The organism is Streptomyces sp. NPDC001927, assembly GCF_053594455.1.
Map to the genome: position 1 here is coordinate 193,736 of NZ_JBSFEN010000006.1, position 112,204 is coordinate 305,939.

Here is a 112,204-nt window from a genome sequence, read left to right on the forward strand (position 1 = left end):
CACGGGCGGTGCACGATCCGGGGAAGATCCTCCTGGACGTGGCCCTCGCGGTCGCGCTGGGCGGGGACTGCCTCGCGGATGTCGGGACGCTGCGGGCCGAGCCCGGCGTGTTCGGGCCAGTGGCCTCCGACCCGACGGTCTCCCGGCTCGTCGACGCCCTCGCCGCAGCCGGGCCGAAGGCCCTGTCCGCGATCAGTACCGCTCGGGCCGGCGTGCACGAGCACGCGTGGAAGCTGGCCGGCACTGCGGCGCCGGATGCCGCGGGGCAGGTGATCGTGGACCTGGACGGGGTTCTCGTGCCAGGACCTGTCGGATTAATTGATCTTGTGATGGGTCGCGGAGAGCTGACGGATCCGGCGTGGGAGCGGATATCGGGGCTGTTGCCAGGTGTTGACGGGCGGGGGCCTCCGTGGCGGGTGGTCACAGGCGCCTGGTGAACCGGCCGTCGGGGAGTTTCCGCAGCAAGCCGGGATCGACAAGTCTGACCAGCTTGACGCGTAGCGGTTCCAGCTTGGCCCGCACGCTGACGTCCACCCCCACCGACTCACCGACTTCGCGGGCCATGACTGGTCCTGCGGCCTGCCGCACAACAGTAGGAATGCACTGGTAGGCAGGCGGCCCGATAGGGCGCGCGCGTGGGAGCGTTTTCGGGCGCGTTGAAGGGTGGAGTGTGGCGATGGTGTGTGGCGTCTCCCCCAAGCCTTTACGCGTGCGGTTACAACCGTGGTGTGCGTCACGCCTGTTAACTCCGGATGAGGAAGAACCTCCCGAGTTGGGGGCGTTGCTGGCTGATCATCAGCGCGCGTAGGAAAGGGGGCGGCGCGACACGCACCATCAATGTCCTGCCGTCCGGGTTGAGGGGCGGTGGGGCCAGAAGGGACATGTCATGTTCGGCACGTCGAGAACCAGAAGGAAAACCGCTCTCGCGGTGGGCAGCGCGGCACTGATGCTGTTAAGTGCCGGCGGAGTGGCGGGCGCGGCTCCGGCCGTAAAGCCCGACCCCAATGCGGCACCGCCGAAGGTGCACGGTCCGGAGAAGACCACGTTCGCTGCGGCGGCGGGCGCGCGCCCGGCGTCGGGTAAGACGCCCAAGGCTGCGCCGTTGTCGAGGAACGCGGCGCCTGGCGGGTTCCAGCGGGTGAACTCGCAAAAGGTGCAGCTTACGAACACGGTGACCGACCCCGATGGGGATCAGGCCAACTTGACGTTCGAGGTGTGGACCGCGGACGCGGCCGGGAAGCCGGTCACCAAGGTCAAGCTGAACGACTCCACCTATGGCGTCATCGTCTCCCCCTATGTGGCTTCGGGGGGTACGGCGAAGGTTGACGTTCCGGCGGGCAAGCTGGCGCTGAACACGAACTATGTGTTCCGCACCAACGCCTACGACGGTTCGCTGTATGAGACGGTGTGGTCTCCGTGGGCGAAGTTCCGGGTGGAGCTGCCGGTGGATCTCACCCTGCCGACGCCGAACTACGCGAGCCCCAACCCGAACCACTTCGACGCGCAGCAGCCGCACTACTACCAGACCAAGCCCCTGGGCCAGGCCGGTACGCCGCTGTCGTCGCGGCCGACGTCGGCGGCGAAGGATGCGGTGGAGCAGTGCAGCGAGCCGGACGCGGATGGCCGTCAGGTGTGCTTCGGCAAGTCGACCCCGGCCCCCAAGGGCAAGGCGCCCCAAGCGTCCGCGAAGGCGGGTGTGGCGGCGGCGACCGCGGGTGTGGAGTGGTGCAACACCGACTTCGAATCCATCCTCGCGACCCGGTTCATCGAGTGCGATGTGCGCACGGTGCCGGTCATCATCCGCATGGATGGTGTGCCGCAGGCTGTGGCGAACTTCATGTTCCTGCGGATGCTGGAACTTGACGGACAGAACACGTTCACCGAGCACCTGACGATCGAGCCCGCCCAGCAGATCCCGCCCGCGTTCCGTGAGATCAACTTCGTGGGCTGGAATCATCTGTGCGAAACCTCGTGTACGCCGCAGGAGCAGCCGGTGACGGCGTGGAAGGGCAAGCCGTGGTGGGTGCCGGGTGAAATGCACTCGGCGACGCTGACGACGCCGTTCAGCTGGGATACGTCGCTGGCCGGTACGGACTACCGGTTCAAGCCTGACATTCAGATCGACGCGAACATTCTCCCCGCCGATGGGAAGATCCGCCCGTTCAAGACCGGCTACCAGTGGTCGCTTGATTACGACGGCGGCACCGAGGACCTCGACCGTATCCGCTGCGACACCCCCGCAGCAGACGCCCCGGCGGGATCGGTTCCGGGCTGTGTGTTCGTCAACGTCGCGCCCACGTACACGTTCAACGCGAAGGCGTTCCCGCAGGCCGCCGCTCACGCGTGGCTGATTCAGAAGGCCACGGCCAAGCACCCGGGTTCGATGTCCGATCAGAAGCCCCTGTACTACATGGGTGATGAGTCGCAGAACAACCGTTCCCGTACGCGGATCTGCCCCACGGGGTGGGCCGCGAACAACGGCGACCCCTCGGCCCTGGTGGATGCGGGCGACACGTTGAACTGTGATGAGTTCGCGTTCGCGTCCTCGTACAACAGCGGCGGCATGTCGTCCACCGAGGGCGGCATCAACCCGGCGATCCCGCCGGGGAAGACCACCCCCAGCGGGGATGCGTGCATTTCGATGTACGCGAAGAAGCACGGCAGCATGATCCACCTGTTCTCGCAGAACGGGGCTGACCCCACGTTCAACGAGGTGTGCGGCCGGGCGGCGATCTCGGGCATGCACAACCAGGAGTCCATGGGCGGCCACTTCGCGAACTTCATGAAGCAGATGCGCATCAAGGACAAGGATGCGTACTGGCTGGATACGCGCATGAATGACGGCGGCACCTGCCGTTACGGTGTCGGCGGCGGTCAGCCCGTGATCTGCGAACTCGTCGCGCAGTAATACCCCAGCGCCAACACGCTTCGGCCCCCACCCTGACCGTCAGGGTGGGGGCCGAAGCCGTTGTGCAGGCGGGTGCGGCTCAAGGAGTGAGGAGGTGGACGGCGGGGAGATTCCCGGCCTGTGCGGCATCCTGGTCGATGCTCAGCCCCGTGTACGCGCCCAGCGCGGTGAACACCAGGGTGGGCAGGCGCGCGCCGTGCTGTTCGTAGTAGGCGGTCACCTCGTCGGCGGTGGCGTCGGGGATGGAGGGGAAGACGGCACCGGCGGCGGTGAGCGCCGCGTCCAACGCCGACTCGTGGCCGGTGGTGGTGCCGAACTCTGCGCGTCGTATCACCTCGTCGCCTTCGACGTGCAGGATCGCGGCGGGCGGGCTGTACAGGTTCCGGCTGGCACACAGGATCTCTTCACCCGGGCCGGGCCTCATCGAGGGGACACGGCGGAAGCCGGTTGCCCAGGTCGCGGCGTGGTCGTTCTCCAGCACGTACGTCCACTCACCCTCGCTGCCGTACATCGCGTAGGCGTAGCGGGTGGGGTCGTGGCCGGGCGGGGTGGGCTGGCTACGCAGTTCGGCCAGCGGGGTGCGGGCGGCGAGCTGATCGAGGTCGGCCCCGAGGTTGATGAGGAAATCGTCAGGGTCGATGCCTCGGGCGAGGGTGAGGGAGATGCCGCCGCGCATTCCGGGGACGGGCGTGGCGGTGTAGGCGTGGGCGCCTATCCAGGTGAGGCCGTTGGTCATGGAGGGGGTCCGTTCGCTGGCGGGGTGGGGTCGAGCTTAGCCTCGCGCTTTCATGAAGCGGGCTTTCCGACGGGTGGTCAGGTAAGCGAAAATGCCGGCATCCGCGAGGATCTCGGCTGCCGGACCACCCTCCAAGAGCCTGACCAGCCCTACCTGGCGGGCATGGGTGATGTCCGCACAGCTGCCGTGCTGGGTCGGGCTGCAGAAGAGCATCCGGCCATCGCCATCCGTGACGACCATGGTCTTGACCGCGTTCTGCTTGCTCTTGCCGGAGATGAACTTGTCCCGGTCTTTGCGTCCGGCAGCCGGGCGTCTGACTCGAATCTCGGTGCCGTCGATGATGCCGGTCTTCCCGTTGGCGCCGAGATCGTCGATGACCTCGGCAAGGGTCCGCAGCCGCACTCCGCGGCTGATAGTGCAGCCTCGCTCGGCCAGAAGAGGCCGCACCTCACCGATGGCCCGGGTGATGGTCGAACGGTCGACGCCGAACCAGCAGGCCAGCACGTCGTGCGTGACGGCGTGACGAAGATGCACGAGCGTGGCCAGGAGACGGTCGACGAACACCAGCTGGTGCTTCGCTCCGGCGCCCACTGCCCGCTTCCGTGGCCGGGACGCGAGCTTGGCCTGGTGCCGCTCGTGCCACAACGGACCTACCTCAGCAACGAGTTCAGCAATCACGGCAGCCGAGAGGCCGGTGATCCTCCGGTTGCTGATGATCGCTGCCCGCGACGCGTTCCCCACCACATGACCATGATCGACGATCAGGAGCTCGACGTCTCACCGCTTACGGTGCACGGGCTCGTCAGGGTCCAGTCAGCCGCAGGAAAGAAGCACTCTCCAGGTGAGTATGCGTATCGGGTCGTACCCGCGTGTCCGCATCGAGGGCGGTGGCCGGGCGGTGGTCTCGCAGGCCGGGGGCGTGCTGCTGGTCGAGACGGTCCGCAAGGCCGGCTTGGACACCGCGATATCAGCGGCGCTGGCGCCGTGGCGGAAGGCTCGGGCGGTGCACGAACCGGGCAAGATCCTCCTGGACGTTGCCCTCGCGATCGCGCTGGGCGGGGACTGCCTCGCGGACGTCGCCATGCTGCGGGCCGAGCCGGCCGTGTTCGGGCCGGTGGCATCCGACCCCACGGTCTCCCGCCTCATCGACACCCTCGCGGCCTCCGGGGAGACAGCCCTGCGGGCCATCCGTGCCGCGCGGGCCGACGTTCGCCAGCAGGTCTGGCGGTTGGCCGACCGGGAAGCGCCTGATGCGGGCGGGACGGTGACCGTGGACCTCGACGGGGTGCTGGTGATCGCGCACTCGGACAAGGAGGACGCCGCACCCACGTGGAAGCGGACCTACGGTCACCACCCGCTGATGGGGTTCGTTGACCACGGACCGGTCGGCACGGGCGAACCAGTTGCGGCCCTGCTCAGACCAGGCAACGCGGGCTCGAACACGGCGGCCGACCACATCACCGCAACCCAACTGGCCCTGGCCCAGCTGCCGAAGAAGTACCGGCGCGGGCGCCGGAACCTGATCCGCACCGACTCCGCAGGCGGCACCCACGACTTCGTCGCCTGGCTCGCTCAGCGAGGACGGTGGCTGTCCTACTCGGTCGGCATGGTGATCACCGAGGCGGTCCACCAGCACGTGCTGAAGGTTCCGGCATCGGCCTGGACTCCGGCCGTCGAGACGGACGGCGAGGTCCGCGACGGCGCCTGGGTCGCTGAACTCACCGGCGACGTCCTGGACAGCTGGCCCAAGGGCATGCGGCTGATCGTCAGAAATGAACGACCGCACCCCGGAGCCCAGTTGCGGCTTACCGATGCGGACGGCATGCGGCTGACGTGCCTCGCCACCAACACCTCGGGCCGGCCGATCGCCGAACTCGAGCTCCTTCACCGACTACGGGCCCGGGCCGAGGACCGCATCCGAAACGCCCGCGCCACCGGCCAGCGCAACCTTCCCCTGCACCGCACCACTCAGAACCGGATCTGGCTGGAGATCGTGCAGATCGCCCTTGACCTGCTGGCCTGGATGCCGATGCTCGCCCTGACCGGCAAGGCCCGCCTCTGGGAACCCCGCCGACTACGGCTCCGCCTGTTCACCGCAACCGGACAGCTCGTCACCACTGGCGGGCGGCGGATCCTCCGCCTGGCCCGGCACTGGCCCTGGACCGGCCACATCACCGCCGCCCTGGACCGGCTCACCCAACTGCCCGCCCCTGGCTGACCAGCGGATTCCCCGCCCCTTCGACAGCACCTCAACACCCGGAGCAGTTGAACCCGGCGCCACCCCGAGACGACACTTGGGCTCTCGGCCTGCACAGCTTCAGCCCACGGCACGAAACGGTCCACCGCTCCGTCGGCGGACCGTCATGAAACTTCGAGGCTAGTGGTACCGGTTGGGCATGGACGACACGATCTCGGGCGCGGTAGCGCTCTTGCGCGAGGCTTTTCCGGCAGCGGTCCGTCACAGCCCTCTGGGGTGGGAGGCGCTTCAGGTTTGGGAGGAAGATCGCGGAGTGGTGCTGCCGGAGCCGTATCGGACCTTCGTCGCTGAGGTCGCAAACGGCACGGCGGATGAGCCGCCCGGCGGGCGTCGTCTGCTGCCTTTGGGAGAGAAGCCCGCAAGCTGGTCGTCCTGGGAAGCGGACTGTTGGCTGAGCCCGGAGCCCTTCGATGGCACCGCTGAACGCGTGCTGGGTCGAGCCTTCCCTCTGGATCAGGAATGGCAGTGGGAGTACGACTACTACGATCACGCCGTCCACTCATCCCTGCTGCACCAGATCTACCAGTGCGGCTCAGTGCTGCTGGCAAGCGACGGCCCCGGTGAGTACTGGACCCTGGTGGTGACCGGGGCGCAACGCGGCCGTGCGTGGTGGCTCGGGGACGGATGTGCCGCTCCCTATGCCGACATTCCGGCCGAGCAGGACGGATCGGAGTTCGTGTCCTGGCGAGGGACTGGCTCGCCGGACAGGGGTGGTGGCGGCCCGAGGAGTGATACCGCAGAGGCGCCCCTGCCGGTGACGAGACAAGCGGCCACCCCGCTCAGTGCTGGTAGACGCCCAGCGAGGTGAAGCGGCGCAGGCTCAGAAGATCTGGAGCTGTTTGCCGTGGTATCGGCGAGCGGCCGCGTATCCAGCCCAGGCTCGACCTGCTTGTGCGGCGTGTAGCTCGGCGGCCAGTGGGCTGTAGCCAAGTGCCTTGGCGACGAACGTCGGTGGCATCTCAAGGCGCGACTTCCGTGATCCCGCCTTGTTGCTCTTCAGCGGGTGGGAGCCCCTACCAAGTCAGTCCGCAGCGGGTCTGAGGAAGTCGGCACCGACGGACCGGGCCGTTTCCTCGACCGCGTCGCGGTTCTTGTCCGCAGCCGTGAACAGGACCATGCCCATGCTGCCCCTGTCGCCCCACACGCACATGCCCCGCAGCGTGCCGGCCACGTCGGTGTAGCTGTGGCACCGCATCCAGCCACCGTATGGGCCGGCCCCGGCCCGCCAGGTGTCGTGGACGATGCGGACTCCCTCCGTCCCCAGGGGGAGGATCCCTCCGTCGCCGTACACGTACGACTCCCGCATCTCGTGAAAGTCTCCGGTCGCCACGGCCACCAGGTATTCGGCAGCGGCGTCAGGAGCGGCTTCCTCTGCCACGTATATCCGTGCGGCGGACTCTTCCATTTCGCTTTCGGACACGGCGCGGAACGGGTCGAACTCCTCGCGGAGGCCGAAGCCTTGCAGACCGCGGAAGGTGTCGTGGGCGACGATGTCGTAGCGGGGATAGGCGAGGGAGGAGGCGTACGCCGTGACGCCGATGACCAGCAAGAGAGCGAGTCCGGCTCCGGCGAACACGTACTCACGAGGAGTGACGCGCGGCACGGGCGGCAGTTCCGGCGGCCCGAACCCGTCGCCCCCGACGCCCGCTTCAGCACCGGGCACGGCCTCGGAAACAGCTGCCGCCATCCGCTCGGCAGCCCGCTCACGGGCGGCCCGCAACTGCCTGCGGAGACCGAGGAACGGCAGGCCCGACAACAGCCCCACCCCCGTCGCCACGCCATACGGCATCGACGGCAGAACGGTCATGCGCAAGGCGATCAGTACAGCGACGACCACACCTGCGGCAAGACGGTATTCGAGGCTTCGGCGCAGCAGCAGGCGCGCCCAGGTCCGGCCGGTTGCGGCGAGGGCGCCCGTTGTCTCGGCAAGCACGGCGAGCCTCAGGTCGCGTGGGGCCGCGGCGGCCCACTGTGCGGCCTGAGCGGCGGCAGCCTGCGGCGTGGACGCTTCGGCGAAGGTGCGGGCCGCGTCGAACGACTGAACCCGGCGCGCCGAGACACTGTTCTTGGCGTTCGTGGAAACGGAGCTTCCCGCAGCCTCGGCGCGCAGCAACTCCGGCGAATGCGGGGCGAGTTCTCGCAGACGGGTAAGGAGCGCGGGGCCCCTGGCGTGTCGCGCCGGTCGGTCCATTGCGTCGGTGTGGGCGCAGAGTTCCGCGTACCCGGCGAGCAGGCCTACGTCGTCCGGGAAGGTGTCCAAGCCCTCGCGGAAGACCCGCTCGGCGGCGTCGTCGTGGTCGTCGTCGTCCTCGGCCATGTGGGCGCGGGCCAGTGCGAGCAGGAGCCCGGCGTCGGGCTCGTCGATGTCGAGCGCGGTCCGCGCGGTGGCTCGCGCTTCGGCCGACCTGCCGGCGGCCACTAGCGCGTCGACCCGCCCTCGCACGTCGTCGCGCACGTTGTCCTGGTTGTTGTTCAAGAGTCCCCACCCCTGGTGCAGCAGGCCGGACGAACGCGGCCTCGAGCGTCACTATGACCCGTACCGGAATTCCGGTCAACCAGAACCTCGCTCCGCTGACCTGCTCTTTTGCCACCCAACAGCATGCAATCGGACGCACATCGGGCACCGGTGCCGGATGGGCTTCACCCGTGCCCTCGGTGCGGGCTGGCAGCCCTGCCCCGGTTGACCGACACCGCGGCGCCCTCCGCTCTGGAATGGTCAGGCGGTGCAGGTCTGGCAGGTGGCCCGGTGGGCGGCGTGGGCGGTGGTGATCGCGTCCAGGTCCGCTTGGGCGTCTGAGGTGGAGTGGGCGGCGATGGCCTGCAGCGGCAGCCGGGTGCCGTTCGTGAGGGCGACCTCCGGCAGGCCCGTTCGCGCCGGCCCTACCCCCTGGTGGGCGGGGATGACCTCGCGGATCGAGCACCATTCGACGGTCCGGGTGCGGCCCAGGCCCCGCTGAGTGATCCCCATAGCGTCGATGCGGACGCCGGCCATGCCGCCGCGGATCGCGAATCTGAGGCCGTAGAGGGCGAGCAGGGTGTAGAGCGCCCGGCTGAAGGTGCTGGTGTCGTGGGGCCACACCAGCGCGCCGGTGAGGGTGAACACGCTGCCCGCGGCGATGAGGGCGACGCGCTGCCACGGCTTGTAGAGGGTCCGGGCGGGTATCGGAAGGGCCGAGGTCGGTTCCATGAGCCAGGACCCTACGCACCTCGCACCCGCGATCTAAAGAGTGTTGCAGAACGTCGTGTTCGAGCAGGTCGGGGTGGGTTTGCGGCGGGTCTGATCATGCGGCGAGCGCGAGGTTGTGCATGTGGGCGACGGCCTGGACTGCGTGGTGGAGGCCGGTGCCGCGTTGCCTGCAGTCGCGGAGGATCTTGTAGTGCTTCATGCGGGCGAAGGCGTGCTCGACGCGGGCCCTCACCCGTCGGTGTTCGGCGTTGTCATCTTCCTCGCCCGGCAGCAGGTCCCGGCCGGGGTGTTTGCGGTGCGGGACGACGAGTCCGGTGTTGATGTGGGCGCCGTCGCCCAGCACGGTGACTCCTTCGCAGTGCTGGGCGAGGCCGGAGTTCCGCCAGACCTGGGCATCGGCCTTGTTGCCCGGGGCCGACCGTGCCGCGGCGACCACGAGCCTGGTGTCGGCATCGATGATGACCTGCACGTTCGCCGAGAAGCGATAGTTGCGTGAGGAAGCTCCGACCGTGCGGTCGCGCACTGGGATCAGGGTGCCGTCCACGATCCACAGCCGCTCGACCGCGTCGGCGGGCCGGGAAGCCGGCTCGATCGCGAGGAGGGCCCGCAGCCGCTGAATCACCCGGCAGACCGTCGCAGGTGAGACGCCGAACAACAGCGCGAGCTGCCGCATCGTGAGTTTGGTGCGGCAGTAGACAGCCACCAGCAGCACCCGGTCCGCCAGCGACAGGCACCACGGCCGGCCGCCGCCCGGCCCACCACCGGCTATCTCACGGAAGCAGAAGAGGCGGTGGCCGCCGCTGCACTCATCGCGGCGCAATGCCCGGGAGGCGAACCGTCGGCCTTGGCGGATAGGGTCGATTGTGATCGCTGACGCCCTGGTTCGGGGCTCCGAGGAGCTGTTGATGCGCCACGCCGACGCCACGTACGCCGCGCGGCTTGCCGCCTACGGGAGCGTGGCCACCCACCTGTCCCTGCTGAGCGACAGGCAGCTCGGCGATGTCGTAGCGTCCGCTTCTGCGGTCGGGGCCGGCATCGGCGGCAGGTCCGCGGAGCTGGACCTCGACGGGACGCGGGTCTTCGTCAAGAGGGTGCCGCTGACGGACGTCGAGACCCGGCCGGAGAACGTGCGGTCAACGGCGAACCTCTTCGGTCTACCGATGTTCTACCAGTACGGAGTGGGCTCGGCTGGCTTCGGTGCTTGGCGGGAGCTGACCGCACACACCATGACCACCAACTGGGTCCTGGGCAGCGAGTACGCGGGATTTCCGCTGATGTACCACTGGCGTGTCCTGCCCGATTCCCCTCCCGAGGGCTTCGTGGATGAGTTCGGGGGCATCGACGGAGCGGTCGCCCACTGGGACGGCTCACCGGCCGTACGCGAGCGACTGGAGGCCATCGGCCGGTCCTCCCACAGCCTGGTGCTCTTCCTGGAGCACGTGCCGCAGACGCTCGGCGCGTGGCTGCAGGAGCGTCGGGAGGCTACGGTGCCCAGCAGCGACATCCCGTATTCGTGGGTGGAAGACGGCTTGGCACAGGGTACGGCATTCATGAGCTCTCGCGGACTCGTGCACTTCGATGCCCATTTCCGCAACCTCCTGACCGACGGCCGGCTTATCTACTTCGCAGACTTCGGGCTGGCCCTGAGCTCGGGTTTCGAGCTCTCAGCGGCCGAGGAGCAATTCCTCTCGGACCATCTCACCTACGACCGCCACTACACCGCGAGTCATCTCATCGACCACCACCTCATCGCGCCCCTCCGGGGCGATATGGATACAGACGCGTTTCTACGGGAATGGGTCGAAGGGCGCAGGCCCGATGGCGTTCCGCCTGAGATCGCGGCAGTCATCGAACGTCATGCCCGGGTCGCCCTTGTCCTGGGCGGGTTCCACCACCGGCTGCTGTCACAGAGCAAGCGGACACCGTTTCCGGTCACTGAACTCAACCGTGCCGCTGGAGCCTGAGAGGATGCCCGGTCATGCTCCTTCGTCCTGTGGGCCGAGCTTGGCGAAGTCGACATCGAGGTGCTGCTCGTACGCCTCTGGTGCCAAGTCGAGCTCGTGGGTGGGGTACTCGCCGAATCGCATGATCTTCTCGGTCAGGTAGGGCGAAACCTCGGCCAGGTCCTCGGGTTCCACCTTCCAGCCCTCGGCCTGCAGCTCCCGCGCCGCCTCGGCAATGTCCAGGGTGTTGTGGAAGATCAGGCAGTTGCTGAGCAGGGCGTTGAACTTAACCGCCTTCTCCTGCTCGATCAAGGCTCCAAGACCATCTCAATGTGGGATTCGCAGGCGTCTTGGCCGGACCCCGGGTACGGATGAACGGGCTCTGCCGCTGATCTTGTGACGCAATACAGTGGCGCCACGCGGCGCTCTACTCGTAGAGGGTCGCTGCGTAGAGGGCTCGGGCCATGAAGGCCCAGTCTCCGGCAGGTGGGATCTGCTCTCCCATGTTTCGGTATACACCCGGGGAGTCGTTCACCCATGCGGCCAGCGCTTCAAGGAAGTTGTCCAGGGTGTTGTTCTCCCACTCGTGGCCGTGGGCGCGGAACTCTTTGTGCAGGTCATGCAGGAAGGTGACCAGCTCTTCACGGCTGCGCGCTTCGAGTGACATCGCGACAGCGTACGCGGCTTGATCACGCAGCATCCAGGACGATCACAAGACCAGCGACAGAGCCGGTGAACGTGCCCGGTGCCGGACCTCTCAGCGAGTCCACCGGGCAGGCAGTCCCGCTTTGGCGCGCCAGTAGTCCGCGTCGTGAGAATCGGCCAGCCAGCCGGTCAGGCGTTCCGCGCCGGCACGGAACGCCTCGGGCAACGACGTCTCCTCACCGACCACGAGGCTGAGGGCGTCGATGTCATGGGTGGCGTGATCGGTGCTGCACCAGCAGGCCACGTTCACGGCGGCGTCGACGGCGAGCCTTCCCAGGTCGGTCCACACCACTTGAAGCAGGAACTCCAGCTGGTCGCCCCCCCCTCGGCGTGCTCGATGACATCCAGTCCGAAGATGATCGGCGCCCCCTGCTGCGGGCCCGGGAAGGCGGCGTGCTCCAGGAACCACTGCCAATCCGCCGTGTCTCTGCCGACGCGCGCCGCGTCAGCCATACCAGCCGCCTGATGCAAGGAGTACACATCGGCAGGCGACAGTAGAGGGAACAGCGCGGTCAGAGGGACGTCTTGGAGGCTACTACGCATGAGTCGATCATCCCTGTCTCCGGGCTCACACGACGAGCCCCTTCAGGCTTCACGCGGGAAGCCTCGCAGCTTGGCGCCCAGTAGACGGAGCACGTTCACCTGTACCTGGTCGAGCACATCGATGCGTACGCCGACACAGAGGCTCTTGCGTTTCCGCAAAGTAGGCGTCAACGTGACCTGGGATCCGCCTTGGGAACCCGGGTCCGGAACCCTCAAGTCACATGCCTCAACCTCGCCGGACGCCTGTGGCTAGTGCCGCATCAGGCAACGTTCGCCCTGTTGTGACGGCTGAGTTTGTCGCCTGGTAGCGTTGCTCTCTTCGGCTGGGGCAGCCTGCTGGAGTCTTGACGGGATCCATGGTGACTTCTCCAGATGGCAGTGTTCTTGTCACTGCGATAGCGAGGGTCGCGAAGACCTTCGGCGGCATGACGGCCCAAGCGGACGAGGCCGGCTGCGGCCGGTGCTTCGACGAGGGCGAGGTCGAGCTGCTGCGGACTCCTGGCGCCCCGCTCCCGGCGGACCTCGTCCGCCGGGTCGCGCAGAAAGATCCTTTCCACTGGGACGATCAGCCCGCGATCATCCGTCGGGTTCTCCCGCAGCTCGTCGTGATGCTCGCCGAGGGCGAAGCCGAGTCCGATCTCATGGCCCGTGGACTGACCGCGGCAGGCTGGTCGCGGTGGCCCCGGGAGCAGGCTGGGGCAGTGACCGGATTCCTGGACGCATGGTGGACGCAGACCCTGAGGACGAAGTCGCCGCCCATTTCGGCGTGTGCAGTGTTCGAGAGCTGCGTGACCGCGAGTTCCTCGGCCGCCCCGTGGCTCGCCCGCTGGGAGGCGGAGACGGGACCGGTCGCCCGCCGTCACCTGGCCGACAGCCTCGACTGGTGGCGGGATGAGTTGACGTCCGACGACTCGCCCTTCACCTGGTGGTGGGGTACCGAGGCGGAAGGGCGTGCCGCCTGGCACGAAGTGAAGCGCTGGCTGGCCGATCAGGCCCGGGCAGCATGATGCGAGAAGGGCTGGTGCCTGACCGCAGCCGTGAACGCCGGCACGGCCCGATTCAGGCGATGTTCGCCCTGGTCACGACCTTGCGGAGGCGCTGGTCAGAGGCGTGCTTGTTCCGCCAGATGATGTAGCGGCGGATCATGCTGCCTTGCTCTTTGTGGCTGGCGTGGTCGGTGCCGTCCAGCGCGAAGTAGCGCAGGGCGGTGAACTGGGCCTCGATGCGGTTGAGCCAGGAGCTATCGGTCGGGGTGTAGGCCAGCTCCACGTTGTTCGCCGCGGCCCAGTCGCCGACCCGGCTGTCCTTCTTCGTGGTCAGGTGCGGGGAGAAGTTGTCGAGCACGATCGCAATGCGGAACTTGGGCGGGTAGAGGCTGCGCAGGTAGCGGCAGAACTCCAGAAACCTCGTCCGGTCCGTCTTCGGCTTGATGTGGCCGTAGAGCTTGTCCCTGCCCAGGTCGTAGGCGGCGAAGAGGTGCCTGACCCCGTGCGGGCGGGTGTAGGTCGCCCGACGGCGGGGCCGGGGCTCCCGGTCCGGGTCCTTGTGCCGTCCGCTGCGTTCGGCCCACTGCCGCCCGGGGTGGGGCTGGAGATTCGGAGGCCCGAACTCGTCCAGGCAGAAGACGACTTCGGGCTCGTCGTCCTCGGGTATGACCTCGCTGTCGGCGAGCGCGTAGAGGTGCTCGACGCGGGCCTTCTTGGCGGCATAGTCCGGGTCACGGGAGATCTTCCAGGTCTTTATGCGTTGAAACGACACGCCCTCCTCGCGGAGCATGAAGCGCAGGCCCTCGTGGCTGATGTCGTCGACCACCCCCTCGGCGACCAGAAAGTCGGCCAGCTTGGCCAGGCTCCAGGTCGAAAACGGCAGGCCGTGCTCGGCCGGCTGGAACTTGGCGATCTTCTTGCACCCTCGCGGCGGTCTTGCTCACAGCGCGGCGTTCCGCCGGCTAGCCCAAGCCGCTTGACCAGCTGACCACGGATGCCCGTCTGACGGACGCAGCTGCCCGGCATCGGCGTTTCGGCCAATCGGTTTCCGACCGTGTCCTCTTGTGCGGCAAGGGTCGGTGCATGGCGCACCTTCGAGGAACCGCTGAATCACGGGGTGCCCAAACCGTCCGAAAGGAACAGGCGCTCGATTCGCGCGGCGTCGTTGAACACGCCGACACCACCACCACGTCCACGAGGGGGAACACCTTGACGCCAGTCGAACCAGGCAGCGACGAGATCGCGAGCGGGCCGAAGGCCGGAGCCACGGACAGCATCTCGGACGCCGAGCGGGAGCTCTACGGTGGCCGTTTGCGCTACGACCAGTCCTTCGTCCGCCATGAAGGGCCGCTGACCCGGCTGAAGTTCGGGCATATGGCGGCCGCGCTGCCGCACATGGTGGGCATGGTGCTGCGCACCGGCTGGAAGGCGGACCGGCGCGCGCTGGCGGGGGTCGTTGCGGCCGAGCTCGGGCAGGGCGTGACGGCTGCGTGGGGGCTGGTGGCGGTCAACGGCGTCCTTGCGCAGTTGTTCGCCGACGGTCCGACCGTGGACAAGCTCCGCGACGCCCTGCCGTCCCTGGTGGTGTTGGCGGTCTCGGCGGTGGCCGGCGCCGTGCTGTCGGCGTGGTCGACGGCTATGGCGGGTCGGTTGGAGCCGCAGGTGGAGCGGGCGGTCTCCGCCCGCTACTACAGGGCCGTCACCGGTGTGGAGGTGGAGGCGACCGAGCGACCGGAGGTCCAGCGGGTCCTGGAGGCCGGACGGTTCGGCACGGACTCGGCCCGCAGCATGTTGCGGCTGTCAGTCGGCGTCGGCAATGTGGTGATCGGCATGGCGGCGGCCGCGGTCGTGCTCGCGGCGCTGCACTGGGCGCTGTTGCCGATGCTGCTGGCGATCGCCCTTCCCAAGGGGTGGGGTGCGGTCCGCTCCGCGCGCCGGGACTACCTCTCCCGGATGACCTGGGTCGACCACCGCAGGGCGATCGCGTCCTTGCTTGCCTACCTGACCCGACCGCATGCCGCCGGTGAGCTCCGTGTGCACGCCGCCGGCGCGAAGCTGCTCTCCAGCTACGAGGAGATGTCGCGGCAGTCGGAGGCGGAGCAGCGGCGTCTTGCCCGGGCGCAGGCGTCCACGGATCTGGTCGCGGGCGGGTTCGCCGGTGTGGCGTCGCTGGCCTGTTACGGGGTGCTGTGGTGGCTGCTGTCGACCGGCGGTCTGCCGCTCGGCGTCGGCGGGACCGCGGTGATCGCCATCCGTACCTCGACGGCGCGGCTCACGTCCCTGGTGCAGCAGGTCAACCGGCTGTACGAGGAGCTGCTGTTCCTCACCGACACCGAGGACGCCATCAAGGTGGCGGGCGAGAACGCGATCCCGCTCACCGGTACGCCGCTGCCCGCGCCGGTTCGGGAGGTGACGACGGAGGCGGTCTCGTTCACCTATCCGGGCGCCGACGGCCCCTCCCTGAAGGGCGTGAGCGTGCGCGTGCCCCGGGGAAAGGTGACGGCCCTGGTGGGTGCGAACGGCTCGGGTAAGACAACCCTCACGAAGGTGCTGGCCGGACTGCTACTCCCCGCCGACGGAGACGTGTGGTGGGTGGGCGAGTCGGGCGAGCGGGTCGGGCTGGGTGAGGCGGACCGAGCCCAGGTCTTCGCCGAGGTCGGGCTGCTGGCGCAGGACTTCCCACGCTGGGAGATGACGGCGGCCGCAAACGTGGCCATCGGGATCGGCGACCGTCCCCGCGACATGGACCGCGTCCGCAAGGCCGCCGGCGAGGCGGGCGTCCTCGAGCTGGTCGAGGGCCTGCCGCACGGCTGGGACTCGATCGTGTTCAAGGGATACGAGCGCGGTGTCCAGCTGTCGGGCGGGCAGTGGCAGAAGCTGGGATCGGCTCGAACGCGTTACAGGCAGGCGCCGTTCCTGCTGGTCGACGAGCCGACCAGCGCCCTCGATCCCCACGCGGAGATCGCCGCGTTCGAGGGGCTGTGGTCTCTGGCCGAGGAGGGGCACGCCGTCGTGCTCGTCACCCACCGGCTCGCCGCGACCATGCACGCCGACCACATCTACGTCCTCGATCAGGGATGCGTCGTCGAGGACGGCACCCACGAAGACCTGATGTCCCGCAAAGGCGGCCTGTACCAGGGAATGTTCACCGCCCAGGCCGCCCAGTACGGGATCGCGACGGCATCCGACGGCGTTCCCGGCCCCCGCGACGCCCAGCCGTCCGGCCACGAGACGGCGAGCTGATCAACCCGAGCGCCACCCTTTCCCCCCAGCCTGCCTGCCACCCCGCTCTCACGACCTCGAAGGCGAGACGACGCATGTCCCCCAACTCCACCGCGATCCGCAGGACCGTCGAGGCGTACCTCGGCCGGCACCCCGGCGAACGTGACGCCCTGGCCGGGCTTCTCGCCTTGCTGGACCAGACCGTCGACGCGACCGCCCGGACGACGCTGCCCGTGCACATCACGTGCAGCGCCGTCGTCATCGACCGGCACGGCCGGGTCCTCCACATCCGGCACCGGGCCACCGGCGGCCTCATGCTCACTCCCGGCGGCCACATCGAGCCCGGGGACCGCACGCCGCTCGCCGCGGCGCTGCGCGAGGTGTCGGAGGAGACAGGGATCGCGCCGGGCGCCCTGTGCCTGACCCGGCAGATGCTCGGCTCCCCGATCGACATCGACGTCCACGACATCGACGCCAGCCCGGCCAAGGGCGAACCTGCCCACCGCCACTACGACTTCCGCTACGTCCTCTACCTCGCCGGCGAGGAGGCGCCGACAATCGTGTTGCAGGACGACGAGGTCTCTGGTGCCCAGTGGATCCCTCAGCCGGAGGTCACCTCGCCGACGCTGCGCGCGAAACTCCTCGCGGCGGGTCTGGACGGTCGGCCGGAGCCGGTGAACGCGTCCGCGCTGATCTACGACGGGGCCGGCCACTACCTGCTTCATCTGCGCGACCACAAGCCCGGGGTCATCTGGCAGTCGGGGGCGTTCGCCCTTCTCGCTGGCGGCCTTACCCACGACGACCAGAGCCTTGAGGCCACGCTGCTGCGGGAGCTGTCCGAGGAGGTGCCCGACCTCCGCCTCGAGGACGTGAAGCCCTACGCCGTGGAGGCTGCCACCAGCGTGGACGGCCTCAGCGTCCCGGTCCGGGTCTTCGCCGGCCGTTGGCGCGGCAACCCCGACCGTCTCCGGCTGCACGAAGGTGTGCTGCTGCGTTGGTTCGCGGTCGACGAACTGGACCGGCTGCGCCTGAGCCCGGCCACCCGGGACCTGATTCGTCGGCACGCGGCCGAGAATCCCCCGGGCAGCGAGCCAGCCGTGGCTCCTCCCGTGTGGGACGGGGGCAGCCGGGTGGTGTTGAACGGCATCGGAGTCCACCTCCACCTCGAAGACGCCGAAGGCCGGGTGCTGCTCGGCCTGCGTCACCCCGAGTCGAAGTACGCGGGCGACACCTGGCACTACCTCGCCGGGCGGTGCGAGCAGGAGTCCGCCCTCTCATGCCTGGTCCGCGAGGCGTGGGAGGAAGCAGGGCTGGTCATCGACCCCGCCGACGTGGAGCTCGCGCACGTCGTCCACGTCGTTGACGCCCCGGGCAGCCTGCCCCTGATGCAGCTCGTCTTCCGGGCACGCCGGTGGGAGGGCACCCCCGAGGTTCGCGAGCCCGACAAGTGTCTGAACTGGCAGTGGTGGCCGCGGCACGAGCTCCCGAAACGGATCGTCTCCTACACCCGCACGGCCATCGCCGCAATCTCCGAAGGCCGCCCCTATTCCCAGCTGGGCTGGTGAGCAGGGTGAGCACACCGACCGGTAGCGGGCCCGGCCGGCGGGCCCAGACCGAGCCCACGCACGTGCTGCGGGAGCGCCTGTCGGAGCCGAGGGAGGTACTCCGTGCCGCCATGCGCTGAGACCCCCTCCGCCACCGGAACCTCGCTGTGGCGGCACCGGGACTTCCGCCGGTACCTGACCGGCCAGACCGCGAGCGTGGCCGGCAGCTCGATCACGCAAATGGCGCTGCCGGTACTGGCCGTTCTCCACCTGGACGCGACAACCGCCCAGGTCGCCTGGCTGGCGTTCCTCGGACAGCTCCCGCCCGCGCTGCTCGCCCTGCATGCCGGCGCGCTCGCCGACCGGCACTCCAAGCGACGGCAGATGATCACCGGTGACCTGGTCAGCGCCGCAGTGCTCACCACCGTGCCGGTCTCGGCAGCTCTGGGCTCCCTGACCCTGACCCAGCTCATGATCGTCGCTGTGGTGCAAGGGGCGGCGAGCGTGCTCCACGACGCGGCGGCCATCAGTCTCCTTCCGAACCTCGTCGACCGGTCCCTGATCCAGCGGAGCAACAGCCGCGTCGGCGCACTGTTCGCGGTCGCCGCGACCGCCGGAAGCCACCTCGGCGCCGCGCTGACCGCGCTGCTCGGCCCCGCCCGGGCCATGCTCGGCGACATCGCCTCCTACCTGATCAGCGCCGTGTGCACCGCCCGCATCCAGACCGCCGAACCCGCCCGCTCCCGCCCGGAGACACGCCGACTGCGCGGCGAGATCAGCGAGGGCCTGCGGTACGTGCGCGGCGATGACCGGCTGTGGACCCTGACCCTGGTCAACGCCACCACCTCCTTTGCCCTCGGGCTGCTCAACACCCTATGGGCCCTGTACCTGCTGCGGTCCCTGGCGATGAGCGCGACCGCGTTCGGGGTGGTGCTGGGCCTTAGCGCGCTGGGCGCAGCCGCCGGGGCGCTCACCGCCCCGGCGTTGGCCCGCCGGTGCGGCCCGGGGCCGATGATGCTGGCCGCGCTCGCGATCACCCCGCTGACCCAGATTCCGCTGCTGCTCGCCTCCCCCGGCCTTGCGTGGCAGATCACGATCGGGGTGGCGCTGTTCTTGCAGCTCGCCTGCGCCGGTGCGGCAGGCACCACCCAGCGCTCCATCCGTCAGATCATCACCACGGCCGGGATGCAGGCGCGGATGCAGGCGGTGAGCACCTGGCTGACGGCCGGCGCCCGCCCCGTAGCCGCGCTTCTCGCCGGCGGCCTGGGCACGTGGATCGGTGTCCGGCCCGCCCTGACCGTCGGGGCCCTTCTGCTGCTGATCCCGCTCGTCGTCCTCGCCCGCTCCCCGATCCGTGCTCTCCGGCAGATGCCAGACCCGCCCGCCGCCCTGCCGCCGCCTCCCGCACTCCGGACGTCCGCTCCATCCGTGCCCACTCCAGCGCGCACGGACGACGGGCAGCACGATCGCTCACTCGGAGGCGATCCCTCGTGAACCAGGTGCCGAACGCGGCGGCTCTCCGACGCCTGACACCGCCGGCCCGGCCTCCTCCACGCCGTGATGGACAGCTACGGCCGCCCCTTCACTCCCGAGGAAGAGGCCCAGCTCATCCTGTCCGTCCTGTATGCCGTCTCCGGCATCGCCTACGGAACCGCCCACGCCCGATACGAGGAGCAGCACATTGACGTATACCGCCCGCGACGAGTGGCAGCAGCACTACGGCGAGGGGAAGGGGTGGCGCCGGCTCGGTGAGCGCGAGCGGGAACTCCTTGCCGAGCACACCCCTGTACCCGAAGGCGGGGGCCGGGCCCTGGACGTGGGCTGCGGGACCGGGGAGTTGGCCGCCCACTTGGCCAGCCTCGGCTACAGCGTGGACGCCGTCGACTTCGCGGAGAGCGCGATCGCACGGGCCCGCGAGGAGCACGCCGACGTCGAGGGAGTGCGCTGGCTGCAGATGGACATCGAGCGCGACGACCCGGCGCCGCTGCACGAGGAGGGGTACGACCTGATCACGATGCGGCTGGTGTACCCGTTCGTGCGGGACCGCTGCCGGATCGTTCACGGGCTGGGCGAGCTGCTGCGCGACGGAGGCGCGCTCGTCGCCATCACCCCGGTCGTGGAGAACACGTCGGTGGAGCGGCACGGGATCGCCCTGGACGAGGAGGAGATCGTCCTGCTCGGTGCGGGATGGGAGACGGTGGAGCGGCTGGACGCGGACGGCCTGGCCTTCCTGGTCCTGCGCGGGCCGTGCCACGTCGACACGCGGGCTGTCGAGAAGCGGCTGACCGCCGGCCACGCCCTGACCGGCGCGCTTGCCGTTGTCACCGATGACGCCGGCCGGGTCCTGCTGGGCCGCTCCCGGCGCGGCATGCTGGAGCTGCCCGGTGGGAAGACCGCCGGCCCGGAGGACTTCGCCGCTGCTGCGGTCCGCGAACTCGCCGAGGAGACCGGGCTGGTCGCCGATCCGGCCGACGCGCACGTGGTGACGATGCTGGTCGACGACAGCCACGGCATCCCGCGGCTCACCGCCGTCGTCCGGATCACCACGTGGACCGGAACCCTGACCAGCCCGGAACCGAAGCTGTTCGACCGCTGGGAGTTCTTCGACCTCCACGCCCTATCCTGCGCCGGGAACGTGTTCACCCCGGCCGCGCTCGCGCTCGATGCCGTGTGGCCCGACGTCATCCCCGGCCTGCCGCCCGTCACCTCCTACCCGATCGCCTCCGACCAGCCGCCCGTGCCGGGTGAACCGGCCGAGGCCGGCCGAATGCGCGCGGCGATGGCCCAGACCGTCATCGACGGCGGCTGGGCCCCCTCCGCGCCGGTCCAGGAGGCCCTGCGGACCGTGCCCCGGCACCGCTTCGCACCGGAGGTGAACCTCGCGGCCGCGTACGACGGCGGCGACCGGGCCGTCGTCACCCGGCGCGACGAGGCCGGGACGGCGATCAGCTCGGTGTCCGCGGCATGGCTCCAGGCCGACATGATCGAGCACCTGGGCCTGAGGCCGGGCGCGGTCGTGTTCGAGGCGGGATCCGGCGGCTACAACGCCGAGCTGATCGCCCACACCACCGGACCCGGCGGGCGCGTAGTCACCGTCGACATCGACCCGTGGGTGGTACGCCGCACCCGCCGGTTCCTCACGGAGGCCGGCAGCGGACGCGTCACCGCCGTCGAAGCCGACGCTGCCCTCGGCGCCCCCGGGCGCCTCGTGCCACGCGGCGGCTTCGACGCCAGCGTGATCACCTACAACTGCTGGGACATCGCCCCGGCCTGGCGCGAGCAGCTGGCCGAGGGCGGCCGCCTGGTCCTGCCGCTGGAGCTGGGCGGCTACACCCGGGCGGTCACCTTAGAGCGGGACGGACAGGTGCTGCACGCCCGCCACTTCACGGACTGCGGATTCGTCCGCGACCAAGGACAACAGGCCCGCACCATCCCGGTCGTCTCCCTCCTCAACGGCGGGCTGACACTGCGCTTCGAGCACGGCACCGCCGCCGATACGACGGGCTTGGAGGAGGCGCTGCGCGGGCCGCGGCACGAGGTCTCCACAGGCGTGACCATGGGGGCGGCGCGCTCCTACTTCGGTTCCCTGCAGCTGTACGCGGCCACCACCCTGTCCGGCTTCTGTCGCCTGGCCGCCCACCAGGAACCGGACAAAGGTGTGACCGGCATCGCGAAGGACCGGGACGCCCCCGCGATCGTCGGCGACGCATCGCTCGCCTACCTGATCCACGTCCAGACCAAGGACGGCGACAGCCCGCAGGGCAAGGAGTGGAAGTGGACCGTCCACGCCTTCGGCGAGCAGGGACCCGCGCTCGCCAAGCGGCTGCTGGCCACAGTCCTGGCCTGGGACCGCCACGTCCGCACCGACGACAACGACCAACACGCTGATCCCCTCCTGACGGTCTACCCGACCGGAACGCCCGACGACGCACTGCCCGCCGGAGACGTCCTGGACAAGGATCTCTGCCGCTTGGTGGTCCGCTGGCCTGGACGTGACGTGCCGCCGCCCCGATCTGTTAATCACCCCGGGGCCGACGTCGTGACGGAGGGCGTGTGACGGTGGAACAGCCGGTACACGAAACGGAGTTCGTCGCACCGACAGAGCGTGGTGATCGAGACGGATACGTCGAGCGCATGCGGCGGCCGCGCAGCAGTTTCAGGTGAGCGCGAGGCGCTTCATACGCCCTCGACTCGAGGGGCCGTGCAGCTGACCGGCGGGCGCCTCATCGCACTCTGTAGCGGCGTACGGGTCCGCTATCCAGAGATGGCAGGCTCCACCGCGGGCCCGGCTGATGGCTCGGGCGTCGGCAGACCGGGGCGCTCCGCAGCGTGGCACCGACTACGTTTCGCGCATTACTGGGCGACTCTCCGTGAGGCTCGTTAGGCTGAACGGCTGAAGGTGATCTACGTCCCCTCCTGTCCGCAGAACGCTCTTCTGCACGCGGAGGGGGTTGTGTTCGCGAGGGGGCTGGCGATGGGCGTTGACAACCGGCAGATCCAGACGGCCGTCCTGGCGAGCCCAGAGTCCGATGATCCAGTCGTCTGCCCGACGGATGCCGACGAGCTCGACGAGTTCCGCGAGGAGTTCTCCGGGACGACGTTCTGGTGCGGGATCCTGCTGGGCGGGTGCGGTGGCCAGCTCCTGACCCGGCGAGGCAACGTCCGCGTCAGCCACTTCGCCCACTTCCCCGACCCTGAAGGGCTGCTGCCTCAGTGCGGGCGCCGTTCCCGGGGCGTCGCGAGCGCGGACCACCTGTACGTGCGGACGGCCACCCAATCGTGGCTGCGCGGCCAGGGGCACACTCCGCGATACCGCTACATCGACCGGGACGACGCGCCGGTCGGGTCCCTCGTGGAGATCGAACTGGACGGGCACACGCTACTGCTGCACATGGACAGCACCGCGCCACCCGACTGGGACGCCGCGGAGGCCAGCGACATCATCCTCGGCCCCGGCGTCCAGATCGACCAACTGACCCTGGTACGCCGGGGCTACGTCAACCGCGTCAAGTTTGTCAGCGAGGGCAACCGGCGTGTCATGGCCCTGGGTACCGAGTTCCCGCACGTGGGCACCGACTGGGACTTCCAGTTGGCGGACTGCACCGTCGACGAGCACGGCCGGCTCATCACCCCAGTCATCGCACGCCATGAGGCCGAACGCGGCGACGGTGGACGGTCGCCGTTGCCGCGGCCGCAGCCTGAGCATCGGGAAGGTCCGGTACAGATCGGCGCGCTGACCCGGCTCATCAAGACCGCGGTACACAAGAAGGAGACCGGCGCCGTCCGCCAGCTGCGCGACGCAGCTCAGCTTCAAGTGCCTCGCTGTGAGGGGCAGGCGCTTGAGCACCTGCAACACGCGATCGAGCACGCGAACGACTGGATCGACGAGCAGGACCGCATCCGTCGGCGGTTGTTCGCCGGGCTCGACGAAGCGGTCGGGCACGGTTACGTCTTCGAAGTCTCGAAGCTAGCGTCTGAGATCAGAAGGTTCCTTCTGCGCGGCGGATTCACCACGCCGCAGGAAGCGGGCCTGCTCGATGCCGCGGACGCGCTCCTTCGAGAAGCACGTCGGCATGCCGCCCAGAAACGGCGGGAAGCGGACGCACGCCGTGCGGCACAGGCTGAAGAGCGGAACTCGCGTCGCGCGGCAGAGGCGAAGGAGCGGGAAGCGCCGCTCGCGGCTCAGGCCCAGGAGCGGAAAGCGCGCAACAGAGCACGGGGGCAGGTCCAGAGCATCACCGGCCGTCTTCGGCGCGAAAAGCTGACCTCTGAGGAGCAGAAGCAGCTCGTCGAGGAACTGGGCCTCGCGGCGAAGGAGGCTGGGGACCTGCTCTCCGCAGCCGAACAGAGCAAGGTGGATGCATGGGTGGGAAGGCTCGCCGGCCCCGCCGGCGGGCAGGAAGCGGCCGAGAAGGCATCCCTGCCCGCGCAATCCCAGCTGGACGAGATCACGGATCCTGCCCAGCTGCCGGAGCATCTCCATCCCGCTGCGGCGGCTGTCCGCGGAGCCTTGAAGAAGGCGGCACGGGCGCGGGCCACGACCAGCTGGAACCGGCTGGAGCACCAGCTCGGCTCCGCGCTTCCCTCCCTCAGCAGCAACGAACGCGTCCAGATACTTGTCCAGGTCGACCGGACCGCAGCAGGCGACGAGCCGCTCCTGTCGTCCCTGCTGGCGGCAGGCGACCCACACTTCGCGCACCAGTACTACCGGCACGTACTCGTCGCACTCGGCCTGGACGCCCCGGACGACGACGAGGACCTGCAAAGTGTCATCGAAGCGGACGCCGAACAGGTCTTCACCGACTGGCGCTTCCGCTGAGGCTGGCCGAGAGGGTCCGCCAGCACGACCTCACCGAGCCCCTCCTGGGCGGACGACGGGAGCTTCGAAATCGTCCTCCTCACCCTCGTCCTGCACTACCTCCCCGACCGGATTCGCACGCTGCGGGAACTCGCCCGCATCCTGCGGCCAGGCGGACGGATCGTCGTCTCGACCAGCCACCCCACGGCGGACTGGCTCGCCAGCGGCGGCAACTACTTCGCCAGCGGCTACGTCGAGGAGTCCTGGTCGAACGGGATGACCCACCACTACTGGCACCAGCCCCTCCAAGCCTGGCTCGACCAATTCACCGCCGCCGGACTCAACCTCGACCGCTTTGTCGAACACCAGCCGGTTCCCTCGATGGCATGTCATCACCCTGCCGAGCACAAGAAACTGCCCCACCGGCCTGGCTTCATGGCCATCCGGCTCCACAAACGACACCCTGAAATCTAGGCTCTGCACCAGCTGCCTCAACGACCATCCTCGGAGTCCACCCGTGCATCTCCGCCCGACTCTGGCCGTCGTCAGCGGTCCGTCGGCCACCGGCAAGACCACCCTCGCTCGGGCACTCGCCCAGCACCTGGGCTGCCCCGGGATCCTGCGTGACGAGATTAAGCAGGGCATGGTCATGAACAGTCCCGGCCACGACGCCAACGGCGAGGACCCTCTCAACATGCGGGCCTTGGAGGCATTCTTCGCGACGATCACCGTTCTTCTCCGGGCGGGCACAACCGTCGTCGCCGAAGCCGCCTTCCAGGACCGGCTCTGGCGCCCCGGGCTGGAGCCGCTCATGGAGTTCGCCGACCTACGGATCATCCGGTGCACCACCCCCGCGCCGACCATCGCCCAACGCATCACCGACCGCGCCCGCAAAGACAGCCACCGGGTCGCCCACGGGGACAAGGCCCTGCTCGCCGACATGGAGTCCGGCGTCTACGACCCCGACCAGTTCGTCCCGATCAGCCTGGCCGCTCCGAACCTGCTGGTGGACACCTCCGACGGCTACGCGCCAGCCATGGCAGAGATCCAGAGGTTTCTACTGCAGCCAGTTGACGAAGAGGATGCGGGGTAACGACTCCGAAGGCCGCGCTTACGCTGCCGGGTCAGAGGTAGCAAGGCGGTGCACGACACCGTAGTGATCAGCCTCCTGCTTGCCATCGTGAACCCGGATCTCTCTTGGCCAGTCCGAATGCGCGAAGCAACAGCGATTTTCGGCGTCCGCAGGCAGATCAAGGAGACCTTCGCCCACCACACCGCGCACACCACTGCCTGACTTAGGGTCGAAGCATGATTAATCTTCAGGTCCGTGGCGAGGCTGGCACGATTGAGGCTCGCGCCAAGCATGGTGTGGTCTGGGGGCCGGAGCTGAACGCTCTCGACCAGTCGGTGTTTCCGATGCTCGGGCACCTGCTGCCGTATGCGGACACTGTTTTCAACAGCCGCCAGGTGGTCACCCTGCTGGGGGAAGTACCGCGTCTGCCGCCGGGTGTGCTCACCGATGAGTTCGCGCGTGAGCTTCTGGACCTGGGTCAGACGGTTCTCGACGGACATCACCTCTACCTGTGGTTCCTCGGGGACTGAAACAGCAGGTCTGCTCAGCTCCGGAGCCAAAGCCGGATCGAGCCGGTGGTGACGGTGCCGTGGAAGACGTAGGCGCGTTTGTCGTAACGAGTGGCGACGGCCCGGTGGTTCTTGAGCCGTTTGATTGTCCGTTCGAGGTCGTTGCGGCGCTTGTAGATATCTGAGTCGAAGCCGGTGGGTCGGCCGCCGTTGCTGCCGCGGCGTTTGCGGTTGGCCCGCTGGTCCCTCGGCTCGGGAATCGTGTGCTTGATCCGACGTCTTCGCAGGTAGCGGCGGTTTCGTCGCGAGCTGTATGCCTTGTCGCCGCCGACGTGGTCCGGTCGGGTTCGCGGGTGACCGCCCTGCGGGCGGTGGACCCGGATCCGTTTCAGGACCTCGATCATCTGGGGTGCGTCGCCCCACTGGCCCGGTGTGACAAGGAAGGCAAGTGGTCGGCAGCCTCCCTCACCGGCGAGGTGGATTTTGCAGGTCAGGCCGCCCCGGGACCGTCCGAGTCCTTCGTCGGGCCGATGGTTTCGGGCGTCGACACCCCGCCCCATGCCGAGCACAACGAGCCACCGGCCCGACAGTCACATGATCCGCCGGACAGGACCTAGCAGGCCGTATGGCGGCCAACCCTGCCCGAGCCGCTGAGCGCCAACAACCCCCCGACCGTACGGACTCCGTTCTGGCTCGGTACGGGACCGCAGGTCCATGAGCACTGCCCCGTGGAACCCCGGAATCCGGGCCTCGTAGCACCGCCTCTGTCGGCCGGTCATGAGCACCGGGGCGGCCACGGGCCGGGGGTCGAGACAGCGGTCTCGAAGAGTTCCCAGGTAACGAGAGCGCTCGCCGAACAGCGGACTTGCTGGGCCACTGCTAACGAACTGCCTTCATGCCAACAAGGTCGCGGATCGTGGCCTCAGCGGAGACTGACGGGCTTGGGCAGAAGGGTTCGTAGCAGCTGCCCTGTCTCTGCCTCCATATCGACGCCGCCGCCGAGGCCTTCGTTGATGCGGGCCAGGCGGGTTGCGGCTTCGCGGAGAGCGTCGATGTCCCCGGCGCCGTGGTGGGCGAGGAAGACCTGCCGGTGCAGGAGTTCGTTCTCCTCGGCGGCGAGGAGACCCTGGTGCGCGGCCCAGAGTGCCCCACCGTAGTCCCCAGCTTCCCGGCACCGGGTGGACAGTTCGTAGGCGACGTCGGCGACGGCGGAGATCATCTCCTGGATGGCCGGCTCGGCCCAGGCGTAGCGCTGGGGGTCGGTGGCGGCGAAGGGGCGGCCTCGGACGAGCGCGAGGGCCCGTCGCAGGGCGAGGTCGCTGTCTTCGTCGTGGCGGGCGAGGCCAATGCGGGCAAAGTTCTGGAAGGTACGCCAGTCGCAGGTGACGCTCTGGGCGAGGCGGTAGCGGCTGTCCCCGGTGTCCTGGACGCGCGGGAAGTACGCGTCGCCGTCGGGGTTCTTTCCGAGCCAGGAGCGCGTGCGGCTGATGACGCTGTTACGCATCTCCTTGTTTACGAGGCGGCCCGGCCAGAGGGCGTCGTCGATGGCGTGGTGGTCGGCTCCGGGGTTGAGCGCGAGGTAGGAGACGAGCTCGACGCCCGCGTTCCGACGGTTGGAGTCGATCCGGCCTGCGGCGCCCTCGATGACCACCCGCCCAAGTAGGAGAACGGTCGGCGCGCTGTTGTGCGGCGGCGCGGCGTCTTCAGCGGCGGGAACGGGGAGCGGGCTGGACTCGGGGCCTTCCTCTGTCGGCTCCTGGTGCTCCTTTCTCACCACTGGGGTGGTGACCGCGGGGTCGGTCGTGGTCGGGACCGGTGTACTGGTGGGCAGGGGTGGGGCCGGCGGCGTGGCGAGGCCAGTGGACGTGGGGCCACTTGTGCTGTGCCCGGGCTGGTCTTCGGGTGCCTCAGCTGCTGGGGTCGGGGCCGTTCCGGTTTCCCGGGCCGGTTCGTCGGACTCGGCGGATGTGGTCTCGAGCTCCTCCCGCTCGATGTAGGTGTACTCAGCGGGCATGCCGTCCTCGTCGGCGCCGGTCCGCGGTTCGGTGTCGAGTTCCTCTCCGCCAGCGCAGCTCGCCCCCGAGGTTTCCGAGGAGTCCCCCTGGTCAGGCCTCGGCGGGTGGCCGTCTTCTGGTACCTCCTCATGGTCGAGAAGGTCGTCCAGCCAGCCATGGTGTGCGGGGACGTCGGTGGGGCTGGCGGACAGGGTGAGCAGCTCGATCGCGTCGGCGAAGTGTGGGTCGGTCAGGCCCTGGAGCTTGATGGGCAGGCCGGAGCCTGGCAGGACGACGCCCTCGTCCGGTCCGGCGCAGTGGAGGGTCCAGCCCTGGGCCGGGGCGACGTCTGCGTTCTCGCTCGACGTCACGACCGCGCCGGCCACCCGTGGCTCGGCCGCCAGCACGCCATAGAGCTCTTCCGTCTCGGTCCCCTCCGGCAGGTCGGTCGCGAGGAGGATGTGGGGAGTCCACGAGTCGCCTGCGTCTTCCTGGAGGCGGGCGGTGCGGAGGGTCGGTGCGCCGAGCGCGGCCAGGGCGCGGCGCTGGTCGGTCGTGTGGCTGGTGAGTTCGGCGACTGCGTCGGCGAGTTCGGCTGTGCGGGCGACGCGTTCGGGTGCCGCGTGGTCGAGGCTGGGGGCGGTGTCGGCCAGCGCGGTGATCTCCAGGTGGCCGGGCAGGGGGGTGCTGGCGAGTTCGACGGCGATGGCCTGAAGGACGTGGCGGGCGTGGTCGGCGTCGCCGTCCAGGTGGAGGACGCCGACGTACTCGAGGTCGACGAGAACCAGGCGGCCGGAGTTGTCCCAGCCCAGGGAGACCAGGGCCGGGTAGGGAGCGTCGGCGCCTTGGAGTGCGTCGTGGTCGGCAAAGTCGGGACTGGAGGCTGGGCAGGTCCACAGGTCCGTGCGGCCGGCAGTGCCCGAGAAGGGCTTCATCGGCGCGGTGCCCTGGTCGAGGTGGAGTTCGAGTTTGTTCTCGTGGAGGACGACGGCTGTGACCACGGGCAGGTCGCGCCCGGCTGCGGCGAGGTTGAGGGCCAGGGTGCGCAGGGCCTTGTCGAGGAGGTCGAAGCTGGTGGGGTGCTGGGCGGCGCGCAGGCTTTGCTCGGTGGCAGCGGCGCTGCCGGTGGGCATCGGGATGCGGCGTCCGGGCCGACGGCCGCGTTGCTGCAGGATCCGGCGAGTGGCGAGGGTGCCGATCAGGGCTGCGGCCAGAGCCCCGGCACCCTGCCAGACGGCGGCGGGAGCGAGGGCAGTTTCGGCACCCTGCGTCTGTGGGTCGGTGCCCGCCTTCTGACCGTTCTGCGAAGGCGTGGGAGCGGCAGCGGTGGGCGTGGAACTCGGCGCGGCCGGTGGCGTTGTGGCGGGCTTCGAAGGTGTGGAGGCCTCGGGCGTGGGGGTGCCCTTGGAAGTGTCAGGCTCGTGCGGCGTCTTGGTGTCCGGAGCGGGACGGGTGTCGGGGCCAGGGCGGGTGTCGGGGCCAGGGCGGGTGTCGAGGGCGGTTGTCGTGGGGAGGGTGAGTTCCTGGCCGGGGAGGATCAGGTCGGGGTTGTTGAACGTGCCTCCCCCGGGGAGCGGGTTGCCCTTGTTGGCCTCGAAGATCTTCGGCCAGTCCTGGGGATCGCCGTGGTCGTCGGCGATGGTCCACAGGCTTTCTCCCGGCCGTACGGTGACGTGCTCGGCCTGGGGTGGGGCGGGCTTCTCGTCCTTGAGGTCGTCCTGGGCGGGCTGCTGTGCGGGCGGGGCTGTTTCGGGCGCGGTGTCGGTGGGTGTGGTGGCCGGGGTCGCGGGCTTGGCGATGTTGGCGTCGGCGGGGAGGCGGATGACGGCACCCTTGGGGAGGAACTGGTCGCCTGCCGCGAGCTGGTGGACGCTCGGGTTGAGGGCGGCGATGTCCTTCCAGCGCGGGCCGCTGCCGAGGTACTGCTCCGCCAGGTCCCAGGGGAGCTCAGACGCTCCGGTGACGGTGTGGGTGGGCCAGGCGTCTTGCTCCGCAGCGGCCGCGGCTGCCGAAGTGGACGCCGTGCTGCCGGTGCCCGCCGTGTGTACGGCGGTGGCCGCGACGGCCGGGGAGGGGGTCGCGGCCGAGGCGGCGGTGGGGGCGAGGAGCACGATCGCGCCGATGAGGAATGACGCCAGGGACTGGATCCCTCCCAGGCCTCTGATCCGCGGGGCGGAGCGGCGCCTGAGAACGGCGAGGATTTCGACCAGAACGGAGAAGGCGAAGGCCGCCCAGGCGACCCATCCGATGCAGGTCAGGACCACGAAGAAGAGGGAGCCGTCGTCCTGGGCCAGCAAGCTGAAGCCGTCGGCGAGTTCTGTCGGCTGATGGCCCACCTTCAGCAGAAGGTACGGGACGCCCGCGACAAGGCCCGCCAGGGTGGCCAGGCCGAGCAGGGCCCGAAGGAGGGCGCCGATGGCACGCAGCGGGACGGGGGTGCGGTGGGCCATGGTGTGGCTCAGCCTCCAGCTTGGGTCTGCAGGTGTGCTGTCGCGGTGCCGGTCACGTGGATCGTGCCCTTGCCGACGAACTGCGCGAAGAAGGTGTCGTAGGTGTCGTTGACGGTGACGAGGATGCTTAGTCCTCCGTCAGTGACCGTGACGGTGCCCTGGACGCCGGCGGCGGCGAGGTAGTCCTGGGCGGCTGCGGCGGCCGCGTCCGGGTCGATGGTGATGGCAGTGCCTTCAATGGCCTGGGCCGGGTCGATCTGCTGGCCGGCGGTGCGGGCGGCCTCCTGGGCAAGGGAGGTGGCGCGGTTCGCCGCATTCAGCGCTCCGCCGCCGTCCACGAGGAGGCCCATGACCATGAGGATCGCGAGCGTGGACAGAGCGAAATAGGTGGACATCGAGCCGCGGTCTCGGCCGCGCGCTGGCGCGGCCGCGCGCCGACGGGCTTCCTGGTCCTTCGTGTGGATGGTCACTGTCGGCCCCGGTATGTGTCGAGGGGGCTGGTCCATGACGCGGTGAGTGTCTTGGCTCCGGGCAGGCCCGGCAGCCCGATGTCGGAGAGGTTCGCGGTGCAGGCGATCGTTGCGGTCACGCTCGCCTCGACGCCGAGGTCGAGCGCGTAGCCGGCGGTGTCGATGACGACGGTGGAGTTCTGGCAGGTGATGCCCTCCCCCGCGAGGCTGCGGTCCGCGGCGGCTTGGGCTCTGGCCTGCGCGGTGCCGGCGTCGCGTTCGAGGGAGGCGGCGCGGGCCGCCGCGCGGGCCGCGGAGTCCACTGCACCGTCGGCGTCCGTGACCCGTCCGAAGGCGATCATGAGCAGGAGGAGGCCGATCATGACCGGTGCGAGGACGGCGGTCTCCAGGGCGTAGGAGCCCTGGTCGCGGCGTAGCGCCGCTGTGAGGTGTCGGCGGAGGGTGGGGGCGGTCACGGGGTGGTCCACCGTTCGACGGGGGCGTCGGCGTGCTGGACGATGTCGAGGGTCAGGCCGGGTACGAGGGTCGCGACGCTGCCACGGACGGTGAGGCGGATCTCGTCCGCGGTGCTTCCCGCGGACGAGACACTGGCGCCCCGGACGCTGCTGCCGAAGCGGCTCAGGAACGCCTGCGCCTGGGCGACGCCGTCGCCCTCGCTCGCGCCGAACTGACGCCCTGCTTCAACGCCCTGGCGGGCGGCGGACTGGGCGACCTTGCGGGCGTGGAAGTACAGGCCGACCTGGATGGCGGTGAAGACCAGGGCGAGCACGACGAGCGCGAGGACGGCGAACTCCACCGCTGCGGCCCCTAGCTCGCCCCGCGGTGCGCGGCGTCGCATGAACGCCGTCGCGCGGCTGAGCATCCGTCGGTTCACGCTGTCCCTCCCCCGTCCCTTTCGTTCCCGTCCCGTACTGTTGCCCCTGGTCCTGCTCATCCGCCGTTGATGATGCCGATCTTCTCCAGCAGCTTGCTCCGGACTGCGACGACGAGGAGTCCGGCACCGACCAGGAGCGCGCCGGTGATCAGGGCGAGCTCGGTGCTGGTCGCGCCGCGGTCGCGCTGGTCCTTCAGGTGCTGGTACCGGGTGCGGATCCACACGGTCAGGGTCTGGATGTCCACGGGGGTGTTGTCTCCTTCAGCTTCCGAGGATGGTGATCGTGATGGGGATCATCACGAAGACGAGCATGAGGATGACGCCGAAGGTGACCGGCAGGATCATCGCGGCGCTCGCCTCGTTGGCCTGCGCTTTCGCATCGGACAGCAGGGCGATACGCAGCTGGCGGGCCTGGGCCTGGAGGGTGGTGTAGACGGCGGCGCCGTCTCCGGCCAGGGCGAGGGTGTCGGCCGGGCGGGTCAGTTCGGGAATGTCGAGCTCGTCGCCGAGCTGCTTGAGCGCGTCCCACACTGTGACGCCGGCGAGGTCGGCCTCGTGGAAGACCTGCCGCATGCGGACGAAGATCCAGCCGTCGCCGACCTCCGCGGTCTGGGTCAGGGCCTGCGCGGCGCCGGAGTTCGCGATCCTGGCGAGGGCCACGCGCTCCAGGTAGGAGGCGGCGGCGTGCCGCACGATCAGGCGGGCGGCCGCGGCGTCACGGGCGACGTCCTTTCCGGGCCAGAACCAGAGCAAGCCCGCCATGGCGAGGGAGACGATCGCGGGGAGCGTGTACGGCAGGGGCGTTCCGGCGAGAGCCATCAGGGCCTGGAGCAATTGGGGCAGCAGCAGGCCGTAGAGGGCGAACAGGAATCGCCTGCCGAGGTGTTGGGCCGGGCTGATGCGCAGCAGGTTCAGGTCCCTGTGGGGCAGGGTGATCCGGCTGCCGAACTCGCCGAGCAGCCGGGCGCCGATCCGCTCCGGCAGCGTGCCCGTGGTCACGGGCGCTGCGGCCGCGAGACGGGGGGCGTTGGTCTTGGAGACGTCGAGGCGGTCCAAGGCGGCGGAGAGGTCGCGGCGGGCGGGAAGCAGCGCGCGGACGGCCAGGCCGATCAGGGCGCCGGCGGCGGCCGCGGGCAGGACGGCCTCCATGGCGATCACCGGGTGCCTCCCTGGTCGCTGGGGGCCTGTGCGGCCTGAAGCCGGGCGACGGGCAGAGGGTCGATCAGCCGCGGGTCGGGGGCGGTGCGGGCGATCCTCCGCAGCCAGCGCAGCGTGTACGCGAACAACCCTCCGAGGACGGCAAGGACGATTTGGCCGAGCGGGGACTGGTACCAGCCGGACCAGGCGTCGTTGAGCATGCAGCCGACCACGACGAAGCAGATCACGGCACTGACCATGCGACTGGACTTGCGGACCTTGGCGCGGTCGGCCTCAATGTCGCGGGCGTCGGCGGCCTGCTGATGGATCGTGACCGCGAGCGCCTCCAGCGCGTCGGACAGGCCCGGGCCCTTGTAGACGGCGTGCGACTGGAACAGCAGGACAACGTGGTCGGATACGCCGTCGGCGAGCTCGTCGGCAAACAGGGCAAAGGCGCCGTCTGTCTCCATCCCGGCGCGCAGCCGCTCGGCAAGCGCCCGCACGTTCTGCGTGATCGGGGCAGGGGCGGCTTTGGCCGAGGCACGGATCGTCTGGGGCAGGCTGATGCCGGCCTGGTGAACACCAGCGAGATGGTTCAGCCACTGCCCGAGCGCTTCAAGGCGCTCGATGCGCTGGGTTGCGGCGGTTCCGGGGTTGAGGACGAAGGGCAGACCAAGGACGGCGGCGCCCGCGAGGAGGCCGTGGACGGGCCATCCGGTCCACGCCCACACCACCAGAGTCACGATGCCCGCGGTCGTGACGAGGTGACGCCAACGGCTCTGCCACGCCTCGGGGAGTTCCGCCTTCGCACGCTGGAGCCGACCGCTCAGGCTGGATGCCGGTTTCGCCGGGTCGGGAACCCGGCCGCGGAACTCCCGCCCGGCGGCGAGGAGCGCCAGGAGGGCCAGGACCGTGCAGCAGGCAGCGACGAGAGCGAGCTGAGAGGTGGTCATCGGCGGCCTACAGTCTGCATCGGGCCGAGCCACGCCCCGTACGGGTTTTCGGTGAGCCACTGCCGGTAGAACAGGCCTGTGCGTTCGAGGTCGTCGACGAAGCCGGGCATGTTCTTGTAGATCGCGCGGAGCTCGCCGCCTTGCGGTGCGAAGAGTTCGGTGGTGACGGGGCGGCCGCCTTCGCCGACGACGTCGTGGACCTCGTAGATGTGGGAAACGAACCGGTGCTTACGCCCGCCGATCGCGGTCTCGTCCAGGTAGGTCAGGTAGACGACGACGTCGATGGAGGAAGCGATGAGGTGGTGCGCGGCCTCGGTCTGCATGCCCGCTTCAGTGCACAGCTGGACCAGGCGACTGACGATGGCGTGCGGACGGCGGACGTGGAGGGTGCACATCGAGCCGGAGCCGCCGGCGGACATCGCCTGCAGCATCGGCACGATTTCCGTGGAGCGGACCTCGCCGACGATCACACGGGTCGCGTTGTAGCGCAGGGCGGTGGCGAACATGTCCGAGATCGTGACCTCGCCCGCGGCGTTCCCGCCCCGGACCTCACCGTTGGACTGCCGCGCTTCGAACGCGTAGGTCACGGGGCCTGGCTTGGGGCCGGGCTCGTCCAGGTACAGCTCCCGATCCGACTCCAAGGTGACCAGGCGTTCAGCCGGCGGGATCTCGCGGCCCAGTGCACGCAGCAGTGACGTCTTGCCGGCGCCCATGTCGCCGACGACCAGGATGTTCATCTTGGCGTGCACGCACGCGGTCAGGAACCGTTCCAGGATCGGGTTGATGGATCCCCACTGGACCAGCTCGGCGATGCCGTGCTGCCGGATGCGGTGCCGGCGGATCACGACGGACGGACGCGTGGTCAGCAGGCTCGCGGTGACGCGGGAGCCGTCCGGCATGCGGAAGCCGACCATCGGCGTGGCCTGCGTCAACGATCGCTCGCCATGCCCGGACAAGCGGGCCATCCGGTTCACCCAGGCAATCAGCTCTTCCGGAGAATCGGCGACCTTCTCGACCGTCTGACGGGGACGGTCGTGGAATTCGACGAAGGCGCGCAGGCCGTCGACCATCACGTCCTCGACGCCCTCCTGGTCCAGCAGCGACTGCAGCCGCCCACCCCGGTACATGGAGTCGAACACCGCAGTACCGATCGCCGCTTCCTGCTCTGCGGTGAGCGGCGTGTTGCCCTGCGCGTACTTGGCCGCCCAGTCCGCGACCGCGTTACGCACCAGCGACTTGGCCAGCGCACGCCGGTCGGCCTCCTCCATGAGCTTGTCCGGGTCCTCCGCGCTGAGCTGCTTCGACACCAGAGCCTGCAGATCCTCGATCACCTCCCACCCGACAGGGATCTCCCCGGGTAGACCGGCCAGCCGCGGCATGGCCGCAGGCCCGACGGCAGCAGTCGGTAACGTGGGGGCGGGAACAACGGCTGCTGGCGACCGCGCAGGAGCCGCGGGCGTGGGCGGGCGGTTCTGGCCGAGACGGCTGGCGAGCAGGCCCGCTATGTCCTCCCGGCCCATCGGCGCGGGGTGCCCGTTGACACCGGGTCGCTGGTGGGTGTCAGCCACGCGCCCCACCTCGTTCTGTCAGACGCTGCAGGACGCCCGCCAGCTGCGGGTTCACCGCGCGGGCCGGGTACTGCTGCTGTATCGCCCGGAGGGAGGCGGCAACTTCGAACTGTTCGGTCGCGGTGCGGGCATGACGCAGCAACGGGCTTCGGCCGTAGCCGCGCGGCGGTCGGCCCCCGGCCGTGAAGTACCCGGCGGTCGCGGGGTCGTACGGCAGCGCTGCCAGGATCGGCACTTTCAGGGCCTCGGTGACCTGGTGGGCCCGGTAGGGGCCGTCCTCGATGAGCAGCAGGCCGAGCGCGTCAGGTCCGTTGCCGTGTTCGGCCAGCTCCGTGCGCAGCGGGTCGATGACGTGCCGTGCCAGAGTGAGGGACTGCTCAGTTCCCCGCACGACCAGGAGCACCAGATCGGCACGGTGCAGCAGCGCGGCGGGCGTGAGCGTGGTGTGGAGCCGACCGGACTCGAGCGCGAGTCGGCCGGCGTCGACGAAGACGTCGTATCCGGCTTCCTCCGCCAGGACGTGCATGACCTCCGACAGGGCCGGCCAGGTCCGGCCCAGCGCGGCCGCCTGCCCGGGATCGGTCAGGCCGGGCAACAGCTTGCGATGTCCGGCCTCGTCCATCGGCCACAGGTGGGACGCGAAGGCCTGCGCGAGCGCGTCCGGGCCAATGCGCTCCGCGGCCGCCAGATGGTAGAGCCCGACCCCGGCGCCGGCTTCGCCCTGGAGGAACCCGGCCCGGATAGTGCCACCCGCAGGGTCACACTCGGCGAGCAGGCTCGGGCGCGTCGAGGCGAGAGTGAGGGCGAGTGCGGCGGTGGTGACACCGCAGGACTTCGCCGAGAGGAGTGCGGTAACCGGCATCAGCTGCTCCGCGGTTCGCGCACGAGGGCGATCCGGCCCTGTGCCGCCCGGGTGGCCAGAAGGGGACCATCCGCCGGAGAGACTGCGAGGTTAACCACGACGTTGCCGGAGGCGTCCGGCCGGGACACGGTCACCACGACGGCGTTGATGGTCGACGGTGGCACTTCGGCGTCCTTGCCGATGGGCTGCTCTCCTTGGGCGGGCGTGGTGACCGCGAGAACCTTGTCCCCGGGGGCGAGCGTGCCAGCCGGGGCCTGGCCGCGCTTGACCTGCACACCGACCTGCTGCTTGTCGTCCCCCAGGCCCGTGCCGCTCGCGAGCTGGGAGATGGTGAGCAGGCCACCCTTGCGCAGGTCCACAGCAGGCCGCTTGCCGACCATCGACGCCTCTTGCGTGGCCGGGACGGGAGCAAGAGCGGCGTCCGCGCTCACCTCGGCCACGATCAAGTCCGCAGTGGTGAGGGCCTGGCCAGCCGGGACGTCGCGGGCAATGGCCAACACCTTGATGCGGTCACTCGCCGACGTGACGGCGGCGGCCGCGCCGAGCCCGGCGACAACGGCCAGAACGATGCACAGCGCGGCAACCGACCAGCGGCGCTCCCGCTTGACCGGGGCGCTGGTGGTGATCGGGATTTCGGGGCGTGCCGGGGTGGCAGGGCGCGGCACCGCCGGCGCGGCGACGGGGGATTCCATACGGGGAGTGCCTCTCGACTTGTGCAGAGGAAGTTCTAGTTCAGGACCTGGACTTCAGCGACGGTGACGTCCACGGAGCTGGTGCGAACCTCGGTCAGCTGGCCTGTCTGACCGCTGCTGGCTGTCCAGTCGATCGTCCAGGTGGACGTCGCCGTCACGTGGAACTTCCCGGACGTAGTAGTCGAGGACGGCGTGCTGTAGCGGTGACCGCAGTCCGGCGACGGCCTCTTGCCGTACTCCGCCTTGTAGGGAGTTCCCGGCGTCGTACAGGTGACCGACTTCCCGTCGCCCATGGTCCACACGATCTTCAACACGTTCGCGGTCGCCACCACAGTGACGCCGCCTGCGGACGCGCTGGCTGTGTTCGGTCCGAAAGTTTCCGGTCCCCGCTCGGTCCACAGGTAGACCGGCATGCCGACCACCCCCTCGCCGCCCGGTTCGGGCGTGATCCCGATCTCCGGGCCACGCAACAGCATCTTGTCGAGCGCCCGCTGGGCCAGCACCGCTGGGTCGCCAATAGTTGGCCCGGGTACCGTTGATGCCCAAATGGTGCCGATTGTGGCGCCCTCATGCCCGCCATTGCACTCGCGTTGGTAGACCGCTCCGTCTCCGGGCGCGTGGCCTTCCCAGAGGATGCTCTCTGGAGCGGGTTGCGGTTCGAGCTTCTTGTATGTGCACACCGGTTCATTGCTAGCGCTCCCGCTGCTGCCGCCTGCCTGACCACCGACGGAGCCGCCGGGCTTCCCTGCTGGCTTGCCGGGTACTTCCACCTCAACGCAGACGAACTTTTGGCAGCCACTGGCCCCGCTGTTCGGGCCGTCGGCGTAAGCCAGCTGGGCGAGCGCCATCACAGTCGCGGCAGCGGCCAGAGTCATGGGCGCGGCAGCCCAGCGGGTCAGCATGCCTTCCCCTGCGGCTCGTCCTTGATGACCTTCCAACCGTCGGGCCAGCGCTCAACGGTCGAGACAATGACGTATTTGGTCAGCCGCTTCGCCGGCAGAGTGATTGGCTTCTTGGTCGAGGATTCGACGACGATCCAGCGAGAGACGTCAAGGCAGCTGGAGAGTGTCGTGGTCAAGGTCTTCCGGCTTGTGTCCAGGTTCGTGACAGTTGGCCTCTCAACGTTGACCTCCCCGACAATGAGGTTGCCCTTGGCGTGCGTCTCCTTGACGTCCTTCTCTGCGCTGATCAATGCGGTTGCTGCCGCGTACTGCTTCAGGTTGGACGCCTTTCCCAGGGGGTTGGCGTAGAGCTTCGCCATCTCCTGCCAGTAGGCCTCGTAGGTGGCGATGGCTTCTTTCTTCGCAACCTCTGTGGAGTCCGGCGGACTCGATTCCGAGGTGGCGACTGACGGGGCTTGCGACGTTGGCCCGTTGGTCTCGGGCGATTCCGTGTTGCTGGTACACCCAGCGGCAGCGAAGACCGCGCTCGCCGCCAGAAACGCCACGATCCCTCGTGCGCGGTTTCGGGTGCGAACTGAGATGTGCTTCATACGCCCGCTCGCCTTCACAGCGCCTCCCCCGTACAGCTGCGGTCATCCAGTCTCACCTGCACGGACCACGCCGTCAGTGTCGCGTCACGTCCCAGGCGCAATTGGTCCAGCGGCATACGTTACGCAAAGAACGCTGAACTACACATCCAGTTACGGCAGTTCTTCGCCACGCCGGATCACGATATCGCCGCAATTGTGCACAGTGACTCAAATCTGAAGCCGAGTTCACTTGGGCATCGCCGTCGATATCGCAGTCTCCACGTACACCACGCGAGCCCGAGGCGTTGGTCGCCGCGACGGCCCGGGGACGGCGATCGTCTTTGGGGGCAACACTGGCAACGCAACGACCCTGAATGCGGAGCCCCTATCGCCCCCATCCAGGTCGCCTCCCCGTGCCGCCGGTCGCCGCCCCCCGTACTGTCAGGTTGGTGGCTCCGCCCCCGATGGGCGGACCCCTTTGGGGTGGCTCCGCGTACTTCGCACGGCGCGGGGCCACCCCCGTCGTGTCCATCGGCGCTCGGGTTTCGGGCTGCGGCTCATCGCCCATTCGCTGCATCGGACGCGATGAGGACGGCGGTCACGACGGACGTGATGGACATGTCGACGCCGCGCCCATGGGCCAGGGCGAAGATCGAGCCGAAGGAGGCGACTCTATTGATGGTCTAGCCGGTGGCGGCCATGGCTTCGGCCACCATTAGCCCTCGGCCGAGGTGCTCGCCGAAGGAGCGGTTGCGGCACAGCGGTAAACAGCATGTGGCGATGAGGTCGCCTGCTCCGAGGCCGGCAGTGTGGAGGTCGGCCCCTAGGGTCTCGCCGCCGAGGCAGGCGGCTTCGGGGAGCCACGCTCCGCCAGCCTGGTGACCGACGGACGGCACGTCTCCTCCGAAGGCCTCCGCGCTGGAGACGCCACCGACCTTGCCCAGAACGGCACCACCGACGACGAACTCGAACGCACCGGCCGCCGGCGGCGGGGTCCCGAACTCCCCCTCTCCCCCGCACGGAAAATGTACGTCCGGCTCAGGCTGCGCAACGATCCCTTCGAGAAGGTGCCTGTACACGCGCCCACCCAGGAGTACGCCCTCCCGACAGAGTGCGAAGGCCTCGCCCACGCGTAGCCGATCGTTCAACTGTCAGACCTGTTGGGTAGGCTCGCGAAGCCCTGCGGGTACAGATGTACAAAGGTCCGGCTTCCCCCTCAGTGGCGTAAGGGAAGCCGAACCTTCCATTCTCGGCTATGCGCTGAAGGTGCCCGCCTTCACGGCGGACACGAATCCGGCGAACGCGGTCGAAGCGACGACGAAGGCGGGCCCGTTCAGCTCCTTGGAGTCGCGGACACCGACCGACGCCCCGAGGGCAGCGACCTCGATGCAGTTGTTGCCGTTGCCGCTGAAGGACGACTTGAACCAGGCGTTGGCTGACGCGAGGTCCAGGGATTTGATGTGGGCCATTATCGAATCTCTCGGGCTAGTTGGTGCAGGAAAACCGGCGTGTCTCCGACAGGGAGCGCGCCATCCCGCAGGGCATCGAACCTGCGGGAGAATGACCAGACCTCAGTGTCCTTGTCGCTGAGGTTGGAAGCGCCATCGGGCAAGTCCATCTGTACGACGGTGGGGAGGTTGCCCTCGAACTCCATCAGGGTGAAGTCGAAGTTCGATCGGTACGTGGCCGCGCTCAGCGGCAGCACCTGAATGGTCACGTTGTCATAGGCAGCGACCTTGACGAGATGTTCGATCTGCTCACGCATGACCTCCGGGCCGCCCATGTTCCGTCGGAGTGTCGCCTCGCACAAGATGGCTCGGATCTCGACCGGGTTCTCCCGTGTCAGGATCTCCTTGCGCTCCATACGCAGCGCCACGCCACGCTCTACGAACTCGGTCGTCTTCTCCTCGACCAGCTTGCCCGTCTGGAACACGGCGCGCGCGTAGTTTTCCGTCTGGAGCAGCCCGAAGACAACGTCCGGCTGCCACGCCCTTATGGTTCGTGCGCCGTCCTCCAGGCCAACGTACATGGCCATGCCCGAAGGCAGTGTGCGCGCGAACGTCGACCACCATCCGCGGTTGAGGCTGTCTTTGTGGATAGCGACGAGGAACTCAACGTCGTCCGGGTCGGTCACGCCGTAACGCTCCAGCACCGCGACGAGATCAGCGGCTCGACGGAAGGCTGACGTGCCCTTCTCGACTCGGTACAGCTGCGAGTCAGAGATGTCGAGTCCCTGCACAGCGTCCTTGAGGCTGGTGAAGCCGGCCTGCCTACGAAGGCGCTCCAGCTCTATGCCGAGCTGCATGCGTCGAACGGTGGGTCCGGTCGGGGCCGCCACGTGGTCGCCTCCTCCTGCGAGTCCAGTCGTCGATTCTGCCCGGAGTCCATCGTCAAGGGTGGAGAGTCCTCCGAACTCGGGAGAGAGTCTCTCGGGTTGACGTGCGTGTGCAGCGGATCTGGGCGTCAGTCCTGAGTGTGCCACCGCAAGCCCTCCTTGCACAGAGAGTCCCGTGAGCGTTGGCATATGCCAGCTCAAGTGAAATCTTCACTTGCGCTTGCAAGGGAACTCTCGCATGGGTCAACGTAGTTGTGCCACGGCGCCGCGTGACCTTGAGCAGTCGGCCACCGACCTCGCAACGCCATCCGCCGTGACGTCCCTTACTGCCTGGCTGGAGGTTGAGAAGTGGCATCCCGCGCTCTGATGCACATGGAGAACACTCGAACGGCCCTCGACTTGTCGATTGCCCGGCGTCCCAGCCGCGCATCCACAGAGCTGTCCGAGTCGGACGCGCTCTGGCCCGGGAGACTCCGGCAGGTCGTCCGCGCCAGCTTTACGCGCTGGGGCTGCGTAGACGTTGTCGAAACGGCTGAGCTGCTTCTTACGGAGCTGTTGACCAACGCCCTGCGACACGCCACCGGCCCGGACGTGCGCGTACGCGTCTACCTCTGCGATGACCAGTGTGTGATCGAGGTCAACGACGGTTCCCCCCGCCGCCCGGAACTACGGAACGCTGGCGTCGACGAGGAGAGCGGCCGCGGGCTCCTCCTCGTCGACGCTATGGCTGACTCATGGGGCACGAGCGACGACGGCACCACGACCTGGTGCGCCATCCCCCTCACCGAAAGAACCCACGAGATGGCCCTTGCCGCGCCACCCGCACAGGTCTTACACGAGACGGCTCTGCCGCTCCCGCCCAACAGCAACGCGATCGGCGCCGCCCGGGTCAACGCGAGAACGCTGCTCACGATCATGGCTTGGCCCGGCCCCCACAACGCCGCCGTGGACGTTCTGCACGTGCTCGTCCGCAACGCCGTAGAACACGGTCTCGCCGAGACGAGCGCCGGCCGGAGGCTGGAGGCATGGCTCCGGATCAACGAGCGCCTCGAACTCCTCATCGACGTCCAGGACCACACCCCGGACTTTCCACGCTTCGACGAGGCTGTCCGAGGCGAGCTGGGCCGCGGCCTGTGGGGGGCGCAGCGTCTCGGTGCCGAGCTCTCGTGGTTTCCCGATGGCCAGGGCAAGACCGTGCGTGCCACGCTGCGGCCGTGCCCGGTGGATCTGTGACCGCGCGCGCTGCCGTGACAGCCGATACCGCGAGGATGATGCAGTCCCTCGTCCACGCCGCTGGCGGACCTGGGGTGCCGGCGGCCGACATGGCTGACCTCGCCGAGGTTCTCCGCAGTCTCCTGGGAGTTGCCGCATGCCAGGACACGGGTGTCCGCTTGGGCGGCAATCTCTTCGACGTCGTCGTCACCAGCTCCGGTGTGCAGGCCCGTGCTGTGGCCGTCCTCATGGACGAGGTTCAGGGCGGATGCGGCCCCGTCGTGGAGGACACGAGGGATGGCCTCTTCTACTGGTTCGTTCCTCCTGGGGCCTCCGGCCGGTGGGAACCGCACACGCACGCCGTGTGCGTCGGCGCACCCTTCAAGATCACGCTGCCTTCGCTGAACGCCACGACACCGCCGAGCGAGCCGGGCCCGTATTGGTTCCGGCCCTCGGCGAGTGACCGCCTCGTCCCAACCGCCCCGCTCTGGGAGGCCCTGGCTGAACTCCGGCCTGAGCCGACGCCGCATGCCGCGTTCGCGGAGCGCCTCGGCATGACTCCCTGAACCCCGTGTCAGCAGCGACCATGCCGAAGCTGCCCGACACGGGCTCACCCCCTGGTGCCGGAGCGGATCTGGCTTGGACACCGGGGGTGCCCTCCCTGCAGCCCACGACTACAGAACAGTGACTCCGGATGCCTCTCCTGACCCCGCCATGGCCAACTCGGGCCGGCCGTCTCGCCGCGTTACGGCGCACTCAGCGCCGCGACGCCATTATCAACGCGCGCATGGCCGGGCGGCGGCCGACAGTCCTTCTCTACACGACGAGCATGACAGTCCGGCCATTCCTTGCGGACTACGCCCAGTCGCGCGGCTGGCGGATCGGCGAGGACGAGTACTTCGATCACCCCGGCCACGCCAGAGGGCTCGCCATGGCCTGCTCCGCGACCGATTCGCCGATCGTCGACGGCATCCTCACCCTCGACCGCCGCATGCTGCCCGCCAGCACCGACACCTACGAGCGGACTCTGCGGCTCCTCGGCGGCAACAACGCCTTCCTCGAGTTCGTGCCCCCGTCCCTCGCGGGCCTGGCAGGAGAGCGCCCTTCGTGCTCCCGCGACGGGGAGAGGGCCTGGCAGCCGTGAGAATCGCGATCGCAGAACGCGGTGTCGCGTACGCCAACCCGGAACACGACGCCATCAGCCGGGACCTCGTCGGCACAACGGGCACGGTCTGGGAGGGCGTACGGACCGCGATCCGGCCCATGTGCGCGGGCGCGGCCATGTCCCCCAGCTCTGCCCCCGGCTACGGGACGGCCGCGTCGAGCGGTGCGTTCGTGAGGCTGATCAGAGCGGCTTCCGTGGCACGCTCCGCCCCCGCCCCAGCCAACCGCTCCCCCGATCCCGACGGCTGGCGCTCGACAACTCTCCGGACATCGCGTTCGTCGTCGCCTGCCCGTTCGTCCGAGAGCTACGCCGCATCACTGTGATCCCCCGTGCCGATTCGGGGACCCCACAAGACTCGCCGATTCGTCTCCCGATGGGCTGACGACCGGCGTCGGGGCAGCCGCCCCCAACGATGCACGTTACCTTCGACCAAGGAGAAGCATGTTCGCCCACTCCGATCGTCTCCCGACCAGTTCGCCCGTTCCGCAGGGTCTCGTCACTCCGGCCCCGTGGGGTGTGGGCCGTATGGCGCCCTATCCGACCATGGCGCCCGTGCACAGCTCCGTCAGGCTCGACCCCGACACCCAGACCGCGGTGTTCTTCGACCAGAGCGGCGCGGTGATGGAGATGCCCGGTCACGGCACCTCGACCGGCACTTCCCCCGCGACGGGCACCAGCCCGGACGGGAACGGCTCCACCCAGGACGAGGACTCCGGGAGTGACAACGACCAGTGACTGATACGCGTCCGGTGTTGGTCGTCACCAGCCTGTACGACCCCACCGCCGACGTGGTGATCAGCGAGCTGCACGACCGGGGTGTCCCGGTCGTGCGGCTCGACTCGGGGGACTTCCCCGCATCACTGTCGGTGGAGGCCGAGATCACCGAGCACGGGATCCGGGGACAGCTCGTCACCCCCTCCCGCGCCGCCGACCTGGCGGGCGTGCGGTCCTTCTACTACCGCCGCCCTACCGGCTTCGCCTTTCCACACCTGCGCGACCAGGACGCGCGCTTCGCCGTCACACAGGCGCGCTACGGGCTCGGCGGCGTACTGGCATCGCTCCCCGCATGCCTCTACGTCAACCACCCACACCGTATCGGCGACGCCGAGTTCAAGCCCTCCGGTCTCGCGGCCGCCGTCGAGGCCGGCTTCCTCGTCCCGCCCACCCTCATCACCTCCAGTGCCGACGCAGCACGGGCGTTCGTGAGACGGCACGAGTCCGTCGTCTACAAACCGCTTCACAATCCCGTCTACCTGGTCGACGGCATCTCCAACGTCGTCAAGATCGCCGAAGTGGCGGCCGCCGACATCGACGACAGTGTGTCCGGCACGGCGCACCTCTTCCAGCAGCGGGTACCCAAGACCGCCGACGTACGTGTCACCGTCATCGGAGAGCACGTGTTCAGCGTCCGGATCGAGTGTGACCTCCTGGACTGGCGAACCGACTACAGCCGGCTCACCTACACCGTCGTAGAAGCTCCGGCAGGGATCCGGCGTGCGCTGCGCCGGTACCTGGACCACTTCGGGCTCGTCTTCGGCGCTTTCGATTTCTGTGTTGGCGAGGACGGGGGATGGTGGTTCCTGGAGTGCAACGCGTCCGGCCAGTGGTACTGGCTGGAGACCGAGACTGGCCTGCCCATGTGTGCAGCGCTGGCTGACCTGTTGGAGAGGAAGCCGTGACCGACCGGGCTCAGCAACTTCGCACACAGCTCCTGAACGAGCTCACGGCAGGCGCCAGCCTGCGCTCCGACGGGTGGAAGGCAGCGTTCGCCACCGTGGCCCGGCACGACTTCCTGCGTGGTGGGTTCTTCCGACACGCCGGTGGCTCGGCCTGGGAGCCGGTGCTGCAGGACGATCACGGATGGCTCGAGGCCTGCTACCGGGACGAGTCTCTGGTGACGCAGATCGCGGGCACGATCCTCCCGCAGGACGTCCGCGGCCAGATCATGAGGGAGCCGACCAGTTCCAGCACCCTGCCGTCCCTCGTCCTGCGGATGCTTGAGGATCTCCAGGTCGAACCCGGAATGCGTGTTCTGGAGATCGGCACCGGCACCGGGTACTCCACCGCCCTCCTCGCCACACGGCTAGGAAACGACCTCGTCACCTCCGTCGAATACGACAGCGGCGTTGCCGGCAGGGCCGGGGCAGCCCTTCGGGAACAGGGCATCCACCCGGCGCTGGTCACCGGAGACGGGCTACTCGGGCACGCAGACGGGGGCCCGTACGACCGAATCATCGCGACCTGCGGTATCAAGACCGTGCCCCTGGCCTGGAGTGAGCAGACCCGGCCTGGCGGACTGATCCTCGCCGCCATCGGCGGCTGGCTCCACTCCTCGGAACTCACCCGCCTGACCGTCCACGAAGACGGCACAGCCTCCGGCCCGCTACTGGGAGGGCAGGTGAGCTTCATGCTCGCCCGACCGCAGTCACCTCCCCCGCTCGGCCTGCTCCCCGACCTAGGGGCTGGCACGGAGCGGCCAACGAGCATCGGCGCCGACGTCCTGAATGACTGGAACTCCCGCTTCATCGCTCAGTTCGCCGCCCCGAACGCCCAGCGGCTCACGCTCAGCCGGGATGGTCACACCGAGCACGTCCTGATCGACGTCCTCTCCGGATCGTGGGCTGCGGTCTACGAGGAAGCCGGGCGATGGATCACCCGCCAGGATGGTCCGGACCGTCTCTGGGACGCCGTGGAGGAACAGCTCGGCCGCTGGCACACAGCCGGGAAGCCCACCATCGAGAAGGCCACCATCACGGTCACCGCACAAGGCCAGACCCTCAGCTGGTGACTCCGTCGAAGGGCCCGCTCATTCGCCTCATGGCCGATGAGCGGGCCCTTCTGGCATGTAGAGGTGTAACACACGCGGCCGTTGACGTTCCGGCAGTCAAGGGGGTTGTGCATTGTGCCACCCCTCAGTGAACCGAACCGAGGACCACGACAGCCCCCTCTGGCCAGAGACCAACCGCTCCCACTTGCCGGAAGGCCTGTTCCCATGGCTGGAGCCCGCAGCGGGTCCTGCCCCTGCCAGGAAGCGTCACACCCGGCACCCCGGCCCACGCCTTCCGGCTCCTCGACGAAAACGCCTCAGTAACCCGCCCCTCAGAGCCCGCCGCCGACCGCGCCCGCCCGCGACAGACAAGAGACCTCTCGCACGTGTGGGTCGTGACCACGGAGGTCGAAGTCACCCTGCGGGTCGCGAGCTTCGTCGACTACCGAGCAAGCTTCAAGGCCACCGAGGGGCAGCACGTCTATGCCCTTCAGGTGTACTCCAGAGGCTGCCGCCGCCGGTACTACGAGGTTCGCTGCCACGACTGCGCCGCCAAGATCGACACACGCACCTGATCGGAAGCGACCAGACCCATCATGCGAACAGGAGGATCCCCCTCCCCCGACGCACGCGGGATCCCCGGCGGCACAATCCACCGGCGCACATCGACACAATGAACGGGGTCTCCCGCCCCGAGAGCTCACCGTGTGGCACTAGGTCGTTTCCTTCGGATCACCTTCAACGGCCTTGTCTGCCCTGGATACGGTGACGCCATGACGACACTCCTGCGGCACCCTCGACCCGGATTCCTGTGGGATTGGTGGGCAGTGGACGCTCACGGCTTCCTCGTGCAGTTCAGTGGCGGGCCTGCTCCTGAGCATCTACTGGTGCGTCTGGATCGTGTCGACGCTGCGGCTGCGTGGGCCGAGGAGAACTGTCCGGCATGGTTCAACGATGCTCCCCCATCGCTTCACGCTTTCAGCTGCAATGGCGAGCTGCCGGTCTACACCCGCAACAGCGTCCCGGACTCCCCGTTGCGGCTGTCCGACACCCCGGCAGCCATCGCAGACGTTGCGGCCCTGGTTGAACTACACAAGGCGGTGGGAGACACCTGGACGGTGTACCTCGACGAGGGATGGGTCTAGGTGGCCGCAGTCACCTGGCTGACCAGATGAAGATGGCGGCGACGTGGGAAAGCGCAGGTGAGCTCCGTGAAGCGCGGAAGGTCGTCGATCTAGAGGTGCTTTCGGGAGCAATCAGGCTGCGAGAGCGACGGGCGTAGCCAGGCGTCAGTGGGCTCGGCGGGTCCGAGGATCGGGGTGAAGATTGATTCGAATGGGCCGCGGTGCTGAAGCTGGCCGAGGGTGGTAACGCCGGCGCGCAGGCCGGTGTTGGTGAGTGTGGGGTCGCTGGCGGCGAGGCTGCGCAGGTCGGCGATCCGGCGGGCGAGGCGTTCTTCGGGGGCACCGGTCAGGATGAGCAGGAGTCGGGGGTATGCGGGGTAGCGGCTTCGCCACGCTTGTGCCGTGGACTGGCGTCGAGTCCCGCGGGGTGCTCTTGCGCCTTGGGGCTGGGGTGCGTAGGTGTTGTACGCGGCGTAGGCGTGGAGCTTCTGGGCGAGGCGGGCGATCGTCATCTGGGTGCGGTCGACCTCGATGAAGAATGTGAGCAGGGTGCGCTGCTTGCCCTGGGTGTGGACGTAGTTGAGGACGGCGTCGGGGACAAGGCTCAGCTCCTCTCCTGGGCGGGATTCGTCGCGGTAGTAGTGGGCGATCTCGGGCGACCAGTCGAGTGGTTCGCATTCGTGGGATAGGTGGCGTGCGTGCTCGACGAACGCGGCGCCTGTGTCGACGACGGCGAGGGTGTGTTCCTGGAGTGGGCCGAGCGCGGCTTCTGGGCTCATCCGGTACGGGCGCTGCTGCAGCAGGCCGACGGCTTCGACGGCGTGTGCTCCCTTTTCGGTCAGCCACCACAGGAGTTCGGTCTGGCCAGTGGCGCGTCGGCCGACGACGCCGGCGTATCCGGCTTCGCGGAGGGTGTGGAGCTGTCGGCGGAGGTACTCGGTGCGTGTGTGGTGCGGGGTGATGAGCCGGTGGAGTTGCCGGGTGGAGACCAGGCGGTGCTGGTAGAGGACCTGGGCGGCCTGCTGGGCGATCTTTCCCAGCCCGGTGGGGGCGGACTGCGGGTAGGGCATGGGTAGGCTTCCGTTCTAGTCGATGACGCTGGTGGGGTCGCCTGCGCTTGCTGAGCCCGGGCGCCGTCCGGTGTGGTGGGCGAGGACGGTGCCGTCGAGGACCTCCAGGCCTGTGAGGATGTCGCTCAGCGGGCGGCGATTGAGGTTGGTGTCGATCGCCTGGTCGAGGGCGGCGACGCCGTCGGGGTTGTTGTAGTGCGCGAAGACTTCGTCGACGGGCAGGCCGCGGACCCGGAAGGGCGTGGTCCTGGTGCCGTTGAGGTTCACGGACATCACGTAGTGGTACTTCGGGAGTTCGGTGATCGTCTCCGGTGAGACGTGCCCGTTCCACCGCTTGGCGACGAAGGCGGCCTCGTCGTAGTCGGCGGCGCAGGTCGACAGCCAGCTCTGGTTCTGCAGGAGGGCCTGGCGGGTGATGGCGGAGAGCCGGAGCGCCATCTGGGTCATGCCGATGAAGCGGACCTCGTACTTCCTGAGTTGCTCGGCGATGGCGGCGAGGAAGCCCTTGCTGGAGGAGTCGAGTGCGGTGAGTTCGTCGCCCCAGGCCCAGAAGGTGTTCCTCTGCTCGCGGGGGGTGTCCTGCCGGGAGAGGCCGGCGCGGTGCAGGTCGTGGATGAGCAGGCAGTTGACCAGGGCGTCGCTCTCGCTGCCGGAAGGGCAGACGAAGACGACCTTGCTGGTGTTCATGGCGTGGCGGACGTCGTAGGCGGAGCGAGGGCTGCCGAAGAACCCCTGAAGGCTCTGACTGGTGTCGAGGCGGTCGATGGCGTAGGTGACGGTCGGCACGGCGTCCGGGCCCAGCTTGGTGAACGTGGTCTCCCAGTAGGCGCGGACGCGGTCCGGGAGCCTGGGCAGGAGCTGCTCGCGCCAGTCCTCGTCGGTTAGCCAGGTGCGGATCTGGAACAGGGTGCACTGCGCCTCCGGGTGGCCGGACTGGACGGCTTGGAGGTTGAGCAGGGCCAGGGCCTGAGAAGCGCGGGCCAGGATCGTACGGGCGCGGGGAGCGTTGTCGCCCCAGTCCTGGGCCGCGGCGATGCCCTCGGTGACAGAGCGGACGATGTCCTGGACGTCGGGGAGGGCGCGGCCCTCCATCGACAGCGGGTTCCAGGAGACGACGAGCTGGTCGGGGTCAGCCTTGGCGAGGTTGATCTCCCAGAGCCTGTCGGCGATCTCCGGGTGCGCCAGGTACGGTTTCGCCCGGGCCCACCCCTCCCCGTGAGGGTCGAGAAACCAGCAGCCGTATCCGGAGTGGGCCATCGCGATGCACTGGACGAGGGCCTCCTCTGTCTTACCGTGGCCGGCCTTGCCTAGCTGGAGACCGAAGAGGAGGTCCTCCACCCGGGCCGCCGCGATCCGCTCGCGGCCGTCGGGGTAGACGACCGCGCCGAGCGGGATCAGGTCGCGCTGCCCGGTGTAGGCGGGGAGGTCGGCCGGGGCCGGCGGGACCAGACCTTCCGTGCGGACCACGCTGGACGCGGTGCACTTCACCGTCGGCGGCTTGAGCCATCCGGCCAGTTCAGGCACAGTCAGCCACTGTCGGCGACGCGGCGCGAATTCCCCGCTCCCGAACCGGCGCTCGAACCGGCCGATCGCCCAACGGCGGGGCCGGTGGACCTTGAGGTAGTTCTCGCCCGAGGTCATCGACAGGGCCGTGATCAACTGGTTCATCCGGGCCAGGGCCAGCTGCGGTTGGGCTGCTTCGGTGCGCAGCAGGATCTGCACAGCGAACACCGCCCCGGCGGCGGGTGCGAACTTTCCGACTCCGTCACGCAGGTCGGTCTGCCGCGGGATCCGCTTGGAGCGGTTGGAGGCGCCAGCGCCGCCGGACCAGGCGGAGGTCATCGAGCCCCAGTAGCCGCCTCCGCCGAGGCCGCCGGTGAGGCGCTCGCCGTACGCGGACGGCCCCCGGCGGGCGGCCCGGGCTATCAGACCGCGCCGACGACGCGCCAGGCGACGCTCGGAGACCGGGACCAGGTCGAAGGTGGCCTCGGCCTTCTCCCCGTCCTCGGTGCGTACAGAAGCCATGGCCGCGGCCAGCTGCTGGAGAGGATCAGGGCTCAGGCCGAGCGAGGCGAGGGCTTTGTAGTCGGGCAGCCCCAGGGTGAGCTCGGCGCGATGCACGTACCGGCGCGCCCGGCTCTGTGAGGTGGTCGCGTGGGCCGGCTTGGCGAGGGAGATGACGGTGGTCACGGCGTTCCTCCCCGGCCGGAGAAGCGGACCGGTCGGATATCGGCCTGGCCGTGCTGGGTTCGGACCTCAACCTCAGCGAAGCCGGGCATGGCCACGATCGCGGCCGCGGCGGCCGGGCCTTCGATGTAGCAGCGCATCCTTCCCTCCACGGCGGTGTACCGCAGACGCACCGCGGATCCGCGGGCCGGGACACCGGCAGCGGCGTAGTGCACCCGCCCGAGCTGGCGGGCCCACCGGCCCACTTCACCTTCAGTGGGGTCGAAGGTGGCTGTCGGGATCACCTCAACCTGAACCCGGTCGGCGAGCGCCCCCCTGACGAGCGCATCGCGCCGGGTCGTCCACCACACCCACACCGCCGCCCCAAGCACGCCGAGGGCAACGAGGTACGGCGCTGCCGCGCTCAGGACGGCCTGGAGCCGGGCGAGGAACTGCTCTACCGGCAGGTCCGTCATCATGTCGGCCGGACCGAGGTCGGCCGGGGCGGGGTGGTGTCGTGCACGGATCCTCCAGGTCGATGGGAAGAAGCCCTTCACCCGGGCCAAGTGGGAATTCGAGGCCGATCCAGACACCACACCCGAATGCTTTGCCATCCCTTGACGATTGAGGGGTGCTGGCGCGTCCGTCCGATGTCCGTTGTCATCCAGCGAGGCGTTTGACAGCGAACACAGTCGTTGCGGCTTCCTGGCCAGCGGCCAGCGAACCCAGTCGGCTGTCCCTGCCGAAGTGGATCTTGTGAGTCGGCGGTGGAAGAACCAGCGGGTTTCGGTGGCGAGTTCGGTCTGATTCCTGGCCCGGAGACCGCCGTCCTTGGCGTCTTGAAGCTCAGAAGAAGCTCTGACCGTGGGTAAAGGCCCGCCGGAGCGGCAGCGCCGGCGAGATCATGCGGGTCTGAGAGCAACATGTCGGCTTGAGGGGGACGCGGGATGACGCGGATGTTCCGGCGCGGAGAAGCGGGCAGTGGCGGCGAGGACCTGGACGCCTACCAATACGCCTACCTTGCCGGCGGGGGGCTGCGGGTCGCGGAGAGTGTGGTTGTCTCCCTCATTGAGCGCGGGACGCTGTCCTTGGGGGCCGCCCGCCTACGCGTCATCGGTGAGGAGCGGCCCGAACACCCGGTGGAGCTCGCCGTCCTCGTCGCCTGCCCGCGGAGCAAGCCGGTGCGCGAGGTCATCGAGGCTGTCAGGCATTCCTCCGAGGTCGACGAACTCGCTCGCCGCCTTGTCTCCCTGGGTCTGGTGGGTCGCAGACGACGGAAGCCCACCCGCGCCGGACGGCAACGCCTCGCGGACGCTGCCTCGGCGGGACATGTGCCCGCGTACGCGCTCACCGGTCCCGCCGCACTCGTCCCTGACTCCGCCCGACGCGGGACTGCCGGCGCCCACCCCGTCCCCGACACCCTTGGGCGCACCCTGATCCGCATGGGCAAAGCCCTCGACGACGACCGCGGTCACGGAACGGACAATGGCACGGATGGAGGCGGTTTCGGCGGAGGCGGTGGTGGAGGTGATTGACAGCAGTAGGCACAGCGGGGCTTCAAAGCTGTCGCCAACGAAGATAGTCCGCTCTGTCAGCGGGCGTCCGCCGTGCTGCCTCCGTCGAAGCTTGCCGGGACTACCAGTGCCCTTCACCGCGTGGGCGCCGTTGATCTTGCCATGAGGAACGTGATCTACATGGCTGCGGCCGCTCTGCTGCTGGCTGGTACGGCTCCGGCGTACGCGAGCGGTGGAGCCGAGAAGAGCCTGTGGGCGTCGGCGTGATCGGCGAAGACCTGAAGGTAAAGGAGGTACGAGCCACCCTCAACGGCTGGTACCCGGGCGCCAGGGCCGAGACCTTCCTGCCGCAGGGTGGCAAGCGCATCCGGACCGTGGGGTCCTGGAAGGCCACCGCGTCGGTGAAGTACGGCGGGCACAAATTCGAGGTGGTCGCCTGGAAGATGAACAAGTCCTACCGGCACGGAGACCGGATCTGCTCGCGGTTCGACCATCGCAGCGAGCGCCCCTGCGTGATCATCCAGCACTGACCTCGCCCCGCCCTGCGCCCGCCCCGGTTGTCCGGGGCGGGCCCCGACGTTCCATCAGACGACGCGCACGACCAGCAGGATCGGGCCCAAATTGGCCTGCTTGACGACCTCCACGACGCGGCCCGGCTTCGGAGCGTGCACGACGTATCCGTAGCCGATCGCCATGGCGACATGTTCCGGGCGGGAGGCGGAACCGACGGCGAAGAGGAGGTCTCCCGGCTGGATCGCGCTCGTCGGGACGGCATGGCCGTCGTGGATCTGTGTGTAGGTGGTGCGCGTGATCTGCTTGCCGGCGACTCCGTAGGCGCGCTGGGTCAGGGAGGAGCAGTCGCATCGCTCGGACGGGTTGGGACCGTGGGGGTTGGTGCAGCTGCCGCCCCACTGGTACGGCGTGCCGAGTTGGCCCAGGGCCCATTGGATCGCGGTCTTCACCTGCATCGGCGCGGTGGCTGGGATCTGGTAGCCCTCCGGCAGTGAGCCGGGCGGGATCTCCCCGAAGTCCACGTTGCCGCCGCCCTGTCCAGGGCACACTCCCGGGCCGAAGCCCCCTCCGAGGCCGGGCTGTCCTGGCATCGGACCGTCGGGAACGGCGCCGAGGGAGGGGGCGATGGCTTGCTGGAGGGCGGTCGCGAGGGGCTCATGCTTGGCGTACGCGTCGGGGAAAGCGCTGCGCTGGACCTTCTGCGCGGCCACTGTGAGCGGCATCTGCTCCCAGTCCTTCAGCTTCAGCAGCCGGTCGTAGAACTTCCCGGACGAGTAGACGGGGTCCATGATCTGCTCGCGGGTCCCCCAGCCCTGGGAGGGCCGCTGCTGGAACAGGCCGAGCGAGTCCCGGTCGCCGTGGTCGAGGTTGATCAGGGTGGATTCCTGCAGGGCGGTGGCCAGCGCGACGACCTGCCCGCGGGCCGGCACCCGCTTGTGGATGCCGGTCGCGACGATGGTCTTCGCGTTAGGGAGCTGCTTCTTGGGCTCGGAGAGACCGGGCACGTTCACGTCGCCGCTGCCGGCCAGCATCTCCCTGACCTTGCGGGCTATGTCGGCGGATTCCGGGTCGAGTCCGGGCTGCCCGCCGGCGGGGCAACGTGCAACGGCTGCTGCGGCCTCGGCCTCGCTCTGGCCGAGGCCGACGACGTGGGCGGCGATCGCGGCAACCAGGACCAGCCCCAGCCCGAGAAGCCCGGCCACAGCAGCCAGCCACCCCTTCACTCCCTTCCTCATGAATCGTCCCGGCGGCGGCGTCGGCGGTTCAGCTCCCACTGCTCGTTGCGGCTGAGGGTCGCATCACTGGGCCGCCGCGGGGTCACAGCGGCTGGACGCCGTGTACCGGGCTGGCGCTGGGCACCACGGTCCAGGCGCTGCCGGAGCTGCTGCTGGCGCGGCGAAGCCGCCGGCTGGGCCGGCACTGGATGGCGGGGCTGAGCCCGCCGCCTTGTCCCCTGCTCTGCCTGCGGGTTGGGCGAGCCCTGTGGGGAGGTCGCCTGGTTGTTGCCGGTGGGGAGGTCGTGCCCGCGGCCTCGAGGTGGCTGGATTCCCGGGTCGGCGGGCGGGTTGGGCGGCTGAGAGGGCTGCGGCGGTAGAGGTGGTGTCGGGCCCGGGATGCCGGCGTGGGGCGGCCTGGGTTGCGGGTGGCGGCCCGCAGGCCGCGCAGGGTGGTTGCCGCCGCCTCTGTTCCCGGACTGGATCCGGTTCAGCAACGCGACGGCGCTGACGTTCGAGGAGGTGGCGTAGCCGAGGGAGGCCACCGGATTTCCTGTGGCGAGGGAGACGCCGACCATCGTGGTGCGGACCGCTCCGCGGGTGACCCTGCGCGTGATGCTCTGGTTCCGCGCTACCGGTGTGGAGGACGGGGTGAAGATGGAGCCGTTGGCGCCGCCGAACCTGCCTGCGGACATCTTCGCGCGGAAGTTGGCCGCCACCTGCTGGGACCTGACGGTGAGCGCTCGGCGCTTTCTGATCGCCGCGATGCAGACGATGTCCACGGCGAGGAACCGCAGGGTGAGTTCGTTGCCCCAGTCCTGCTGTACGGGGTCGAGGACCGCTTGGATGATGAGGATGAGGACGGCGAGGCCGACGATCGAGGCGAGGAGCTGTCCGAGGGAGTGCAGCACGGATGCGGCCCAGTCCCACAGGTAGGCGCGGCCCGCTCCGGGGACGGTGCCGGCGACGAGGGCGGGTTCGGCGCGTACGGCGTCCCAGGCGATGCGGCACTGTGCGACGAGGAATGAGCCGGTGAGTCCGGCGATCAGGACGGTCACGATGAGGGCGGCGATGAGCAGGAAGATCGCTCCGCCGACCTTGTCCATCGAGGCGCGCTTCGCGGCCTGGGCGTCGCCTTGGACGCACTCGGCCTCGAAGGCTTCCATCGGCGGGTTACCGAAGTGGTCGACCGCCCACTGCTTGGCGATGGGCAGGGTCCAGTCGGTGACCATTGCACCCGAGGGGTCGATCCACGAGCGGTAGTTGTTGTACTTCTTCAGCCGCTCCGTCTGCTGGCTCATCGCCCGGTCGTAGGCGAGTTGCGAGACCTTGGTGTCGGAGTACTTCTTCGCGCAGTCGCCTTCGAAGACCCGGCCGTACTGGAGCAGCATGGCCGGCTTGACGATGAAGGCATCGGTCAGCGCGTTGGTCAGCGGGCGGGAGAGCGCGCGGCTGCTGGCCGAGTCCTCGTCTTCGGATGACTTCTCCCGCTCGCCGGGGTTGGCGTCGAGGATGATGTCGGCGACTTCGAGGGCCAGGCCGCGGGCCGCAGCGATGGCGCTGTCCTGCTCGCCCAGGAGGAGCTGCGGGGGCGACGACAAGAGCGTGGCCGTCAGACCGGCGATCAGGAGCGAGAGTGCTGCGTCTGCCCACCCCTTGGCCCGGTCGCCGAAGAAGATGCGGGCCACGCACACGAGCGCGCAGACCGCCAGGAACAGGCTGGGCAGCCCCATTTGCAGGATGACCTGCGCATGCAGGGAGTTGGCAACGGACAGGACGGGCGCCAGGAGCAGTTTGGCGGGGCCGAAGCTGAGGGCCCACACGAGGAGCCAGCAGCAGAACGCGATCACCCACTTCGTCGACATGAAGGCGAGCTCGGCAAGCAGGTTCTGCAGCCCGAGATCCCAGTCCATCAGCCCGCCAGTGTCCGACTTCACCGTGTAGGCCGAAATCGGCATGCCGTTGCGGTCGGTGACATTGAAGACCGCGAGGACACCGCCCTCGTCGGGCAGCAACTTGCGCAGACGCTCCTCCTCAGACCTGAGGTAGGCCTCCTGCATCGTGCTGCTGACCCGCTTGTTGAGCTCGCCGACGATCTTCTCGATCTCGGCGAGCTCCTCCGCGGTCGGGGTGCGGCCCCCAGGTGCAGTCGTTGGCGGGCTGATCGGGGTCGTGGTCGCCGACGGGTTCGGCTCCGCACGGGCTGGCATCGAGGTAAGCAGCGTGAAGGCGGTGGCGGCGAGCGCCGCCACGAGCAAGGCCAGGCGCAGACGGCCCGCGCCAAGCAGCCCCAGTCGCTTCCATGGAGTGAGAGGGCTCATCGGCTTGCGGCCCGCTCGCCGGTCGGAGTGGTGTGGATGACCTGCTCGATCGCCCAGTCCATGGGGATGAGGACGCGCATGACACCGATGCGGCCGGCCAGGTCGCGGTAGAGGCACTCCCCCGCCCGGGCCCGGCGCTGGTCCTCGGGCAGGCCGAGCGGCGAGAGCCCGCCCGTCACCAGGTCCAGCAGTTCGGCATCGGTGGAGTCCACGCCGAGGAACTCCAGGGAGCGGGCGGCGAGGGGGCGACTCGTCTGCCGGAAGACGAACCGGTGCGGGATGAGACCGCGGACGATGGCGCCCTTCTCGCTGTCGGCCGGCCCGATGTCGTCGGCGTCGTGCGAGCCGACATAGGCGGCGGCGTTGCGCTTGCGGCCATCACGCAGCAGTTCCAGGAGCAGTTCCAGGCCTTCGTCACTGGAGGTGAGCCACCAGCACTCGTCGAAAACGGTCACCGCGAACTCGTCCCTGGAACGCATCGCGGTCTCACGGGAGACCGCCGCGATCAGATACATCAAGGCCCGGCCCAGGACCTTCTCGAACTCCAGGCGCTGGATGCGATGCTCGGAGGCGAGTTCGTTCTTCTTCGGCAGGGCGAGCGCGCTGACGAGGAAGACGACACTGTCGGCGCGATGGGTGTCGACCACCGGCAGGGTCTCGTCGAAGACGACGCGGGCCAGGTCCTTGCGGGCGACCGAGGCGAGCTTGCGGGCCAGACCCTGCGCGGCCGCGTCACCGGCGCCGCGCGCGGTGAGCTCCTCCATCAGGGCGCGCATCGACGGCTCCGGCCGGGCCAGGACGGCCTGGACAGCCTCGGAGAGGGCCACGCCTTCGAGGTCCATCGGCCGTACACCGAGCAGCAGGGTCAGGAAGGACTCAGTGAAGCGGGCCGCGACCTGGGGGCTGTTCTCCTTGTAGAGGCGCAGCGGGTCGAGGGAAACTGCGGCGCTGTGGTCGATGCGGATCAGCTGCGTGGTGCCCGGGCACGCTTCGGCAAAGCGCGCCCATTCCTGGTCGGTGGTGCGGTCGACGATGACAGCGCGGCCGCGGGAGCCCGGGCGGCCGAGCTGGTGGCCCCGGGCCAGGACGTTGTAAACGGCGCCCTTCATTCCGACGGACTTGCCGGCGCCGAGCTCACCGAGCCAGGCCATCGACGCGGACGCGTTCTCGCGGGGGCCGCGGGCGGGGTCAATGAGGACGGGGCGGGCGCCGCCAGAGGCGACCTGCAGGCCGTAGAGGCCGCCGCGTTCGTCGCCGAGCTGGGAGCCGCACCAGGGCATGGCCATCGCGAAGTCGCGGGCCAGGAGGATCTGCGCGTAACCGGCCATGACGCGGGGCGTGCGGCAGCCGGGCAGCATCGCCTGCCACAAGCTGCTCTGCTCGCCAGCGGGGCGGGAGAAGGTGTAGTCGGTGGATCCGAAGTCGGAGGCGAGCGCGGCAGCCTGGTCCATCGCGTCGTCAGGGCTGTCGCCCCACACGGCAAGGGTGACCATGGCGCGGATCTCCACCTCGCGCCGGTTCGCGGTGAGCCGCTCGTGATATTCCTCGTTATCGGCCTGATTCCGCGCGACGGCCGCCGGCGGACCGGCCGGGTCGCCCTCGTACTCGGCGGCCTGCGCCTTGAGGTGCCGGGCGCGCTTGCGAACCTTCGGCTCGGCCTTCGAGCCGGGCACTATGACGAGTCGGGCGGTCCAGTCGATGGGGTAGGCCAGGTCGTCGAGTTGCTGAAGGTAGGCCGCCCCGGGCAGGGCGAACGCCTCCGGCATCTCCGAGAGGGCCAGGAGCGCCTGGTAGGAGTCACCCCACTCACTCGACACCTGCAGGAAGCGACGCGCGAACGGATTGGCCGCCTGCGCGGGGCCTCCTGTGAAGTCGGTGCCGCCCTCGGCGAGGAGGAGTTCCCCCAAGGCGGCCACGTTGCGGCCGCGGCCGCGGACCGGGGTCTCGGTGCCGTCCGGGAGGAACGGCTCCGTGAGCCCGCGGCGCGCGCTGTGGCCGTAGATCCACAGGATTTCTGCCTCCGAGGCCGGCCGCATCGACACCCCGGTCGGCCACTGGGCCTGGATCCGCCGGGCCTGCTCCAGACACCGCCGCACCTCCGCATCGGTGACGGCGGCGGGCATCAGCCCGAGCTGCAGGGCGACTTCCGCCTTCGCCGCCCGGAACGCCGACAGCACCGCGTCCTTCTGCGACAGCAGGGGAAGCGGGATTGCGAGCCAGTCGGTGCGGCCGGTCAGCTCCATGGACTCCAGCTGGTCCAGGACCGTATGTCCGAGGCGCTCGTAGCGGGGGGCGCGTTCCAGGTCGATGTCGTCGACCATGGCGCGCACCACGGCGGTCGGGTCGATCTGCGGGCACAGGCTCATGAGCATCGGCTCGCCGGTGAGCGCCTTGAACAGGCCCTCCAGAGCCTTCAGGCGACGGCGCTTCACCACGGCGGGGGCGTGGGAGTAGTTGGTGGCGGCGACGCGCCAGAGGGCCCAGACGTTGCCGTGGGTGGTGAAGATCAGGTTCTGCTGGACGTGCCGGATCGGCAGACGCATCGTCAGTCCTCCAGCCAGGTACGGGTCGTGGGAGCTCGGCGGGCAAGGAGGGCCTGCACCCCCGACGCCACCGGCGCAGCGGGCGCCGACAGGCCAGCAGGCGCGATCGGCGCGGCGGCGGTCGCCACGTGCCTGGGCCGGGACTGCTTCGACCGGGGCTCCGGGGCTGAGGCGGCGGCCGCCGGGGCGGTCGCTCCGACGGCCTGTTCGTCGGTAGGCAGGTGAATGCGGGTGTCGCCGCGGGTGGGCCTAGCCGGCCGGTAGGTGCGGCCGCGGAGCCGGCCACGCCTCGGCGCGGCCAGCATCAGGGCGATGCTCAACAGGGCGGCCGCGGGGTTGCGGCCGTCGATGTGGAGGTGGCGCAGCACGAACGTCACCACCGCTGGCAGGACCAGGAGGACGACGGCGTCGAGCCAGCCGCGGCCGCCCCACACGGGGCGGGTCAGGATCAGGGCGGCGACCGTGGTGACGATCCCGGCCAATTGGGTGAGGGTGTAGGGGCCGCCGGGCAGCCGGATCCCCCGACCACCGTTGACGTCCCGGATCACCCCGTGGACCAGCGGCGCGCGCCGGGCCCTGGTGTAACTGCGGCCGACCTGCTCGACATCCGACCCGCCCCCACCGGCGCCGGTGGCGTCGCTCACCGGTCACTCCGGACGATGCCAGTGTCGGTGTCGCGCTGGTAGTGGACGATGTCCTCGGTCGTCTTGCCCTTGAGGGTGGCCATGTTCGCGGACAGGCCCCACAGGATCGACGCGAAGACGACAGCCATGATCGTCGGACCCGGCGCCTTCGTCCTCCAGCCGACAACCACGACGAAGATCCCGCACAAGCTCGGGATCGCGACCTCGAAGATCAGGCCCTTGATGTCATTGCCCAGACCCGTACCGGTCTGGATCCAGCCCGCGGCCAGAGTGATCGTGGAAACCATGCGCGTACTCCTTCTATGCAGTGGGAGTGGGCTACAGACCCGGGGCGCCAGAGGCGGCCGGTGCCGGTTCCGGGGTCGGTGGGGTGGTGGCGGGGGCGCCGTCGAGGCCGGCGATCTCCCAACGGCCGGCACGGGCCTTGAGCGTGAGGGCGTAAGTCAGCGGGAGCCGCACCCCGTCCCGTCCGGTCGCCCGGAGGGTGACGAGCAGACGCAGGGTCGTGCCGTCACCGGGAACGGAGACGACGGGTTCGCCGCCGGTCTCGCCCTCGACGGCGAGCTGGTCCACCGCGATACCCGTGTACGGGGCCGGGGACGGCGCGGCCAGACGCGTGCCGGGAGCGAGGTAACGGTCCAACTCGACGCCGGCGTTCGTGAGGTAGGCGGTCAGGAAGCTGGTCACAGCCTGGGTGCGGGGGTCGGTGGGCAGCGCCGGGCGCATCGCGCCATAGACCAGATCCGGGAGCTTGGCCCGCTCCGGTGCGGCGACCTCGGCCGGCATCGCCAGCGCCACATACGCCATCGCTCCCCCAGCACCGGGAGCCGTGACCACAGGCACCTGGAAGAAGCGCACCACACCGGCCCCGGCCACCGGAGGAGGGGAGGCACCGAGCTGGGTGGCCGGCGTCGCCGACGGCGTCGCGCCGGTGACGCGGGCCGCGACCGTGACCGACCAAACCGACGCCTCGGTCTGGCGAAGCCGGACCACCGTCAGCTGATCACCCCGGCGCTGGCCGGAGACTCCGTCAAGCTGAATGCTGCTGGCGGGCGGGTAGAAGGCGGCGAGCTCCGGCTCGTCACCGCGCCCGGCGGACAGGTAGGCGGCGACGAAGAGAGTCGCGAAACCCGCCGCACCCTGCCCACCACGCGCCACCGACACAGACGGGCCAGTCGACGCCGCCGGGGCCGCGACTGTGGTGGGCACGGACAGGTAGGCGAACGCGCCCAGAAGTGGGCCGAGCGCGATCAGGCCCCAGGCGAACCAGCGCAGCAACGCCGTGGAGTTGGCCTGCGCACCGGTCGACCACCCCCCGACCCAACCGGCGCCGGCCTCGGGATCATGGACGGCAGGCATCCCCGGGTCGGCCAGCCTCCGGCGGCCCATGAGGAAGGGGCTCATACCGTGCCCCCGGCCAAGCGCAAGCCGTATCCGACGAGTTCGCCGATCCGGTCGCGCAGCTCCGCTTCGGGGCGACGGCGAAGCACAGCGAGAGTGGCGGCGAGGACCGGCCCGGCATCCTCGTCGAGGAAGACGCGGAGCCACGCGGAGGTGCCGGTGGCGGAGGGGCGGGCGTCGAGAGCGGCACCGAGGTGGATAGGCAGGTGCTGGGCGCGGGTGACGCGCACCTCGTGGGCGTCAACGGTGGTGGTGGCACGTGTGGTCAAGACACAACTCCAAAAAGCGGGGGGTGCGAACGGTTGGCCGGGGCGGTAGTCAGGCCGCGGGCTGGAGGGATGCCCGGAGGCGGGCCAGCGCGCGGGAGCGGCGGCGCTGCCAGGCACCGCCCGTGGTCCCGGCACGGGCGGCGGCCTCGGCGTCGGCGATGCCACCGGGGATGTGGTGCCAGGCCAGCACCCGCGCCTCGGCGGTGGACAACACGCCGTCACGGACCACCTCGAGCAAGAGCTCCAGCACCTCCACCCGGGCCGGGAGGCCTTCGGTGTCACCGGCCGGGCCGGCATGAAGACCGGCCGCCACAGCGGCCGCACGCACCGTGCGGGCGCAAGCGATCTCGAACGGGCCCGGCGCCGGATCCACGACGCACTCCACGGCCGAGAGCCCTTCCCCCACCGGGCCCTGCTCAGCGGCCAACTCCGCCAGAAGCCGCCGCAAAGTGTCCAGCGCAAGGTTCGCGGCCGGCCGGCCCGGGCGGAGATGGACACGGCCCGAACGCGCCACCTCATAGAGAACAGCCACCGCCACATGACCTACCGCGTCCCGCGTCCGGCCACCGGCCGCCCGCACCTGACCCCGGACCATACGGACGACAGCGGGAAGCATCACCTGGACGACGACACGACCCGCCAGAACAGCCGACCGGTCACGACCGGCAGCACACTGAAGCAACACCCGCAACACAGCGTCGGCCAACCCACCCGACACACCACCGGCCCCCGGCCGCAACACGGCCAGGAACTGAGCGGGTGTCAGCGAGCCGGACGGGGCATCGGCCGCGACCGTGCCGGTCAGGCGGGCATCGGCCACCCAGCCGGCCACCGCCAGCTGGACCGCGGGATCCGCGCACAGCACGGCCCAATCAGCATCCAACCGATCGAACAACCCACCACCAGCAGGAGGCAAAACATCATCCACGACACGTCTCCATTCGGATCTCGTGCCGCACACACTCCACACACCGGCATGCCCAAAAGCCTGCCCAACACCACAACAGCGCAGATAGAAGGCTTGCCCCTCACCAGGGCAAGCCTTCTACGACCAAACAGGCAAGCCAGACAACGGGACAGGAAAGCCCCTACACGACCAGCCCCACACAACCCCGGGCAAGCCTCACCCACCACCCAGCACACCCCCCGGGATCCGGCCGGCCGGCCACGACGATCAGGCGGCTGTCGACGTCGATGACGACCTGGTGGTTGGTGGAGTACCGGTAGTTCTTGGACTGCTCGGGGACCGTGTGGTCGCGGGTGAGCACCAGGGTGCCGTCCACGATGAGTACGGTGTCCTTGGGGAACCGCTTGCGCGGCCGCAGCGCGAAGAGGGGACCGAGATGCCCGATGATGCGGTCAGCCGCGGACTTTGAGACCCCGAACAGGGGGCTAGCTACCGCAATGTCAGGTTCGTGCGCCAGTACGCGGCGACCAACAGAACCCGGTCCTCCAACGGCAGCCCCCAGGGCCGACCCTTGCGGACCGCGTCCGCGCCCTCACGCCGCAGCGTGGTAATCAGCTTGCCGAACTGCCGCGGGCTCAGCCCGGTGAACGGGGCTATCCAGGACGGTTCCGACGCTGCAATCACTCCTGCCACAACAAGATCATGGCATCGTGTCCAGCGAGCCATGGGGGGACGGGCCGACAGACGGCCGCCGGGGATACCCTCGGACAGTGTCGAATCGGGCGGTAGCAGCTGGAGTAGGTCTCGCGCGGGTGATGGCGCACTGCGGGGGCAGCCCAGCCGAAGCCGTGCACTACCTCGCGGGCGCCATCGCCTCCGCACCTGAAGACCCCGAGTCCTATACGGTGCTTGCCGAGTTGTGGAGGGACAAGCCGTCGGAACTGGTCGAGGTCGTTCAGGGGGCCGACTCCTTGAGGACGGTACTGGCGCAGTCGTACATCAGCTTCCTTGAGGGTGACATGGACGGCGCGGCGCAGGCGATCGGATCGGTCACGGGTGTGCAACCCGACATCGCATGGGCCAAAGCCCCCTGGTTCAGCGATGCACGATTCCTCGGTGTGGTGAGTGCCCACGCGCTGGCCGAGGCCGCAATGCGGACGATGGACTATGGCCATCGTCTGGACACAGAGGGCATGCGGGAACGGTTCCGGCCCTGGTTCGATGCCATCGACGCGGTCGCTGCCCGACAGCCGTCGCCGGAGGCGTTGGCCAAGATGGCGATCTTGCTGCGGGCATGCGGTCTCACCGATGCGTCTTTTGCCCTCTGCGACAAGGCGGACTCCGCGGAGCGGATCATGCTGACGGAAGTCGTGCGAGCCGGCACGTGGCGCAAGCTGGGTGATCATAAACAGACCGCGGCGGCGTTCGAGCGCGCTCTTACCCTGGACCCGGCCAACTGGTCGCTCTATCTCGACCTGGCCGACATACACGCCGAACAGGGCGACTTCACCGCCGCGGTCCGGCTGATCGATCAGGGAATGGAGCACGAGTCGACTGAGCTCACACTCCGTGCGGCCGGGGCCGCCTATCGGGCACGGCTGACCGGCTCGCCTGCCGAACTGAGCGAACTCATCGAACTGGCGCCGAACCTGCCGAACGACTCGTACCGGGACCTGCTGATTGATCACGCGTGTGCTGGTCCCGCGCTGCCTGCAGAGCTCGTTGCTGCGGCCCGCCGCATCCAGAACAGCTGAGGCTCCGCTCCTCGACGAGCAGCAGCTCCAGCCAGAAGGCGCCCAGCAGTGCGACCGGAGTCTGGGCGACCCCGTCCACACCTCGATGCTTGGCGCCGCCCGCCTGCACAACCCGCCCCTAGCCGCATGGCTCGGAGCCGTCCCCCAGCGCACGGATCCACCTGTTGTTGTCGAAGATCCATTACGGGACAGCTCTTAGGGCTTGCAGGGAATCAAGGTGTTGCTTCCCCGCAAGCCCTTAGGGCACGGTGAAGAGGACCTTGTCCTCGTCCGCGGCGGGGTCCGCCTGCTTGAGCCTGGCCCTGATGCTGGATCCGAGCTGGAGATCCAGGCCGTTGGTCGAGACGACCTTGGCCAGCACGGCGGGGTCAGCCAGGAACACTTTGCCCTCGCGCGGCCTGCCCCGCTCCGCGTCGGTGTCGATGACCGCGGCATTGAACACCTCGCCCACGCGGTCCTTGAGCACCGCGGCCTCGGCCAGGTCCACCGTCTGCCGGCCCGCCAGACCGCCCTTCCCCCGTGCCGCGTCGCACGGAATGCAGGACAGGGCGTCGAGCACCCAGTTCGGCGGGGCCTTGTCCGCGCACGCCATCACGCACAACTCACCGGTGTACCGGTCGACCAGGCGACGCAGCGGAGCCGTGCAATGGGTGTACGGGGCCGCGATCGCTGCGTGCATCGTGTACGCCGGCTTCTGGTTGTCGCGGAAGACGGTGTACTCCGCCTTGAGCATCGTGCTCGTGGCCTCGCTGAGGAAAGCCATGTGCTGCTGGTTCTGGGGATCGAGCTTGCGGACCAGCGCGGCGTACGAGATGCCGGGCCGCCAGACGATACCCAGGGCCTTCGCGATGTCGTGCAGGCGCTTGATCACGTTCTGATCGGCCAGCTCCTTCTGGGTCCGCAGAATCCCGGTACCCGTGTCGAGCATGATCTGGGCCGCGGACATCCCAGTCATGAGGGAGATCTGCTCGTTCCAGCCCTCGACCGGCAGCGTCGCCAGGTAGCGCAGCCGGAACGATCCGTCCTCGAGGGTGACCTCCTGGTCCGGCAGATTCACCGAGATACCGCCGCGCGCAACTTCGACGGCCTCCCGCAGCTCGCCGATCTCGCGTAGCAGGGCGAGAGACTCCTCCGCCGTGCCGTTGTCGATGGCCTGCTGGGCGCCGGCGTAGTCGAGCTGGGCCCGACTTCGGATCATCGCCCGACTCACAGACGAGTCGGTCAGATTGCCGTGGGCGTCGAGGTCGTGCTGCCACAACAGGGCGGGGCGGTCCTTGTTCGGCAGCAGGCTGGCCGCGCCCTCGGAGAGGACGGGCGGGTGCAGGGGCACCTTGAGGTCGGGGAAGTACAGCGTCTCGATCCTGTCGTGCGCCTCGACGTCCAAAGGGCTGCCCGCCCTGACGAAGGTCGCCACGTCCGCGATGGCGTAGTACACGCGATAGCCGCCACCGGGCCGCCGTTCCAGGTGAATGGCCTGGTCGAGGTCCTTCGAGGTCGGCGGATCGATCGTGAAGAACGGCAGGTGAGTGGCGTCCTTGTCGGGCAAGCGCGCCTCACCCGCAGCCTTGTCAGCCGCTTTGAGTACGCGCTTGGGGAAGCTCAGGGGGACCTTCAGCTCCGCGCGGAGTTCCTCCAGCGCGGTGCGCAGAGCGTCCTGGGCCTCGGCAGACATGTGCATCGGGCGGCGTCGCATGCCCCGAGCGTAGGGCGGCGGTCACAAACCGGCGCGGCGAGCGGGGCCGGGCGGCGGAAGGGGCCGGGGCGACGGCGGCCGCGCGGGGAGGGGACACCGCCGGAGGGCGCGCGACGACAGCTACGGCACCTCGCCACGTTGTCGGATCACCCGAATACGCCCAGTAAGAGGGTCCGGGATGACATGCTGGCGCCGACAGTGGGACTGGCACGACACCGGGGGTGTGGAACCGGCCGTCCCCATCACCAACGCGGCAGTCGTTCGCCAACCGGGCTACGACTACGACAAGTCCCCCTCGGCTCCTGTGGAAGCGTGGCATCAAGCCGATCATCGCCCGACGCGGAGTTCCGCACAGCTCCGGCCTGGGCTCGGTCCGCTGGGTAGTTGAGCGGACGAATGCGTGGATCCACGGCTTCCGACGGCTACAGATCCGCTGGGATCCCGCGACGACATCCACGAGGCGCTCCTGAAGCTCGCCTGCTGTGTGATCACCTATGGGCGAGTCCAGGCATCGTGTTAGCTCCTCCAAGCCTTGATCGATGCGGCCGACCTCGCGGCCCGCTCGATCTTCGCGCAGTAGGCCGCACGCGCTTCCTCGTCGATCCGCTGCTCCAGTTCAGCGCGCAACCCGGTCCGGCCGTCGAGGCCCTCACGCAGGACATCGGCCTGCCCGGCATGCCGGATGGACTCGGCCAGGACATGGACCATGACAGCGAACAGGTTCGTGTTGGGACAAGGCTCCGACCACCACGGCACGTGACCCAGGGCGTCGAGAGGAAGCTCGTCGATCGTCGCATCCGAGTGCTCCCACGTGCGCCGGTAGAACCCGATGATCTGATCGCGCGTCTCATCCTCGCTCGCCCACAGATCGCTGCCGTCGGAGTCCTGCCACCGGACCAGCGGCTCCGGTGAAGGCCGGTCGAAAACCTCCCCGAAATACCTGGCCTCGACCGTGGCCACATGCTTGACCAGGCCCAGGAGGTTGGTCCCGGTCGCAGTCAAAGGCCGGCGGGCATCGTATTCGGACAAGCCGTCAAGCTTCCAGAGCAGCGCCTCACGGTCCCGCCGCAGCCTCTTGTGCAGGTTGTCCTTCGCGAACTCATCGATCATGCGGCACGAGCCTGCCACGGGCTGCTCACGGTCTCAAGATCCTGTACGTGGTCCGCAACGACCGGCACAACCGAGACCGGGCCATGACCGCCGACCTGACCTGCTCAAGAAGCTCGCCAAACCTGCCACATGAGACAACCCTCCAAGTCCCGGGTAACGGCGCCCCGATCAGCCGCCTCGTCGTGACCGACCGGCAGATCCGGGTCCCCACGGGCAACTGGACACCGTGCCGGCGTCCCCACTGGACCAGCGGGCCATGGTCAGCTAGGCGGACCCGCCGGGGCACATCGGCGCCGTGCGCGGCAGCGCGCCCTCGGAAACCAGTCACCCGGCACAGCAGGACGCCGCCCTCGCATCTGTTCACGATCTCCTGGGCCCAGTCCGACTACCGTCGGCCACCAGATCCGCTCCTGCGCCTTACCGGTACTCGTACCCTCCAGCCGGCCCCCGGCCCCGAACAGCGGTGACCTCTCCCTGCGGCTGTCGCGGGACGGACGCAGGTGCCGTAGGGGTCACCACGGCGCGGAGCGGACCACACACGTCCTGCCCTGGGCTGAACACGGCGCCTCCGGCCCATCAGATCCAGAACCTCCAATTGCTATCGAATTAGAGGTGTCGCTTCCCGAAAGAGGCTTGCCCACAGACCCTGACCTGGGAAAACGACAGACCGTCAAAGCCCGGGGTACACACCCCCGGCAACACCTCCGGTCCCCCACCCAAAGCAACCGTCCAGACAACGGTTCAGCCAACACCCGGAACAACCCCCCTTCCCCGTCCACCACACCCTGCCCCCGGGCGGCCCCGCTCGGCAGACAGGTCTCTCCCTGCGATCTCCCAGGATCGACACGGCCCGGGCCCGCACCGCCGGCAGGCCTCGTGGGAAATCGGTACGTGCCGGCCCACCAACACTGGTGAGCCTGAGCGGGGCCCCCTGGAGGGCCCCTGGCTGCCGTCGGCGCCGTTGAGCAGCAGGCTCATGGGCCAGCCAGTCCCGGCAGATTCGGATCAGCGGAAGGCGCCCCCGGTACGCCCGTACAGGGGGCAGCGGACCGTGCTGGGCCGCGGCTCCGTCTGCCGCAACGAACTCAACGAATGGGACAGGTGCGGTGCCCCTAGTGGCCCGTGCCTGGTCGAGGCCGGAGCTGGGGCGTGAGTGGTTCAGGACAGCCAGTCGGCGTAGCGGGTGGGGGCGAGATGGGCGTCCTTGTCCGTGAGGACGTCGCCCTTGACGACGGCGAACATGCCGGCGTTGGGGTCGGTGACGACGGTGCGGCCGTCGGACTTGTGGGACAGGGTGAGCCGGCCCAATTCGTCGAGGGAGAAGATCTCAGGTCCGGCGATATTGCGAATGCCCCCCAGCGGTGCGCCCGCGGCTACTTCTGCCACCGCTTCGGCCACGTCCTTGGAGGCGATCGGCTGGATCGGCGTGGCGGGCAGCCGGACGGTGTCACCGTCGGCCGTCCAGGACAGGATCGCGTCGACGAATTCCATGAACTGCGTCGCTCGGACGATCGAGTAGGGGATCGGTCCGGCCTTGAGGATGTCCTCCTGGAGCACCTTGGCCCGGTAGTAGTCCAGCTCTGGCACCTGGTCCGCGCCGACGATCGAGAGAATGACGAAGTGACGGACGCCGCCCTCCCGGCCTGCGGCCAGCAGATTGTCCATCGAGGTCTGGAAGAAGGCCGGGGAGGCCTCGTCGAAGGTCGGGGAGTTCGTGAGGTTGACGATGACGTCGGCCCCCGCCACCGCCTCGACCAGTCCCTGGCCGCTGATGACGTCGACTCCGGTGGACTGCGAGTGCGGCACCGCCTCGTGCCCGGCGGCGTTCAGCTTCGTGACGACTTGCGACCCGATCAGCCCGGTACCGCCGATGACCGCGAACTTCATGTCATGCCTTCCGTGGAGATGTGTCCGCAATATGGCACATGATCCCTGTATGCGCGTTTATTGCCAGGCCAGAGACGTCCAGTCCAGCCAACGTGTTGCTTACAGGCCAACTCCCGCGCTAAAGGGTCGGCCGAAGCGCTCGGTCACACGAGTGACCGAGCTGCGTCGATAGCCTCTCTGGCCAACTGCGCGGCCAGCGCCTGCGCGTCGGCTGTGGACAGCGCGCCGTCGACGGCCGCGTCGAGCAGGAGCTCCAGTAGCTCCCTGTGGCCCGGGTGACTGCGCCGTCCCCGGCCGGGCGGGGTGCAGTCCGGCTTCTGCCGCAGCCGCGCGCACGGTGCAGGCCAGGGCGACGTCGTACCGGCCCGGCGCCGGGTTCGCGAGATGTCGGTACCGCGAGGTCCTCCCCCACTGGCCCCTCGGCGGACGCGCCCTCGGGTGATGCGGCCGACGGCGGAGAGCATCGCCTGGACGATGACGTGGCCGGCGAGAGCGGCCGATCAGTCAAGGCCAGCGGCCCGCTGAAGCAAAGCCCTCAGCACGGCATCGGTCAGTTCAAGGAGCTGGGCGCGGTTCCAGGAAGCCGACCCGCAGGCGGGGTGCGAAACGTCGTACACGGGACGTCTCCTCTCGGGTCTCGTGCCGTACGCGCCTCTAGTCCCGACAGCGCAGTTGCGAGGCTTGCCCTCCACCAGGGCAAGCCCCCGTGACCGATCGGGCAAGCCTGGAAGGGGGTGGGCAAGCGTCGTCGTGACCAGCACGCGCAACCCTGGGCAAGCCTCCCCTGAGGGTGGGCACGCCCCCGGGATTTTGGTACGCACGCTTGCCCAGGGAACAGGTGGCGATGGCGCGGCGGATCGGCGGGACGGCGGGCCGATCAACACCGGTGGCCGATGGGCCCCGATCGGTCACCGATCACCGCACGCGACATCGGTCACGTGTCGCTCGGGGCATCGGTCACAGGTGGCGGCGTCCCCGTCAGCCATTGGTCGTGACTCACCAACGGGTTCGGCTCCCCGGCACGCGACTCGGCGTTGGCCCACCAGCGGCCGGCCACCACGCGGGCTGGTCGCCGTGGCGCCTTGCCCAACAGAACTGGACCCCGCTGAACAGACACTGGCGATGGCCGAGGCTGCAACGCCGCGTCGCGGAGAACCCGGAATTCCGCAGTTCTTGCCGACGGGAGGGGAGGCGGCCTGGGGAAGTCGGCGTGCGGGGCCGGATCCCGCGGCTACCGCTCCGGCACCAAGCGAAGGAGCTGGCGGAGTGCGGCTCCCGCTTGATGCGTCGCGGGCGGTCGTGTGACGTGCGGGGCGGACGGTTCGGTTGGGGTTACAGGGGTACGACCCGCCTTTCCGCGCCAAAAATGAGGGCGTTCTGGGGGTGTTTGTTGGCCGAGGTCTGCCCTGCCCTTTCGTACTCGGGCTTCTAGCATTCGAGCACCCCCGCCCGTACCGGTGGGGCGCCCCAGGGGTCAGACCTGGCATGTACATGATGCTTCAACTGTTGCCGGTCGCACCACCCCTGTCCGTACCGCCAGCGCCCCGGATCCACCGCACCAGGTCCGTGACGGCCGCCCGCCTCCGTGGCGCGCCGCACCCCCCAGCCTCGCGACCGGGCGCATCCGTGCGTCCGCGCTCGCCCGGCACCCAAAGCACTGGATGGGAGAACCATGCGAGTTCCGCTGCTGGTGAGCGGAGCGGTTGCCGCTCTGTTCGCCTCCGCCCTGCCCGCGCAGGCAGGCCCCGCGTCGATCACCGACCCGCCCCCGGACAGGATCGTCATCGACATCGCGACGGTCAACGGCTCCGGCTGTCCCCTGGGCACCGCCGCCGTCGCCGTGTCCGAGGACAACACCGCCTTCACCGTCACCTACAGCCAGTACCTGGCGCAGGCGGGCGGCAACTCCTCGCCCACCGCGGCCCGCCAGAACTGCCAGCTCAACCTCCTGGTCCACGTGCCCCAGGGATTCACCTACGCCATCGCCAGCGCCGACTACCGCGGCTACGCCTCACTCCAGCCCGGCGCCAGCAGCACCGAGAAGGCCTCGTACTACTTCCAGGGATCGCCGAACACCGCGTCCCGGACACACACCTTCCGAGGCCCCTACGAGGACAACTGGCAGGCCACCGACACCACCGACTGGGCACAGCTCGTGTGGGCGCCCTGCGGTGTGCAGCGGAACTTCAACATCAACACCGAGCTCCGGGTGAACGCCGGCACCTCCAACCCGGCCGCCACCAGCTACATGACCATGGACTCCACCGACGGCGACATCAACACCGTCTACCACCTCGCCTGGAAGGAGTGCGCCAAGAAGTGAGAGCAGCGCCCTGAGAGGTGAGTCGACACCCTGGGGCCCCGGACGGACATCTTTCTGTCCGTCCGGGGCCCCAGGGCCGCACCTCGAGAATTGACCCATGATTCTGCACCTTCAATGCACCCTTCTCCGGGTCTTTATCGGGTCTAGATTTAGTGGTGTCGCCGGGAACACCGGTCGGCAGAACCGCTCAAGACCCAGGAGTGACCATGACGTTCACCAGTGCCGCGACGCCCGTCCTCGTCCGCGCCGACGAGGCCGAGACGCTGCAGGACGGAGCGACCAGCCTCATCACGCTGCTGGCCGACGCGAACGCCACCGGTGGCGCGGTGACCGCCAACCGCGCGACGCTGCACAAGAGATCGCCGGGGGCTCCCGCGCACTTCCACACCCGGGCCACCGAGATGTTCTACGTGCTCAGCGGGTCCATGCGGATCCTGCTCGACGACCAGGTCCTGACCCTCGGCCAGGGCGACTTCCTGACCGTCCCGCCGACCGTGCCCCACGCCTTCGCGCCGGCCCCCGACAGCGAGGCCGAGATGCTCGTCGTCTTCACCCCGGGCATGGACCGGTTCGACTACTACCGGCTGCTGGAGAGGGTGTACCGCGGCGAGGCCTCGGTACAGGACATCCGCGACAGCTCCGAGCAGTTCGACAACCACTACTTCGAAAGCCCCGTCTGGCAGCAGGAACTCGCCCGGGGCTGAATCCGCAAGCCAGTTGGCAGGGTTCAGGGTGAGGGCGGGAGGATCCGGCAGAGAGCCTCAAGGGCGGCCGCGTACGCGTGGTCGGGCGGGGTCGCGTAGCCGACGACCAGCCCGTCGAACGGCACGGCCTGGGTGGCGGGGTGCCGGAAACCGGCGAGGCCGTCGAGGGCGAGACCGAGCCGGGTCGCCGCGGCCACGGTGGCCGTCTCGGTGCCGGGAGGCAGCCTCAGTACCGCGTGCAACCCCGCGGCAATCCCCGTGACCTCGATGTGCGGCGCGTGCTCGGCGAGCGCGGCGAGGAGACGGTTGCGGCGGTCACGGTAGCGCTGGCGCATCTTGCGGATGTGCCGGTCGTGAGCACCGGAGGCGATCAGGTCCGCGAAGGTGAGCTGTTCCACCACGCCGGTCCACCGCTCGCGTTGCCCCTTCACCGCCAGGACCGGACCGAGAAGATGCTCCGGCAGCACCATCCAGCCCAGTCTCAGCGCGGGCGACACGCTCTTGCTGGCCGACCCGACGTACAGCACATGCTCGGGGTCCAGCGCCTGGACCGCGCCGACCGGTTCACGGTCGTAGCGGAACTCGCCGTCGTAGTCGTCCTCGATCACCACACCGCCGCGCGCCCGCGCCCAGTCCACCGCCTCGTTGCGCCGCCCCGCATCCAGCGGCCCGCCGACCGGAAACTGGTGGGCCGGGGTGAGCAGCACCGACCGCACGCCCCGGTGCCCGTGAAGTTCGTCCGTCCTCGTGCCGCGCTCGTCCAGGCCGAGCGGCACCGTCCGTACGCCATCGGCCGTCAGCAGGGCGCGGTGGAACGCGAGCCCGTACGCCTCCACAGCGAGCGTCCCGCGCAGTACACCGCCGCCGAACAGCAGCCTGAGCGCGTCGGAGAAGCCCGAGCAGATCACGATGCGCTCCGGGCCGGCCCGTACGCCCCGGACACGGGCGAGGTAGTCCGCCAGCGCCGTACGCAGCTCGATGCGGCCCTGAGGATCGCCCGGCCCGAAGGCGTCGTGCGGCGCGGCGGTGAGCGCCCTGCGGGTTGCGGTCGACCACGCGTTCCTCGGGAACGAGGAAGCATCCGGCTGACCTTGCGTCAAATTGTGGGTGGGTACGGCAAATCCACCGGACAGCGGCTCCTTCGGCACGCGGGCCCGCCTGGCGGGCGCGGCGCGCTCGGCGACCCGGGTGCCTGAACCTTGCTTGGCGGTGAGCCAGCCCTCGGCGACCAGTTCCGCGTACGCGTCGGCGACCGTGTTCCGCGCGATGCCAAGGTCGGCGGCGAGCGACCGGTAGGGCGGCAGCCGGGCCCCGGCGGCCAGCCGCCCTTCCTGGATCGCCTCACGCAGAGCCTGGGCGAGAGCCGCCCGACGCGAACCCGCCCCGACCAGCTCGAGGTGCAGGTCCGCTCCCACGCGCTCGGCCAGATTGACCCATGATCCGGTCACTTGCATGCACTTCCTTGGGGGTCTGTGGGTTCCCAAGGTTAGTGACCGTGATGGCGAATCCCACCGCCCGTCGAGTCGACCTGATGTGGGAGCGGCTGCGGTCTGCGGCGGTACGTCGGTGAACGCCCGCCCAGCGGGCGAGGGCGGCCCATGCCCGTACATGGCCGCCCTCTGGCGCGAGGCCGCCCCACCGTGGGCCGGAGGTCAAGGGCAGGCCGAGCGCCCGCGTCGGCCATCAGTGTCGCAGCAGGGCGCAGACGAAGTCCTCCTGGACGGCGCGGACCTTGGCCAGGAGTTCCGGCTTCATGCTCTTGCTGGTCTGGGTGTTGATCGAGAAGGTCAGGGACCGCTTGCCGTCCGCCGTGCCGGCCGCGAACTGGGTGTAGCCGGGGAAGTTGCCGGTGTGACCGTAGACCGTGCCGCACCGCGTCTTGTAGCGGAAGATGGCCAGTCCGCCCGCGTTGACGCCGGGGCCGGCGGGCTCCGACGCGGCGCCGGGGATGAAGGTGCGCTGCTGGTTGCGGGTCTCCCGGGACAGGAAGCCGGGTCCGCCGGCCCAGGCACGGATGAAGGCGTTGAGGTCGTCCGGTGTCGAGACGATGCCGCCGGAGGCCCAGACGCCCGACGCGCTGAGGACCTCGCTGATGTCCTCCGGCGGGGCGGGCGGGGTCACGTCGTAGCCGTGCAGGTACGGCCTGGGCAGCCGGTAGCCCTGGGGCAGGCTCGTCCGCTTCAGGCCGAGGGGCCGGTACACGAGCTGTTCGAGCAGCTTCTCGTAACGCTGTCCCGTGACCGCCTCGGCCATCAGCGCGACAGCGATGTTGTCGGAGTTCGAGTACTCGTACCGCGATCCCGGCGGGAACAGCAGGTCCTCGCCGGCGACGAAGTCGAGCAGCCGGCGGGAGTCGAAGTGGTGCCTGGGGTCCTCCTGCAGGATCTCGAGGAACGCCGGCGCCGTCGAGAAGTCGGGCAGCCCGCTGGTGTGGCTGAGCAGCTGGCGCAGCGTCACCTGGTGCCAGGCGGCCGGGAGGGAGGGCAGTACCTCGCCGATCGTGTCGTCGAGGTCCAGCTTGTCGCGGTCCACCAGGCGCAGGGCGACCGCTCCGCTGAAGGCCTTGGCGACGCTCGCGATCCGCATGTGGTCGGTGGTACGGGGCGGGCGGCCGGTCTCGGTGTCGGCGACGCCCGCCCGGTAGACGGCCTTCCGGTCGCCCTGCCGCATGAGCGCGATCACTCCGGGCGGGCCTCCGGCGGTACGGACGAGGTCGTTCAGCTTCTTCTGCAGAGCGCTGTCCGAGGGTGGCGGCGGCGTGCCCGTGGCCTGCGCGGGCTGGGCCACGACGGCGAATGTGGTCGCGGCCAGGGCAGCCGCCAGTAGACGCAGACGTACGTGCGAGCGGGAACGGTCTCCACGGTGTGCCGGCACGGGGGCTCCTTCACGGTGATGCCGGATGGCCATGCACCCGGTCAGGGTGTCCGACCCAGCATCAGACGCGGCTCCGGGACCTGCCTGTCCGATACTCCATCCGGCGCAGACACCTCGTGGGGACGACATGAGTAGCCGGGGGGCGGGACGGGGTCCCTGGCGGGCAGCTCCTGCGGGGCCGACCGAGCCCTCGCTTCCCGGGCCGGCGGGCCAGCGTCGTGGCACCTCAGTGGGCGGTCTCCTGTCGTCGCCGCGACGCGGGGCCGGCGGCTTCGGTGTGGGGAGCCAAGATCGATTGTCAGTGGCGGGTGAGACGGTAAGTGCATCAAGTCGCAGGACGGGGAGTAGTCATGTCGGGAAGTCAGAACTACATCAATCACGTCGCGCTCGTGCTGGATGCCAGTTCATCCATGTCGCACCTGAGCCGCAAGGTCGTCGAAGTTGCCGACCAGCAGATCGCCTATCTCGCCCGGCGCTCCAGGGAGCTGGAGCAGGAGACCCGAGTCACGGTCTACGTCTTCGCGGACACGGTCGAATGCGTCATCTACGACAAGGACGTGCTGCGGATGCCGTCGCTGAAGCAGATGTACCGGGCCGGCGGTATGACGGCCCTGCTCGCGGCGGCGCTGAAGTCGCAGCGGGAGCTGGCGCAGACTGCCCAGCTGTACGGCGACCACAGCTTCCTCACGTTCGTGCTGACGGACGGGCAGGAGAACGCGAGCCACCGTTGCCCGGACGCTCCCGCCAGGGATCCGCGTGAGCTGGTGAAGGCGGTGTCCGAGATGATCGGGACGCAGGAGGACAACTGGACTCTGGCCGTTCTCGTCCCGGACCAGATGGGCAAGCGCGAGGCCATGCAGTGCGGCTTCCCCAAGGAGAACATCGCGATCTGGGACGCCACGAGCACTCAGGGCCTGGAGGAGGCCGGGCAGGTCATCCGGGAGGCCACCGAGAAGTTCATGGTGGGCCGGGCCCAGGGCATCCGGGGATCGCGCGCGGTGTTCTCCACGGGCGCGGAGGCCGTCAACAAGGACACCATCGAAGCCGCCGGTCTGACCCCGGTGAACCCCTCGCAGTACCAGCTGATCCCGGTGGCGCGTGACGCGGCGATCCGGGAGTGGGTCGTCGAGTGCGGACACACGTACCGCACGGGCGGTGCGTTCTACCAGCTCAGCAAGGCGGAGAAGGTTCAGGCACGCAAGCAGATCGCGGTGCTGGAGAAGAAGACGGACCGGGTCTACACCGGGCCGCAGGCCCGGGCCCTGCTCGGCCTGCCGGACACCGAGGTACGCGTCAAGCCGGACCACAACGACGACTTCACGATCTTCGTGCAGAGCACCAGCGTCAACCGGAAGCTCGTCCCCCACACGCGGCTCCTGCTGATGATCTCATGATCTGACACATCGACAGCTGTCGCGCCATGTGGCCGACCCCTTCACTGAACGTGCCGCACGGCCGGACCGTGCGGCACGTTCGGCGCCCGAGACTCCCCGCCCCGTTCCCCGCTCCGCCACCCGAGGGCAGCACCCCTGAACGGGCGGACGTCAGGACAGAGACCCGCGCTCGAAGTGCCGTACGCGAAGCGGTTCGACGAGATACTCGTCCTCGCCCGGCAGAACCACGGGCTGCTCACGCCAGTGCTCGCCGGCGTAGTTGACCAAGTCCTCCTCGCCGCGCCATCGACTGACGTACAACAGCGAGTCGGGCGGCGCGAGCAGCACCTCGTGATCCACCAGGCCCGGATATCGGCCGGGGAACTCACGCACCGCCGAAACGATCATGTCCCGGAACGCCTCGAAACGCTCAGGACGTACACGCGCCTCACTCACCCTGACAATCATGACCGTCAGCCTGTCACACAGCATTTGGTACACCCCGCGCCTTGCCCCGATTGGCTCGGCGCTGCGCGTTGCGGGGACAACCCCATCTCCGGCATGGCGGGAAGTTGTCCATGGGTGACCTGAGATGTACTGGGCCCGGGACCGGACCGCCACGAAAATGACCGCGTGCGCACCGCGCGCACCCCACACACTCCCCCAGCGGAAGGCCGGGTCCGCGGCCATCGTCCGCGCTCCGCCTGGAAGCTCCGGTCCGGGACCTGAGAGAGACTCACGTGTACCTTCGAGAAATCTGGCGGTTCCCCGTCAAGTCCATGCGCGGGGAGCAGCTCAAGAGTGTCGAGCTGACCGACAACGGTCTGACCGGTGACCGGCACATCCACGTCCGGGACTCCCGGGGTCTGCTGACCGCCCGGGTACGTTCCCGGCTGCTCGGCCTTTCGGCGACCACGGCACCTGACGGCAGCGTGCTCGTCGACGGGCACCCGTGGGACAGCCCGGAGGTGGGAGAGCTGATCCGCGGTGCGGCCGGACCCGACGCGGAGGCGGTGCACTACACCGGCCGGGAGAGGTTCGACGTCCTCAACCTGACCGTCATCACCGACGGGGCCGCCGAAACTCTCGGCCACGACCCGCGCCGGCTCCGGTCCAACCTGGTCATCGGTGGCGTCCCCGGCCTCACCGAACGTGACTGGCCCGGTCGTACGCTGCGTATCGGTGACGCCGTCATCGGTGTGCTCAAGCTGCGCTCCCGCTGCGTCATGACGACGGTCGACCCCGACACGGGCGAGCGCGACCACAACGTCCTGCGCGACATCCACCGGCTGTACGACGGCACCTTCGCTCTGGACTGCTGGGTGGCCTCCTCCGGCACTGTCGCCCAGGGCGACGAAGTCCGGCTGACCGACGAGCAGTGGCCGGAGCCGGTTCGCGGCGGCTGGATCGTCGGGGCACCCTACGTCGTGGCCTGAGCCCTGTCTGCGTATGGGCCCGTTCGTCGATCGCTGCGTCTCCTCCTGCCGACAGACCGGACGTACGGCCTCGGCAGCCACCGCGGTCCGGCTCAAGGGTGCCGGCGGCGGTGCTCCGCGCCAACGGGCTGCCTCACGATTGATCGTGGGGCAGCCGTGACATGACCAAGGCCGCGACTTCCGGTCCGCCGAAGTGTGTAGTGCGCTCTCATCCGGCAGGTCGAGGTTGCGCCCCTGTGTCGCTATCTAGGGTTGTGCGCAAGCAACAGCCCTGCGCGCCAGGGACGAGACGACCTCAAGGAGATCGGCCATCGTGACTCCCGCCTCGAAGAACATCGTCGAGGGTGCACTCTGCGCCGTCATCGGAGTCGCGTTGCGCTTGTTCACCGAGGACGTCCACATTCCCGTCTTTACGCTCACGAAGGTGGGCCTCGTGCTGATCGCCATCGGTGGCATACAGATGGCCTACGGCGTGTACCAGTCGTTCAGCGCGCGGAGGGTGGAGTAGCGGATAGCGCTTGTCGACGATCGCGCGTGTCCACACCGGTAGGGCAGATGAGGCGCGGCGCTCATCCCTCGGCGGAAGCGACCTTCGCGGTGGCGCGCACAGCCCGCTCCTCTGCGTCGGCCAGCCAGAAGAAGACCGGCGGCAGGCAGAGCTCGATCACCGCCAGCGCTGTTTGGAACCAGTGGGGCCAGCCGTACAGGGAGAGCGAGAGCAGTCGGCCCAATCCGCCCAGGAGGAGGATGCCGGCCAGCCACCGCACTGCCTGGGCCGGGATCGGACGCTGCCGCGCGGCCCACAACCAGGCCAGTCCGTAGCCGACGAAGGCGGCTCCCATGAACCGGCCCCAACTGTCGACCGTCGCACCGGCGGAAGTGGCGCCGGGGAGCGCCGCGTTGCCGAGCGCCACATGGAGCAGGCCGATCGGGACGCATGCCCAGCCCATGAGTTGTGTGAGGGTGCGCAGAGTCCTGGCCATCGTTCCTCCGAGGCGTCTCGACGGAGCTTAGTTGACATGCGTCTACTACCTTGCGCGCGCTAGTAGACCTCTGTCAACTAGACTTCGTTCGTGCCTCCCCGCCAGCGACTCACGCCTGCCGACCGCCGCGCCCAACTCCTCGGCGTCGGCGCACGGCTCTTCGCCGCGCACCCATACACCGACGTGCTGATGGAGGACGTCGCCGAACAGGCCGGTGTCTCCCGGGCCCTGCTCTACCGTCACTTCCCCAGCAAGCACGCCCTCTTCGCCGCTGTGTACCAGCAGGCTGCGGACCAGTTGCTCGCCAGTACACGGTTCGACCCCACCCACTCCCTGGTGGAGCAGCTCATCCAAGGGATGGACGTCCATCTCGACTATTTCGTGGCGAACCGCAATTCCGTCCTCGCCGCGAATCGCGTCCTGGCGGGCGACCCGGTGATCCAGACGATCATGGCGAACGAGTTGGACGCGCTTCGTGCGCGGCTGTTGGCCGTGCTCCCGCTCGCGGACGAGAGCGCCCGGGAGGCCGTGTCCGGCGTCCTGAAGAGCTGGCTGGTCTTCGTCCAGGTGCTGTGCGTCGACTGGCTCACCCACGAGACCTGCACCCGCACCCAACTGCGTGACGTCTGCATCGGTGCGGTCCTCGGCGCCCTCCGCCCTCTGCTCACCGAGGACCCGGCCCCGGATTGGCGTCCACAACTGCCCTCCGCGGACGCCTAGGACCTGTCCGGTCGATCATGACCAGGCCAGATGACAGACACGGCTGCCGTGCCAGGCCGGCAGTTCGTACGCGTATGCCATGAGCGCGGAAGCCGAGATTGCCGAGATCGTGACCGCGGAGCGGAGGTCCGAGACGGTCCCCATCTGGGAACCAACCCGGGGATCCCCGCCGTTGCCCCGGCATGAACTACAGCCGGGAAACCCCCGACGTCCTGCGATACACCGCCTTCTCCGACGATCCCGAGGGAGGCAATCCCGCCGGAATCGTTCTCGACGCCACGGGCCTGAGCGATGAGGAGATGCTGGCGATCGCCGCCGAAGTCGGCTACAGCGAGAGCGCGTTCCTGACAGCGCCGCCCGAGGGAGCGGGCTCCGGCGCGTGGGACGCCGGGCGCGCGTACACCATCCGCTACTTCAGCCCCAAGGCGGAAGTGCCCTTCTGCGGTCACGCCACCGTCGCGACGGCCGTGGCCCTCGGCGAGCGCGTCGGCCCCGGCGACCTGGTATTCACCACGCGGGCCGGGACCGTGCCGGTCACCGTGACGCAGGAGGGCGGGAAGCTGCGGGCCACACTCACGAGCGTCGAGCCGCACGTCGAGGACATCGCGGCCGATGACCTGGCTGAGGCACTCGCCGCGCTCGACTGGCCGGCCGGCGACCTCGATCCCGCCCTGCCTCCCCGCATCGCCTTCGCAGGCGCCCGCCATCTGGTCCTTGCCGCCGCGAGCCGAGAGCGCCTGGCCCACCTGGCGTACGACTTCGCCCGCCTGGAGGCCCTCATGCACCGGCTCGACCTGACGACGCTGCAGTTGGTCTGGCGCGCCTCTGCCGAGGTCTTCCACGTCCGCGCCCCGTTCCCGGTGGGCGGTGTGGTCGAGGACCCGGCGACCGGGGCGGCGGCCGCCGCCTTCGGCGCGTATGCCCGTGAGCTCGGACTCGTGCCCGAGGCGACGGTCCTCACCCTGCACCAAGGGGAGGACATGGGACGCCCCGGCGTCCTCGCGGTGGAACTGCGGGCGGGCGACCGGCGGATCAGGGTCGGCGGGGCAGGGACCCGCATCCCGGCCTGACTCAACGACAGGCTCTACAGGAGATCGCCCGATCGCCCGGGTTCAGGTCGGTGTAGAGACTGACGTGCGGCGTCGGGAGAGAGTTCCCGTGCCGCCTTCGGCAGGAGTCAGTGCCTGCGGTGCGATACCGCGTGCTAGGAACGACGCCCCTGCGCTCGCACCGGACGTCCCCGAGGATTTCGAGCCCGTCCCCGTCAGCGAGGTCGGCGGGCGTTGAGGCGGGCGGCCTGGCGGGTCAGGTGGTTGCGTTCGGCGAGGTTGGGGGCCTTGTGGGCCGCCTCGGCGTACAGGCGTGCCGCCGTCGCCAGGTCGCCGTCGCGTTCGTGGAGGTAGGCCGCCACCGCGGCGTGGCGGGGCAGTGAGGTGTCCAGCGCGGCGAGGGCCGCCAGGCCGGCGCGGGGTCCGTCGGCCTCGCCGACCGCGACCGCGCGGTTGAGCCGGACGATCGGGCTGTCGGTCAGCCCCGCGAGCTCGTCGTACCACTCGACGATCTGCACCCAGTCGGTCTCCTCGGCGGTGGGCGCGTCGGCGTGGAGGGCCGCGATGGCGGCCTGGGCCTGGAACTCGCCCAGCCGGTCGCGGGCGAGGGCCGCCTGGAGGATCCCGATGCCCTCGGCGATCAGCGCGGTGTCCCACCGGCCGCGGTCCTGCTCGGCGAGCGGCACCAGGCTGCCGTCGGGCGCGGTCCGGGCGGCGCGCCGGGCGTGGTGGAGCAGCATGAGGGCGAGCAGCCCGGACACCTCGGGGTGGTCGATGCGGGCCGCGAGCTGCCGGGTGAGGCGGATGGCCTCGGCGGCGAGGTCGACATCGCCGGAGTAGCCCTCGTTGAAGACGAGGTAGAGGACGCGCAGCACGGTGGCGACGTCGCCCGGCCGGTCGAAGCGCACGCCGGAGACGGTGCGCTTGGCCCGGCTGATGCGCTGCGCCATCGTCGCCTCGGGCACCAGGTAGGCCTCGGCGATCTGGCGCGTGGTCAGCCCACCCACGGCACGCAGGGTGAGCGCGACCGCCGATGCCGGGGTGAGTGAGGGGTGGGCGCAGAGGAAGTACAGCTGGAGGGTGTCGTCCATCGTGGGCGCCGGACCTGGCTGCGGCTCCTCCTCGACGCGGTCCTCACGCCGGCGGCGGGCCGCGTCGGCGCGGGTCGCGTCGAGGAACTTGCGCCAGGCCACGGTGACCAGCCAGCCCTTCGCATCGCGCGGAGGGTCGGCCGGCCAGACGCGGAGCGCCTCGATGAGAGCGTCCTGTACGGCGTCCTCGGCCGCCGCGAAGTCTGCTCCGCGGCGGACGAGGACGGTGAGCACGCTCGGTGTGAGGCTTCTGAGCAGGGCCTCGTCCATCGGGGACGTCACTCGGTGATGGTCGGCGGCTCGGAGAAGAACGGGCGCACCTCCAGCCATTCGTGGATCGGCTTGCCGCCCGCGCCGGGGGCGGCCGACAGCTCTCCGGCCAGTTCGACGGCGCGCTCGTAGCTGTCGACGTCGATGATCATCCAGCCGGCGATGAGGTCCTTGGTCTCGGCGAACGGTCCGTCGGTGACCGGCGGGCGCCCCTCCCCGTCATACCGGACCCACGCTCCTTCGGGGGCGAGCGCCTGACCGTCGACGTACTCGCCCGTCTTCTCCAGCCGGGTCGCGAAGTCGCTCATGTACTGCACGTGCGCCGAGATCTCCTCCGGGGTCCACTGGTCCATCGGCACGTCGTTGACCGCCGCCGGGGCGCCGCGGTAGTGCTTCAGCAGCAGGTACTTCGCCATCGTGGTTCTCCTTGGTGCTCGTGCGACCCATTGTGGTCGCGTTCACCCCGGGGACGGAGCCGGACGCGGGTTCTCGACATCAGCGTCCGATCTTTTTTCTTGAGCTCTCGTGGATGAGTCCGGGTGAGGCGTGTTGTCGTCCGTGGAGGAGAGCCGGGCGGCGTTCCCCGGGCCTACCGTGTCCGACTCACTTCGGCGACGGTCGAGCGTCCGGGCTCGCGGATGGCTCTCTTCGCTCCGATCAGGACGCGGTAGCGCTGCCGTGCCGCGAAGTCGGTCAGCCTCCAGACGGCTGGGCGTCCCACTTCCGCGCTGAGGTGGAGGACGGCATCCGGGCCGACGAAGACGCCGACGTGTGCGCCGTAGGGATCCTCTGTCGGATTGAACAGGAGCAGGTCGAGCGGTTCGGCGGTCGGAGTGTGGACCGTGGCTGTGGTGTCGTCCCACAGGTCGCTGGAGCGCAGGGGTGGCAGGGTCAGGCCGAAGTGCCTGAGCACCTCGTAGGCGAACACCTGGCAGTTGGCGCCCGCCTCGAGGCCGGGCCTCTTGGTCACCGCCGCCGATCCCGGGAAGCGGGAACCGACGTGCGGGACGGTCCAGAAGGCTGCCGGCAGGCGGGAGAGGAGCGGTTCCATGTCTCCATCATGGTCTCTGCCTGGCGGTTGACTGTGCGGGTGTCGTTGCGAGCGGGTGCATAGGATCGTCGGTATGGCGCTGCGACCTGTTCACGTGAACATCAAGGCTCTTGACGGCTCGGCGATCGGCCGGTTCTGGGCGTCGGCGCTCGGCTGGTACGCCTACAGCGCTGGTGCGACCACCTACGTCGGGCCCGCCGGCGGTCTCGTCTGGCCGGACCCGGTGCATGTCTGCATCGACGTCGTTCCCGTTCCGGAGCCCAAGACAGCGACGAAGAACCGGGTCCACCTCGATCTCGCCACCACCTCTACGGCCCATCAGGCGGAGTTGGTCGCTCGCCTCAAGGCGCTCGGTGCCACGCCCGTCGACGTGGGCCAGGGCACCGTGCCGTGGACGGTTCTTGCCGATCCTGAGGGCAATGAGTTCTGCGTGCTGGAGCCTCGGGAGGTGTATCGGGACACCGGGCCGATCGCCGCCGTCGTGGTCGACTGTGCCGATCCGCGGGCCATGGGCCGGTTCTGGGGTGAGGCTCTGGACTGGGTCCTGCATGACGTCACGGACGAGCATGCCGTGATGCGGTCTGCCAAGGGGGTTGGACCGTACCTCGAGTTCCTTCGCACGCCCGACGTGAAGACCGTGCCTGACCGTGTCCATCTCGACCTCCTGCCCTACCCCGGTGACGACGCGGCAGCGGAAGTGGACCGGCTGCGGGCCCTCGGCGCCACCGACCTCGACCTCGGTCAGGGCGACGTCCCGTGGACGTGTCTGACCGACCCGGAGGGTCACGAGTTCTGCGTCCTCGCCCTGCCCTGACGCGGCAGGCCGGCGCGCGACGGGCTGAGCGCCTGCGGGTCGGCGCCTGCGGGTCGGGGCCTGTGGATCGGCGAATCCCGCCGTCGGACACGTGCGTGATGGCCGGGGGCGGCGAGGTGGAGGCCACTAGCCTCCGCGTATGCGTCGTGATCTCTTTCGTTCCGCGTTCGTCCTGGGCTCGTGCGTGGCGCTGTGCTGTCTGAGTGGTGCTCAAATCGCCGCGGCTCAGCCCTCGGATGCCGGGGTTGTCGTCCGGGAGGACTTCTCCTCCCGTGGGTTGCCCGGGCAGTGGCGGGTGGTCGGCGGGCAGTGGCGGGTGGACGGGGGGCGGCTGGTCGGCGATTCCGGGGTGGGGAGGGGGGTGGTGACGTTCGGGGGTGGTTCGGCCGATTTCCGGTTCGAGGCTCGGGCCCGTTTCGAACGGGGGGACGCGTCGAAGCGGTGGTTCGGGTTGGGGGTCGATGTGCCTGCCTCCGGGAGCCAGCCGCAGTCTGTCGGAGTAGTACGTGGCGGAAAGAGTGCGTTCTCGTTCGGGGAAGGGAGTGGTGAGGGGGCGCCTGTTCCGTTCGTGGGGGCTGCGGATGGAGAGGTTCGGGTGCGTGTCGAGGCTCGGGGGCGGCAGGCCGTCTGGTTTCTCGACGATCGGCAGGTGTTGGTGACCAGCCGGTCCCAGGCCAGTGGTGGGGTGGCACTGGCTGTGGGTGGGGGAACCGTGTCGTTCGACGATGTGCGGGTCACGCGTGTGAGCTCGTCCGCGTTCCAGCGTGTGGCCGCCGCGCCGGTGACCGTGGTGGCGCACCGGGGAGCCTCCTCCGTCGCCCCCGAGAACACGATGGTCGCGCAGGAGGTGGGGCGGCGTTCCGGGGCGGTCTTCATCGAGAACGACGTCCGGCTGAGCAGTGACCGCGTGCCCTTCCTCATGCATGACACGACCGTGGACCGGACCACGGACGGCGTGGGGAACATCTCGGCGTTGAGTGCCACGCAGCTTCGTGGGCTGGATGCGGGGTCCTGGTTCGCGCCGGCGTTCGCCGGCGCCCGAATCCCCACGCTCGCTGAGCAGTTGGCCGATCTCCGGACCCGAGGCGGCAGCCTGCTCCTGGAGACCAAGCAGGCCGACAGCATCGAGGACGTCGCGACGGTGATCGATGTCGTACGGGCGGAGAACATGACCGGGCGGGTGATGGTCCAGAGTTTCGATCCCCAGCACCTGCGGTGGGTGCGCGCGCTCGCCCCCGAGATTCCACTCGGCCTGTTGCGCGACAAACTGGACGCCGACCCCGTTGCCGTGAGCCAGGAGTTGGGTCTGGCCCTCTACATCCCCAGTGGCGCGGCCCTGGAGGCCCGGCCGGGCGTCGTGGGCGATCTGCACGCGGCAGGTCTTGGCGTGTGGGTGTGGACGGTGGACACCGCCGAGCGGTGGGGCCGGTACGACGGGTACGGCGTGGACGGGGTCATCACCAACCGGGCCGGGGAGCTCAACGGCTGGCTCAGTGGGCGGGCCGCGGGGCGATAGGTGAGGCCACGGGCCCTCCCCTGGCCGTCCGTCAAGAGCTCAGCGCCGCCAGCTCCGCGTTCGCCCGCTCCGTCACCAGCGTGAGGACGCGGCCGGCGGCCACCAGGTCCTCGGTGGGGATGCCGCCCCAGATGCGGGCGGAGATGGGCGCGGACTCCGCGCCCACGGCGGCGAGCAGTTCGCGACCCGCGTCCGTGGGGCGCAGGTGCGGGCCGTCGGTGACGAGCAGATCCTTGGCGAGCAGTTCGTCGAGTGTGGCGTGCGCGTCGGCCGGGGTGGCTTTGACCGAAGCGACGACCTGGGCGACGAGGTCCTCAGGTGTCTGTGGGGCCTCGGCCGTGACGGCGGCGCGCAGGGCGATCTGCTGCTGGAACGTGGCGCCGTGCCGGGCCAGGACGTGTTCCAGGACGCCGCGTGCGGCGTAGTGGGCCAGGCCGAGGGCGCGGGAGTCGGCTGCCGGGGTGGTCGATGCGGTGGTGGTCATGGTGTGTGCCTCTCCGTGTTCTCGTCGTTCGGTACGGGTGGAGCGAGAGGTGCGTCGAGCAGGGTCGTGAGTTCGGCGGTGAACGCGTGCGTTCTTGGGTCGTCGAGTCCGCCGAGCGGTTCCAGGAGCTGCTGGAGGAGGTCCTGGACGACCTCGATGGCCTGCCGGGTGACCGTCGTGCCGTCCTCGGTGAGGGCGAGTTGTACGGCGCGCGGGTCGCGGGGGTCGCGGGTGCGCTCGATCAGGCCGGACGTCTCCAGGGCGCGCGCCAGTTTCGATACGTACAGCGCCTCCAGGCCCGTGTGGTCGGCGAGGCGCCGCTGGCTGGGGCGCTCGCCGGTGCGCTGCATGCCGTACAGCGAGGCGACCAGGACGTACTGCGCGTGCGTGAGGCCCAGGGGAGCCATCGCGCGATCGACCGCGACGCGCCACTTGTTGGCGAGTCGCCATACCAGGAAGCCGGGCGTGGGGCCCTGTGAAGCCTTGCTCATGACTCATACAGTACATGGCTATTATCGCCATGGCTACTAAATCTGTCGGAGCCCGCTCACCCGGACGGGTGCCTCCCGGGCGCCGTGCCGGCGTCCCTGTGGGAAGGGTGGCGGGACGACCCTGCGCATAAAGGCCGGACGGCCGGTTAGGCGAGGAGTATGGCGACAGACCTGAGCGACGAGCGAGCGGATGCACGGTCCCGACTGTGGGCGCGGGGGGCCGTGCTGGCGGTGGCGGCTGCCGTCGCCGTGCTGTTGGTGGCCGTCGGCGGGGGTGGGGCGCTCGTTGTCCTCAGTGGGTTCCTGGCGCTCGTCGTGTCCGCCGCGGGTGTCTGGTGGATGGTGGCTCGGCGCGGGCCGCTGCGGTGGCTCGGAGCGATCCTCATGGTCGGCGCGCCCGTCGGCCTGCTCGTCCTCTACGTGCACAGTGGGCTCTGGGTGATCGCTCTCGTCGCCCTGGCGCTCTGGGTGGTGGCCCTGGGGTGTGGGCGGATGGCCCTGCGGCCGTCGCATCAGAGGCATGTCATGCGGGCCGTCCCTCGGCCCGCTCCCCGCCGTCCCGTGATCCTCATGAACCCGAACTCCGGCGGCGGCAAGGTCGGCCGCTTCGAGCTCGTCGAGCGGGCCGAGCGGCTCGGCGCGCGCGTGATCGTTCTCGAGCCGTCCGGCGGCGACAAGGTGCCCGACCTGGCTCGGCGGGCCGTCTCCGAGGGGGCCGACCTGCTGGGCGTCGCGGGCGGCGACGGTACGCAGGCGGAGGTCGCGGCGGTCGCCGCCGAGCACGATCTGCCGTTCCTGGTGGTGCCCGCCGGCACCCGGAACCATCTCGCCATGGACCTGGGGCTCGACCGCGACGATCCCTCGCTCAGCCTTGACGCCCTCACCGACGGCGAGGAGCTGCGGGTCGACCTCGGGGACGTCAACGGGCGGGCGTTCGTCAACACCGTGTCGTTCGGGGTGTACGCGCAGGTCGTGCAGCGGCCCGAATACCGCGACGCGAAGGCCGAGACGGCGCTCGACGCCATGCCCGACCTCCTCCACGAGACCGGGCCACGCCTCGATGCCACCGCCGACGGCACCGCCCTGCCGTCCCAGCAGGCGATCCTCGTCAGCAACAACCCCTACACGCGGCCCGACCCGTTCAACGGCCGCCGCCCCCGCCTCGACCAGGGCGAGCTCGGCGTCATCGGCATCCGCGTCGAGGGCGCGGCCGGGGCCGCCGACATCGCGCTGCGCGGCTCGCAGTCCGACAGCCTGAACGTCCTGACCGCGCACCGGGTCGAGGTGACCGGCGGCGGCGACACCGTGCCGGTCGCCGTCGACGGCGAGGCGCTGACCCTGCCGACCCCCGTGACCTGCACCATCCGCCCGCACGCGCTGCGCGTGCGCGTACCGCGCGACCGGCCCGGGGCGCCGCCCGTCGCCCCCGCAGTCAACTGGCGACGCATCTTCACACTGGCCTTCCGAGGGAGGGGCGCATGACCAGCAGTCCGCACGAAGAGGAGGAGACGCCGGGTGGGATCGGCGCCGTACTGAGCGATCTCCGGGCGGTCGACGGTGCCCTGTACGCCGCCGTCGCCGCGACGCCCACGCCCACGCTCGACAGGGGGCTGCGGAGGCTGTCCCACGCGGCCGACCATTCCAAGATTTCCTTCGCGGTCGCCGCCGCGCTCGCCGTCTCCCCCGGCCGGCCCCGGCGCGCCGCAGTCCTGGGCGTCGGCGCGGTCGCGGTGGCCTCGGCCTGCGCGAACCTCCTCGGCAAGCGTCTCGTACGCCGCGCCAGGCCGGACCGGGAAGCGGCGCGGGTGATCGTGGACCGCCATGTCCGCATGCCCACCTCCGCCTCCTTCCCCTCCGGGCACACGGCCTCGGCCGTCGCCTTCGCCACCGCCGTCGGCGCCGTCCTGCCCCCGGCCGCCCTGCCGCTCACGGCGCTGGCCTGCGCGGTCGGGTACTCCCGTATCCACACCGGCGTCCACTATCCGGGCGACGTGCTGGCCGGAGCCGTCCTGGGAGCCACCTCCGCCACCGCCGTCCTCACCCTGGCCGGAGTGAGGGCCGAATGATCGTCGCGGAATCGCTTTGCATGGTCATGCGTTCTGATGCATACTCTTTCTATGTCTAAGGTCCTCACCTCCCTTCCTTCCGGCGAGCGGGTCGGAATCGCCTTCTCCGGCGGACTCGACACCTCGGTCGCGGTCGCGTGGATGCGCGACAAGGGCGCCGTCCCGTGCACGTACACCGCCGACATCGGCCAGTACGACGAGCCCGACATCGCCTCCGTGCCCGGTCGCGCCAAGACCTACGGCGCCGAGATCGCCCGGCTGGTCGACTGCCGCGCCGCGCTGGTCGAGGAGGGCCTGGCCGCGCTCACCTGCGGGGCGTTCCACATCCGCTCGGGCGGTCGCGCGTACTTCAACACCACCCCGCTCGGCCGTGCCGTCACGGGCACGCTCCTGGTGCGGGCGATGATGGAGGACGACGTCCAGATCTGGGGCGACGGATCGACGTTCAAGGGCAACGACATCGAGCGGTTCTACCGCTACGGACTGCTCGCCAACCCGCACCTGCGGATCTACAAGCCCTGGCTCGACGCGGACTTCGTGACCGAGCTCGGTGGCCGTACCGAGATGTCCGAGTGGCTGCTCGCCCACGGCCTCCCCTACCGGGACAGCACCGAGAAGGCGTACTCCACCGACGCCAACATCTGGGGCGCCACCCACGAGGCGAAGATCCTGGAGCACCTCGACACCGGCGTGGAGACCGTGCAGCCGATCATGGGCGTGCGGTTCTGGGACCCGTCGGTCGAAATCGCGACCGAGGACGTGACGATCGGCTTCGACCAGGGCCGACCGGTGACGATCAACGGCAAGGAGTTCTCCTCCCCCGTCTCCCTCGTGATGGAGGCGAACGACATCGGCGGACGCCACGGCATGGGCATGTCCGACCAGATCGAGAACCGGATCATCGAGGCGAAGAGCCGCGGGATCTACGAGGCGCCCGGCATGGCGCTGCTGCACGCGGCGTACGAGCGCCTGGTCAACGCCATCCACAACGAGGACACCCTCGCCCAGTACCACAGCGAGGGCCGGCGCCTCGGCCGGCTGATGTACGAGGGCCGCTGGCTCGACCCGCAGGCGCTGATGATCCGCGAGTCGCTGCAGCGCTGGGTCGGCGCGGCCGTCACGGGTGAGGTGACCCTGCGGCTGCGGCGCGGCGAGGACTACTCGATCGTCGACACGACCGGTCCCGCGTTCAGCTACCACCCGGACAAGCTGTCGATGGAGCGTACCGAGGACTCCGCGTTCGGCCCGGTCGACCGGATCGGTCAGCTGACCATGCGCAACCTCGACATCGCCGACTCGCGGGCGAAGCTGGAGCAGTACGCGGGCCTCGGTCTGATCGGCACCGCCAACCCGGCGATCGGCGCCGCCCAGGCCGCCGCGACCGGACTGATCGGCACGATGCCGCAGGGCGGCGCCGAGGCGATCGCCTCGCGTGGCGAGGTCTCGGCCAACGACGAGCTGCTCGACCGCGCGGCGATGGAGTCCGGCACCGACTGATCGCCTGCCTCGACCCGCGGCGACGGAGTGCGGCACCGACTGATCGACCCACCCCGCCCCAGGGGCGCTGTCGCCGGCACCGAGAGGTGTCGGCGACAGCGCCCCTGGTCGCGTCTACGCCCGTTTCTCGCGGCGTGCGCGAGGCAGGCGCCAGCGGCGCGGTGGCTGGTCCGGGACCCAGCCGAAGGCGAGTGAGCTGCCGACGAGGCCGAGGAGCATCCCGATGAAGAACCCGCCGAGGTTCGAGGTGACCCAGGTGGCGAGCGAGGCCAGGACGGCGACGATCGAGTAGAAGAGGCGCTGGCGAGGGTTGAGGACGATCAGCGCCCCGCACACGATCATGATCACCGGGAGGACGTAGCCGGCCAGGCTGTCCGCCCCCGCCGTGAGGATGACCGTGACGCTCGCCCGTTGGGTGAGGAGGATCTCGGCACCGCCGAGCAGGACCAGCAGGCCCGGGGCGAAGGGGCGGCTGTGACGCCATCCGGCGAAGGCCCGCCAGGGGTGTCGGCCGCCGCCGGTGGCCGGCGGGGTCATGGTCAGCAGCCCTCGGACGAGAAGCTCATGTGCAGGTCGGGCAGGGTGAAGCGGGTGGCCGTGGTGGCGTAGTTCTTCTGGTACACGTCGGTGATGGTGACCGTGTCGGCCTGCTGACCGAAGGAGCCGAGCGGGCCCTTGACCGGGGGTTTGTCGAAGGTACTGGCGTCCCCGCCGATCTCGATGTTGTCGAACGCGGCGACCTTGCCGGAGATCTCGGTGGAGTCCGTGGTCAGGCCCGCGGCCTTGACGGGGGTGCCCCTGTTGCCGGCCGTGATGCGCAGATGGGTGCCGCCCAGCTCCACGCTCTGGCAGAGGTTGGTGAGTTCGGCCTGGCGGATGGCGGTGACGATGACCAGGACCTGGCCGCCGGTGTCACCGGCGTTGGGGCTGCCCTCGGGCATGGTGTCCATCCCGCCGAACTGGCCGAAGCCGGTGCCCTTGAGGGTGTCGGCCTTGACGACGAACGGCATGCCGGAGATGGCGAACTGGGCGGCGAGCGCGCCCTGGGCGGTCAGGACGACGAGGGTGCCGGCGATCGCGCACGCGGGGAGCGCCATCAGGCCGGCCCGGCGGAAGCGGACCCGGCCTCTGCGGCGGGGCTCCTCCGCCGCCGGTAAGGCGGGTAAGGACGCGGTGGGAGTGGGGTCTTCGGACAGGGCCATGAGGTGCTCCTGACAGTGATGAGTCGTGAGGAAACAGACCTGTGGCGGCGATGTCCTGGCGCGGACGGTGGTGTGTGCCGGTTTCCCCTGCCCGCCCGGGTTTTCCTCGCGTGGTCGTACGGAGGCGGCCGCGTGGCAGGGAACCGCCTGGACCGTAAACCCGTCGTTACCGCCCAGTCAACTAGTGTGCGAGAGACGGGAGTTGATCGATCAGGCGGGACGCCTCAGGGGCCGCTGAACGGGGACACCACGACGTGCACGAGGGTGTCGAGCAGGAGAGGGAGGCGGGCCGTCCGGTCCTCGTCGACCGCGCGGTGGACCGCCGCGTGGACGGCGCCGACGACGGTGTCCACCAGCTCCTCCCGCGCGACTCCCGGCGGCGCGGGCGGGGCGTGGACGAAGAACCGGCGGAAACTGGCCAGAAGTTCGGCGCGGGCGCGGCGGCCCGCGGGGCCCGCCGACTCGATCTCCACGACCATCCGGGCGAACGCGGGCGTCTGCGAGAGCAGGGCCAGCATCGTCCGAAGGCCGGCCCGCACGCCCGCCGGCCACGACGCCGCGCCGCCGGCCTCGGTGTACGCCCGTTCCATGGCCCGTACGACCATCTGCGTACCGCTCCGGTACGCGGCCAGAACCGCGTCCTCCTTGCCCGTGAACAGGGCGTAGAACACCGGGCGGGTCACTCCGGCGGCCCGGCAGATGTCGCTGATCCGGGCACCGCCGTAGCCGTGCGCTGCGACCATGCGGGCCACTCCGTCGAGCAGCCGCTCGCGCTGCCGCGAGGCCACCTGCTCCGGCGTCAGCCGACGGGGGCCGGGGCGCAGGGAACGCTCCGGGTCGCGGCCCGTGCGGGCGCCGGGCAGCGCCTGCCACTCCTCGGTCGGACGAGCACCCATCACCGGCCACATCCCCCCGGGGCTGTTGACGTCACATACTCGACAGGTTTACAACCCTGATGGGTTTTCCTCTCGTGTGTGCGGCGACCGGCGGCGGGCTCGGACATCGCACCCGCGCACCACACCACCGCACCGCCGCGCACCACGCACCGCACGGCCACGCACCGCACACACGCGGCAACACCGCACTGCTCATCGTGTATCACGCTCTCGTCGCGTCCCGCGACACCGCTGGACCGATCCGTGGCGCCGGATCGGTCCGCCCCAGGATCCCCCCTTCGCTTTGCCCTGCTCTTCGAGCCTCTTCGAGCACCCCCACCCTGGGACGAAAGGAACCCCCACCATGAACAAGCGAGCCTTCTTAGTCTCCGCCGGAGCCGCCCTCGCCGCCGTCCTGGCCGTCACCCACCCGGCCATCGCCACCGGCGCCGCGGGCAACGTCCTGACGACCGGCAGCTCGAGCGGCCCGGCCGTCGCGGTCGGCGACGTCCTCGTCGCCTCGCTCGCCTCCGGCGGTACGGCGAAGATCGCCACGACGTCCGGTGGCAGCAGCGGCATCACGTGCAACTCCTCGGCGTTCAACGCAACCGTCACCGCCAACCCGGCCACACCGGGCACCGCGACCGAGACGCTCAACTCGCACACGCTGAGCAGCTGTACGACCAACATCCCGGGATCGACCGGGGTGCAGAGCATCACGGTCAACAACCTCCCGTACACGACGGCCGTCACGTCCGGCGGCTCGCTGACCGTGACCGCCGGGAGCGCCGGCCCGATCCAGACCACGCTGAAGATCAACACCATTCTGGGCCTGACGACCTGCGTCTACCGCGCGACCGGACTGACGGCGACCCCGTCCAACACCGACAACTCGCTGGCTTTCGCCAACCAGCAGTTCACCAAGGCCAGCGGTCCCGCGACCTGCCCCGCCAACGGCTTCTTCACGGCCAAGTACGCCCCGGTCTCGGACACGACCCAGGGCGGCGCCCCCGTCTTCGTCAACTGACCGACCCGAGGCCGGCGTCTGCCGCGCACGTCAGCACGTCCGTCCGGGAGCGCCCGTCATGCGCTCCCGGACGGTTCCGGCGGCTCAGGACCGGCTCGGAGAGCCGAGGTAGGACCGGGCGCGTGCCGCCTGGGCGTGGTCGCCCAGGAGTTCCAGGGCGTCTCCGATGCGTCGGAGAGGCTCCCGGGCCGGGCCCGCCTCGTCCAGCATGCGGATGAGGGCGATACGGGCGTGCTCGACGTGACCCTGACGGCGGGCGACTTCGATCCAGGTGAACGGGCTCTCCGGCGGCGGGCCGTCGAGCTCCTCCTCGGCGACGAGGTCGCGCAGGTTCGGCCGGTAGGTCTCCTCCAACTGGTAAGCCCGCAGTTCCCGGGAGTTGAGCAGGACGTAGTGCGGATCGGTGCGCCGGGTGGCCGACTCCGAGAGGGCCAGGAGTTCGGCCAGCGGACGGTCAGGCAGGCCGAGGCCCTTGATCAGCGCCGCCCGCTGGGCGTCGAGCTCGGGGGCGAACTCCTCTCGGGCTTCGTCGTCCCCTTCCCGTACGGCGGTGAGGAGAGCCTCCTCGTCCATGCCCGGCTCGATGTCCTCGCACCACGCCGGCAGCCGTACGAGGATCTCCAGCGCCCCGCTCACGGAGTCGGCGAGGAGCGAGGCGTACCCGTCGGAGGTCGCGTGGAGCACGGCCGTACCTCCGCAGAGGAAGTACGTGCCGCCGGTGTCGTCGCCGGCGATCGCCTCCAACGACGCGCCGGACGCCAGGTGGACCTCCTCCACGTGGTACGCCCGGCCGATGTCGAAGTTGAAGGGGAACTCGGCCAGCGCGGCGAGTTCGGGGCGGCTCCGGAGGAGCTCCAGTACGCGGTCGGTCATGCGTACGCACCCTAGCGAGCTCGTGCATCGCTGGCGGTGCCACGCCGGACGAGTTCGTCAGGCGGGTTCACATCTCGGGCCAGGGGTCACATTCCAGGACGCATTCGCCGTGCCACCATCCGCAGCAATCGCCTCCACGGGTGACGGATCGGTCGACGTACTCCGTGACGATGCGGCCGTCTTCGATGCGGGACACGCCTACTTGCTTCCTGAAGTCGACCTTCAGAACATCGAGTTCCATCGTCATGCATTTGACCGCGTACTTGTCGGCGGCTTCGGGGTACTGGGCGAACAGCTTGTTGAGCGCGTCGAAGAACTCTGGGTCGCTCTGCGGCCCACAGCCAGCTTTGGCGTTCATGGTCATGCTCCGAGGCGTTGAGTGCTCTGAATCCCCCAGGCGAGTGCGTTGAACCCTTCAGCTGTTATCGTCTCGCGGGCTTCACACTGGTGCCACTCGGGCCGATCAAGCGCGGGCAGCTTGCGGCGGATGGCGACGCGGCTGCCGCCGGAGTAGGCCAGGCGGGGCATGCTCCGTGTCGGCCTGGGCGCCCAGCAGGTTGACGGTGCATGACGAAGTTCGATGAGCATCTGCCGCCGCTTCACGATGCGCCCGTCGATGACCTGGAGGCGCACTTCTGGGGCTTGCTGGACGGGCCTTCGGGTCCACCTGTGGCGGTGGGTTCGAGTCAGCTTCGGGCGGCGATTCTCGGGCTGAGGATCGTGGCTGCTGGGGACGGGACGTGCGGTGAGGCTTGCCTGCAGCTGGCGAACACTTTCAACCGGTTGCTGCCGAAGGCGCCGGTAGAGGACTCGCCATGGTTCTCGGCCACGCTGCTGGTGCCGGAAACGTACCAGCCCTGACGAACTCGTGCACGGTCAGCAGCGAGTCGTCCAGCCCCCGGATCACTGGTCTGTTGGCTGGTGTGATTGCTGAACTCGTCGTCGAGGTGGGCCCGTTATGGCAGGCGCGTCACCAGGCCAAGCTGTCCTCTCGGCCGCGGCAGCGGGCTGCGGGAGCCAGCGCGAAGCACCGGCGACCGCCCTTATCCATCGGAACGCACTGACGGGACAGCCCTTGGGCCACGCGCCCGCGAAGCCCGGGCGGGCCTAGATGACGGTCGGGCGCCATTTCTGGTTGGCGGCTCCCGTGCAGGACCAGATCTGGGCGCGGGTGCCGTTCGTGGAGACGTTGTCCGTGGCGTCCAGGCACTTGTTGGCGGCGACGTTCACGAGGTCGGCCGAGGAGGGCTCGTGGCGCCAGTTTTGGGCGCCTGTGCCGTTGCAGGTGTAGAGCTGGACCTTGGCGCCGTCGGCCGTCGAACCGCCGGTCACGTCCAGGCACTTGCCGAGGGCGCGGACCGTGCCGTCGGGGTGGAGGGTCCAGTTCTGGGCCGCCGAGCCGTTGCACTGGTAGAGCTGGACCGGCGTACCGTCCGCGGCGGATCCGCCCGCGACGTCGAGGCAGGCTCCGCCGAGGCCGACCAGGGACTGGGTGGCGGACTGGGTGCCCGCCCAGGTGAAGGTGGCGGAGGTCTTGCCGGGGAGCGTGTACGTGTAGTGGCTCGCGCCCCAGTTCACGGTCATCTGCCGCGCGGTCGTCGAGTCGTTGTAGGCGATGAGCGCCTTCGAGCCGTCGGGGTTGCGCCAGGCGACGTTGGGGACGTCGGTGGTTGCCGTGGAGGCGATGCGGTGGGCGCCGGGCCGGACGAACTTCGTCAGGTGGCCCATGGTGTAGTACTCGATCGTGTAGTCGACCTGGCCGTGCCGGGAGTCGCCGTTGTGGACGGTGATCAGGCCGTCGCAGACACCGCAGCCGCCGTTGTGCGGGCCCCGGTTCTGGTCGACCGCGAGGGACCACTTGGTGACCGACTTCGCCCAGTTCCGGGTGTAGTCGATGATGTTCATCATGTCCTCGCGCTGCTGATTCCCGATCCAGGTGCCGCCCGAGTGCTCGGTCTGGAAGGCGTTCAGCTGCGGGTAGCGGTCGTGGATCTCGGTCTGCTTGGCAACGTTGCCGCCGTAGCCGTGCCAGGCGATTCCGCCGAAGTTGGGGTGGCTGCGCACGGCGGCGTCGTCGATCGTCTGCGCGGCGTAGGCGTCGTACGTGTCCCAGTTCCAGTCGTGCGCCAGGACCTTGGTGGACAGGCCGGCGGACTGGAGCCCCGGCAGCAGCTCGCTCTTGGTGAAGTAGGCGAGCCCGGAGGCGTTCCAGCTCATCGACGGATAGCCGGAGCAGCAGGTCGGTTCGTTCTGCGCGGTGACGTAGTCGACCGGGACGCCCTGGTCGCGCCAGCCCTGGAGGTACTTGACGAAGTAGTCGGCGTAGGTGCCGTAGTGCTCGGCCTTCAGCCAGCCGCCGTTTAGCTGACCGCTGTCCTTCATCCAGGCGGGCGCGGTCCAGGGTGAGGCGACGACGGTGAGGGCCGGGTTGAGTTGCTTGGCCTGCTTGGTGAGCGGCAGGACGTCCTGGAGGTCGTGGGCGAGGGAGAACCGCGCGAGGGTGGGGTCGGTCTGACCGGCCGGCAGGTCGTTGTACGTGTAGCCGAAGCGGGCCAGGTCCGAGCCGCCCATGGGGTTGCGGACGAAGGACAGGCCGATGCCGTCGGTCGGCGAGAAGAGCTTGCGCATCGTCGCGTCCCGGGTCGCCTGGGACAGGGCTCCGGAGCCCTTCATCAGCCAGGCCGCGGTGTCGGTGAACGAGGCGCCGCCGCCGGAGAAGGTCTGGTAGCGGGTGTTCTCGTCGACGGTGAGGGTGGTGCCCGCGCCGCCGTTGCCGCTCTGGAAGGTGATCGGTGTCTGTTGCTGGAGGCCGCGGGTGACATGGCGGCCGCCCGCGTCGTCGGTGGTGGTCAGCCAAACGTTCACCTGCTCCCCCGCGGCGTGCGCGGTGCCGGCGGAGAGGCCGGTGATTCCGGCCAGGCCCGTCAGGCCCGACGCGGCGAGCGCGCCGGCGAGGAGGGTTCTCAGGACACGGTTGTGGGGGCGTATTCGGTGGCGGCGGCTGTGCGTGCGGCTGTGCGTCGAACGGAGCATGTGGGTGCCCTTCTCGGCGGTGGGGGTGTGGCCGCGGGTCCGGTGTCGAGTACCGGGCCGGTCGCGTCGAGAGTGAACTGGGCATCGGGTCGCCCGTCAAGGTGTCGCGCATTCACGTCCTGAACTCATGAGCCGAGTTGAGACGTTCACCGCGTGAACTCTTGACGGTTGAGCGGGGTGGCGGTTGACTCGCCGCACCGTGCCGGAACCGGTTCCGGAAGCGGTACCGACACCGATGTCAGTCCCCTCGACGCGGAGGCCCCGATGCGTGTCACGATCGCCGACGTCGCACGTCAGGCGGGTGTCAGCAAGACGACGGTCTCCCGGGTCCTGAACACCGGGGCGGAGGTGGACTCGGCGACCGCCGCCCGCGTTCGTGAAGTGATCGATGTACTGGGCTATGTCCCCAGCTCAGGGGCTGTCGGTCTGGCGCGCGGCTCCAGCCGGACGATCGGCATGCTGACGCCCTCCCTCACCTGGCCGTGGATGGGCGAGGTCCTCCAGGGCGTCGTCGACACCGTCGAGGCGGCCGGCTACGGGCTGCTGCTCTTCACGTGCAACCGGGGTGCCGACTCCGTCCGGCACTTCGCCGGTCAGGTGTCCGCCCGGGCCTTCGACGGGCTCCTCGTCGTCGAACCGGAGAACACCCTCGACACGATCGCGGCGATGCATCGGCGCGGCCTGCCCGTCGTGCTCATCGACGACCGGGGCCTCCAGCCGGCGTTCCCCTCGGTCGCCACCACCAATCGCGCCGGCGGCGAGGCCGCCGCACGCCATCTACTCGCCTCCGGCCGCATCCGGCCGCTTGTCGTCACCGGGCGGCGGGACTTCGGCTGCGTACGGGAACGGCTCGAAGGGTTCCGCGAGATCCTGCCGACCGAGCTGGTCGTCGAGGGCGAGTTCACGGAGGAGACCGGACGCTCCGCCGTGCGGCGGGCCCTCGCCGAAGGCCGGGACTTCGACGGCGTCTTCGCGCACAACGACCTCATCGCGGCCGGTGCGCTGCGCGCACTGCGCGAGGCCGGCCGGAGCGTACCGGACGACGTGGCCGTCGTCGGCTTCGACGACATTCCCATGGCACGGCACACCGAACCGCCGCTGACCACCATCCGCCAGCCCATGCGCCGCATGGGCGAGACCGCCGCGCGGATGCTCCTCGCCGGGCTCGGCGGCGAACCGATCCCGCGTGAACCGGTGGTCCTGCCCACCGAACTCGTCGTACGGCGCTCCGCACCCGGCCGCCAGTCCCCCTAGACCCGTACCTCCGTACCTCTGTCGCTCCCGTCCCGGCCAACCCTGCCCTGCCGCGCGCCGCGGTCCCCCGCACGCCGTCCCCCGTACCCGTACGTCCCTCTGTCCCGTACAAGGAGCCGCAATGCCACGAACTACGGCGGTGATCGCCGTCACCGCTCTGCTCGGCACCCTCCTCGCCGGAGCGACCCTGCCGAGCGCCGCAGCCGACGAGTCCGCGAGCGCGCCCGCGCCGGTGGCCGTCGACCGGTTCGAAGGGGAGATCCCCTTCGCCGGACCGCCCGCGGAGGGCATCTTCACGTGGGGCAGTGACGCGGACGACCCGCCGAAGCTGCGGATCGCCGAGCGTGCCGACGCTCCCGAGGGCGCGAAGGTCCTCGAAGGCGACTACGACATCAGCGGCTGGGGCGGGTTCAGCCACGACTTCGCGTTCGACAAGCCCGCCCACGACTGGACCGCGTACAAGGGCATCCGCTTCTGGTGGTACGGGCAGAACACCGCTCCCCTGCCGCCCGGTTCGGGCAAGCGCGTCAACTTCGAGCTCAAGGACGGCGGGGCGAACGGCGAGGCGTCCGAGCTGTGGACCATGTCGTTCACGGACGACTGGGAGGGCTGGCACCTCGTCGAGATCCCGTTCTCGGAGTTCCAGTACCGCGCCGACTACCAGCCGGTCGGCGGCATCGACCAGATCCTCGGTCTGAACGAGATGTGGGGGTACGCCCTCACGCTGCCGCCAGGCTCGCCCGGCGCCTTCGCGATGGACGGCGTCGAGCTGTACGGGACGGCCGAGCCGGCCCTGAACACCAAGGTCGTCACCGGTGCCGCCGTGCACCCGGTCGACGAGGGCGGCACCGCCGAGGTGAAGGTGTCCGTCGCCACGACGGGCTCGATCCCGCTCGCCGAGCCGGTGACCGTCACGTACACGACCGACGGCGGAGGCGGCAGCGCCGAGTCCGGCGCGGACTACACGCCCGTCAGCGGTTCCGTGACCTTCCCGGCCGGTACGGCCTCCGGCGCGACCCGGTCGATCGCCGTGGCGACGAAGAAGGATCGTTCGGCCGAGTCGGCCGAGACTATCCCGGTCACGCTTGGCGTCACGGGTGCCAAGGCCCCGGCGGAGCAGCCTGTGGTCGTGGTGAACGCCCATGGCCTGCCGTATCTGAACGCGAAGCTCCCGGTGAAGAAGCGGGTGGCGGATCTGCTCGGGCGGATGTCGCTCGCCGAGAAGGCCGGCCAGATGACGCAGGCCGAGCGCAACGCGCTGCGGTCGCCGGGCGACATCGCCTCCTACGACCTCGGCTCGCTGCTCTCCGGCGGCGGGTCGGTGCCCTCCCCCAACACGCCTGCCGCCTGGGCGAAGATGATCGACGGCTACCAGCTGCGCGCGCAGGCCACGCGTTTCCAGATCCCGCTGATCTACGGCGTGGACGCGGTGCACGGCCACAACAACGTCGTCGGTTCGACGATCACGCCGCACAACATCGGCATCGGCGCGGCACGTGATCCGAAGCTCGCCGAGCGGACGGGTGCCGTGACCGCGAAGGAGGTCCGGGCGACGGGCATCCCGTGGGACTTCGCGCCGTGTCTGTGCGTCACGCGCGACGAGCGCTGGGGGCGTTCCTACGAGGCGTTCGGCGAGGACCCCGCCCTGGTGACCGCGATGGAGACCGTGATCAACGGGATGCAGGGCGCGCCGGACGGCAGGGACCTGGACCGTGACGACAAGGTGCTGACCAGCGCCAAGCACTTCGTGGGCGACGGCGGTACGGAATTCGGCTCCTCGACCACCGGTTCGTACACGATCGACCAGGGCGTCACGAAGGTCACCCGGGAGGAGCTGGAGGCGGTGCATCTCGCGCCGTTCGCCGAGGCGGTGAAGCGCGGGGCGGGCACGGTCATGCCCTCGTACTCCTCGCTCGACATCCTGGGCGACGACCAGGGGCCGGTGAAGATGCACGCCCACGCGGAGATGATCAACGGTGTCCTGAAGGACCGCATGGGCTTCGAGGGCTTCGTGATCAGCGACTGGCAGGCGATCGACCAGATCCCCGGCGACTACCCGAGCGATGTACGGACGTCCGTCAACGCCGGGCTCGACATGATCATGGTGCCGACGAACTACCAGGACTTCACGCGGACCCTGAAGGACGAGGTGACGGCCGGGCGGATCGGCCAGGCGCGGATCGACGACGCGGTGGCGCGGATCCTGACGCAGAAGTTCAGGCTCGGCCTGTTCGAGCAGCCGTACGCGGACACCTCGCACCTCGCCGAGATCGGCTCCCCCGCCCACCGCGCGGTGGCGCGCGAGGCGGTCGCCAAGTCCCAGGTCCTGCTGAAGAACGAGGGCGGCCTGCTGCCGCTGACGAAGGACCGGAAGGTGTACGTCGCCGGGTCCAACGCCGACGACCTCGGCAACCAGGCGGGCGGCTGGACCATCAGCTGGCAGGGCGCGTCCGGCCGGACGACCACGGGGACGACGATTCTGGAGGGCATGCGGAAGGCGGCGCCCGACGCGGAGATCACGTACTCGAAGGACGCCTCGACGGCCACGGACGGGTACGACGTCGGTGTGGTCGTCGTCGGTGAGACTCCGTACGCGGAGGGCATCGGGGATGTGGGCAACGGCCACGACCTGGAGCTCACCGCCGCCGACAAGGCGGCCGTCGACAAGGTCTGCGCCGCGATGAAGTGCGTAGTTCTGGTCGTGTCCGGGCGCCCGCAGCTCATCGGTGACCGGCTGGGCGCGATCGACGCGCTCGTGGCGTCGTGGCTGCCGGGCACGGAGGGCGACGGGGTCGCCGACGTGCTCTACGGCTCCCGGCCGTTCACCGGGCAGCTCCCAGTGACCTGGCCGAAGTCCGAGGCGCAGCTGCCGGTCAACGTCGGGGACGCGGCCTACGATCCGCAGTTCCCGTACGGCTGGGGGCTGACCACGCTCTCCCCGGCCCCGGCCGGCGGGGAGCCCGCGCTGAAGGCCATCGGCGTCGCGGCCAAGGTCCTCCAGGCGCTCGGGCGCGGTACGTCGGCGGAGGGCAGGGAGCTGGTGGCGAGGGCCCGGGCCATCGTCCAGCAGAGGATCGGCCAGAACATCACGGAGGCGACGGCGAAGCCGTTCGCCGAGGCCGACCACCTGCTGCTGACGGGAGACCTGACGGGCGCGGTGGCGAAGCTGAGGACCGCGTACGCGGCGGCCGCGCCCAGCGCTCCGTAGCGATCTCTAGGGCCGGCGGGCGAGCGTGAGGGTGCCGGCTTCGCGGCGGACCTCCGCGAAGCCGGTACCGCCGAAGTGGGCGGGGACGATCAGTTCCCGTTCATCGGCGGCCCGTTCGAGGACGCGGCGGCGGCTGGTGACGGCCGCCGCCGCGTCCAGGCAGAAGCAGCTGTTGCAGGAGGCACGGAGGAGCTGCACCGGGCTGTGCAGGAGGTCCCCGACGAAGACCGCGCGATCGCCTCCCGAAGCGAGCCTCAGCACGGCGGAGCCAGGGGTGTGGCCGGGCGCGGATTCCAGCGTGAGGTGTTCGTCGATGCGGTACGTGCCGTCCCAGAGCTCCACCTGACCGGCTCGGCGCACGGGCGCGACGCTGTCCTCGTACACGAGCCGGTCGTGCTCCTGCCTTCCGCTCCCCTCGGCGTTCCCCGGGCCGAAGAAGGCGTCGTCGGCAGCGGGAACGAGGTACTGGGCGTGGGGGAAGGTCGGGACCCACTCTCCGTCGGTCCGGGTCGTGTTCCAGCCGACGTGGTCTGCGTGGATGTGGGTGTTGACGACGACGTCGACGTCCTCGGGGCGGATCCCGGCGCGAGCCAGGGCGCCGAGGAAGTCTCCCTGCCAGTGGTGGAACGGCGTGCCGGGCCGCTCACGGCCATTGCCCACTCCGGTGTCGACGAGGACGGTCCGGCCGGCGCTGCGGAGGACCCACGTCTGGAGCGCCATCACGGCCTGGTCCGTGTGCGGATCCCAGTGGTCGGGCGCCAGCCACTGCTCGTTGGCGCGCCACAGCTCGGGCTCGGCGTCCGGGACCAGGCCTCGGGCGGGGGCGAAGGGGCCTTGCCATTCGACGACCCGAATGACTTCGACGTCTCCCAGGGTCATGCGCTGCGCGTTTTGTGTGGTGTTCATGGAATCGACCCTAGGGAGGCCTGCTTGAGCCTCTCAATGTCTGTACTGCTCCTGTGAATACGCGGTCGTCTCATGAGTGACACCACAGATACCCTGCCGTCATGGATGTGGTGAGCGATGCGATCGCGACCGTACGCATGGGGCGGGCATCGTCCAACCGTGTGCGGGCGAACGGGCGTTGGTGTGCGCGGCTCGCGCCGTACGACGGCGCGGGATTTCACGTCGTCCTTGAGGGCGGCTGCTGGCTGCTGCCGGACGACGGTCCGGCGGTGTCGCTCGGGGTGGGCGACGCGGTGCTCCTGCCGCACGGGACGGGGCATGTGATCGCTGACTCCCCCGCCGACGCGGAGACCGTCGCACGTGCGGTGCCGTTCGACGGGTGGACCGGTGGGGCGCCGGGCGGTTGGACCGGTGGGACACCGGACTCGTCCGCGCCCGCCGCGGAGCTTCTGTGCGGCAAGTACCGCCTCGATCACAGCCGCGTCCACCCACTGCTCGCCGAACTGCCGACCGTCGTCCATCTGCCGCACCGGGTGGGAGACCAGGCCGAACTGCGCGCCGCCATCTCTCTGTTGGGGGGCGAGCTGAGCGAGGACCGGCCCGGGGCGGGGATCGCCGTTCCCGGCCTCGTCGACCTCCTGCTGGTCTACATGATCAGGGCTTGGGTGGCCCAGGACGGCGGCGGGGCGTGGTCGGCCGTTCTCGGGGACCCTGTGACGGCGGCGGCCCTACGCGCGCTGCACGCCGACCCCTCCGCCGCCTGGACCAACGACCGGCTGGCCGCGGAGGCGGGCGTCTCGCGGCCCACGCTCGCGCGACGGTTCACCTCCCTGGTGGGGCGGCCGCCGATGGCGTACCTCACCTGGTGGCGGCTGACTCTGGCCGCCGCGCGGCTGCGCGACACGGAAGATTCCCTGGCGGCGATCGCCCGCCGCGTCGGCTACGGAACGCCGTACGCGCTGTCGCACGCCTTCAGCCGCGAGTTCGGTACGACACCGGGCCGGTACCGGGACCTCCGCCGGGAGCGGGAAGCGACCGGCACGGTGGATCAGGGGCTCGGCAGATAGCCCGCGAGGGCCTCGCGGCCTCGGCGGAGGTCCTCGATGCGGGCGTCGGCCGCGGCCAGTTCGCGGTCCAGGATCGCGCGGACGTCGACGCACCAGTTGAACTCGGGCAGTTCGCCCCGGGCGCAGGGCAGGATCTCCCTGATCACGTCCGTCGAGAGGCCGGCGCGCAGTAGGGCGCGGACCTGGCGGACGGTGGTCACGGCGTCGTCGGCGTAGTCGCGGTAGCCGTTCGGGCCGCGAGCGGCTTCGAGCAGGCCTTGCTCCTCGTAGTAGCGGAGCAGCCGCGTGCTGACGCCCGTGTGCCTCGACAGTTCTCCGATCAGCATGTGACCTGCCCGTTCATGTCGTGCTTGACCTTCGCATCGGTGTGAAGGCTTAACGTCCCTTCCAGGAAGGACATTCCGCACCGCACCACAGGAGACCGCCATGACCTCTCTGCCCCCGGTCGATCAGGGCCGTGAACGCTCGTTCCTCTTCGTCCTCGGGAGTTCCCGGCCCGACGGCAACACGGAGATACTCGCGCGCGCCGCGGCCGAGCAGTTGCCGGAGGGCGTCACACGGAACTGGGTGGACCTGTCGCGGCTCCCGCTGCCCGATTTCCAGGACGGCCGGCACGAGGGCGAGGGCTGGCCGGTCGGCGAGAACGAGGAGGCCCTGCGGCAGGCGACTCTGGCGGCGACGGACGTCGTCCTCGCCTCGCCGCTGTACTGGTACACCCTCTCCGCCCAGACCAAGCGCTATCTCGACTACTGGTCGGGCTGGCTGAACGTGCCCGGCTCGGACTTCAAGCAGCGGATGGCGGGCCGGACGCTGTGGGGCGTGAGCGTGATGGCGCACCGCGACGACATCGTCGCCGACGGGCTCGAGACGACGCTCCACCACACGGCCGCGTACATGGGGATGCGGTTCGGTGGCCTGCTCCGCGGCAACGGTTCGCGGCCGGGGCAGGTGCGCGACGACACGGCGGCGCTCGTCCGCGCCAAGACGTTCTTCCAGCGGGAGGCCCCGATCGCCCGGTTCCCGTTCGAGGAGGACGAGTCGGATGGTGGTCAGCAGGTCGCGCGGACGTAGCCGGTCTCACCGGCGGGGCGTACGTCGGTGTCGCGCAGGACGACGGAGAGGGTGGTGCCCCAGCGCTCGCAGGCGCGGGCGAGTCCCTGGGGTTCGTACTCGATGACGAGGACGCGGTTGTCGAAGGCGGTCGCGTACGGGCCGCATTCGTCGTACTGGCCGCACTCCTCGGCGACCGCGAAGTCGAAGCCGAGGGCGCGGCCGCGCTGGGCGAGTTCTGCGGCGTTCTTCTGCCCGATCGCGAGTCCCGCCTTGTGGGCGCGGGCGACGAGGAGCTCGGCGAAGGCCAGGTCGTGTTCGGGGGTGAGGCGGCCTTCGGAGCGTTCGTGGGAGTCGAGGTTGTCGGCCTCCACGGCCTGGAAGCCGGCGGCCGCGCAGCCGTCGATCCACTCGCCGACGACGCCGGCGAGCCGCTCGCGCTTGTCGGGTGTGGAGATGTCGAAGAGGGCCTCGTCCCAGTCCTGGTCCATGACCGGCGCTCCGTCGGCGGTCTTCAGGAGCAGGTCGGGGTGGTTCTTCTGCCACCAGTCGGTGGCGTCCGGCTGGGCCTGGAAGGCGTTGACGTAGCAGATGTTGTAGAGCCCCTCCGTCGGCTTCGCCGTCCGGTCGCGGGAGACCGCGCCGACTCCGGGGGGCGGCGGGTACGGTCCGCCGATCTGGTAGTCGAAGCCGACGTGGGGCTCGGGCGGGACGGCCGCGCGCGCGGAGGAGGGCGGCGGGGAGGACGGGGCCGAGTCGCCACCGCCCTCGCCGTCACCGGTCGCCCCGCATCCGACCGCCGTGGCGGCGAGGACGCCGACCAGGGTCAGCGTCGAGAGGTCGACGCGGAGGGGACGGGGTCGTCGGGCGCTCACGGTACGGGGCTCCAGGTCGTCGAGCGCCGTGTGCCGGGGCCTTTCGGCCACGGCGGCGGGGCGCGTGCGGTACGTGCAGACCTACCGTACGGCCCCGCCGGTGGCCTTCGGGCGCCGCCCGTCAGGGTTCCAGGGGGAGGGGCCGGTTGGCGCCCCTCAGGAACTCGACGGTGACGAAGACCAGCGGGGTGTCCCCGGTGTTCTCCAGGTCGTGGAGGAGGAAGTCGCCGGGGCCGAAGGTGAAGTGCCGGGTCTCGCCCGAGGTGTAGGCGACCTCGCGGGTCGTGCCGTCGTCGGTGTGCTGGCGGCTGCGGCCCGCGGTGACGGCGGTCCAGAAGTAGTCGAGGACGTGTCGGTGGGCGGGCAGGCGTTCGCCGGGAGCGAGGCGTATCTCCCAGACGCGGACGCGGTCGGTCTCGCTGAGCAGACGTCCGCCGACCTGGCTGTTGTAGGCGTTGTCCGCGAACTCCGCGCGCAGTTCCGGAGACCAGCCGGCGTGACCCTCGGCGGTCAGGGTCCCGGCGAGCGGGAGGCCTTCGGCGCTCACAGGCGGCCGCCGCCGTCCGTGTGGAGGACGGTTCCGGTGACGAACGGGCTGGACATCGCGTAGAGGACGGCGCGAACGAGGTCGTCCGGGGTGCCGGTGCGGCGGGCCGGGTTCCGCTCGGCGATGCCGCCGAGGAAGGCCTCCTTGCGCTCGCCGAGGCCGTCCCAGGCCCCGGAGTCCACGATGCCGGGCGAGACCGCGTTGACGCGGAGCGGGGCCAGTTCGACGGCGAGGGCCTCGACGAGGAAGGCCAGGGCGCCGTTGGTCGTCGCCATCACGACGCGCTCGGGCGAAGGCCGCCAGGCGGCGACGCCGGAGAAGAAGGTGAAGGAGCCGCCCTCACGGGCCTGTCCGGCGAGGTGCTTGGCGAGGAGGAGCGGGCCGAAGACCTTCGCGGAGAACGCGCGCTGCACGGCGGCGAACTCCAGTTCGGCGACCGGCCCGTTCGCGGGCATCGCGGCCGTGGAGACGAGGTGGTCGAACGAGCCGGTCCTGGCGGCCAGCTCGGCGATGGTGTCCTCGTCGGCGAGGTCGGTCCGGTGCAGGACGGACGGGCCGGGCAGGGCGTCCGCCGTCTCACGGAGCTTCGCGGCGTCCGGCCCGGCGAGCACGACGTGCGCCCCGGCCGCCGATGCGGTCCGGGCGATCCTGCGGCCGGTACGGGAGCCCGCGCCGACGACGACGAGGCGCTTGCCGTCCAGCGCCTCCTTGGCGATGAGGTCCAGGGTCATGAGAAGTCCTTCGGTGCGAGGGGGTGCCCGCCGGTCTCCTTCAGCTGGCGGCCGGCGCTCATCCAGGCTGCCCCGAGGAGCACGTATAGGTCCAAGACTTGATTTCTACCCCAGCGATAACATGCGTGAATGGCAACGCTCCGGCAGTTCGAGTACCTGGTCACCGTCGTCGACACAGGCTCGTTCACCCGGGCCGCCGCGCTGCTGCACGTGTCGCAGCCCGCACTCTCCAACCAGGTGCGGGCCCTGGAGCGGGCGGTCGGCGGCCCGCTCCTGGAGCGCCTGCCGCGCTCGGTCCGGCTGACCCCGATGGGCCGGGCGATGCTCCCGTACGCCCGTGCAGCGCTGGCCGACGCGGAGCGGGCCCGGGGCGCTGCGCGCCGGGCCGTCGGTCTGGAGGGCGGCGAGATCGTCGTCGCCGTCGTCTACTCGCTCACGCTGGGCGCGCTGCCGCCCGTGCTGCGCGTCTGGCACGGCGAGCACCCCGGGGTCCGGGTCCGGCTCCTTGAGTTCCCGCACACCGACGCCCTGCGGGCGGCGATGGCCGGTGGCCGGGCGGACCTGGCGATCGGTCCGGTGCCGGCGGACTGGGAGGGGCCGGTACGGGAGTTGGGCACGGAGGAGTTCGTCGTGATCCTGCCCGCCGACGACACCACAGGCAGCGGCCAGGTGAGCGACGGGCCGGAGCGGGTGCGCCTCGCCGACCTCGCCGATCGGGAGTGGGTCCAGTACGCGCCCGGCAACGGCCTCGCCGAAGTCGTGGACGCCGCCTGCGCCGAGGCGGGCTTCCGGCCCCGTACCTCCGTGCGCACGGAACAGACCGCCGCGGCGCCGCTCCTCGCGGCCGCGGGACTCGGTCCCGCGCTCGTTCCGGCCAACCTCCTGCCGGAGCACTTCGCGGGCCGCCTCCTGCGACCCGAGCCTCCGGTCCGGCGTGTTCTCGCCGCCTACACCCGGCCCGCCCCGGACCCGCTCGCGACTGCCTTCATCGACACGCTGGCCGCACACGTCTGCGTCTGACGGCCCTTCAAACCGACCCGCCGCTCACATATCTGAACGAGGGTCATATCCGCGGATCGCGTTCAGGGTCTTGCGCGCACCCCTCGACCGTCTCTACTCTCCCGCGCAATGGTTAGGAATATTTCCTAACCATTGGCTGAACAGCGACTGGAGTTCCCCCCATCGCTTCGCTTCTCCATCGAGCAGCTCTCACCCCGAGGACGTCGGATGTCATACGCACATCAGCCACGCCCCGCACACAGAGACCGCCCCCATCGGTGGCGCCGCCCCCTGGCGGTCGCCGCCGCCGTCGCCACCGCGCTGACCGGCATCACCGGCCTGGCCGGGGCCACCACCCCCACCACGGTCGAGTACCGGTTCGCGCCCGCGGCGGCCACCGCGATACCCGACCTGACCAGCGCGAACCGCCGCGCCCCCATCGCCGGTCTGCCCGACTGGAGCAAGGCCGGCTACCGGGGCGGCGCCGCCCTCCCCGGCACGGCCGAGGCCAACCCGGACGCGGCCTGTCACATCACGGCGGCCGAGCTCGCCTCCCAGTACAACGTGCGCGCCGACGGCAGCGACGCCACGACCGGTCTCCAGCAGGCCGTCGACGCGATCCGCGCGAACTGCACCCCGACGGCCGGCTACACCAAACTGTCCTCGATCACCCTGCCCGCCGGGCGGATCGTCGTGACCCGCCAACTCGCCCTGGACGCCGACTACATGGTGCTGCGCGGCGCGGGCATGGGGCAGACCACGCTCGCCTTCCGCCCGGACACCAACACCCGTTACGACACCCTCACCGCCGACGGCAGTGACTGGGACGAGGACGGGATGACCCACGGCGCCGGCAAGGGCGGCTGGACCTGGCCGGGACGAGGCCTGCTCCGGGTGCAGACCCGTGAGGTCTCCCCCAAGTACGCGAGCGACTTCGCCTCCGCACCCGCGAACCGCAAGGACATCTTCGAGGGCAGCGTCAACCAGCACTGGGCGAGCGGAGTCGCCCTGCGCGAGGGTTCGGCGGTCGGCGCCACCCAGATCAAGCTGGCCACCAACACGGACATGTCGCGCTTCAAGGCCGGCGCGCATCTGTGGGTCGGCGCGGCCAACACGGCGAAGTTCTACCAGCAGCAGACGGTCATGGACTCGTCCAAGTACGTGAACCTGCACATGCGGCAGCAGATCTTCCAGATCGCCTCCGTGGACACCGCGGGCAAGAACCTCACGATCGACAAGCCCCTCGAGTACGACCTGCCACTGAACTCGACCTCCGACGGCTCGGCCGCGATCGGCGGCACCGTCTACCCGAGCCGCGTCACCCCGCTCAAGGTCGTCCAGGGCGTCGGCATCGAGGACCTCAGCATCACCCAGGAACTCAACGGGATGCCCAAGCTCGGCGGCGGCACGTACAGCGTCACCCCGGCCGACGCCAAGGCCAACTTCGGCAACATCGCCCCGGAGTACGCCCAGCACGGCATCGTCCTGAAGTGGGCGGCCAACGTCTGGATCCGGCGGGCCGGCACCCAGATGACGGGCTCCCACGCCGTCGTCACCGAGAGCGCCAAGAACATCCAGGTGCAGGAGTCGTCCTTCGACGGTTCCTGGAACAAGGGCAAGGGCGGCAACGGCTACTTCCGCGGCTCGCGCGTCTGGGACTCCCTGTACGCGTACAACAAGAGCCGCAACCTGCGCCACTTCACCTTCCAGTGGTCCGCGTCGAACAACGTCGCCATCGGCAACGACTTCGACAGCGACCTGAATCTGCACGGTGGCTGGGAGCGCCGGAACCTCTTCGAGAACAACAAGGCCGCGGTGCCCTTCGAGAACTCCTCGAAGAACTGCCGCGCCAACTGCGGTGACGAGGGCGGCGGCACCCCCGACGACTCGACCTGGTGGCCGATCTGGTGGGGCGCGGGCCCGAAGGCCGTGAAGTGGTCCGGTGCGACCGGCCCGCAGAACGTCTTCTACGGCAACGACCTGAGCAAGCAGACCACGGCCGGCGGCGCGTACCAGCCGTACTACGCCGACCGTCAGCGCCTGTACCAGCTGGGCAGCGCGGCCTCCAACCCGTCGGCGTACCAGCACCTGGCGGAGAACGGCGCGACCATCCTGGACTGGGCGAGCAAGGAGAACCTCGACTACAGCAAGGCCCCGCACGCCGGAGTGAACGCCACGAAGACGGACACCTCCGGTTCGCTCTTCCTGAAGTCGACCGGCACACCGGGCCCCGGCGACCCCGGCGGTCCGGGCGAGCCCACGCCGACGCTGATCTCGCAGGGCAGGCCGGCGACGGCCTCCTCGATCGAGGGGTCCGGTTTTGAGGCCGGTCTCGCCGTGGACGGCAACACCGGGACCCGGTGGGCCAGTCTGGAGGGCGTGGACCCGCAGTGGATCCGCATCGATCTCGGGGCCTCGTACGCCCTCTCCCGGGTCAGGCTCAACTGGGAGGACGCGTACGGAAAGACGTACAAGATCCAGACCTCGAACGACGGCACCAACTGGACCGACGTCCACTCGACCAGCACCGGCGACGGCGCGATCGACGACCTGACGGTGACCGGCACGGGCCGCTACGTCCGGATGCACGGGACCGCGCGTGGCACCTCGTACGGCTACTCACTCTGGGAGTTCGAGGTCTACGGCACTCCGTCCTCGGGCGGCAGCGACGACACGACGGCGCCGAGCGTGCCCGGGAACCTGCGCTCGACGGCCACCACCTCCACCAGCGCCTCGCTCGCATGGAACGCGGCCACGGACAACGTCGGCGTCACCGGCTACGACGTGCTCCGGAACGGCACACTCGTGGGGACGGCCACCTCGACCTCGTACACCGACACCGGCCTGACGGCCTCCACCTCGTACACGTACACCGTCAAGGCCCGTGACGCCGCCGGGAACGTCTCCGGCGCGACCAACGCGCTCACCGTCACCACCCCGGCCGGCGGCAGCGGTCCGGCCGTGCCCTTCGGCAGCCACAGCCGTCCGTACGTCGCGGGGATCCTGAAGCCCACGGGCGCGCAGGGCACCCTGGACCAGAAGGTCGTCGATTACTACAACCACTGGAAGTCCGCCTTCGTCCGGCAGAACTGCGGCAACGGCTGGTACCAGGTCATCTCGCCCGACGCGGACCACCCGTACGTCGCCGAGGCGCAGGGGTACGGCATGGTCATCGCCGCGACGATGGCGGGGGCGGACCCGGACGCGAAGAAGATCTTCGACGGTCTGACCAAGTGGATGATCGACCACCCGTCCGCCATCAACCCGGACCTGCTCGCCGCCGAGCAGGACGTCAACTGCAACAGCGTCAACGGCGGTGACGGTGCCACGGACGGCGACATGGACGTCGCGTACGGGCTGCTGCTCGCCGACAAGCAGTGGGGCAGCTCCGGCACGTACAACTACAAGGCGCTGGCCCTGAAGCACATCGCCGCCATCAAGAAGGACGAGATCAACCCGTCGACGAACCTGCTGAAGCTGGGCGACTGGAGCAGCTCCGGCGACCAGTGGTACTACATCAGCCGTACGTCGGACTGGATGGTCGACCACTTCCGCGCCTTCCGCGCCGCGACCGGTGACGCGGCGTGGGACACGATCCGCAACGCGCACCAGACGGCGCAGGCGAACCTCCAGTCGTCGTACGCGCCGAACACGGGGCTGCTGCCGGACTTCGTCGTCAACACCAACACCACGCCCAAGCCCGCGGCGGGCCAGGTCCTGGAGTCCCCCAACGACGGCGCCTACTTCTGGAACGCGTGCCGCACACCGTGGCGCATCGCGGACGACGCGGTGACGAGCGGCGACGCCAAGTCCCTCACGGCGGCACGCAAGCTCAACACCTGGATCAAGTCGAAGACCGGCGGCGACCCGAACAAGATCGCCATCGGTTACAAGCTCGACGGCACGCAGATCGACGCGGGCAGCGAGGCGGCCTACTTCGCCCCGTTCGCGCTCGCGGCGATGACCGACCCGGGCAGCCAGGCGTGGCTCGACGCGCTCTGGAACAAGATGCTGGCGACGCCGATCGACACCAGCAGCTACTTCTCGGCGAGCATCCAGCTCCAGGTCATGATCACGGCATCCGGCAACCACTGGGTCCCGTAGCCGCCCCCGCCACCGACAAGGAGTTGTCATGCGACGAAGAGGACCGGTCCTGCTCGTCCTGTCCGGGCTGCTGTCCGTGCCCCTGATCGCCCTGCCGCAGGCGCAGGCCGCCGACGGTCTCGTCTCGACGGGCAAGCCGGCGACGGCCTCGTCCGTGGAGACCGGCGAGTTCCCGGCCCAACTGGCCGTGGACGGCGACACGGGGACACGGTGGGCCAGCCTGGAGGGCGTGGATCCGCAGTGGATCCGTATCGACCTCGGCACCAGTCACACGATCTCGCGCGTCAAGCTGAATTGGGAGGCCGCGCACGCAAAGACGTACAAGCTCCAGACCTCGAACGACGGCACGAACTGGACCGACATCTACTCCACGAGCTCCGGCGACGGAGTAGTGGACGATCTGACCGTTACCGGCGCCGGGCGGTACGTCCGAATGCACGGGACCGCGCGCGGCACCTCGTACGGCTACTCCCTCTGGGAGTTCGAGGTGTACGGCTCCCCCGCCCCGGGCGGTGACACGACGGCGCCGAGCGTGCCGGGTGGGCTGCGGGCGACGGGCACGAGCGCGAGCAGCGTCTCGCTCGCGTGGGACGCGGCCACGGACAACGTGGGAGTGAGCGGCTACGACGTCTTCCGGGGCGGTACGAAGGTCGGGAGCACCTCGTCGACCTCGTCCACGGACACGGGGCTCGCAGCCTCGACCGCGTACAGCTACACGGTCAAGGCGCGGGACGCGGCGGGGAACGTCTCCGGGGCGAGCACGGCGGTGAGCGTGAGCACGCAGTCGGGTGGCGGCGGCGGTCCGGTCGTCGACGTGTCGACGGCCGCTCAGCTGCAGAGCGCGCTGGCGAACGCCCAGCCGGGGCAGACGATCCGCCTTGCGGCGGGTGAGTACCGCGGTTCGTTCCAGACGCAGAAGGCGGGGACGGCGTCCGCGCCGATCACGCTGACGGGGCCGGCAGGCGCGGTCCTCGTCAACGACGGGCCGTCAGGCACCGGGCCGTCGTGCCCGGCCCCGACCGCCGGGGTCGACTCCGGTTACGGGCTCTGGCTGTACGGCGCCCCGTACTGGAAGCTCACCGGTTTCACCGTGAAGGAGTCGAAGAAGGGCGTCGTCCTGGACAACTCCCACCACGTGACGATCGACGGGCTGTCCGTGCACCACATCGACGAGGAAGCGGTGCACTTCCGGCGCTCCTCGGCCGACGGCGTGATCCAGAACTCGAGGATCAGCCACACCGGGCTCGTCCAGGCCGGCTACGGCGAGGGCGTCTACCTCGGCTCGGCCAACTCCAACTGGGCCTGCCACGGCAACCAGAGCGGCGTCGACCGCTCCGACCGCGTCCAGGTCATCGGCAACACCTTCGGCCCGAACATCGCCGCCGAGCACATCGACATCAAGGAGGGCACCTCGAACGGCGTGATCCGCGGGAACACCTTCAACGGGACCGGGATCAGCGGCCAGAACTCGGCCGACTCGTGGATCGACGCCAAGGGCATCGGCTATCTGATCGAGAACAACACCGGTACCTTCTCCTCGCCCGGCACGTTCGCGAAGGGATACGAGACCCACAATCCGTCGACGTCCCCGTCGTTCCTGAACGGCTGCGGCAATGTGTGGCGCGGCAACCGCTCCGACCTCGGTGGGGTGGGTGCCTACGCCATCAAGATCACGTCGACGTCGAAGTGCAGCGCGAACCCGAACGTCGTCCACGCGTCCA

105 protein-coding genes and 5 pseudogenes (2 of these 110 cut by a window edge) are annotated in these 112,204 nt (G+C 69.7%); 49 read left to right on the forward strand and 61 right to left on the reverse strand.

All coding sequences use genetic code 11. The features are described from left to right. A pseudogene (locus tag ACWCO8_RS18020) lies at nucleotides 1-299 on the forward strand (transposase) (its annotated part extends 156 nt beyond the left edge of the window); the annotation flags it as partial. Nucleotides 300-420: 121 nt separating this feature from the next. Here ACWCO8_RS18020 and ACWCO8_RS18025 read toward each other — a convergent pair. Continuing rightward, entirely contained in the window at nucleotides 421-564 is a 144-nt protein-coding gene (locus ACWCO8_RS18025) for a hypothetical protein (protein ID WP_451033017.1), read from the reverse strand. A 322-nt stretch (nucleotides 565-886) separates the two neighbouring features. Here ACWCO8_RS18025 and ACWCO8_RS18030 point away from each other — a divergent pair, with 322 nt between their 5' ends. Then, nucleotides 887-2,908 carry a hypothetical protein gene (locus ACWCO8_RS18030; protein WP_451033018.1) on the forward strand — a complete coding sequence of 674 codons (2,022 nt, stop codon included), beginning with the start codon at nucleotides 887-889 and terminating at the stop codon, nucleotides 2,906-2,908. Between the two features lie 79 nt (nucleotides 2,909-2,987). Here the strand turns inward: ACWCO8_RS18030 and ACWCO8_RS18035 are convergent, their stop codons facing one another. Together ACWCO8_RS18035 and ACWCO8_RS18040 are read right to left on the reverse strand one after the other, a co-directional pair. Then, entirely contained in the window at nucleotides 2,988-3,644 is a 657-nt protein-coding gene (locus ACWCO8_RS18035; protein WP_451033019.1) for a hypothetical protein, read from the reverse strand. A gap of 36 nt (nucleotides 3,645-3,680) precedes the next feature. Next, nucleotides 3,681-4,388 (reverse strand): transposase family protein, encoded by a 708-nt coding sequence (locus ACWCO8_RS18040; protein WP_451033020.1) that lies wholly within the window; start codon nucleotides 4,386-4,388, stop codon nucleotides 3,681-3,683. A 97-nt stretch (nucleotides 4,389-4,485) separates the two neighbouring features. Here ACWCO8_RS18040 and ACWCO8_RS18045 point away from each other — a divergent pair, with 97 nt between their 5' ends. Both ACWCO8_RS18045 and ACWCO8_RS18050 read left to right on the forward strand, forming a co-directional pair. Beyond that, entirely contained in the window at nucleotides 4,486-5,862 is a 1,377-nt protein-coding gene (locus tag ACWCO8_RS18045) for an IS1380 family transposase (RefSeq protein WP_451033021.1), read from the forward strand. 178 nt (nucleotides 5,863-6,040) lie between these two features. After that, a complete protein-coding gene (locus ACWCO8_RS18050) occupies nucleotides 6,041-6,709 on the forward strand; it encodes a hypothetical protein (RefSeq protein WP_451033022.1) in 669 nt (222 codons plus the stop codon). Between the two features lie 213 nt (nucleotides 6,710-6,922). On the opposite strand, the gene ACWCO8_RS18055 is transcribed toward ACWCO8_RS18050, so the two are convergent. The 3 genes from ACWCO8_RS18055 to ACWCO8_RS18065 form a co-directional block, all read right to left on the reverse strand. Beyond that, complete coding sequence (locus tag ACWCO8_RS18055; protein WP_451033023.1) at nucleotides 6,923-8,377, reverse strand: hypothetical protein; 1,455 nt, start codon at nucleotides 8,375-8,377, stop codon at nucleotides 6,923-6,925. A 240-nt stretch (nucleotides 8,378-8,617) separates the two neighbouring features. After that, entirely contained in the window at nucleotides 8,618-9,088 is a 471-nt protein-coding gene (locus tag ACWCO8_RS18060; protein WP_451033024.1) for a PH domain-containing protein, read from the reverse strand. Nucleotides 9,089-9,182: 94 nt separating this feature from the next. Beyond that, entirely contained in the window at nucleotides 9,183-9,908 is a 726-nt protein-coding gene (locus tag ACWCO8_RS18065) for a transposase family protein (RefSeq protein WP_451033025.1), read from the reverse strand. Here ACWCO8_RS18065 and ACWCO8_RS18070 point away from each other — a divergent pair. Together ACWCO8_RS18070 and ACWCO8_RS18075 are read left to right on the forward strand one after the other, a co-directional pair. After that, nucleotides 9,879-9,962, forward strand: coding sequence for a hypothetical protein (locus ACWCO8_RS18070; protein ID WP_451033327.1), 84 nt, complete (start codon nucleotides 9,879-9,881; stop codon nucleotides 9,960-9,962). The two genes, ACWCO8_RS18065 and ACWCO8_RS18070, sit on opposite strands and share 30 nt — an antisense overlap. 31 nt (nucleotides 9,963-9,993) lie before the next feature. Further along, on the forward strand, nucleotides 9,994-11,052 hold the full coding sequence (locus ACWCO8_RS18075; RefSeq protein ID WP_451033026.1) for a protein kinase family protein: 1,059 nt from the start codon (nucleotides 9,994-9,996) through the stop codon (nucleotides 11,050-11,052). A gap of 12 nt (nucleotides 11,053-11,064) precedes the next feature. On the opposite strand, the gene ACWCO8_RS18080 is transcribed toward ACWCO8_RS18075, so the two are convergent. From ACWCO8_RS18080 to ACWCO8_RS18090, 3 genes are all read right to left on the reverse strand, one after another. Then, entirely contained in the window at nucleotides 11,065-11,343 is a 279-nt protein-coding gene (locus ACWCO8_RS18080; protein ID WP_451033027.1) for a Tn3 family transposase, read from the reverse strand. 115 nt (nucleotides 11,344-11,458) lie between these two features. Then, the gene (locus tag ACWCO8_RS18085) at nucleotides 11,459-11,698 is read right to left on the reverse strand and encodes a DUF7660 family protein (protein WP_451033028.1); all 240 of its coding nucleotides are present in this window, start codon (nucleotides 11,696-11,698) and stop codon (nucleotides 11,459-11,461) included. A 90-nt stretch (nucleotides 11,699-11,788) separates the two neighbouring features. Continuing rightward, a complete protein-coding gene (locus ACWCO8_RS18090; RefSeq protein WP_451033029.1) occupies nucleotides 11,789-12,028 on the reverse strand; it encodes a hypothetical protein in 240 nt (79 codons plus the stop codon). A gap of 676 nt (nucleotides 12,029-12,704) precedes the next feature. On the opposite strand from ACWCO8_RS18090, the gene ACWCO8_RS18095 reads away from it, so the two are divergent. After that, complete coding sequence (locus tag ACWCO8_RS18095; protein WP_451033030.1) at nucleotides 12,705-13,286, forward strand: hypothetical protein; 582 nt, start codon at nucleotides 12,705-12,707, stop codon at nucleotides 13,284-13,286. 52 nt (nucleotides 13,287-13,338) lie between these two features. Here ACWCO8_RS18095 and ACWCO8_RS18100 read toward each other — a convergent pair. Then, a pseudogene (locus ACWCO8_RS18100) lies at nucleotides 13,339-14,193 on the reverse strand (IS630 family transposase); the annotation flags it as partial. A gap of 155 nt (nucleotides 14,194-14,348) precedes the next feature. Here ACWCO8_RS18100 and ACWCO8_RS18105 point away from each other — a divergent pair. The 9 genes from ACWCO8_RS18105 to ACWCO8_RS18145 all read left to right on the forward strand — a co-directional run bounded on the left by ACWCO8_RS18105 (nucleotide 14,349) and on the right by ACWCO8_RS18145 (nucleotide 25,931). Further along, entirely contained in the window at nucleotides 14,349-16,508 is a 2,160-nt protein-coding gene (locus ACWCO8_RS18105; protein WP_451033031.1) for an ATP-binding cassette domain-containing protein, read from the forward strand. 74 nt (nucleotides 16,509-16,582) lie between these two features. Then, entirely contained in the window at nucleotides 16,583-18,052 is a 1,470-nt protein-coding gene (locus tag ACWCO8_RS18110) for an NUDIX hydrolase (protein WP_451033032.1), read from the forward strand. A 102-nt stretch (nucleotides 18,053-18,154) separates the two neighbouring features. After that, the gene (locus tag ACWCO8_RS18115; protein WP_451033033.1) at nucleotides 18,155-19,525 is read left to right on the forward strand and encodes an MFS transporter; all 1,371 of its coding nucleotides are present in this window, start codon (nucleotides 18,155-18,157) and stop codon (nucleotides 19,523-19,525) included. A 187-nt stretch (nucleotides 19,526-19,712) separates the two neighbouring features. Then, nucleotides 19,713-22,088: a methyltransferase, FxLD system gene (gene fxlM / locus ACWCO8_RS18120; protein ID WP_451033034.1), complete on the forward strand. Its 2,376-nt coding sequence runs from the start codon at nucleotides 19,713-19,715 to the stop codon at nucleotides 22,086-22,088. A 417-nt stretch (nucleotides 22,089-22,505) separates the two neighbouring features. Next, nucleotides 22,506-24,350 (forward strand): hypothetical protein, encoded by a 1,845-nt coding sequence (locus tag ACWCO8_RS18125; RefSeq protein ID WP_451033035.1) that lies wholly within the window; start codon nucleotides 22,506-22,508, stop codon nucleotides 24,348-24,350. 90 nt (nucleotides 24,351-24,440) lie between these two features. Beyond that, complete coding sequence (locus ACWCO8_RS18130) at nucleotides 24,441-24,803, forward strand: class I SAM-dependent methyltransferase (RefSeq protein ID WP_451033328.1); 363 nt, start codon at nucleotides 24,441-24,443, stop codon at nucleotides 24,801-24,803. A gap of 43 nt (nucleotides 24,804-24,846) precedes the next feature. Next, nucleotides 24,847-25,422 carry an AAA family ATPase gene (locus ACWCO8_RS18135; protein ID WP_451033036.1) on the forward strand — a complete coding sequence of 192 codons (576 nt, stop codon included), beginning with the start codon at nucleotides 24,847-24,849 and terminating at the stop codon, nucleotides 25,420-25,422. Nucleotides 25,423-25,470: 48 nt separating this feature from the next. Continuing rightward, nucleotides 25,471-25,623: a hypothetical protein gene (locus ACWCO8_RS18140; RefSeq protein ID WP_451033037.1), complete on the forward strand. Its 153-nt coding sequence runs from the start codon at nucleotides 25,471-25,473 to the stop codon at nucleotides 25,621-25,623. A gap of 14 nt (nucleotides 25,624-25,637) precedes the next feature. Beyond that, complete coding sequence (locus ACWCO8_RS18145) at nucleotides 25,638-25,931, forward strand: hypothetical protein (RefSeq protein WP_451033038.1); 294 nt, start codon at nucleotides 25,638-25,640, stop codon at nucleotides 25,929-25,931. Nucleotides 25,932-25,945: 14 nt separating this feature from the next. Here ACWCO8_RS18145 and ACWCO8_RS18150 read toward each other — a convergent pair. The 16 genes and pseudogenes from ACWCO8_RS18150 to ACWCO8_RS18225 form a co-directional block, all read right to left on the reverse strand. Next, nucleotides 25,946-26,446 (reverse strand): annotated as a pseudogene (locus ACWCO8_RS18150) (IS5 family transposase); the annotation flags it as partial. A gap of 386 nt (nucleotides 26,447-26,832) precedes the next feature. Further along, complete coding sequence (locus ACWCO8_RS18155) at nucleotides 26,833-30,354, reverse strand: LysM peptidoglycan-binding domain-containing protein (RefSeq protein ID WP_451033039.1); 3,522 nt, start codon at nucleotides 30,352-30,354, stop codon at nucleotides 26,833-26,835. An 8-nt stretch (nucleotides 30,355-30,362) separates the two neighbouring features. Next, on the reverse strand, nucleotides 30,363-30,824 hold the full coding sequence (locus tag ACWCO8_RS18160) for a TadE/TadG family type IV pilus assembly protein (RefSeq protein ID WP_451033040.1): 462 nt from the start codon (nucleotides 30,822-30,824) through the stop codon (nucleotides 30,363-30,365). Continuing rightward, nucleotides 30,821-31,279 (reverse strand): TadE/TadG family type IV pilus assembly protein, encoded by a 459-nt coding sequence (locus tag ACWCO8_RS18165; protein WP_451033041.1) that lies wholly within the window; start codon nucleotides 31,277-31,279, stop codon nucleotides 30,821-30,823. Before ACWCO8_RS18165 ends, ACWCO8_RS18160 begins: the two co-directional genes overlap by 4 nt. Beyond that, nucleotides 31,276-31,698, reverse strand: coding sequence for a TadE/TadG family type IV pilus assembly protein (locus ACWCO8_RS18170; RefSeq protein WP_451033042.1), 423 nt, complete (start codon nucleotides 31,696-31,698; stop codon nucleotides 31,276-31,278). The genes ACWCO8_RS18165 and ACWCO8_RS18170 overlap by 4 nt, the downstream gene beginning before the upstream one ends. 56 nt (nucleotides 31,699-31,754) lie before the next feature. Continuing rightward, entirely contained in the window at nucleotides 31,755-31,943 is a 189-nt protein-coding gene (locus ACWCO8_RS18175) for a hypothetical protein (RefSeq protein ID WP_451033043.1), read from the reverse strand. A 16-nt stretch (nucleotides 31,944-31,959) separates the two neighbouring features. After that, nucleotides 31,960-32,847, reverse strand: coding sequence for a type II secretion system F family protein (locus ACWCO8_RS18180; RefSeq protein ID WP_451033329.1), 888 nt, complete (start codon nucleotides 32,845-32,847; stop codon nucleotides 31,960-31,962). 5 nt (nucleotides 32,848-32,852) lie between these two features. Continuing rightward, nucleotides 32,853-33,788, reverse strand: a complete 936-nt coding sequence (locus ACWCO8_RS18185) for a type II secretion system F family protein (RefSeq protein ID WP_451033044.1) — start codon at nucleotides 33,786-33,788, stop codon at nucleotides 32,853-32,855. Next, complete coding sequence (locus ACWCO8_RS18190; RefSeq protein ID WP_451033045.1) at nucleotides 33,785-35,356, reverse strand: CpaF family protein; 1,572 nt, start codon at nucleotides 35,354-35,356, stop codon at nucleotides 33,785-33,787. The genes ACWCO8_RS18185 and ACWCO8_RS18190 overlap by 4 nt, the downstream gene beginning before the upstream one ends. Continuing rightward, a complete protein-coding gene (locus ACWCO8_RS18195; protein WP_451033046.1) occupies nucleotides 35,349-36,218 on the reverse strand; it encodes a hypothetical protein in 870 nt (289 codons plus the stop codon). Before ACWCO8_RS18195 ends, ACWCO8_RS18190 begins: the two co-directional genes overlap by 8 nt. Continuing rightward, nucleotides 36,218-36,910 carry an SAF domain-containing protein gene (locus ACWCO8_RS18200; RefSeq protein WP_451033047.1) on the reverse strand — a complete coding sequence of 231 codons (693 nt, stop codon included), beginning with the start codon at nucleotides 36,908-36,910 and terminating at the stop codon, nucleotides 36,218-36,220. The genes ACWCO8_RS18195 and ACWCO8_RS18200 overlap by 1 nt, the downstream gene beginning before the upstream one ends. Nucleotides 36,911-36,945: 35 nt before the next feature. Then, nucleotides 36,946-37,812, reverse strand: coding sequence for an ATP/GTP-binding protein (locus ACWCO8_RS18205; RefSeq protein ID WP_451033048.1), 867 nt, complete (start codon nucleotides 37,810-37,812; stop codon nucleotides 36,946-36,948). Beyond that, nucleotides 37,806-38,402, reverse strand: coding sequence for a hypothetical protein (locus tag ACWCO8_RS18210; protein WP_451033049.1), 597 nt, complete (start codon nucleotides 38,400-38,402; stop codon nucleotides 37,806-37,808). The genes ACWCO8_RS18205 and ACWCO8_RS18210 overlap by 7 nt, the downstream gene beginning before the upstream one ends. A 662-nt stretch (nucleotides 38,403-39,064) precedes the next feature. Beyond that, nucleotides 39,065-39,511 carry an NAD(P)H-dependent glycerol-3-phosphate dehydrogenase gene (locus ACWCO8_RS18215; protein ID WP_451033050.1) on the reverse strand — a complete coding sequence of 149 codons (447 nt, stop codon included), beginning with the start codon at nucleotides 39,509-39,511 and terminating at the stop codon, nucleotides 39,065-39,067. A gap of 123 nt (nucleotides 39,512-39,634) precedes the next feature. Further along, nucleotides 39,635-39,850: a DUF397 domain-containing protein gene (locus ACWCO8_RS18220; protein WP_451033051.1), complete on the reverse strand. Its 216-nt coding sequence runs from the start codon at nucleotides 39,848-39,850 to the stop codon at nucleotides 39,635-39,637. Then, a complete protein-coding gene (locus ACWCO8_RS18225) occupies nucleotides 39,850-40,686 on the reverse strand; it encodes a helix-turn-helix domain-containing protein (protein ID WP_451033052.1) in 837 nt (278 codons plus the stop codon). The genes ACWCO8_RS18220 and ACWCO8_RS18225 overlap by 1 nt, the downstream gene beginning before the upstream one ends. Before the next feature lie 396 nt (nucleotides 40,687-41,082). Between ACWCO8_RS18225 and ACWCO8_RS18230 the strand changes: the two genes are divergently transcribed. The 8 genes from ACWCO8_RS18230 (at nucleotide 41,083) to ACWCO8_RS18265 (ending at nucleotide 47,005) form a co-directional block, all read left to right on the forward strand. Then, the gene (locus ACWCO8_RS18230; RefSeq protein ID WP_451033053.1) at nucleotides 41,083-41,949 is read left to right on the forward strand and encodes an ATP-binding protein; all 867 of its coding nucleotides are present in this window, start codon (nucleotides 41,083-41,085) and stop codon (nucleotides 41,947-41,949) included. A gap of 89 nt (nucleotides 41,950-42,038) precedes the next feature. Then, nucleotides 42,039-42,494 carry a hypothetical protein gene (locus tag ACWCO8_RS18235; RefSeq protein WP_451033054.1) on the forward strand — a complete coding sequence of 152 codons (456 nt, stop codon included), beginning with the start codon at nucleotides 42,039-42,041 and terminating at the stop codon, nucleotides 42,492-42,494. A gap of 263 nt (nucleotides 42,495-42,757) precedes the next feature. Next, nucleotides 42,758-43,072 carry a hypothetical protein gene (locus ACWCO8_RS18240; RefSeq protein ID WP_451033055.1) on the forward strand — a complete coding sequence of 105 codons (315 nt, stop codon included), beginning with the start codon at nucleotides 42,758-42,760 and terminating at the stop codon, nucleotides 43,070-43,072. 462 nt (nucleotides 43,073-43,534) lie between these two features. Then, nucleotides 43,535-43,828: a putative ATP-grasp-modified RiPP gene (gene tgmA, locus ACWCO8_RS18245; RefSeq protein WP_451033056.1), complete on the forward strand. Its 294-nt coding sequence runs from the start codon at nucleotides 43,535-43,537 to the stop codon at nucleotides 43,826-43,828. Further along, on the forward strand, nucleotides 43,825-44,772 hold the full coding sequence (gene tgmB / locus ACWCO8_RS18250; protein WP_451033057.1) for an ATP-grasp ribosomal peptide maturase: 948 nt from the start codon (nucleotides 43,825-43,827) through the stop codon (nucleotides 44,770-44,772). The genes tgmA and tgmB overlap by 4 nt, the downstream gene beginning before the upstream one ends. Next, nucleotides 44,769-45,881 carry an ATP-grasp peptide maturase system methyltransferase gene (gene tgmC / locus ACWCO8_RS18255; protein ID WP_451033058.1) on the forward strand — a complete coding sequence of 371 codons (1,113 nt, stop codon included), beginning with the start codon at nucleotides 44,769-44,771 and terminating at the stop codon, nucleotides 45,879-45,881. Before tgmB ends, tgmC begins: the two co-directional genes overlap by 4 nt. Nucleotides 45,882-46,255: 374 nt before the next feature. Continuing rightward, nucleotides 46,256-46,435, forward strand: coding sequence for a hypothetical protein (locus tag ACWCO8_RS18260; RefSeq protein WP_451033059.1), 180 nt, complete (start codon nucleotides 46,256-46,258; stop codon nucleotides 46,433-46,435). 198 nt (nucleotides 46,436-46,633) lie between these two features. Next, complete coding sequence (locus ACWCO8_RS18265; RefSeq protein WP_451033060.1) at nucleotides 46,634-47,005, forward strand: hypothetical protein; 372 nt, start codon at nucleotides 46,634-46,636, stop codon at nucleotides 47,003-47,005. Between the two features lie 89 nt (nucleotides 47,006-47,094). Here the strand turns inward: ACWCO8_RS18265 and ACWCO8_RS18270 are convergent, their stop codons facing one another. The 3 genes from ACWCO8_RS18270 to ACWCO8_RS18280 are packed head-to-tail and all read right to left on the reverse strand — an operon-like array spanning nucleotide 47,095 to nucleotide 50,777. Then, entirely contained in the window at nucleotides 47,095-48,054 is a 960-nt protein-coding gene (locus ACWCO8_RS18270; protein ID WP_451033061.1) for a replication-relaxation family protein, read from the reverse strand. Between the two features lie 15 nt (nucleotides 48,055-48,069). Next, nucleotides 48,070-50,244, reverse strand: coding sequence for an ATP/GTP-binding protein (locus ACWCO8_RS18275; protein WP_451033062.1), 2,175 nt, complete (start codon nucleotides 50,242-50,244; stop codon nucleotides 48,070-48,072). After that, complete coding sequence (locus tag ACWCO8_RS18280; RefSeq protein WP_451033330.1) at nucleotides 50,241-50,777, reverse strand: hypothetical protein; 537 nt, start codon at nucleotides 50,775-50,777, stop codon at nucleotides 50,241-50,243. Before ACWCO8_RS18280 ends, ACWCO8_RS18275 begins: the two co-directional genes overlap by 4 nt. A 390-nt stretch (nucleotides 50,778-51,167) precedes the next feature. Between ACWCO8_RS18280 and ACWCO8_RS18285 the strand changes: the two genes are divergently transcribed. Next, nucleotides 51,168-51,755: a TIGR04222 domain-containing membrane protein gene (locus ACWCO8_RS18285; protein WP_451033063.1), complete on the forward strand. Its 588-nt coding sequence runs from the start codon at nucleotides 51,168-51,170 to the stop codon at nucleotides 51,753-51,755. A 230-nt stretch (nucleotides 51,756-51,985) separates the two neighbouring features. After that, nucleotides 51,986-52,264, forward strand: a complete 279-nt coding sequence (locus ACWCO8_RS18290) for a hypothetical protein (RefSeq protein ID WP_451033064.1) — start codon at nucleotides 51,986-51,988, stop codon at nucleotides 52,262-52,264. 54 nt (nucleotides 52,265-52,318) lie between these two features. Here the strand turns inward: ACWCO8_RS18290 and ACWCO8_RS18295 are convergent, their stop codons facing one another. The 9 genes and pseudogenes from ACWCO8_RS18295 to ACWCO8_RS18335 all read right to left on the reverse strand — a co-directional run. After that, a complete protein-coding gene (locus ACWCO8_RS18295; RefSeq protein WP_451033065.1) occupies nucleotides 52,319-53,482 on the reverse strand; it encodes a C40 family peptidase in 1,164 nt (387 codons plus the stop codon). Continuing rightward, complete coding sequence (locus ACWCO8_RS18300; protein ID WP_451033066.1) at nucleotides 53,479-55,671, reverse strand: proline-rich domain-containing protein; 2,193 nt, start codon at nucleotides 55,669-55,671, stop codon at nucleotides 53,479-53,481. The genes ACWCO8_RS18295 and ACWCO8_RS18300 overlap by 4 nt, the downstream gene beginning before the upstream one ends. Before the next feature lie 107 nt (nucleotides 55,672-55,778). Beyond that, the gene (locus ACWCO8_RS18305; protein ID WP_451033067.1) at nucleotides 55,779-58,325 is read right to left on the reverse strand and encodes an ATP-binding protein; all 2,547 of its coding nucleotides are present in this window, start codon (nucleotides 58,323-58,325) and stop codon (nucleotides 55,779-55,781) included. Between the two features lie 2 nt (nucleotides 58,326-58,327). Beyond that, nucleotides 58,328-58,969 carry a hypothetical protein gene (locus ACWCO8_RS18310; RefSeq protein WP_451033068.1) on the reverse strand — a complete coding sequence of 214 codons (642 nt, stop codon included), beginning with the start codon at nucleotides 58,967-58,969 and terminating at the stop codon, nucleotides 58,328-58,330. Then, the gene (locus tag ACWCO8_RS18315) at nucleotides 58,966-59,256 is read right to left on the reverse strand and encodes a hypothetical protein (protein WP_451033069.1); all 291 of its coding nucleotides are present in this window, start codon (nucleotides 59,254-59,256) and stop codon (nucleotides 58,966-58,968) included. Before ACWCO8_RS18315 ends, ACWCO8_RS18310 begins: the two co-directional genes overlap by 4 nt. Nucleotides 59,257-59,287: 31 nt before the next feature. Beyond that, nucleotides 59,288-60,373, reverse strand: coding sequence for a conjugal transfer protein (locus tag ACWCO8_RS18320; protein WP_451033070.1), 1,086 nt, complete (start codon nucleotides 60,371-60,373; stop codon nucleotides 59,288-59,290). Further along, entirely contained in the window at nucleotides 60,370-60,639 is a 270-nt protein-coding gene (locus ACWCO8_RS18325; RefSeq protein ID WP_451033071.1) for a hypothetical protein, read from the reverse strand. Before ACWCO8_RS18325 ends, ACWCO8_RS18320 begins: the two co-directional genes overlap by 4 nt. A gap of 49 nt (nucleotides 60,640-60,688) precedes the next feature. Further along, a complete protein-coding gene (locus tag ACWCO8_RS18330) occupies nucleotides 60,689-61,567 on the reverse strand; it encodes a hypothetical protein (RefSeq protein ID WP_451033072.1) in 879 nt (292 codons plus the stop codon). A 217-nt stretch (nucleotides 61,568-61,784) separates the two neighbouring features. Beyond that, nucleotides 61,785-62,239: pseudogene (locus ACWCO8_RS18335) on the reverse strand (transposase family protein); the annotation flags it as partial. A 155-nt stretch (nucleotides 62,240-62,394) separates the two neighbouring features. On the opposite strand from ACWCO8_RS18335, the gene ACWCO8_RS18340 reads away from it, so the two are divergent. Further along, the gene (locus ACWCO8_RS18340; protein ID WP_451033073.1) at nucleotides 62,395-63,300 is read left to right on the forward strand and encodes a tetratricopeptide repeat protein; all 906 of its coding nucleotides are present in this window, start codon (nucleotides 62,395-62,397) and stop codon (nucleotides 63,298-63,300) included. Between the two features lie 238 nt (nucleotides 63,301-63,538). Here ACWCO8_RS18340 and ACWCO8_RS18345 read toward each other — a convergent pair whose 3' ends face one another. Further along, the gene (locus ACWCO8_RS18345) at nucleotides 63,539-64,993 is read right to left on the reverse strand and encodes an RNB domain-containing ribonuclease (protein WP_451033074.1); all 1,455 of its coding nucleotides are present in this window, start codon (nucleotides 64,991-64,993) and stop codon (nucleotides 63,539-63,541) included. A 311-nt stretch (nucleotides 64,994-65,304) separates the two neighbouring features. On the opposite strand from ACWCO8_RS18345, the pseudogene ACWCO8_RS18350 reads away from it, so the two are divergent. Beyond that, nucleotides 65,305-65,513: pseudogene (locus ACWCO8_RS18350) on the forward strand (transposase); the annotation flags it as partial. Here the strand turns inward: ACWCO8_RS18350 and ACWCO8_RS18355 are convergent. Together ACWCO8_RS18355 and ACWCO8_RS18360 are read right to left on the reverse strand one after the other, a co-directional pair. After that, nucleotides 65,510-66,103, reverse strand: a complete 594-nt coding sequence (locus tag ACWCO8_RS18355) for a DinB family protein (protein WP_451033075.1) — start codon at nucleotides 66,101-66,103, stop codon at nucleotides 65,510-65,512. The pseudogene ACWCO8_RS18350 and the gene ACWCO8_RS18355 sit on opposite strands and share 4 nt — an antisense overlap. Nucleotides 66,104-67,261: 1,158 nt before the next feature. Further along, nucleotides 67,262-67,990: an SDR family oxidoreductase gene (locus ACWCO8_RS18360; RefSeq protein WP_451033076.1), complete on the reverse strand. Its 729-nt coding sequence runs from the start codon at nucleotides 67,988-67,990 to the stop codon at nucleotides 67,262-67,264. A gap of 1,672 nt (nucleotides 67,991-69,662) precedes the next feature. Between ACWCO8_RS18360 and ACWCO8_RS18365 the strand changes: the two genes are divergently transcribed. Together ACWCO8_RS18365 and ACWCO8_RS18370 are read left to right on the forward strand one after the other, a co-directional pair. After that, nucleotides 69,663-70,313 (forward strand): DUF4360 domain-containing protein, encoded by a 651-nt coding sequence (locus tag ACWCO8_RS18365; RefSeq protein WP_362017307.1) that lies wholly within the window; start codon nucleotides 69,663-69,665, stop codon nucleotides 70,311-70,313. A gap of 206 nt (nucleotides 70,314-70,519) precedes the next feature. Next, entirely contained in the window at nucleotides 70,520-71,017 is a 498-nt protein-coding gene (locus ACWCO8_RS18370; protein ID WP_451033077.1) for a cupin domain-containing protein, read from the forward strand. A gap of 23 nt (nucleotides 71,018-71,040) precedes the next feature. On the opposite strand, the gene pdxR is transcribed toward ACWCO8_RS18370, so the two are convergent. Together pdxR and ACWCO8_RS18380 are read right to left on the reverse strand one after the other, a co-directional pair. Further along, nucleotides 71,041-72,465, reverse strand: coding sequence for a MocR-like pyridoxine biosynthesis transcription factor PdxR (gene pdxR / locus ACWCO8_RS18375; protein WP_451033078.1), 1,425 nt, complete (start codon nucleotides 72,463-72,465; stop codon nucleotides 71,041-71,043). Between the two features lie 235 nt (nucleotides 72,466-72,700). After that, entirely contained in the window at nucleotides 72,701-73,924 is a 1,224-nt protein-coding gene (locus tag ACWCO8_RS18380) for a serine hydrolase domain-containing protein (RefSeq protein ID WP_451033079.1), read from the reverse strand. A gap of 317 nt (nucleotides 73,925-74,241) precedes the next feature. Here ACWCO8_RS18380 and ACWCO8_RS18385 point away from each other — a divergent pair, with 317 nt between their 5' ends. Beyond that, nucleotides 74,242-75,285, forward strand: a complete 1,044-nt coding sequence (locus ACWCO8_RS18385) for a vWA domain-containing protein (RefSeq protein ID WP_451033080.1) — start codon at nucleotides 74,242-74,244, stop codon at nucleotides 75,283-75,285. Nucleotides 75,286-75,435: 150 nt separating this feature from the next. On the opposite strand, the gene ACWCO8_RS18390 is transcribed toward ACWCO8_RS18385, so the two are convergent. Beyond that, the gene (locus ACWCO8_RS18390) at nucleotides 75,436-75,732 is read right to left on the reverse strand and encodes an antibiotic biosynthesis monooxygenase (RefSeq protein ID WP_362017316.1); all 297 of its coding nucleotides are present in this window, start codon (nucleotides 75,730-75,732) and stop codon (nucleotides 75,436-75,438) included. A gap of 272 nt (nucleotides 75,733-76,004) precedes the next feature. On the opposite strand from ACWCO8_RS18390, the gene ACWCO8_RS18395 reads away from it, so the two are divergent. Together ACWCO8_RS18395 and ACWCO8_RS18400 are read left to right on the forward strand one after the other, a co-directional pair. Continuing rightward, nucleotides 76,005-76,700, forward strand: a complete 696-nt coding sequence (locus tag ACWCO8_RS18395; RefSeq protein ID WP_451033081.1) for an MOSC domain-containing protein — start codon at nucleotides 76,005-76,007, stop codon at nucleotides 76,698-76,700. Between the two features lie 313 nt (nucleotides 76,701-77,013). Then, nucleotides 77,014-77,208 carry a DUF5708 family protein gene (locus ACWCO8_RS18400; RefSeq protein ID WP_451033082.1) on the forward strand — a complete coding sequence of 65 codons (195 nt, stop codon included), beginning with the start codon at nucleotides 77,014-77,016 and terminating at the stop codon, nucleotides 77,206-77,208. A gap of 61 nt (nucleotides 77,209-77,269) precedes the next feature. On the opposite strand, the gene ACWCO8_RS18405 is transcribed toward ACWCO8_RS18400, so the two are convergent. Then, the gene (locus ACWCO8_RS18405) at nucleotides 77,270-77,683 is read right to left on the reverse strand and encodes a DUF4345 domain-containing protein (RefSeq protein ID WP_451033083.1); all 414 of its coding nucleotides are present in this window, start codon (nucleotides 77,681-77,683) and stop codon (nucleotides 77,270-77,272) included. 90 nt (nucleotides 77,684-77,773) lie between these two features. On the opposite strand from ACWCO8_RS18405, the gene ACWCO8_RS18410 reads away from it, so the two are divergent. Both ACWCO8_RS18410 and ACWCO8_RS18415 read left to right on the forward strand, forming a co-directional pair. Next, nucleotides 77,774-78,403 carry a TetR/AcrR family transcriptional regulator gene (locus tag ACWCO8_RS18410; RefSeq protein WP_451033084.1) on the forward strand — a complete coding sequence of 210 codons (630 nt, stop codon included), beginning with the start codon at nucleotides 77,774-77,776 and terminating at the stop codon, nucleotides 78,401-78,403. A gap of 182 nt (nucleotides 78,404-78,585) precedes the next feature. Then, a complete protein-coding gene (locus ACWCO8_RS18415; protein ID WP_451033085.1) occupies nucleotides 78,586-79,473 on the forward strand; it encodes a PhzF family phenazine biosynthesis protein in 888 nt (295 codons plus the stop codon). 194 nt (nucleotides 79,474-79,667) lie between these two features. On the opposite strand, the gene ACWCO8_RS18420 is transcribed toward ACWCO8_RS18415, so the two are convergent. From ACWCO8_RS18420 to ACWCO8_RS18430, 3 genes are all read right to left on the reverse strand, one after another. Continuing rightward, a complete protein-coding gene (locus ACWCO8_RS18420) occupies nucleotides 79,668-80,813 on the reverse strand; it encodes an RNA polymerase sigma factor (RefSeq protein WP_451033331.1) in 1,146 nt (381 codons plus the stop codon). 8 nt (nucleotides 80,814-80,821) lie between these two features. After that, entirely contained in the window at nucleotides 80,822-81,229 is a 408-nt protein-coding gene (locus ACWCO8_RS18425; RefSeq protein ID WP_362008713.1) for a YciI family protein, read from the reverse strand. A 173-nt stretch (nucleotides 81,230-81,402) separates the two neighbouring features. Continuing rightward, nucleotides 81,403-81,864, reverse strand: a complete 462-nt coding sequence (locus ACWCO8_RS18430; RefSeq protein ID WP_451033086.1) for a hydrolase — start codon at nucleotides 81,862-81,864, stop codon at nucleotides 81,403-81,405. A gap of 73 nt (nucleotides 81,865-81,937) precedes the next feature. On the opposite strand from ACWCO8_RS18430, the gene ACWCO8_RS18435 reads away from it, so the two are divergent. Then, a complete protein-coding gene (locus tag ACWCO8_RS18435; RefSeq protein WP_451033087.1) occupies nucleotides 81,938-82,678 on the forward strand; it encodes a VOC family protein in 741 nt (246 codons plus the stop codon). A 139-nt stretch (nucleotides 82,679-82,817) separates the two neighbouring features. Then, entirely contained in the window at nucleotides 82,818-84,194 is a 1,377-nt protein-coding gene (locus ACWCO8_RS18440; RefSeq protein ID WP_451033088.1) for a glycerophosphodiester phosphodiesterase, read from the forward strand. A 31-nt stretch (nucleotides 84,195-84,225) separates the two neighbouring features. Here the strand turns inward: ACWCO8_RS18440 and ACWCO8_RS18445 are convergent, their stop codons facing one another. Continuing rightward, on the reverse strand, nucleotides 84,226-84,678 hold the full coding sequence (locus ACWCO8_RS18445) for a MarR family transcriptional regulator (RefSeq protein ID WP_451033089.1): 453 nt from the start codon (nucleotides 84,676-84,678) through the stop codon (nucleotides 84,226-84,228). Further along, nucleotides 84,675-85,169, reverse strand: coding sequence for a MarR family winged helix-turn-helix transcriptional regulator (locus ACWCO8_RS18450; RefSeq protein ID WP_451033090.1), 495 nt, complete (start codon nucleotides 85,167-85,169; stop codon nucleotides 84,675-84,677). The genes ACWCO8_RS18445 and ACWCO8_RS18450 overlap by 4 nt, the downstream gene beginning before the upstream one ends. Nucleotides 85,170-85,328: 159 nt before the next feature. Between ACWCO8_RS18450 and ACWCO8_RS18455 the strand changes: the two genes are divergently transcribed. Genes ACWCO8_RS18455 through argG form a run of 3 tightly spaced genes read left to right on the forward strand, consistent with a single transcriptional unit; the run spans nucleotide 85,329 to nucleotide 88,732 of the window. Beyond that, on the forward strand, nucleotides 85,329-86,651 hold the full coding sequence (locus tag ACWCO8_RS18455) for a diacylglycerol kinase family protein (RefSeq protein WP_451033091.1): 1,323 nt from the start codon (nucleotides 85,329-85,331) through the stop codon (nucleotides 86,649-86,651). After that, complete coding sequence (locus ACWCO8_RS18460; RefSeq protein WP_451033092.1) at nucleotides 86,648-87,235, forward strand: phosphatase PAP2 family protein; 588 nt, start codon at nucleotides 86,648-86,650, stop codon at nucleotides 87,233-87,235. The genes ACWCO8_RS18455 and ACWCO8_RS18460 overlap by 4 nt, the downstream gene beginning before the upstream one ends. A 51-nt stretch (nucleotides 87,236-87,286) precedes the next feature. After that, nucleotides 87,287-88,732, forward strand: a complete 1,446-nt coding sequence (gene argG / locus ACWCO8_RS18465) for an argininosuccinate synthase (protein WP_451033093.1) — start codon at nucleotides 87,287-87,289, stop codon at nucleotides 88,730-88,732. Nucleotides 88,733-88,846: 114 nt separating this feature from the next. On the opposite strand, the gene ACWCO8_RS18470 is transcribed toward argG, so the two are convergent. From ACWCO8_RS18470 to ACWCO8_RS18480, 3 genes are all read right to left on the reverse strand, one after another. After that, a complete protein-coding gene (locus ACWCO8_RS18470; RefSeq protein ID WP_451033094.1) occupies nucleotides 88,847-89,269 on the reverse strand; it encodes a DUF6114 domain-containing protein in 423 nt (140 codons plus the stop codon). A gap of 2 nt (nucleotides 89,270-89,271) precedes the next feature. Further along, nucleotides 89,272-89,934 (reverse strand): DUF6230 family protein, encoded by a 663-nt coding sequence (locus ACWCO8_RS18475; protein ID WP_451033095.1) that lies wholly within the window; start codon nucleotides 89,932-89,934, stop codon nucleotides 89,272-89,274. Between the two features lie 224 nt (nucleotides 89,935-90,158). Beyond that, nucleotides 90,159-90,830: a TetR/AcrR family transcriptional regulator gene (locus ACWCO8_RS18480; protein ID WP_362008737.1), complete on the reverse strand. Its 672-nt coding sequence runs from the start codon at nucleotides 90,828-90,830 to the stop codon at nucleotides 90,159-90,161. Between the two features lie 343 nt (nucleotides 90,831-91,173). Here ACWCO8_RS18480 and ACWCO8_RS18485 point away from each other — a divergent pair, with 343 nt between their 5' ends. Continuing rightward, entirely contained in the window at nucleotides 91,174-91,836 is a 663-nt protein-coding gene (locus ACWCO8_RS18485; RefSeq protein WP_451033096.1) for a Tat pathway signal sequence domain protein, read from the forward strand. 84 nt (nucleotides 91,837-91,920) lie between these two features. On the opposite strand, the gene ACWCO8_RS18490 is transcribed toward ACWCO8_RS18485, so the two are convergent. Both ACWCO8_RS18490 and ACWCO8_RS18495 read right to left on the reverse strand, forming a co-directional pair. Continuing rightward, complete coding sequence (locus ACWCO8_RS18490) at nucleotides 91,921-92,709, reverse strand: hypothetical protein (protein ID WP_451033097.1); 789 nt, start codon at nucleotides 92,707-92,709, stop codon at nucleotides 91,921-91,923. A 67-nt stretch (nucleotides 92,710-92,776) separates the two neighbouring features. Next, a complete protein-coding gene (locus tag ACWCO8_RS18495; RefSeq protein ID WP_451033098.1) occupies nucleotides 92,777-93,073 on the reverse strand; it encodes a hypothetical protein in 297 nt (98 codons plus the stop codon). 203 nt (nucleotides 93,074-93,276) lie between these two features. On the opposite strand from ACWCO8_RS18495, the gene ACWCO8_RS18500 reads away from it, so the two are divergent. Continuing rightward, nucleotides 93,277-93,570, forward strand: coding sequence for a hypothetical protein (locus ACWCO8_RS18500; protein WP_451033099.1), 294 nt, complete (start codon nucleotides 93,277-93,279; stop codon nucleotides 93,568-93,570). A gap of 246 nt (nucleotides 93,571-93,816) precedes the next feature. Here the strand turns inward: ACWCO8_RS18500 and ACWCO8_RS18505 are convergent, their stop codons facing one another. After that, a complete protein-coding gene (locus ACWCO8_RS18505) occupies nucleotides 93,817-95,742 on the reverse strand; it encodes a ricin-type beta-trefoil lectin domain protein (RefSeq protein WP_451033100.1) in 1,926 nt (641 codons plus the stop codon). A gap of 264 nt (nucleotides 95,743-96,006) precedes the next feature. On the opposite strand from ACWCO8_RS18505, the gene ACWCO8_RS18510 reads away from it, so the two are divergent. After that, the gene (locus ACWCO8_RS18510) at nucleotides 96,007-96,996 is read left to right on the forward strand and encodes a LacI family DNA-binding transcriptional regulator (RefSeq protein WP_451033101.1); all 990 of its coding nucleotides are present in this window, start codon (nucleotides 96,007-96,009) and stop codon (nucleotides 96,994-96,996) included. Nucleotides 96,997-97,117: 121 nt separating this feature from the next. Next, on the forward strand, nucleotides 97,118-100,204 hold the full coding sequence (locus ACWCO8_RS18515; RefSeq protein ID WP_451033102.1) for a glycoside hydrolase family 3 N-terminal domain-containing protein: 3,087 nt from the start codon (nucleotides 97,118-97,120) through the stop codon (nucleotides 100,202-100,204). A 6-nt stretch (nucleotides 100,205-100,210) separates the two neighbouring features. On the opposite strand, the gene ACWCO8_RS18520 is transcribed toward ACWCO8_RS18515, so the two are convergent. Further along, on the reverse strand, nucleotides 100,211-101,110 hold the full coding sequence (locus ACWCO8_RS18520; protein ID WP_451033103.1) for an MBL fold metallo-hydrolase: 900 nt from the start codon (nucleotides 101,108-101,110) through the stop codon (nucleotides 100,211-100,213). Between the two features lie 101 nt (nucleotides 101,111-101,211). Between ACWCO8_RS18520 and ACWCO8_RS18525 the strand changes: the two genes are divergently transcribed. Next, entirely contained in the window at nucleotides 101,212-102,177 is a 966-nt protein-coding gene (locus ACWCO8_RS18525; RefSeq protein ID WP_451033104.1) for an AraC family transcriptional regulator, read from the forward strand. Here ACWCO8_RS18525 and ACWCO8_RS18530 read toward each other — a convergent pair. Further along, nucleotides 102,159-102,503, reverse strand: a complete 345-nt coding sequence (locus tag ACWCO8_RS18530; RefSeq protein ID WP_362008755.1) for a MerR family transcriptional regulator — start codon at nucleotides 102,501-102,503, stop codon at nucleotides 102,159-102,161. The two genes, ACWCO8_RS18525 and ACWCO8_RS18530, sit on opposite strands and share 19 nt — an antisense overlap. A 100-nt stretch (nucleotides 102,504-102,603) precedes the next feature. Between ACWCO8_RS18530 and ACWCO8_RS18535 the strand changes: the two genes are divergently transcribed. Beyond that, nucleotides 102,604-103,248, forward strand: a complete 645-nt coding sequence (locus tag ACWCO8_RS18535; protein ID WP_451033105.1) for a flavodoxin family protein — start codon at nucleotides 102,604-102,606, stop codon at nucleotides 103,246-103,248. Here ACWCO8_RS18535 and ACWCO8_RS18540 read toward each other — a convergent pair. The 3 genes from ACWCO8_RS18540 to ACWCO8_RS18550 form a co-directional block, all read right to left on the reverse strand. Next, complete coding sequence (locus tag ACWCO8_RS18540; protein ID WP_451033106.1) at nucleotides 103,227-104,102, reverse strand: endo alpha-1,4 polygalactosaminidase; 876 nt, start codon at nucleotides 104,100-104,102, stop codon at nucleotides 103,227-103,229. The two genes, ACWCO8_RS18535 and ACWCO8_RS18540, sit on opposite strands and share 22 nt — an antisense overlap. Before the next feature lie 121 nt (nucleotides 104,103-104,223). Further along, a complete protein-coding gene (locus ACWCO8_RS18545) occupies nucleotides 104,224-104,649 on the reverse strand; it encodes a hypothetical protein (protein WP_451033107.1) in 426 nt (141 codons plus the stop codon). Then, on the reverse strand, nucleotides 104,646-105,380 hold the full coding sequence (locus ACWCO8_RS18550; RefSeq protein WP_451033108.1) for an SDR family oxidoreductase: 735 nt from the start codon (nucleotides 105,378-105,380) through the stop codon (nucleotides 104,646-104,648). Before ACWCO8_RS18550 ends, ACWCO8_RS18545 begins: the two co-directional genes overlap by 4 nt. A gap of 129 nt (nucleotides 105,381-105,509) precedes the next feature. Here ACWCO8_RS18550 and ACWCO8_RS18555 point away from each other — a divergent pair, with 129 nt between their 5' ends. From ACWCO8_RS18555 to ACWCO8_RS18565, 3 genes are all read left to right on the forward strand, one after another. Further along, complete coding sequence (locus tag ACWCO8_RS18555; protein ID WP_451033109.1) at nucleotides 105,510-106,400, forward strand: LysR family transcriptional regulator; 891 nt, start codon at nucleotides 105,510-105,512, stop codon at nucleotides 106,398-106,400. A gap of 207 nt (nucleotides 106,401-106,607) precedes the next feature. Beyond that, nucleotides 106,608-110,483 (forward strand): glycosyl hydrolase family 8, encoded by a 3,876-nt coding sequence (locus tag ACWCO8_RS18560; RefSeq protein ID WP_451033110.1) that lies wholly within the window; start codon nucleotides 106,608-106,610, stop codon nucleotides 110,481-110,483. Between the two features lie 28 nt (nucleotides 110,484-110,511). Further along, nucleotides 110,512-112,204 carry the 5' portion of a discoidin domain-containing protein gene (locus tag ACWCO8_RS18565; RefSeq protein ID WP_451033111.1) on the forward strand. 53 nt of this gene lie beyond the right edge of the window, so 1,693 of the gene's 1,746 nt are visible here — the first part of the coding sequence; the start codon lies at nucleotides 110,512-110,514; its stop codon lies beyond the right edge, outside the window.

Bases quoted from the DNA above. Each gene is read 5' to 3' on its own strand.
- ACWCO8_RS18490 (WP_451033097.1), bottom strand. From the start codon at position 92,709: ATGACCGACCGCGTACTGGAGCTCCTCCGGAGCCGCCCCGAACTCGCC.
- ACWCO8_RS18240 (WP_451033055.1), top strand. From the start codon at position 42,758: ATGACAGTCCGGCCATTCCTTGCGGACTACGCCCAGTCGCGCGGCTGG.
- ACWCO8_RS18500 (WP_451033099.1), top strand. From the start codon at position 93,277: ATGACGAAGTTCGATGAGCATCTGCCGCCGCTTCACGATGCGCCCGTC.
- ACWCO8_RS18180 (WP_451033329.1), bottom strand. From the start codon at position 32,847: ATGGAGGCCGTCCTGCCCGCGGCCGCCGCCGGCGCCCTGATCGGCCTG.
- ACWCO8_RS18125 (WP_451033035.1), top strand. From the start codon at position 22,506: ATGGGCGTTGACAACCGGCAGATCCAGACGGCCGTCCTGGCGAGCCCA.
- ACWCO8_RS18515 (WP_451033102.1), top strand. From the start codon at position 97,118: ATGCCACGAACTACGGCGGTGATCGCCGTCACCGCTCTGCTCGGCACC.
- ACWCO8_RS18270 (WP_451033061.1), bottom strand. From the start codon at position 48,054: ATGCCCTACCCGCAGTCCGCCCCCACCGGGCTGGGAAAGATCGCCCAG.
- ACWCO8_RS18380 (WP_451033079.1), bottom strand. From the start codon at position 73,924: ATGGCCATCCGGCATCACCGTGAAGGAGCCCCCGTGCCGGCACACCGT.
- ACWCO8_RS18050 (WP_451033022.1), top strand. From the start codon at position 6,041: ATGGACGACACGATCTCGGGCGCGGTAGCGCTCTTGCGCGAGGCTTTT.
- ACWCO8_RS18455 (WP_451033091.1), top strand. From the start codon at position 85,329: ATGGCGACAGACCTGAGCGACGAGCGAGCGGATGCACGGTCCCGACTG.
- ACWCO8_RS18470 (WP_451033094.1), bottom strand. From the start codon at position 89,269: ATGACCCCGCCGGCCACCGGCGGCGGCCGACACCCCTGGCGGGCCTTC.
- ACWCO8_RS18425 (WP_362008713.1), bottom strand. From the start codon at position 81,229: ATGGCGAAGTACCTGCTGCTGAAGCACTACCGCGGCGCCCCGGCGGCG.
- ACWCO8_RS18535 (WP_451033105.1), top strand. From the start codon at position 102,604: ATGACCTCTCTGCCCCCGGTCGATCAGGGCCGTGAACGCTCGTTCCTC.
- ACWCO8_RS18505 (WP_451033100.1), bottom strand. From the start codon at position 95,742: ATGCTCCGTTCGACGCACAGCCGCACGCACAGCCGCCGCCACCGAATA.
- ACWCO8_RS18435 (WP_451033087.1), top strand. From the start codon at position 81,938: ATGGCGCTGCGACCTGTTCACGTGAACATCAAGGCTCTTGACGGCTCG.
- ACWCO8_RS18085 (WP_451033028.1), bottom strand. From the start codon at position 11,698: ATGTCACTCGAAGCGCGCAGCCGTGAAGAGCTGGTCACCTTCCTGCAT.
- ACWCO8_RS18300 (WP_451033066.1), bottom strand. From the start codon at position 55,671: ATGCCAGCCCGTGCGGAGCCGAACCCGTCGGCGACCACGACCCCGATC.
- ACWCO8_RS18355 (WP_451033075.1), bottom strand. From the start codon at position 66,103: ATGATCGATGAGTTCGCGAAGGACAACCTGCACAAGAGGCTGCGGCGG.
- ACWCO8_RS18405 (WP_451033083.1), bottom strand. From the start codon at position 77,683: ATGGCCAGGACTCTGCGCACCCTCACACAACTCATGGGCTGGGCATGC.
- tgmA (WP_451033056.1), top strand. From the start codon at position 43,535: ATGTTCGCCCACTCCGATCGTCTCCCGACCAGTTCGCCCGTTCCGCAG.
- ACWCO8_RS18030 (WP_451033018.1), top strand. From the start codon at position 887: ATGTTCGGCACGTCGAGAACCAGAAGGAAAACCGCTCTCGCGGTGGGC.
- ACWCO8_RS18230 (WP_451033053.1), top strand. From the start codon at position 41,083: ATGCACATGGAGAACACTCGAACGGCCCTCGACTTGTCGATTGCCCGG.
- ACWCO8_RS18265 (WP_451033060.1), top strand. From the start codon at position 46,634: ATGACGACACTCCTGCGGCACCCTCGACCCGGATTCCTGTGGGATTGG.
- ACWCO8_RS18105 (WP_451033031.1), top strand. From the start codon at position 14,349: ATGGCGCACCTTCGAGGAACCGCTGAATCACGGGGTGCCCAAACCGTC.
- ACWCO8_RS18560 (WP_451033110.1), top strand. From the start codon at position 106,608: ATGTCATACGCACATCAGCCACGCCCCGCACACAGAGACCGCCCCCAT.
- ACWCO8_RS18485 (WP_451033096.1), top strand. From the start codon at position 91,174: ATGAACAAGCGAGCCTTCTTAGTCTCCGCCGGAGCCGCCCTCGCCGCC.
- ACWCO8_RS18295 (WP_451033065.1), bottom strand. From the start codon at position 53,482: ATGAGGAAGGGAGTGAAGGGGTGGCTGGCTGCTGTGGCCGGGCTTCTC.
- ACWCO8_RS18145 (WP_451033038.1), top strand. From the start codon at position 25,638: ATGATTAATCTTCAGGTCCGTGGCGAGGCTGGCACGATTGAGGCTCGC.
- ACWCO8_RS18460 (WP_451033092.1), top strand. From the start codon at position 86,648: ATGACCAGCAGTCCGCACGAAGAGGAGGAGACGCCGGGTGGGATCGGC.
- argG (WP_451033093.1), top strand. From the start codon at position 87,287: ATGTCTAAGGTCCTCACCTCCCTTCCTTCCGGCGAGCGGGTCGGAATC.
- ACWCO8_RS18495 (WP_451033098.1), bottom strand. From the start codon at position 93,073: ATGACCATGAACGCCAAAGCTGGCTGTGGGCCGCAGAGCGACCCAGAG.
- ACWCO8_RS18320 (WP_451033070.1), bottom strand. From the start codon at position 60,373: ATGAGCCCCTTCCTCATGGGCCGCCGGAGGCTGGCCGACCCGGGGATG.
- ACWCO8_RS18235 (WP_451033054.1), top strand. From the start codon at position 42,039: ATGGCTGACCTCGCCGAGGTTCTCCGCAGTCTCCTGGGAGTTGCCGCA.
- ACWCO8_RS18450 (WP_451033090.1), bottom strand. From the start codon at position 85,169: ATGAGCAAGGCTTCACAGGGCCCCACGCCCGGCTTCCTGGTATGGCGA.
- ACWCO8_RS18305 (WP_451033067.1), bottom strand. From the start codon at position 58,325: ATGCGTCTGCCGATCCGGCACGTCCAGCAGAACCTGATCTTCACCACC.
- ACWCO8_RS18420 (WP_451033331.1), bottom strand. From the start codon at position 80,813: ATGGACGAGGCCCTGCTCAGAAGCCTCACACCGAGCGTGCTCACCGTC.
- ACWCO8_RS18385 (WP_451033080.1), top strand. From the start codon at position 74,242: ATGTCGGGAAGTCAGAACTACATCAATCACGTCGCGCTCGTGCTGGAT.
- ACWCO8_RS18530 (WP_362008755.1), bottom strand. From the start codon at position 102,503: ATGCTGATCGGAGAACTGTCGAGGCACACGGGCGTCAGCACGCGGCTG.
- ACWCO8_RS18205 (WP_451033048.1), bottom strand. From the start codon at position 37,812: ATGCTGACCCGCTGGGCTGCCGCGCCCATGACTCTGGCCGCTGCCGCG.
- ACWCO8_RS18360 (WP_451033076.1), bottom strand. From the start codon at position 67,990: ATGAAGTTCGCGGTCATCGGCGGTACCGGGCTGATCGGGTCGCAAGTC.
- ACWCO8_RS18210 (WP_451033049.1), bottom strand. From the start codon at position 38,402: ATGAAGCACATCTCAGTTCGCACCCGAAACCGCGCACGAGGGATCGTG.
- ACWCO8_RS18095 (WP_451033030.1), top strand. From the start codon at position 12,705: ATGACGGCCCAAGCGGACGAGGCCGGCTGCGGCCGGTGCTTCGACGAG.
- ACWCO8_RS18200 (WP_451033047.1), bottom strand. From the start codon at position 36,910: ATGGAATCCCCCGTCGCCGCGCCGGCGGTGCCGCGCCCTGCCACCCCG.
- ACWCO8_RS18445 (WP_451033089.1), bottom strand. From the start codon at position 84,678: ATGACCACCACCGCATCGACCACCCCGGCAGCCGACTCCCGCGCCCTC.
- ACWCO8_RS18075 (WP_451033026.1), top strand. From the start codon at position 9,994: ATGCGCCACGCCGACGCCACGTACGCCGCGCGGCTTGCCGCCTACGGG.
- ACWCO8_RS18060 (WP_451033024.1), bottom strand. From the start codon at position 9,088: ATGGAACCGACCTCGGCCCTTCCGATACCCGCCCGGACCCTCTACAAG.
- ACWCO8_RS18520 (WP_451033103.1), bottom strand. From the start codon at position 101,110: ATGAACACCACACAAAACGCGCAGCGCATGACCCTGGGAGACGTCGAA.
- ACWCO8_RS18110 (WP_451033032.1), top strand. From the start codon at position 16,583: ATGTCCCCCAACTCCACCGCGATCCGCAGGACCGTCGAGGCGTACCTC.
- ACWCO8_RS18415 (WP_451033085.1), top strand. From the start codon at position 78,586: ATGAACTACAGCCGGGAAACCCCCGACGTCCTGCGATACACCGCCTTC.
- ACWCO8_RS18035 (WP_451033019.1), bottom strand. From the start codon at position 3,644: ATGACCAACGGCCTCACCTGGATAGGCGCCCACGCCTACACCGCCACG.
- ACWCO8_RS18475 (WP_451033095.1), bottom strand. From the start codon at position 89,934: ATGGCCCTGTCCGAAGACCCCACTCCCACCGCGTCCTTACCCGCCTTA.
- ACWCO8_RS18025 (WP_451033017.1), bottom strand. From the start codon at position 564: ATGGCCCGCGAAGTCGGTGAGTCGGTGGGGGTGGACGTCAGCGTGCGG.
- ACWCO8_RS18525 (WP_451033104.1), top strand. From the start codon at position 101,212: ATGGATGTGGTGAGCGATGCGATCGCGACCGTACGCATGGGGCGGGCA.
- ACWCO8_RS18185 (WP_451033044.1), bottom strand. From the start codon at position 33,788: ATGACCACCTCTCAGCTCGCTCTCGTCGCTGCCTGCTGCACGGTCCTG.
- ACWCO8_RS18365 (WP_362017307.1), top strand. From the start codon at position 69,663: ATGCGAGTTCCGCTGCTGGTGAGCGGAGCGGTTGCCGCTCTGTTCGCC.
- ACWCO8_RS18315 (WP_451033069.1), bottom strand. From the start codon at position 59,256: ATGGTTTCCACGATCACTCTGGCCGCGGGCTGGATCCAGACCGGTACG.
- ACWCO8_RS18370 (WP_451033077.1), top strand. From the start codon at position 70,520: ATGACGTTCACCAGTGCCGCGACGCCCGTCCTCGTCCGCGCCGACGAG.
- ACWCO8_RS18390 (WP_362017316.1), bottom strand. From the start codon at position 75,732: ATGATTGTCAGGGTGAGTGAGGCGCGTGTACGTCCTGAGCGTTTCGAG.
- ACWCO8_RS18550 (WP_451033108.1), bottom strand. From the start codon at position 105,380: ATGACCCTGGACCTCATCGCCAAGGAGGCGCTGGACGGCAAGCGCCTC.
- ACWCO8_RS18480 (WP_362008737.1), bottom strand. From the start codon at position 90,830: ATGGGTGCTCGTCCGACCGAGGAGTGGCAGGCGCTGCCCGGCGCCCGC.
- ACWCO8_RS18345 (WP_451033074.1), bottom strand. From the start codon at position 64,993: ATGCGACGCCGCCCGATGCACATGTCTGCCGAGGCCCAGGACGCTCTG.
- ACWCO8_RS18440 (WP_451033088.1), top strand. From the start codon at position 82,818: ATGCGTCGTGATCTCTTTCGTTCCGCGTTCGTCCTGGGCTCGTGCGTG.
- ACWCO8_RS18430 (WP_451033086.1), bottom strand. From the start codon at position 81,864: ATGGAACCGCTCCTCTCCCGCCTGCCGGCAGCCTTCTGGACCGTCCCG.
- ACWCO8_RS18195 (WP_451033046.1), bottom strand. From the start codon at position 36,218: ATGCCGGTTACCGCACTCCTCTCGGCGAAGTCCTGCGGTGTCACCACC.
- ACWCO8_RS18285 (WP_451033063.1), top strand. From the start codon at position 51,168: ATGACGCGGATGTTCCGGCGCGGAGAAGCGGGCAGTGGCGGCGAGGAC.
- ACWCO8_RS18510 (WP_451033101.1), top strand. From the start codon at position 96,007: ATGCGTGTCACGATCGCCGACGTCGCACGTCAGGCGGGTGTCAGCAAG.
- ACWCO8_RS18555 (WP_451033109.1), top strand. From the start codon at position 105,510: ATGGCAACGCTCCGGCAGTTCGAGTACCTGGTCACCGTCGTCGACACA.
- ACWCO8_RS18220 (WP_451033051.1), bottom strand. From the start codon at position 39,850: ATGGCCCACATCAAATCCCTGGACCTCGCGTCAGCCAACGCCTGGTTC.
- ACWCO8_RS18225 (WP_451033052.1), bottom strand. From the start codon at position 40,686: ATGCAGCTCGGCATAGAGCTGGAGCGCCTTCGTAGGCAGGCCGGCTTC.
- ACWCO8_RS18155 (WP_451033039.1), bottom strand. From the start codon at position 30,354: ATGGCCCACCGCACCCCCGTCCCGCTGCGTGCCATCGGCGCCCTCCTT.